Source organism: Dinoroseobacter sp. S375, assembly GCF_049800775.1.
Lineage (GTDB): Bacteria > Pseudomonadota > Alphaproteobacteria > Rhodobacterales > Rhodobacteraceae > Dinoroseobacter.
In genome coordinates, this window is sequence record NZ_JBNAFR010000003.1 from 281,204 (window position 1) to 392,949 (window position 111,746).

Consider the following 111,746-nt stretch of genomic DNA (forward strand, 5'->3'; position numbering starts at 1 on the left):
TTTGCTGTTCAACCCCGGAGAAGGTCGCGAGCTGAACCGCGAGGTCCTGGCTGTCCACCGGATCCAGGGGGTCCTGATTCTCGAGCTGTGTGGTCAGCATGGTCAGGAACGTCTCGAAATCCGAGGCGATGGCCGTGGCGGAGTTTGAGCTCGACGAAGTGCTGGTCTGTGCGGCGGTCGATGTGACCCCTGAAACAGCGTCCATGGTGTCTCCTATAGTCTCAGGTCCAGGCCGGACGCGGAAGCATTGGCGCGTGAAGCCGGAAGTGGTGTTTCTTGGGCGGTCTCAGCAGGCACGGCAGACCCTGGGGTGTGCCCGGATTGGCCGCGATCAGACGAGCCCTCGGAAGAGTCCGACCCGCCTTGCGCGAAGTTGAAGGTAACGGAGTCCCAGCCAGCCTCGGCGAGCTCAGCGCGCATCTGCTCGATATTGCGGCGTATCAGGTCGAGCGTTTCCGGGCGCTCCACCTGCAACAGAACCGAGCCTACGCCATCGCCCCCCGAAAGCGTCATGCGCACGCGCCCGAGTTCCTCCGGGTTCAGCAGAATCTCGGTCGCCTCGCCATTCGCCTTGGGGAGTGCGGCCTGCAGCTGGGCCAGGATGGCTTGCGCGGTCGGATTGCTCCGCTGGCCAGCTGTCGCTGCAATTTCGCTGCGCGTTGTGGAGGTATCGGTGGCGGATGAAGGTCCTCCAAGCGTGAGGTCCTCGAACGTGTCGAGCTTGTTCGACACGGTGGCAGGGGACGGAGCAGCGGTCGTCGTCAGGCCAGTCTGCCCTGCAACCGTCGCGGTTTGACCACTCTGTCCGAGCCCATACTGAGCCCGCGTTTGCGTGGTTTCAGTATTAACGCGGTTCGAAAGCTGCTGCGCCGTATCGGTCCCGCCCTGGTCATCGCTCGACGCAGGCGGGGCCTGTTTCACTGCGGTAATTTGTACCGGGCTTTGCGTTTGTACTGCCGTGAATGGAGGGGCTGAACCTGTGGATCCCGAAGGCGTGTTTTGATTGCTTGATGCAGGTGAGGCGTCACCTTTCAGCTCCGCGCGCGGGAATGATCCTTGCTCCGAGGTTTTCGTCGGAGGTTCCAGATCGCCTGTCGCGGCAACGGGCGCAGCGACAACCTGTCGGATCTCTGCGCGAAGTTGGGAACCGCCTGCTCCGGGGGCGTCAATGTCCCCCAGCGGCAGCTTGGCCGCCGTTGCAATTGCCGGCTCACGCGCGACGTCCGGGCCCTCGGCGGGTCCGGGCGCAGGGATCCCTGCGGCTGATGACGACATCGGGGGTATCTGTGCTTTCGTGGACAAGCCCTCAGCCTGGGCACTGGGCACAGCGTCGCCCGAGATGTTCGATCTGTTGGCCTCTGGCGTCCCGGGCGTCTCGCCGATGTCCGCAGTCGGGTTTGGCCCGCTCCCCGGAGCGGTATTCGGACCGCGGGCGGCCAGAGTGCTGAGGACTGTACCGGGCCCGGTTGGAGGGCGTGGTGGCCCCTGCATGTCGAAAGACGGATCTCGGGAAACTGTTTCTGCGGTCGAAGCCCCTGTCGCAGCTGTCCGCATGCCGAATGCGGTTTCGCTCAGGGTCATTGAAGAGAGTTGTCTTTGCTGCGGCGCGTTTGCGACAACCTTGGCTGTCTTGTCCGAAGGCGTTTGGTTGGAGATCTCAGCGGTCACATCCCCCGGACGTCTGGTGGGCACGACCCCGTCAGTTTTCTGTCCTGCGAGGTCGTTCGGTCCGGTCGACCGGGACGCTGGTATGACGCCTGCCAAGATGTTCGAGGCGCCGCGAGGGTCCGCCGAAGTCGAGACCGGGATGGGTGTCGGCATCGGACGGTCAGAAATAGCGGATGGCTCCGCCTTCGCGACCAAGGGTGCGCCAATGGCCTCCAAAGCGCCGGGAGCTGCCGATGTCATGAGCGGAGGTCTGACCGAGGTTTCCGGGCGGTCCATTTGACCTGCGAGCGGTTCGGCCTTTACCGCGCCCGTCTCGACCAGTTGCTTTGCGGCTCCGAGCACTGGGAATGCCTCAACGCTTTGCGACGGTCTTTGGGAAACAGCGCTGGCAGAGACCGAAGAGCTTGTATTCTGTAGCCCTTTCTCCGCATCGCTCTCGCCAGTCGTAATCGTGTTTTCCGCGTCGGTACGCATGTCCGGAGCCGCCGCCGCGGTCTTGCCAGCGTCGGTTTCCATTGGACGGGCTGGGTCGGATTGGGCGTCAACCGTGTCCCCATCATCAGCTGGTTTCGTCGCGGCCCCCTCTGATTTCGGGCCGTCTTCGCCAGGAGCCGGTGTCCCCGCTGCGCTCTTGGCATTTGTGCGAGGGTCTTCCGCCTGAAAGGTTTCGAGAAAGCTTTTCCTGTCCGCCTCGGTCCCTGAGCGTGACGTGTCGCCACTGGTCCTTGCGAAAGACTTGGGCGCGCCATCGGTTGCGGGCGGGGCAGGAAGTATACGGGATATCTCTAGGTGCATGGTGACCTTCTGGGCACTGGTATTGCGTCATCCCTAGCGATCATTCCTTACTACTTCTTTACCCTGGCTACGCATGACTGGGGCATGGATAGAATCGCTCTCACCCCGACCAATGGCGCGGTTGGACAGACCCCACAGCCCTCTGCGGAGGACAAGGCTCTCCGGGATGCCGCGCAAAACCTCGAAGCTGTTTTCCTGTCGGAAATGCTCAAGGCCGCCAAGTTTGGCGAGACGCCGAGTACGATGGGCGGCGGAATTGGCGAGGACCAGTTTGCCTCATTTCTGCGAGACGCCCATGCAAAATCGGTGGCTGAGACCGGCTTGATCGGTCTGGCAGAGTCGCTCTTCAACGCCATGAAGGAAGTCAAAGATGTGGAATAAACCGAATCCGTCGAAGCAGATCGTTGAATGCCTCGAGCGCGAATACGAGATTCTCAAAACCGGGAAGTTCGACGATATCGCCGCGCTGTCGGCGAAGAAGGAAACTCTGCTCAGGGGGCTCGATCCGAAGACGTTGAAACCGTCTGCAGCCCAGACGATAGGGCAATTGGCCAATCGCAACCGCAGTCTGATGAGCGAGGTGATGCGCGCCTTGAAGGACGTGTCCGCTCGGATCCGGTCGGCCGAAAAGCCGGATCGCGCCTTTTCCAGTTATACGGCGGTTGGCAGTGCCGTGAACATCGGTGCGAATGCGCGCGCTCATTCTAAAAAGCTCTGAAAATTGTAGTGATATTACGCGGTCTTGGGGGAGCGCATTAAGCCTGTCTTATTGAGTCGCCGTCACAGTCATGGAGCACCCACAAGGTGACGCGGGTAACAGCCGCTACGTCAGAAAGACGTGTCCGTTGGCCAACAGGCCTTAGCAAAGACAAGGCGCAAAAGCGCCACCTAACCAAGGAACGCAGATGTCTAGTATTCTGACCAATAACAGTGCGATGGTTGCACTTCAGACCCTGAAGACAATCAACTCCAACCTGAGCAAGACACAGGACGAAATCTCGACGGGTAAATCCGTTGCAACTGCGAAAGACAATGCCGCGATCTGGGCAATTTCCAAGGTCATGGAAGCTGATGTGAAAGGCTTCAAGGCGATCTCCGAGAGCCTGTCTCTCGGTGAATCCACCGTGGCGGTGGCCCGGAACGCTGCTGAGACTGTCAGCGACCTGCTGACGGAGATCAAAGGCAAGATCGTTGCCTCGCAAGAAGACAGCGTCCCTGCCGACAAGATCCAAACTGATATCGACGCTCTGAAAGAGCAGATCAATTCGGTCATCAGCGCGGCTCAGTTCAACGGCAAGAACCTGGTCGATAACTTCGATGCCACGTCGATTCTGTCGTCTCTCGACCGCGATTCCTCCGGGAATGTCACCGCGAGCAGCATCGCTTTCAATGGTCAGAACCTGACCTCCGATAGCGGAACCTTGTCAACCACGGACGCTCTGAGCCGGATCGGATCCGTTGCCGATGATGGGACCTATTCGGTTGGCGCCGGTGCAACTCTGTCGAATGCCGCCAATGACGCGACGCTCACGCTCGCAACCGACCTCGCGAATGGTGACACCATCACCATCGACTTCGGTGACGAGCAGTTCACTTACACCAATAACAGCGGTTCCGCCCTCGCGGTTGGCGACCTTGACGATATCGTTGCGGCTGGCTTGGCCAATCTCGGTGTCGAGGGCGTGACCACGAGCGTGACTGGCGCGGGTGAGGTGACGGTTTCGTCGACCAATGCGTTCGAGTCGATCACGATCCAGGGCTCCTCGCCGAGCACCACGGTCAATGTCGACCCTGATGCAGGTGGCGCTCAGTCCGCTGCAGGTGCCGGCAATGCGGCAACCCTTGTGGCGCGCGCTGAAACCATCTCTCTCGGTGGCGCGGGCAATACTGGCGGTGTCGTGAATGAAGGCGATGGCTTCCAGATTGCTCTGGATGGCAAGACATTCAACTATGTCGCCAAGGACGGTGATACTCTGAATGACGTTGCAACCGGCCTGAAGCGGGTTGTGGATGCAGGTGGCGTTGCCGGGATCTCGGTGCAGGTCAATCTGTCGGATGACCCGACCACGTCTCCTCCCAGTATCCAGATTGATAACAGTGGCTCCACCAACGTGTCTCTGACTGTTGATGATGGGTCCGGTGGTACGGCGTCTGGTGGTCTGGTCGGTTTGGATGGCATTGATGTCACCACGAAGGAAGGCGCTGCAAATGCGCTCGACAACATCGAGAGCCTGATCAACACCGCTGTTGACGCTGCTTCGGCCTTCGGTTCCGTGCAAAGCCGGGTGGAAATCCAGTCCGACTTTATCGGCCGCCTGACCGACTCTCTCCAGTCCGGGATCGGGTCGCTGGTCGATGCGGATATGGAAGAGGCATCCGCGCGTCTGCAGGCGCTGCAGGTGCAGCAGCAGCTCGGTACGCAGTCGCTGTCGATTGCGAACCAGGCGCCGCAGAACATTCTGGCGCTCTTCAGATAAGTCCGATGGCCTCGCAGTAGAAATGCTGCGGGGCCATTACTGACCCAATTCCTGTCTCTAGCCGGAAGATCACGATGAACGCTTACGCCCGCAGCCAAATGGCTTACACACAAAGCAAGAGCGCCACTCGAACACCGCAAAGTATCGAGTATGAGCTGTTTGCCAATATCACCAGTGCGTTAGTGCGCTATCGCGAGACCGCCAAAGAGAATTACGCAGAATTTGTGACCGCCTTACATGATAACCGGCGTCTTTGGTTGACCCTTGCAAGTGATGTTCTCGAGGATGGCAACATGCTCCCTGTCATGCTCAGAGGGCAGATCGTGTACCTTGCGGAATTCACGCGATTGCACACCTCTCATGTCCTGAACGGCACGGAGTCCGTGGATCCGTTGATTGAAATTAACCGGAGCATAATGAAGGGTCTGTTTTCCCAGAGAGGTGTGAAATGACCGGTTTGGTACTAAAGCTTTCTCCCAAAGAACGTGTTCTGGTAAATGGTGCCGTTGTCGAGAATGGCGATCGTCGCAGCCGTCTGAGCATCATCACGCCAAACGCCAATATCCTGCGTTTGCGTGACGCCATTCACCCGGATGAGGTGACAACTCCTGTGCGCCGCGTCTGCTACATCGTGCAACTGGTTCTGTCCGGTGATGTGCCTCCGGAAGAGGGCGCGCCTCAACTTCTGCGCGGCATCGAACAGCTCAGCCAAGTGTTTCGCGACAGCGATAGTCGCGCGCGGCTCAATGAGGCCACGGAAAGTGTTCTGAGCCAGAACTTCTACCACGCTCTCAAGTCCCTGCGGTGCATTCTCCCCCGGGAAGAGCGTCTTCTTGCGACGAGTCACTGATGCCGTTTCAACCTGTCGTGCCCACGGGTGGTGTGGTGGGCTGGAATTTTTTGAACCGCACGATGGAGGCACAGCGCGCTGCCTTCACTCAAACCGAAAGCTATCAACGCGACGAAGACTATTTTCGCGCGAACATTGGCAATATCAGTTCGGCTGAAGAGCTGGTCGAGGATCGCAGGCTCTTATCCTTCGCATTGGACGCCTTTGGCCTTGGGGACGATATCGGCAACAAGTACTTCATCCAGAAAGTTCTGGAAGACGGCACCGAAGATGCCGCGGCGTTGTCAAACAGGCTTTCGGACAAGCGATACAAAGAGTTTTCCGACGCCTTTGGCTTTGGTGCAGGTCAATTTCCGAGAAACCAACTCAGCTTCTTCTCTGATGAGATCGTCGCCAAGAATGAAGATAGCCTGTTTGAGGAAGCGGTTGGGAATGTCGACGGTGATCTGCGCATTGCATTGAATCTCAGACGTGAGCTTTCGGAAATCGCGACAGACGACATGTCCGAGACGGCAAAATTCTATACTGTTCTTGGCAACCCTCCTCTCCGCACCGCATTCGAAACCGCGTTTCGCTTGCCGAGTGCTTTCGCGACGCTTGATATCGATAAGCAAGTCGAAACTCTGCAAGATCGCGTGGAAAGCAGTTTCGGCGCGGCAACGATTTCGCAGTTTTCGGACGACGACATGACGGAACGGCTGGTTCAGCAATTCCTGGTTCAATCCGACATTCAAAGCTTTGAGGCAACGTCATCCCCGGCAGCCATCGCGCTGGCTTTGCTCCAATAGGCGCTACGGGTGCTTTCTGCGATAAAGTCTGATGGCCCTACGGCGCCGGATCACTGAGCCTTAAAGTGATCTCCATCGTCGGAGACGCAGCTGCGGAGCAAAGGTCCCTCTTGGGCTCGACTACTCGTGAGCTGTCAAGAATGGCTCGACAATACCAAGATCACTCAAACGCGGTCCCGGATTGCACACAAGTGATGCGCCGAAGAGCGCCTTGAGTACAAAATACGGAGGCCGCCATTCCGTGATCTCGTTGAGTGCGTTTTCCCAAGTCACGAAATAGTCTGCGATCTCTGACAGGCTACATTCGTTGAGCAGTCCTGCAACGGGTAGCGGAACGCGCGCCAGAAGCTTGCCTGAGCTTGCGACAGCGAGGCCTCCTTGCTGGTCGATAACTGCATTTGCTGCGATCGACATGTCCTCCGGAGTTTGCCCGAAGATCGTTAGATTGTGACTGTCATGGGAGACGGATGTCGCTACTGCGCCGCGCAGAGGACCCCAGTCCTCCAGGAGCGCATTTTGAATTTCTGCGTCGGGACTGTGTCGCTGGATCACGGCCATACGCAAAATATCGGGAGGTATCTTCACGTTCCCCTCGGCAACGTCAAAGCGGCGTTGCCCCCATTCCGGAAACCGGGGTTTGCGGAGGGTTGGCAAATCAACTTGGGGGCCGCTCGCAAGTATCTCGAAATCACGCGGAACGGTTTTCCGCGCTCTGACCGTGTTGGTCAGAGCGACGGGGAGTACCACGTTTTTCTGCTCTCCTGAAAACGCACCCTTCCTTGCGACAGGTTTCCCGTCCATGAAAACGGACTCCAAAGCGACGGACTTCAGGTCGGAGAGAACAAGGACGTCTGCTCGGCGGCCGGGCGCGAGAAGGCCCAGATCAGGCCGCGAAATACTGATGGCAGCGTTCAGGCAGGCGGCGCGATAGGTCCAGGATGGTGGCAACCCGAGCGCGATCAGGTTGCGCAGAAGGTCATCGAGCCCTCCTCGTTCATAGAGATCGTTGGGAAACACATCGTCCGTACAGAGCGTGACCGTTTGCGGCATGTGTCCAAGGTTCAACAACGCATCCACAAACTCCGGCAAGAGATGTTTATGCGATCCGCGCAGCTCGATCGTCAGACCGGCACGCAGTTTTTCGATCAGATCCTCGCCCGAGATCAACTCATGATCTGTCGCCACCCCGGCCGCGACGAAGGCGTTCAGGTCTCGCCCCGACAGACCCCGTGCGTGCCCACAGACCCGTTTGCCGCTGGCCAGACCTGCGGCCACGATGTCCTGAGCGCGCTGGTTCCCGGTCAGCAGGGGATACATCGTCATCAGCTCTGCGGCGCCATGGGTGTCGGGCCGGGCCAGAAGCTCGGCAATGGTCTCGGCGTCGAAATCCGCTCCGCTGGTTTCAAAACCGGGGGCCGACGGGACGCAGGTCGGCACAAGCGGCAAGAACCGCAGCGCCGCCGCGCGCGCAGCGGCAAAGGCATAATCCATGCCCGCACGCCCGGCGACATTGGCCAGCTCATGCGGATCCCAGAGGGCCGTGGTCACACCGCGCGGCACCATATGCGCGGCGTATTCCATCGGCGTGATCATCGAGCTTTCCACATGCATGTGGGTGTCGATCAACCCGGGCAGCAGGACCTTACCCGTTGCATCCTCGTAGGTTTCTGCCTTCGGGGAAGAGCCTTGTGCATGAACCGATGCAATCAGGGCGCCGACGATCCCGATATCGGCCGCGCGCTCTTCACCCGTTACCAGATCAAGCACTGTGCCCCCGGTGATCAGCAGATCGAAGGGAACCTCCTGCCGCGCGGCCTGCACGGCGCGGCGGCGCAAGGCGGGGTCGTTCAGGTCTGCGTCAATGGGCATGGGCGGGGCCTCCTTCGAAGGCGGCGAGGCAGTCTCTGACGAGCGGGCCATGTCCCCCAGAGACTAGCCGCGTGCGCGACATGGGGGTCTCTGCGAAGGAGGTTTCGCCATAGCTTTCATCGCTGCAGAGGGACACATTCATGGCGCGGGGCGCGAAGCGAAAGCGCTCGGGCCAGATCAGGGCTGCGGCGGCAATCGGGTCGTAGATGGCCATCGCCTTGCGACCCCGTTCCAGGGCAATGTCCAGATATCCCAGCAACAAGTCGCGGCTCAGCGGGTCAGTGTCCGGCACATCCTCCGGGCCAAAGCAGTGCTGGCGGCATTGGGTCAGATCCACCACATCCAAGGGCAGCTGCGCGTTCAGAACGGTGTCGAGCGCCTCGGGGTCCGCCAAGGAATTGTATTCGGCGCGGGGCGAATGGTTGCCCGGCCCATTGCTGCCGCCCATCCAGACCAGTCGGGTGATCCGGGCGGCAGCCTTGGGGGAGGATTTCAACAGATGCGCGATATTGGTCAGCGGGCCGAGGGCCAGGATCACCCGCTCGGGCGTGCGGCGCGGGGTGCGCAGCCACTGCTCCAATGCCGGGCCCGCGGGCGGAAAGATCGGCGGGCGCGCGGGCTTGGGCAGGGTCTGTCCCCGACTGCGCATGCCCAGTGGGCCCAGGATGCGCGCGGCGGTTTCCGGTGTGCGCTTCAGGGGGCGGTCCGCGCCTGAGAAGACGGGCATTTCGAGACCGTAGGCCTCCTGCGCGCCACTGGCATTGGCCTCGACCTGGGGCAAAGGGGCGTTCCCGGCGACCAGCGAGACCCCGGCTACGGCGATCCGGTGGGTCCGCAGGAGCAAGAGCGCCCAAAGATCATCAAACCCCATATCCGTATCCACCCAGATCGCGCTCATTGGCTGAGCGCCCGGGCAGTGGCATGGGGCAGGTCGAAGGCGACCATGCCGCCGATGGGGATCTCGTCCTGTTCGATGGGCGCGTCCGCCGTGATGGTCCCGATCTCGCTGTCGAGGACGTATTCCCGGTGCCCTCCGGCGAAGCTGCTGGCGCGCACGCGCCCCCGATGCGGGCCGCTGCCCACCTGCACCCCGCTTGGGCGCCATGCCAGAAGCGGGGCAGGGGCCTCGAACCCGAGCGGCAGCGCGCCGGTCTCGGAGGTCAGCCGCCCGTCGCGGGCCGCGAAGATGTTCTCGAACCCCATGAAGTCGGCGGCAAAGGCCGTGGCCGGGGCGGCATAAAGCTCTGCCGGGGTGCCCAATTGTTCGATCTCGCCATCCTTCATCAGCACGATCCGGTCCGCCAGCGCGAGCGCTTCGGCCTGATCATGGGTGACGAAGACCATGGTCACGCCGGTCTCTTTTTGCACCCTCTGCAGTTCGTTGCGCATCTCGAGCCGGAGCCGCGCATCGAGGTTCGAAAGCGGCTCGTCCAGCAAGAGAACCTTGGGCTCCATCACCATCGACCGGGCGAGAGCCAGACGTTGCTGTTGCCCCCCGGACATCTCGGCGGGTTTGCGGGCCTCGAACCCGCTCAGTCCGACCGTGGCCATCCCGGCCTCGGTGCGGCTCCGGATCTCGGCCTCGGGCCGCTTTTGCAGGCGCAGTCCGAAGGCGACGTTCTCGAAGGCACTGAGATGGGGGAAGAGGGCGTAGGACTGAAAGACCAGCCCGATCCCGCGCTTGTTCGCGGCCACGCGGGTGACGTCGCGGCCATCAATCTCGATCCGGCCCCCGCTGGGGCTGAGCAGTCCGGCAATGGCGCGCATGGTCGTGGTTTTGCCGCAGCCCGAGGGGCCAAGCAGGGCGATCAGCTCTCCTTCGCGGATATCGAGGTTGAGGTCCGGAACGGCCACGGTGTCCCCATAGGACAGGGTCAGATCCTGAAGTGAAACGAAAGCGTCAGACATAGCGTGAGAACCCCAGCAGCCGTTCGGCGATAAAGACAATGGCAACGGACATGAAGGCCAGCAGCGCCGAGAGTGCTGCGACCGACGGATCGAAGGTGATTTCCATGTAGGAGAGCATGTCGATGGGCAGGGTGCGCACCCCCGGCCCCGACAGGAAGAGGGAGGCCGGGACCTCGTTGAAGCTCGCCACGAAGCCCAAGATGAACGCGGCCAGAATGCCGCCGCGGATATTGGGCAGCACGACCTTGGTGAAGGCCTGCAGCCGCGTGCAGCCGAGGATCACCGCGGCCTCTTCCATATCTGCGCGCAGGTTGTTCAGGCTCGACGAGACCACGCGCACGGCATAGGGCATGACCAGCGCCGTGTGCGTCACGAAAAGGGCCAGGGTGATCGAGACGTTCAGCGGCACGACGAAATACCTCAGCAAGGCAAGGCCCACGATGATCCCCGGCACGATGATCGGCGCAGCCACGATGGTCTTGATCGTCTCGGCGCCGGGCAGGTCATAGCGGTGCAACGCATAGGCGGCGGGGATCCCCAAGAGCAGCGCCGCGAGGGTGCCGAAGATCGCGAGAAACATGGACAGCGCGAAGCTGGCCCGGAAGCTTTCGACCGTGAAGACCTTGGCGTACCACTTCAGGGACAGACCCTGGGGCGGGAAGGCCAGCGCCTCGCCCGCCGAGGCCCCGGCGAGGATCACGATCAGGAAGGGGCCGATGAGAAAGGTCAGTGTGACCCCGAGGATCAGCCAGATGGCAAGGCGCGGCATGGGCTATTTCCCCGGCGAGGCAATCCGCTTGAGCAGCAGATTGGCTGAAAAGGACATGACGATCAGGATCATCGCGATGACGCTGGCCGAGACAAAATCGTTGGAAACATTCACCCGCTGATAGAGCAGCGTCTCAAGCATCAGGACCTTGGACCCCCCGAGGATGGCCGGGGTGATGTACGCCGTCAGGGCCCCGGTGAAGACCAGCGTGCCACCGATCACCAGCCCTTCGCGGGTCAGCGGCAGGATGACCCGAAAGAACACCTGAAACCAGCTCGCGCCGAGGACCCGTGCGGCTGGGATGACGTCCTTGGGGATGTTCTCCATCGCCGAGACCAGCGAGATGATCATCAGCGGCAGGAACAGCTGTAGCAGGCCGATGAACACCGCGGTCTCGGTAAAAAGCAGTCGGATCGGTGTGTCCGAGAGGCCAAGTCCGACAATCGTGTCGTTCACAATCCCGGTGCGGCCCAGGATGACGATCCATGCATAGGTCCGCGCCACCGGCGAGATCATCAGCGGCAGCACCACGAGGCCAAAGATGCGGCCCCGTGCGGTCTTGGGCAGGTTCACGATGCAGAAGGCGGCCGCGTATCCGATCACGGCGGCCGTCCCCGCCACCAGCACGCCAAGTTTCAACGTCCGCAGGAAGACTGTTCGGTTGAGCGGTTGCGCAAAGAAATCCACGTATCCCTGCAGGCTCCACGCCCCGCCCTCGGTCTGGAAAGCAATGGACAGCAGGATCCCCACCGGCACCAGAAACACCAGAAAGGTGAAGAGGGCCGCCGGCAGGGCGAGGGCCAGTCCTTCGCTGCGGTTGAGAAACATAGCGGAGCGTCCTGTCAGGGGTGGTCAGGGGACGCAGGCATGGCCCGGCCCCCTGCGGTGCTTAGCGGATGACTTCGCTGTTCCACTGGTCCACCCAGGCATCGCGGTTCGTGATGATCTCGGCGGGGGGCAGGATGTTCAGCGAGTTGATCAGATCCGCGCCATAGGTCAGGTTCGAGGCGACCTCCTCGCTGACCGTGACATCCATATTGGCCGGGCTGTCGATCAGGGCTTCGGCGATCCGGGTTTGCACCTCGGCCGAGAGCCAGTAATCCATCAGCTTATAGGCCAGCTCTTCGTTGCCATTATCCTTGGTCATGATCATCACGTTCATGCCGCCCGCCTGACCTTCGGCAGGCTCGGCCCAGGCAAAGGGCAGGGGCGAGCTTTTGAACCGGCTCCAGGCGAAGCGCCCGACCGGGGCGGCGATCACCTCCTCCTGGTTCATCAGCTGCGCGAGCTCCGACGAACGGGAGTAGAAGGTGACGATGTCATCCGCGCTCTCACCGATGGCCGAGATCGTCGCGGTGAAGTCGCTGGCATCCCCGCCCGCGGCCTTGTCGAGCATCATAAGGGTGAGCGGCCCCTGCGTCCCGGTGATGTTCGGCAGTGAGACGTTGCCGGCCAGCTCCTCGCCCAGCAGATCGCCCCAGCTGTTGATCTCGACCAGATCCGAACGATAGACGATCGAGCTTGCATAGAACGTATAGCCTACGGCCATGTTGTCACCGATCGGGTCCTGCGCCGCCGGGTAGAGCCGGTCGAAGCTGCTGATCCGTGTGGTGTCCAGCGGCGCCAGCAGACCCTTGCGCGCAAGGCTGAGCGCGTCATGGGACGAGATCACGGCCATGTCGATCACCGGGTCGGCGGCATTGGCCTCGATCTTGGCCATCCGCTCCACGCTGTTGCCGGTCTCGATCACCAGCTCGCAGCCGCAGATCTCTTCGAACGGGTCGTAGAGCGCTTCTTTGTAAGCGTCTTGGGCGAAGGAATAGACAGAGATCGTCAGGGTGTCCTGAGCCGATGCACTGCTCGCGGCGAGCGCTGCGGTCAGGGCCGCGAGGGTCAAGGTCTTGGTCATGGGAAGGGTCTCCTGTTGGACGGAAGGGCGGGAATGCCGGTCGAGGCGCGCAGGACGAGCCGCATGGGGACGGTCTCGCCATGCTCCGGGGCCGGTTGGCCGTCGATCTGCGCGGTGATGATGGCGATGGCGCGGCGGGCAATGTCCTCGACATCTTGGGCCACGGTGGTCAGGCTTGGATGCATGGCCGAGGAAAAGGCCATGTTGTCGAACCCGGTCAGGCTGATCTGTTCCGGCACGGACAGCTCGGCGCGCATCAGCTCGGACCGCACCCGCAGGGCGAGCAGATCCGACGTGGTCATGATCGCCGTCGCCCCGTCGCGGATCAGGGGCAGGATGCGCGCGATCCCGGCATCGCCCCAGACAGTGGTATGGTCCACATCGTCCAGGGCTCCGGTCATGCCTGCGATGCGGTCGCGCTGCACCTCCGAGACGGGATCGGCCCCGAGGATCACCACCTTGCGATGCCCGATCTCGCGGATATGCCGGGCGACCAGCGCGCCCCCGCCCATATGGTCAGCCGAGACGGCGTTCTGCGGGTCCGAGGCGGTGTTGATCACTGCCACCGGGACGGGCATCGGATCGGGCGAGGTGCCTTTCTGAGGTACGACAAGCATCCCGTCCACACCCAGATGCAGCAAGCGGCGAAGGGCCTCGCTCTGTTCAGCGGGGCTGCCGCGGCTATCGGCAATCAGGATCCCCATATCCTGCGCATCGGCCATCATCGACAGGGTCTGCGCGATCCGGGGAAAGAGCGGATTGGTCAGATCCGGCATGACAAGACCGAGGATCCCCGTGCGTCCGCTTTGCAACGCCCGGCCCGCGAGGCTCGGGCGATAACCCATCTCGCGCGCGCGGGTGCGGATGCGCTGGGCGAGGTCCTCGGACACGCGCCCCTTGCCGCCGAGCGCATTGGACACCGTGGTCGCGGTGACCCCGATCTCCGTTGCGATATCCTTGATACTGACCATACGCTGCCCCTTGCTTGAACGTTAAACTCGCGATCTGAGTCGGGTCAATGCTTTAGTTTAACGTTCAAGCGCGTGGGCAAAGAGAAACCCCGCAGCCGAAACTGCGGGGTCCGTTCGGTCGTGACGGGCCTGCGTCTAGAAGTCGAGATTCTCGACGCTCAGGGCGTTCTGCTGGATGAAGGCGCGGCGCGGTTCGACCACATCCCCCATCAGCTTGGTGAAGATGTCATCGGCATCGGCCACATCCTCGATCTGCACCTGCAGAAGCGTGCGCGCCTCGGGGTCCAGCGTCGTTTCCCAAAGTTGATCCGGGTTCATTTCGCCCAGACCCTTGTACCGCTGCAGGGATTGACCCTTCTCCCCCTCGTCGAGGATTGCCTTGAGCAGGGCGAGCGGGCCATGGATCATCTGATCCCGTTCCTTGCGGGTCAGGCGTGCGGGGTCGCGATAGACCTCGCGGCTTTCACGCGAGACCGAGGACAGCTTGCGCGCCTCGCCCGAGCGGAGCACCGCGCCATCCAGCGTGCGGATCTCTTCGACCCCGCGCAGCACGCGGCTCAGCCGGATGCCGTGATCCTGGGTGATGCGTCCCTGCCAGCCGCGTTCATACTCGACGGCCACAAGGTCGAGCCGCTTGGCCACGGAATCGGCCACCTGTTGCAGGTCGTCATCGGCGCGACCCGGGTCGAACGCCCCGGCAATCGCGGCCTGTTCGAGGATCGGGCGCGGGTAATGGGTCGGAAAGGCGTCGAGGATCCGCTTGAACTGCCGCGCGGCCTCGACCACCCGGGCAAGGTCCTGTCCGGCGATCTCTTCGCCCGCAGGCAGGCGCAGCACGGCGCCCTCGATCCCTTGGGCGATCAGGTGATCTTCCAGCGCCGCCTGGTCCTTGAGGTAGACCTCGGACTTGCCGCGCGCGACTTTGTAGAGCGGCGGCTGCGCGATGTAGAGATAGCCGCCCTCGATGATCTCGGGCATCTGCCGGAAGAAGAAGGTCAGCAGCAGCGTCCGGATATGCGCGCCGTCCACATCCGCGTCCGTCATGATGACGATCTTGTGGTAGCGCAGCTTCGAGATGTCGAACTCGTCCCGCCCGATCCCGGTGCCGAGCGCGGTGATCAGCGTGCCGATCTCCTGGCTCGACAGCATCCGGTCGAAGCGCGCACGTTCCACGTTCAGGATCTTGCCGCGTAGGGGCAGAACCGCCTGATTGTGGCGCGACCGACCCTGTTTGGCCGAGCCGCCGGCGCTGTCCCCCTCCACGAGGAAGATCTCGGAATTCGCCGGATCCTTCTCCTGGCAATCGGCGAGCTTGCCGGGCAGGGAGGCCACATCCATCGCCGTCTTGCGCCGGGTCAGTTCCCGCGCCTTGCGGGCGGCCTCGCGGGCGAGCGCGGCCTCGATGATCTTGCCGACGATCTGCTTGGCCTGTGCCGGGTTCTCTTCGAACCACTCGCCGAGCTTCTCGTTGACGAGACCCTCAACGGCGGGCCGAACCTCGGAGGAGACGAGCTTGTCTTTCGTCTGGCTCGAGAATTTCGGATCCGGAACCTTCACCGACAACACGCAGGTCAGCCCTTCGCGCGCGTCATCGCCGGTGAAGTTCACCTTCTCGCGCTTCGCGATGCCGCTGGATTGCGCGTAGGAGTTGATCGTCCGGGTCAACGCACCGCGAAAACCTGCGAGATGGGTGCCGCCATCGCGCTGCGGGATGTTATTGGTGAAGGGCAGAACCGTCTCGTGATAGCTGTCGTTCCACCACATGGCGACCTCGACCCCGATCCCGTCCTTCTCGCCATCCATGAAGATCGGCGCGTCCATCACGGCGGTTTTCGAGCGGTCGAGATATTTCACGAACTCGCGCACGCCGCCTTCGTAGAACAGGTCCGAACGGAGCGGTTCCGCCGGGCGCTCATCCTCGAGTATGATCCGCACCCCGGAATTCAGGAAAGCCAGCTCGCGCAGGCGGGTCTCCAGCGTCTTGAAGACATATTCGAGGTTCGAGAACGTGTCGGTCGAGGCGAGGAACCGCACCTCGGTGCCCTTTCGGCCCTCGGCATCACCAACCACGCGCAGATGCTCGGTGGTCACGCCGCCCTCGAAGCGGGCGTAATGCTCCTTGCCGTCGCGCCAGATCCGCAGTTCCAGCCAGTCCGACAGGGCGTTCACAACTGATACGCCCACCCCGTGCAGACCGCCCGAGACCTTGTAGGAGTTGCTGTCGAACTTCCCGCCCGCATGGAGCTGGGTCATGATGACTTCGGCGGCGCTGACGCCTTCCTCCTCATGCAGACCGACGGGAATTCCGCGTCCATTATCGCTCACGGAAACGCTCGAATCCGCGTGGATTTTGACCGTCACGGCGTCCGCGTGACCGGCCAGCGCTTCGTCGATGCCGTTATCCACGACCTCGTAAACCATATGGTGCAGGCCCGAGCCATCATCGGTGTCACCGATATACATGCCCGGACGCTTTCGCACAGCCTCCAAGCCCTTGAGAACCTTAATGGAATCGGCGCCATAATCCTCGGGCGCCTGCGCGGTCTCTGCCATGAGAGCCTTCCTGTTGTTTTCTTTAAGTTTATACAAGTCTTGGGGGGGGATGTCACGCGGTTGCAACAAGATATAGCGGTTTTGGCCCGGGCGGCCGGGCCTCTGGCCGGGGTGGGGCTTGCCGCCGTGGCGACAGGTCGCCATCACGGGGCCGTAGCGGCTCTGCGGGCGACAAGCGGTCACCGCGCCCTAGGTAGGCCGAGGAAGGAGAAACCCCCTATGGTTCTGCAACTGCGCGGTGTCACGAAATCCTATCAGACCACCGATGGCCCGCTGCCGGTTTTGCGCGGCGTCGATCTGGGCCTGAACGCAGGCGAGACCCTCGCCCTGACCGGCGAGAGCGGGTCGGGCAAGAGCACGCTTTTACATCTGGTGGGCGGTCTCGACACCCCGGATGCGGGGGTGATCGAGGTCGCGGGCGCGGATGTGGCGCGGATGGATGACACCGCCCGCGCGGCCCTGCGCCGCGAGACGGTTGGGGTCGTGTTTCAGCAGTTCAACCTGATCCCTGCGCTGGATGTGGCGGCCAACCTGTCCTTTCAGGCGCGGCTTGCCGAGCGGCACGATCCGGACTGGCAGGCGGAACTCGCCGAGCGTCTGGGTCTCGCATCCTATCTGCAGCGGTATCCGGAGCAGCTGTCCGGGGGGCAGCAGCAACGCGTCGCCATCGGGCGCGCGCTGGCCACGCGCCCGGCGATCCTGTTGGCGGATGAGCCGACCGGCAATCTTGACGAGGGCACGGCGGATGCGGTGCTGGCGCTGATGCTCGAGCTGGTCGAAGAGACCGAGGCGGCGCTGCTCATGGTCACCCATTCCGAGCGTCTAGCCGACCGGATGGCGCGGCGGGTTCATCTGCGTCGCGGGCAGACAAGCTGATGCGGCGGACCGCGCTTTCGGGGATGATGGCCCATTGGCGGCGTCATCCGGGGCAGTTCCTGACCCTGATCCTCGGGCTTGCGCTGGCCACGGCGCTCTGGTCCGGGGTGCAGGCGATCAATGCGGAGGCGCGGTCGAGCTATGCCACCGCGGCCGCCGCGCTTGGTCAGGACGAGTTGAACCAGCTGGTGGATCCATCGGGCCCGATCCCCGAGGCGACCTATATCGCCCTGCGCCGGGCTGGCTGGGGCGTGTCGCCGGTGCTGGAGGGACGGATCACCCGGGATCTTGGGGTGATCCGGGTGCTGGGGATCGACCCGATAACTGCGCCGCCCCAGGCCCAGATGGTGGATCTGAGCGCGCCGGGGGACTTGCTGGCCTTCATGGCCGGGCGCGCCTATGCGCCACCGGAACTCGCCGCCCAGCTCGGGCCGCAATTCGAGGGGCAGGAGGTGCGGGTGGCCGCCAGCCTGCCCGCCGGGACGTTGATGATGGATGTGGGGCAGGCGCAGCGCGTGCTCGACCGCCCGGATCAGGTCACGCGCCTTCTGGTCTGGGCCGAGCACCCCCTGACCCGCCGCCCGCTCGCCGAGATTGCCCCTGCCCTGCAGGAGGCCACCCCCGAGGATCGTGGCGATGTCGCCCGGCTCACGGACAGTTTCCACCTCAACCTCACGGCTTTCGGGTTTCTGTCCTTTGCTGTCGGGCTGTTCATCGTCCATGCCGCCATTGGCCTCGCCTTCGAGCAGCGGCGACCGACCTTTCGCACCCTGCGCGCGCTGGGCGTGCCCGCCCGCACGCTGGTGGGCCTGCTGGCGGCCGAGGTGCTGGTGCTGTCGCTGGTGGCCGGAGTGATCGGCGTCGCTTTGGGCTATGCGATTGCGGCGGCTCTCCTGCCGGATGTGGCGGCGACCCTGCAAGGGCTCTACGGGGCGAGCGTGGATGGCGCGCTCAGTCTGCGGACGAGCTGGTGGATTGCGGGGCTCGCCATCTCGGTGCTGGGCGCGATCGCGGCGGCGGCGCAGAGCCTCTGGCGGCTCTGGCACCTGCCGGTGCTGGCCCCGGCGCAACCCCGGGCCTGGGCGCGCGCCTCGGCCCGGTCCATGCGGGTGCAGGGTGGCGTGGCGGCGGGGATGATCCTGCTGGGGCTCACCCTGCTCTTTGCCGGGCAGGGGTTGGTGGCGGCCTTTGCGATGCTGGCGCTGCTGCTGCTGGGGGCGGCTTTGGCCCTGCCGGTTGTTCTCTCGGTCGCGCTGGGATTGGGCGCGCGTGGCGCGCGCTCCGTGCTGGGCCAGTGGTTCTGGGCCGATACGCGGCAGCAATTGCCGGGCTTGTCGCTGGCCCTGATGGCGCTGCTGCTGGCGTTGTCGGCCAATATCGGGGTGGGGACCATGGTGGGCAGTTTTCGCCTGACCTTCACCGGCTGGCTCGATCAACGTCTCGCCTCCGAGCTCTATGTGACCGCCCGCTCCGAGGCCGAGGCGGCAGAGTTGCGCGCCTTTCTCGCCCCGCGCAGCACCGCAATCCTGCCGATCTGGAGCGTCGAAGCCGCCCTGCCCGGAGGGCCCGGCGAGATCTTTGGCGTGGCGGATCACCCGACCTATCGGGACAACTGGCCCCTGCTGACGGCGGTCCCGGAGGTTTGGGACCGCGTGGCCGATGGATCGGGCATTCTGATCAACGAGCAATTGTCGCGCCGCGAAAGGCTCCGCCCCGGGGATCGGCTCCCACTGCCTGGCCCGTGGGAGGCCGAGATCGTCGGGGTCTATTCCGACTACGGCAACCCGCAGGGGCAGGTGATGGTCGGGCTCAGCCGCTTCGAAGCGCAATTCCCGCAGGCCGCGCAACTGCGCTACGCCGTGCGCCTGCCGCCGGACGAGACGGAGGCAGTGATGACCGCCCTGCAGCGCGAGTTCGGCCTGCCCTCCAGCACGATGATCGATCAGGCAACGGTCAAGGCGATCTCGCTCGCGGTGTTCGAACGGACCTTTACGGTAACCGCCGCGCTCAATGTGCTGACCCTTGGGGTGGCGGCGATTGCCATGCTCACCAGCCTGCTGACGCTTGCGCGGATGCGGGTGCCCCAGCTGGCCCCGGTCTGGGCGCTGGGCCTCACCCGGCGACGGCTCGCTGGGCTGGAACTGATGCGCGCGGCGCTCCTTGCGGCGCTGACGGCGGTGCTGGCCCTGCCCGTGGGCCTCGTGCTGGCCTGGGCCTTGCTCGCGGTCGTCAATGTCGAGGCCTTTGGCTGGCGGTTGCCCATGCATCTCTTCCCCGCCGACTGGCTACGCCTCGCGGTGCTGGCGCTGGCCGCGGCGCTGCTCGCCTCAGCCTGGCCGGTGCTGCGGCTGGCGCGCACGGCGCCCTCGGATCTGTTGAAGGTGTTTGCCAATGAACGTTAGCGCCCTCTGGATGGCCCTCGCCCTGCTCTTTGCGCCCGTTGCCGCGCTGGGACAGGGGTTCGCCGGGCTTGGGTCGACAACGGCGGATGGCTTTGCCCAGCCCGCGCCCGACCCGGTCTTTGATTTTCCGACAGATCACGGGCCGCATCCGGATTACAGGATCGAATGGTGGTACCTGACCGCGAATCTGCGCGGCGCGGATGGGCGCGACTACGGGTTGCAATGGACGCTCTTTCGTTCGGCGCTGGAGCCGCGCCGGACCGAGGGCTGGGACAGTCCGCAGATCTGGATGGGCCATGCGGGGCTTACGACACCCGAGCGTCATTTCGTGGCCGAACGCTTTGCCCGGGATGGCACCGGGCAGGCCGGGGTCACCGCCGAGCCCTTTGCCGCGTGGATCGATGACTGGCAGATGACCGGACTGGCGCCGGTGGGGGCCGATGCGATCTCGGCCCTGCGGCTGACGGCATCGGGGCGCGACTTCGCCTATGACATGACCCTGAACGCGGAGGGGCCCTTGGTGCCGCAAGGGGCGGGGGGCTACTCGGTGAAATCCGCAAGCGGGCAGGCCAGCTACTACTATTCGCAGCCCTTCTATCGGCTCACGGGCACGCTCACCCTTCCCGACGGTCCGGTGGAGGTCAGCGGGACCGCATGGCTCGACCGGGAATGGTCGAGCCAGCCCCTGGATGAGGGGCAGACCGGGTGGGACTGGTTCTCGCTCCACCTCGAGGGGGGTGACAAGGTCATGGGCTTTCGCCTGCGGGATCGGGCGGGGGCCGATTACACGGCGGCCACGTGGATCGCCCCGGATGGCACACCGGATCCCCTGCCCAATGGCGCGTTTCAGGTCACCGAACAGAGCGTCACCGAGGTCGCCGGGCGACAGGTGCCGACGGAATGGCGCGTGCAGATCCCGAGCCGTGGGCTCGACATCGTGACCCGGCCGCTGAATGCCCAAAGCTGGATGGACACGCTCTTTCCCTATTGGGAAGGCCCGATCCGGTTTGAGGGCAGCCATCGCGGTCAGGGCTATCTGGAGATGACAGGATATGAGTAATTGGTACACAGAATTGGACAGCACGCTTGACCAAGTCTGGCAGCTGCTCGGCCGTGCGGTCCGAGATCCGAAAAGCCCCCTGCGCACGCCTGTCATGGCCACGGTGGGGGCCGATGGTCACCCGGATGCGCGGGTTGTGGTGCTGCGTGATGCTGCACGTAGTGCGGGTGCTCTCGAGGTCCACACCGATCGGAGATCAAAGAAAGTCAAAGACTTAGAATCCTGCCCGCTGGTAACATTTTGCGCCTGGTTGCCAAAAGCTGATTTACAGGTGCGTATTAAAACGATAGCTACTGTAGCCAGCGGTCCTGACGTTTTGTCCTTGTGGCAATCGATGTCCGAGGCCGCCCGCCGGGTCTATGGCGGTGTGCCTGCTCCGGGAATGTTGCTTGCGCATCCCTCGGAGTTTGGTATCCGCCCGGACCCGGCGGATCTTGCGCGTCTGCGCTGTGACATCACCGAAATCGAGACCTTGCATCTGGGCCGTGAGCTGCATCGGCGTGCCCGGTTTCGGCGTGACGAGGACTGGGTCGGATCCTGGCGCGCGCCCTGAGGGCTGTCAGAGGGCGAACATCGGAAAGCTCACCCCGAGGGACCAGGCGAGGATCAGGCCGAGCGCGACGCCGACACTGCCGACGGCCCCGGTTCGGCGGCCCAGCCACGCCCCCATCGTGCCGAACACCACGAAATAGAGGACGATCACCGGCAGGATGATCAACAGGAAGAACAGCCCTTCCAGATCCAGCGCAACCGCGATGGCCAGGGAAACGAAGAAGCCCAGCTTCGCTACGATCCGACGCCAGAGCGCTGCGGTTCCGCCACCGCTCAGCCAGGTATCGGCGAGCATATAGGCCACGGCGCCCAGAGCGATGGCGAGGATGATCATCATCCGCCCGGCATGGGGCATGAAGGAGGCCACATAGCGGTCCAGCGCGCCCCCGAACACTGCAATTCCGTAGACCAGCAGTGCCAGCCCGACCCATGGATGCCATCCGCCGGGCCGATAGCCGCGCAACCACAGCACGCCGCCCGCCAACCCGCCAAAGACGAGCAGATGCAATGCGAGATAGTCTGCCACCAGAACCGGCAGGATCTTCAGGTCCACGGGCCACAGGACCAGCGGCGTCACGATGCTCGCCGCTCCCAGTGCCATCCAGTAGTCTCGCCGGGGCAGTGGGGCGGGCTGCGCGAGCCCCTTCGGTGCCAGCCGCGAGAGGGGCCAGGCCAACCCGACCAGTCCCGCCAACAAGAGCGCGATCCACCCGCCCGTGGTTGCCAAAGCCGCTGAGGACGTCCGGCCATAGCTCTCGTCGAGCCAATCCCGCGCGGCCTGAAGGCTGGTCGCGGCATAGAGCACGCCCACATGTTCCACATGCGGGGCGACCACGGCCCGCCGGGTGACATCGCCGGATGCCACGGTCTCGCCCTCCTCCGCGGACGGATCGACCAGACGCAGCACCCGGAGCGCCTCGGCCCGGAGCGCGGCCTCCCACGCGCCGGAAATGGCGATCAGCCGCCGCGGCTCGGTCGCCGAGACCGCCTGGCTGAACATCGAGATCGCAACGGTCGCCGAAACCCGCGGATCGGCGAGCGTCTGGCGGACGATCACATCCGAGGCCATGGAATGGCCCAGCAGAGCGACGCGCCCATCCACCCCTCGCAGGGACAGGGCGTAATCCGTCACCCGCCCGGTCTCGGCCATCAGAAGCTGTGTCGTCCCGTCGATCCGGGTCACGTCGCCGGACATGGGCACCGGATTGCGGCCATGCCCCTCGAAATCAAAGCTCACCGCCACATAGCCCGCCCGGGCGAGGGTCAGGGCGAAGGCCTCCATCAACTGGCGTGACCCGGCAAAGCCATGGGCGATCACCACGGCCGGGGCCGGATCCGCGCTGGCGGTGCGATAGACCGTCACCGGGGTCTCGCCCACCACATCGTGCCGGATCTCAAGCCCGGCGCGCGCCCCTTCGAGCCGCCAGACCGCGAGGCCCACCGCACAAACCGACAGGATCAGGACCAGCCAGCGCAACCAATTCATCGTGAGGATCCTCTCTTGCGGCACCTCGGCCCCTCGCACGGATGCGGTGGGGCTGCTACGCCTTGGCGCGACAATGTAGTGGAGCCCGCCCCGATGCAAAGCCCTCTTCCCCTGACGCGTGATCTGGTCCTGATCGGTGGGGGCCATACCCATGCGCTGGTGCTGCGCCAATGGGCGATGAACCCACTGCCGGGGGTGCGGCTGACGCTGATCGACCCGCATCCCAGCGCGCCCTATTCCGGGATGCTGCCGGGCCATATCGCGGGACATTACGCGCGCAAGGATCTCGAGATTGATCTGGTGAAACTCGCGCGGTTCGCCGGGGCGCGCCTGATCCTCGGACGGGCCGAGGGGCTGGATATGGCCGCGCGCGAAGTGCATGTGCCGGGCCGCCCGCCGGTGCGCTATGACATTGCGGCGCTGGATATCGGCGTGACCTCGCGCCTGCCGGAGCTGCCGGGCTTTGCCGAACATGCGCTGGCGGCCAAGCCGCTGGGGCGTTTCGCGGATCACTGGGAAAGCTTTGCCGCCAATCCGCCCGCCGAGCCCCATGTGGTCGTGCTGGGCGCGGGGGTGGCGGGGGTCGAACTGGCCATGGCCTGCGCCCACCGGCTGGGCGAAGAGGCGCGCGTCACGGTGGTGGAGGCCGGGGGCGAAATTCTTGCGGGCATGACCCCCCACACGCGGGCGGCGCTGGCCGACGAGCTGGCCGCGCAGGGCATCACCGTGGAGCTGAACGCCCGCGCGGCGCGTATCGCGGCGGATCATGTAGCGCTTGAGGATGGGCGGGTGTTGCGCTCGGATGTGGTGATCGGTGCGACCGGAGCGCGGCCCCAGGGCTGGCTGGCCGAGACCGGGCTGGCGCTGGTCGAAGGGTTCATTGCCGTGGACACCCAGCTCCGCTCCCTGTCCGACGACCGGATCTATGCCGCCGGCGATTGCGCGCATATGGGCTTTGCCCCGCGGCCTAAGGCAGGCGTGTACGCGGTACGCCAAGCCCCGATTCTGCTGGCCAATCTGCGCGCGGATCTGACTGGCAAGACCCGCAAACGCTACAGCCCGCAAAAGGACTACCTCAAGCTGATCTCGACCGGGCGCAAGGCGGCGATTGCCGACAAGGCCGGGATGCGCAGCTCGGGCGCGTGGCTCTGGCGGTTGAAGGATCGGATCGACCGCAAGTTCATGGACAAGTTCCATACCTTGCCCGCCATGTCCGCGCCCGACCTGCCCCGGGATGCGCCCCCCAGTCTGCGCGCAGCACTGGGTAATGCGCCGCTTTGTGGCGGTTGCGGGGCCAAGGTCGGGGCGTCGGCGCTGGACGGGGCCCTCGCGACACTGCCCGCCCCCCAGCATCCCGACACCCTGTCCGGCCCCGGGGATGATGCGGCGCTGCTGCGTCACGGTGCGGGCCAACAGGTGATCTCGACCGATCATCTGCGCGCCTTTGTCGAGGATCCCTACCTGATGACTCGGATCACCCTGCAACACGCGCTGGGCGATGTCTGGGCCATGGGGGCGGAGCCGCAGGCAGTGCTGTCGCAGATCATCCTGCCCCGCGCCACGCCCGATCTGCATGCGGGGATGCTGGCCGAGATCACCGCCGCCGCGCAGGACGGAATCCGGGCCGTGGGCGCGGATCTTGTCGGCGGGCATACGAGCATCGGCGCCGAGCTGACGCTGGGGTTCACCGTCACGGGGCTTGTCCCCGAAGGCCGGGCCGCGATCGGGCTCGCCGGGGCGCGGCCCGGGGATCGTCTGGTCCTGAGCCGCCCGATCGGGATCGGTGTTCTGTTGGCCGCCGAGATGCAAGGCGCGGCGGAAGGGGCGGATATCGCCGCCCTCTGGGCCACGCTCGCCGAGGATCAGGCCGGGATCGCCCGCGTCCTTGCCCGCCATGCCCATGCCATGACGGACGTGACAGGCTTCGGGCTGGCGGGGCATCTGGCGCGGCTTTGCGCGGCGTCGGGCGTGGGGGCCACCGTGTCGCTCGCGACGGTGCCGGTCTTTGCCGGGGCCGAGGCGCTGGCAGAGCAGGGCTATCGCTCAACCATCTATCCTGAGAATCGTGCGCTCTTGCCCGATCTGCCCGATCAGACGGCGCGGCAGAAGCTGCTCTTTGATCCGCAGACGGCGGGCGGGCTGCTGGCCGCGGTGTCCGCGGGGCTGGACCTGCCGGGTCTGGTCGAGATCGGCGAGATCACGGCGGAGACGGGTCTGCGCCTGTCCGACTAGCGGCTAAGCGACCGCAAGGCGTCCGCGACCTGACGCGCCGTGCGTGTGATCTCTGTGGGGTCCAGCGCCGTCTCCGAGAGCGCCAGATCCAGCGCGGCGCCGGGCTTGGCCTTGCGGTTCCGGCGGTAGAGCGGGTCGTAATGCACCGCCATCAGGCTGTCGGCGAGGGGCTCGAAAGCCTGCTCGGTGACCATCTGCTGCCAGTCATCCACTTGCGCATGGCCGTGCAGCTTGCGGAACGGTTCCAGCCGCGCCGCGAGATCCTCGGGCCGCGCCAGCAGGTCGTCATAGCTGCGCATCAGGTAGCGCGCCCGGGCCGCACGGGGCACGGAGAGAACCAGCCGGGGCGCAGATTTCATCGCCTGCCAGATCGTAGGGGGCAGGTTGATCCGCCCGACCTTGGAGCTTTCGGCCTCCACCACCACCGGGCGCGCCGGGTCGAGCGCGGTGATCGCGGCGGCAAGTTCGCTCTCGAACCCTTTCTGGGCCGGTTGCGCGTCGGCATAGGCCCCCAGAAGCGAGCCGCGATGATGGGCGAGCCCCTCGAGATCGATGACCTGAAACCCCTCCTGCGGCAGCAGGTTCAGAAGGTCCGTCTTGCCCGACCCCGTATCCCCGTCGAGCAACAGCACCGGGCAGGGAAAGACCGCCTCGTAAAGTGCGCTCTGCACCAGGCGGCGATAGCTCTGATACCCGCCCTTGAGGACATCCGCGCGCCAGCCGACCTGCTGCAGGATGCCGGTGAACGAGCCCGAGCGTTGCCCGCCACGCCAGCAATAGACCAGCGGGCGATAGCCGCCGCCCTTGCCGGCCAGATGGGTCTCCAGATGCCGGGCGGCGTTGCGCGCGACCATGGCGGCCCCCATCTTGCGGGCGCGAAACGGGCTGTCCTGCACATAGACGGTGCCCACCTCGGCACGTTCGGCATTGGACAGAACCGGCAGGCTCACGGCGCCGGGCACATGGTCTTCGGCGTATTCGGCGGGCGAGCGTACATCGATGATCTCGTCGAAATCCGCGCCTTGCAAGGTCGCCAGAGAGGTCAGGGTCAGGGCCATGCCGCCCTCCTAGCGCAGGGGGGCGGGCGCGAAAAGCCCTCAGGCCAGATGCTCTTCGCCCCGGGCGCGGGCCAGTCGGATCTGTTTCTGGCGCTCGCGGAACCGGGTGCGGTCGGCCTCGCTATACTCATCCACGCAGCGCGGGCAGGTCACGCCCTTTTCATAGGCGGGGTGAGATTTCGCCTCCGCGGCCAGCGGTCGGCGGCAGGCATAGCAGAGCCCATAGGGCCCAGGTTTCAGCCCGTGTCCCACGCTCACCCGCTTGTCGAAAACAAAGCACTCGCCATCCCAGAGGCTCTGATCTTCGGGCACCTCCTCGAGGTATTTCAGGATTCCGCCCTGCAGGTGGAAAACCTCGCGGACCCCCTCGCCCAGCAGGTAGTTCGTCGATTTCTCGCAGCGGATCCCCCCGGTGCAGAACATCGCGACGCGCTTGTTGTCAAAACGCGCCTTGTTCTCTTCCCACCACGCGGGAAAGTCGCGAAAGCTCTCGGTCTTGGGGTCGATGGCCCCGCGAAACGTGCCGATCTCGACCTCGTAATCGTTGCGCGTGTCGATCACGACCACATCCTCGGCGCTGATCAGCTCGTTCCAGTCCTCCGGGCGCACATAGCGGCCCACGGCAGCGGTCGGGTCGACCTGAGGCTGGCCCATGGTCACGATCTCGCGCTTGAGGCGGACTTTCAGCTTGCCAAAGGGCATCCCCGGGGCTTGGCTTTCCTTCCAGACCAGCCCCTCGCAGCCCGGCAGCGCACGGATTGCGGCAAGGGCCGCGTCGATCCCGGCGCGGGGCCCGGCGATGGTGCCGTTGATCCCCTCGGGCGCGAGCAGGAGCGAGCCCTTGACCCCGCCCGCCTCGCAAACCGCACGCAACCCCGGACGCAGGGCATCCGGCGTCTCGAAGCGGGTGAAATGATAGAGAGCGGCAACAACAAACATGGCGCGGGCTATACCGCCTTGTACGGCGGCTTGCCAAGCGCTGCGCCTTGACGGAGCCCAGCGGCTTTTCTACGCAGGATGTGGCTCAACCCGGAGAACCTCATGTCCCATGCGCTGATCGTGATCGATGTTCAGAACGATTTCTGTCCCGGGGGCGCACTGGCCGTGGCCGACGGGGATGCGATTGTGCCGGGGATCAACGGATTGATGGCAGACGCCGCGGCGGTCGTCCTCACACAGGATTGGCATCCGGCGGGGCACAGCTCTTTCGCGAGCAGTCATCCCGGGGCCGATCCGTTCTCCATGATCGAGATGCCCTATGGTCCGCAGGTCCTCTGGCCGGATCACTGCATTCAGGGCAGCCCGGGCGCGGCCTTTCATCCCGATCTGGCCGTAGAGGCCGGGCAGATGATTGTCCGCAAAGGGTTTCGCCCGGGCATCGACAGCTATTCGGCCTTCTTCGAGAATGACAAGACGACGCCCACCGGGCTGGACGGGTATCTGAAAACCCGCGGCATCGACGCGGTCACGCTGGTCGGGCTTGCAACCGATTTTTGCGTGCAATTCTCGGCCCTTGATGCCGCGCGGCTGGGCTTTGCGACAACGGTGCGGATGGATCTGTGCCGGGCGATCGATCTCGATGGATCCCTTGCGGCGGCGCGCAGCGCCATGGCGGCGGCAGGCGTTACTCTCAGTGAGGGCTGAGACGGGGGGACCCGTGCAGAAATTGTTAACTCTTCTCTGTGATGAAGAAGGCTCACGATCGCTCTGAACGGCGGAGCCCATGTTCTTACCAGCCCGCGAGACGCAGAACACGCGTCAGAAATTCGAGGACCGCATCAGCGCGGAAGGCCGTTTCGCGAGCTATGCGCGGGGGCGGTTAACCTATTTTCTCGGACGTCAGGTCCTCACGATCATCGGGGCCGCGATCCTCGGGGTGCTTGTCAGCCCGAAATTGGGTTTTGTCGCATTGCTCGTCGCCCTTGCGGGGGAGGCCGTGGATTGCCTGACCCTGCGGGCCTTTGTGCGGCGCGGAAACTACGGGCCGCGGGCCCGGGCCGCGTCGGTTGGAACGGCGGCGATCCAGGCGATCAGCATCTCCATCTGCGTTTGGCTGGGATGGGGCGCTACGGCGGGGCCCGAGGCGCGATTCTTCGCGGTCGTCTACATGTGCGGTGCGGTGATCAATGCAGGGCTGGTCTATCCATTTCACCGGCGCGCGACCGAGGCACGCCTTGTCATCTATATCATTGCGATTGCGTCTCTTTTCGCGCTGGACGGCTTTGCCGGACGGGGCAGCCATGGGCAGCTGGTCTTCGACTTTCTGGCGACGCTCATGCTGGGCTACATGGTCTACACCTTTATCCGCTTCGTGCTGCGCAGCCATACCAAGCGGATCGCCATGGAGCGGGATCTGATCCACCGCCAGGACATGCTGGACCAGTCCTTCCAAACCCTCGAAGCGCGCACGCGCGAGGCGCACCATCTGGCGATGGTCGCTGCCAATGCCAATGACAGCGTGATCGTGACAGACCGCGAGGGGCGGATCGAATACACCAATGCAAGCTTCACCCGGGTCTCCGGCTATACCGCGGAGGAGGCCTTGGGCAAGCTTCCGGCCGAGCTGCTGAATTCGCCGAACACCGATACCGAGGCGATCGCCGCGATCTTCAAGGCGCGGGATATCCATGAACCCGTCCGGATGGAGCTGATCAACCGGACCAAGGACGGCAACGATATCTGGGTCGAGACCAATATCACCCCCATGGTCGATGATGATGGCATCGTGCAGGGCGAGGTGGCGATCGAGCGGGACATCACCCAGGCCAAGCAGCGCGAGAAAGAGCTGGCCGATGCCAAGACTGCGGCCGAGGAAGGCGCTCGCGCCAAGGCGCAATTCCTCGCCATGGTCAGCCATGAGATCCGCACACCCTTGAACGGGATCATCGGCATGTCCGATGTTCTCCTGTCCGGGGCGCTCCAGCGGGATCAGCGAGAGACGGTTCAGACGATCCTGTCTTCGGGGGAGGCGTTGCTGACGATCATCAACGATATTCTTGATCTGTCGAAACTCGAGGCAGGCAAGATGGAGATCGAGACCATCCCCTTCGACCTGCGCGCCCAATTGCAGGGGGCCTTGGCGCTTATCCATCCGCTGGCCGAGGAAAAGGGGCTGTCTCTTTCTCTGACGTTCGAGGATCTGCCCGCAGACCAGTTCATGGGCGATCCCGGGCGGGTGCGGCAGGTGTTTCTCAACCTGGTGGGCAACGCCATCAAGTTCACTAAATCCGGAGGTGTGAGCGCCCGGGTGTCCGCCGTGCCCGGCCCTCAGGGTGACGAGATCCGGATCGCCGTGAAGGATACCGGCATCGGAATTCCCGAAGACAGGCTCGCCCATATTTTTGCCGCCTTTGCCCAGGCGGATGGGGCGACGACCCGCCATTTCGGGGGGACCGGGCTTGGTCTGGCCATTTCGCGACAGCTTGCCCGGCAAATGGGTGGCGATATCGATGTGGCCTCCATTCCGGGCGAAGGCTCCTGTTTTACTCTGCGCTTTCTGACCCGGGCCGTGGACGCCGCGCCCAAAACCAGTACCTGCAAGGCAACCGGTGGCATCGCCGAGATCCCGCCGGACATCCGCATCCTCGTCGCGGATGACAACCGCACCAACCGCCTGCTGCTGGGCAAGCTTCTGGACCGGGTCAAACCGGGGCTGATCTTTGCGGTGGATGGGATTGAGGCGGTCGATAAGTTCCGCACCGAGGCGCCCGATCTGATCCTGATGGACATGTCCATGCCGCGCTGCGACGGGATAGAGGCCACCCGGCTGATCCGCGAAATCGAGGCATTGGGCACGGCGCCCCCGGTTCCGATCCTGGCATTGACGGCGAATGCCTTCGCATCGGATCGAGACCGGTGCCTTGAGGCGGGCATGGACGGGTTCCTGACGAAACCGATCCGTCGGCGCGACCTCTTTGCCGCGATTGCGGATTTCGCACCGGCGCATCTGCAGGCGCCTGCGGCTTCTGATACGTTGAAAACGGTCGCGCTCTAGCAACTTTGCGTCCCGGGCGCAGATCGGCTATCACCGCACAAAACGCCGCTCGTCCTGACCTGGCGTGCTTGCGGAGGATGATGCGTGGTCGATATCGCGGAACGGGTCTACAACCATAATTGGAAGATCGACCCAATCATCCGATCCCTGATTGATACGGATTTCTACAAGCTGTTGATGTGCCAGTCGGTGTTCCGGAACCGGCCGGACACGCGGGTCACCTTCAGCCTCATCAACCGGTCCAAGGATGTCCGCTTGGCTGAGTTGATCGATGAGGGCGAATTGCGCGAGCAGCTCGACCATATCCGGTCCCTGTCGCTCAGCCGCGGGGAATCCACCTGGCTGCGCGGCAACATGTTCTACGGCAAACGTCAGATGTTCCGGTCGGATTTCATGGAGTGGTTCGAGGGTCTCAAGCTGCCGCCCTATAATCTCACCAAGCGTGACGGCCAGTATGAGTTGACCTTCGAGGGACAATGGCATGAGGTCATGCTCTGGGAAATCCCGGCCCTGTCGGTGCTGATGGAACTGCGCTCCCGGGCGGTGCTCCATGACATGGGCAAATTCGAGCTGCAGGTCCTCTATGCCCGCGCGATGACGCGGCTCTGGGAAAAGGTCGAGCGCCTGCGCGAGATCCCCGATCTGCGACTTGCCGATTTCGGGACCCGCAGGCGCCACTCCTTCATGTGGCAGGATCGGTGCGTGCAGGCCATGATCGAGGGGCTGGGCGAGAAGTTCGTCGGCACCTCGAACTGTCTGATCGCCATGCGGCGCGAGGTCGAAGCCATCGGCACCAACGCTCATGAACTGCCGATGGTCTATTCTGCCCTCGCGAAAAACGACGCGGAGCTGCGCACGGCGCCCTATCAGGTTCTCGCCGACTGGCACGAAGAGCATGACGGCAACCTGCGGATCATCCTGCCCGACACCTACGGCACCGAGAGCTTCCTGCGGGAGGCCCCGAACTGGCTGACCGGCTGGACCGGGATCCGCATCGACAGCGGGGATCCTGCGGCCGGGGCCGAGCGGGCCATTGCCTGGTGGACCGAGCGAGGCGAAGACCCCCGGGACAAGCTGATCATCTTCTCGGACGGGCTCGATGTGGACAAGATCGCGGAGCTGCAGGCGCAGTTCACGGGCCGGGTGCGTGTCTCGTTCGGCTGGGGCACCCTGCTGACCAATGACTTCCGCGGACTTGTGGAGGGGGACCGCCTCGCGCCGTTTTCGCTGGTGTGCAAGGCGGTGGCGGCGAATGGCCGTCCGACCGTAAAACTGAGCGACAATCCCAACAAGGCCATGGGCCCCCAGGACGAGATCGCGCGCTACAAGCGGGTGTTCGAGATGGGCGCGCAGGAGGCGATGGACGTCATCGTCTGACGCTCAGAAAATCCTCGCCCGCCAGAACGGCCTCCGCGGCGCGGAGCGCCCGCGCCTTGTAAAGCGGGCCCTTGGGATGGCCCGACGGATAGCGCGGCATGACCCATGCAAGGGCACAAAAGCTGCGCAGCGTCGACAGAAGCGGCAGGGCCGCGCGTTCCGCCGCCCCAAGGGGGCTCACGTCTTCATAGCCGCGCAAAACCGCGTCGCGCAGATCCGGCAGACAGGGCTCGTCAAGGCTCTGGGTCAGCGCCGTCGCCACATCATAGAGCCGGAAGCCCGGGCCGCAGTCGTCGAAATCAATGAGGGCCAGCCCCTGCTCGGTCACAAGCACATTCTCGCGCAGGGCGTCGCCGTGGATCAGCGGCACCTGTGCGGCCGGGGTAAGCTCTTGAAGCCGGTCGCGCGCAAAGTCCCGGGCGCGCACCATCATGGAGGCTTCGGCCTCCGACAGGATCGGGCTTTCCCAGTACCGTCCCCAGATCGGTTCGGGCCCGGTCAGACCGTCGAGATCCCAGCCTTGTCGCCCTGGCGATCGGTCCAACACCGGAGACGCGGTATGGAGCCGGGCCAGCAATGCGCCCAGGGCTTCGTAAAGCGCGGGTGCATTCGGGGGCAGAGGCGCGTCGCCTTGGCCCAGTGGCGCGCCCTCGACCCAGGTCACCACGCTGGCCACCGCCGCGCCCGGGCCTTGCCAGATCCAGTCGCCAGCCTCGGTGCGCTGACCCCGCGGGCAGGGAAACCCCGCTGCCGCGAGCGCATCGCAAAGCGCCAGCTCTGCGGCGATCTCGTCGATGGTCTTGTATCCGACCCGGTGCACCCGCAACGCCGCGCGCGCGCCATCAGGCAGGGTGACGGCGAAGACCGCATTTTCGCGATGGCTGAGCAATTCGGGCGTGCCGATACAGCCCCAGGCGGCCTGGGCCTCGGTTGCGATCAGCGCGGGCATGTGTCGAAGCTCGACTGCAGAACGTCCGCCAAGCGGTCCGCATGTTCGGGGGCAAAGGGCAGGGGCGGGCGGATCTTGAGGATGTGCATCTGTCGCCCGATCCGGTTGATCAGCACACAGCGGCGCTTCGCCTCTTCGGTGATCGCGTTGGCCAGCGCCGGGTCCGGGGCCCCTGTCTCACCGACCAGCTCGATGGCAAAGGCGAGCCCGCGTCCCCGAATGTCGGCAATCGCCGGATGTCGCAGTGCGTTCAGGCGCTGAAGGGTATAGGCCCCGACCCGGGCGGCGTTCTCCATCAGGCCTTCGGTCTCGATCACGTCCAGCACCGCATCCGCCGCGGCGACCGAGACGGGATTGCCGCCGAACGTGTTGAAATAGCCAAAAGCCTCGCGAAACGCGCCCATGATCTCGGGCCGGGTCACGGTGGCGGCCACAGGGTGGCCATTGCCCATGGACTTGCCGAGGGTGACGATATCCGGGGCAAACCCCAGTGCCTCATGCCCCCAGAAGACATCGCCCAGCCGCCCGAAACCGGGCTGGATCTCGTCGGAGATCACCAGCCCCCCTGCCGCGCGCAGGGCTGTCAGTGCGGGGTCGAGAAATCCGTGCGGAAGGCATGGCAACCCTTCATTGGCGAAGATCGGGCAGATGATCAGGGCCGCGACCCCGTGCCCGGCGGCTTCCAACTCGGCAGCGGCGCGCGCCACCTCCGCGCCAAAGGCAGCGGCTTGTCCGTCGGCCGTCCCGCCAACGGGCTGGCGCGCATCCGGGGCGGGGATGAGGCGGACGTGATCCGGGTAGCCGCCGACCGGGGGGCGCCGCGTGCTGAGCTGCGCGACCGCCGTGGTGTTGCCGTGATAGGTGTTGTCCGTCGCGATCAACCCGCGCGCACCGGTCGCCGCCTGGGCCATGCGCAGGGCGACATCGACCGCTTCGGAGCCGGTGCAGACCATGATCGCCTGGTCGAGACCGTGACCCATCCGCCCCGTCAGCCGCTCGATATAGTCCAGCACCCCGTCATGCATGTAGCGCGTGTGGGTGTTCAGAACGCCCGCCTGCCGCGCGATGGCTGCAACCACATGGGGGTGGCAATGGCCCACATGGGGCACGTTGTTGTAGCCGTCGAGATAGCGCCGGCCCCGCGCATCCCAGAGCCAGACCCCCTCGCCGCGCACGATATGCAGAGGCGGGTCGTAGAAGGTCGGGACATTCGGCCCCATCAGCCGTGCGCGGCGCTCCAGCGGGTCGGTCATTCGCGATCCTGCACCCGACCGCGCAGGGCCTTGACCTGCCCGCGCTGGGTCTTGGCGTCGAGCCGCCGACGTTTCGATCCGAGGGTCGGTTTGGTCGGGATGCGCCGGGTCGGGCGTTTCAGGGCATCGCGGATCAGGGTTGCGAGCCGCTCGCGCGCAATCTCGCGGTTGCGGGCCTGGCTGCGGGTTTCGTCCACCTGCAGGATCAGCGCGCCATCCTTTGTCCAGCGTCGTCCGGCCAACCGCTTGAGTCGGGCCTTGACCGGATCGGGGAGGTTCGGGCTCCGCGCGGCCTCGAACCGGAGCTCGACTGCCGTCGAGACCTTGTTCACATTCTGACCGCCCGGCCCGGAGGATCGGATGAAGGTTTCCGTCATCTCCCAGTCCTGCAAGGTGATGGTCTCGCTGATCTGCAACATGGGGTGCTGTCTCGGTCGCTGGTTCTACGGTGATACACAAGCGCGCCGGTCCAAGCGAGAGGTTTCCCGGCCTCTGGGCGGGCAGGCCGCAGGGTCCTCTGTCGGGGTGGCGGGATCTCGCCGCCAGAACAACGAAAGGGCCGCCCGGTTCGGGGCGGCCCAGCCGAAAGTTTCGGAGGTGGGGTCGGTTAGATGCGTTGCAATGCAACCGATCCGCTGGAGCGGTCATCACCGCCAAGGGCTGCCTCAGAAGCGCGCCACTCCAGTTGTCCCGACACCTCTCTCCAATACCTTTTTAGACACTGGATCACCTCCTTTCGATTGTTGAACCTAGGGAGATGCTGCCACAGATTTTGTGTTTGTCAAAACCTTTTATGCTAGGTTTGGGCGGACCTGCCGCAAAATCAGGCGGAAGGGGATGAGAGCGAGCAAAGCGAGGCTCAGCTTGACCATCCAGTCCGCCACGGCGAGCGAAACCCAGAGCGGCACGACCGGTCCGACACCCAGAAGGGGCAGCGCTTCGGCGGCCCAGGAAACATCGTTTCCAGGCTCGATCATGGTCAGGCTGGCCGAAAAGGCGATGGTGAAGAAGATCGCCGTGTCCAGCGATGACCCCACAAGTGTCGAGGCCAGCGGCGCGCGCCACCACGCACCCGAGCGCAGTTTGTCGAACACGGCGATATCCACCAGCTGAGCGGTCAGGAAGGCAAGGCCCGAACCGATCGCGATCCGCAGGGTGACGAGCGGGCCGAACTCCCCATGGATCTGGCTGCCGATGAGCGAGCAGAGAACGCCCACGGCGAACCCGATCACCACCACCCGGCGCGCGGCGGCGCTGCCATAGATGCGGTTCATCAGGTCGGTGACGAGAAAGGCGAGGGGATAGGTGAACGCGCCCCAGGTCAGCCATTGGCCGAACAGGAATTGCACGAGGATATTGGATGCGACGACAATGGCCGCCATGGCAAGGATGCCGGGCAGGTGGATGCGGGTCATGTATGTGGTCCGTTTTTACAAGGTCGCGGAGACTTGGCGCCGCTGGGGCGCAGAGGCGGCCCGCATAACGCCTTGGCGCGCCCATCGCAAGTCTAGTCCAGCCGGTATTCCACGATCTGGTTGCGCAGGAAGAGGTTGAAGTTGTCATCCGCCACCATGGTCAGGCGCAGTCGCCCCTCGGGGTCGCGCCAGACCGAGAGCCCTTCGAGGTTCTCATGGGTGCCGGTCGGGGTCTCCAGCAGGGTTTCTTCGCGGGTCACCCGCCCCTCGGGGGCGATCTCGAACCGCCGGACCCGGGTCGAGAAGAACACCCCGCGCAAGGCCCGTTCGAGCAGGTAGAGATGCCCGTCCGGGCCGAAATCCAGCCCGACGACGAGGTAATCCCCACGCCGGGGCAGGGCAAAGGGCGTGTCCCAGCGCTGTCCATCGAAACGGTAGACCGGGAACGGGCGGTCGAGCTGTCCGGAGCGTTCCGGCACGGTATAGACCCAGCCGCGCGCATCCGTGGCCAGCGCTTCGAGGCTGGAGTTGCGCTGCAACCGGTCGAAGATCGCCGGGCGCGGCAGGCGGGCGAGATGCCGGCCCTCGGCAGAGAACCGTTCGATCCGCGCGAAGCCTTCGTAGGATACGAGCAGATCGCCCTCCGGGGTCACCGCGCTGCCCTCGGCATCCTGCAACTCGGGGCGCACGGGGGCGTCATCCCCTGTGTCGAGCGGCATCACCGTGGTGAGGGTCACCTCGCGCAGATCGCCATTCGGTGCGCGCAGCATGTCTCCGCGGACGAAGAGCCCCCGATCGCCAATGGCGTGAAAGCTGCGCCCATCGGCGCTGAGCGAAAGGGCCGACAGCCCGCCGAAGTCCGGATCCACATGGGTCAGCGTGAGCGCACCCGTCAGCTCTGCCGCTCCGGCCTCCAGCGCGAGGCAGGTGGCGAGTGCATGCGCGATCAGCGCGAGACGAGCACTTGCTGACATTGCTGCGGCAGATCGGCCATGACGTAGTCCCGGGCGTTGCGCCTCTTGGGGGCGGGTTTGGCAGGCTTGGCCGGTTTCGCGGTCTTTTTCGGCGGGGCGAGCGCATCGGTCACCCACCAGTTCAGGCTCGCATCACAGCCGGTGCCCCCCTTGGATAGCTCACGCACGCTGGGCGTCTGGGTCTTGCAGCCCCGCGCGCCGGACGGGCATTTGAGCCGCACATGGAAGTGATAGTGATGCCCCCAGAGCGGGCGGATCTTCTGCAGCCATTTCTTGTTGCCCTTGGCGGCGTTGCACATGGCGATTTTCGCCGGGGCGGTGACAAAGATCCGGTCCACGGCGGGGTCCTTGGCCGCGGCCTTGAGGATGGCCATATGCTGCGCCGTCCAGTTGCCATTGACCGAGCGCTGATCCTTGGACCGCACCGAGATCGAGCTGATCTTCTCGCGCTCGGCCCGGCTCAGGTTCAGCCGCTTGGGCGGCAGCATCCAGATGTCGATATCGAGCCCCATCTGGTGGCTTTGATGCCCCGAGGTCATCGGCCCGCCGCGGGGCTGGCTGATATCGCCGATATAAAGCCCCTTCCAGCCGGGCTGCCGGGCGGCGAACTTGCTGAGCCGTTCGACGAAGTCGATGGCATCCGGGTGGCCCCAGTTGCGGTTTCGGCTCAGGCGCATGGCCTGCCATGTGGGGCCGGTCTCGCGCAGTTGCGTGCCGCCCGCGAGGCAGCCCTTGGCATAGGTCCCGAAGGCTGCCGGGGCCTGCCGCGACCCGCTGGGCTTGGCCCCGAAAAGGGCGTTGGCCTTTTGCTGGGCGAGGCTGGGGGTGCTCAGGCCGGGCAGGGCCAGTGCCGCACAGAGGAGAAGTCGGGATACTACACGGATCATGGTCTGCTCATCTCAGGGTCCGGATGCACGAACCTTAGCAGAAGCAGGCCACAGAGGAAGAGAAGGATGAGCGGAATGAGCCCCGCGCTCTGGGTGCCGCTGAGATCGGTGGCGATGGCGATGGTCAGGGGGGCGAGGAACGACGTCGCCTTGCCCGCCAGCGCATAGAGCCCGAAGGCTTCGGTCATCCGGTCGGGATTGGCCTGCCGGACCATCATGGTCCGGCTCGCCGCCTGTACGGTGCCCCCCGCCGCGCCGATCAGCGCGCCGCAGATGTAGAACAGGATATCCGGCAGGGCCGAGTCCGGGGCGACGGGCATGCCGAACACCGCCTCACGCGAGACCGACACGATGGTCAACCCCACCAGCGACAGGATGATAATCGACAGCACAATCACCGGTTTCGGGCCAAAGGCCTTGTCCGCGAACCCGCCCAGATAGGCAAAGACCGCCCCGGTGATCGCCGCCATGATCCCGAAGACGCCGATATCGATCACGCTCCAGCCCAGCACGCCGAGGGCGTAGATTCCCCCGAAGGTGTACATCCCGTTCAGCGCGTCGCGATAGAGCATCGAGGAGGCGAGATAGGCGCTCAGGCTCGGTTGCGACGGCAGGCTGCGCAGGGTCGTGCCAAGGTCGCGCAAGCCCTTGAGAAGACTGGTCCGGCCTCGTGTCTTTGCCGGGGTTTCCCGTACCCAGAGAAAGAAGGGGATCATGAAAACGACAAACCACAGCGCGGTGAAGGGGCCGACGCTGCGCGTGCCCTCGCGGGTGTCCGGGTCGAGACCGAGCGCCGGGGGCTGGCCCAGCAGGGTCACGCCCGCCTCGTTCTCTGCCAGAAAGAGCAACATGATCAGCAGCGCGACCACCCCGCCCGCATAGCCCACGGCCCAGCCCGTGCCCGAGATGCGGCCGATCTCGGCCGGCGGGCCCAGATCCGGCAGCATGGCATTGGTGAAAATCGTCGCGAACTCCATCCCGATCAGGCCGAGCCCGAAGGCGATCAGCACGACCCAGACAAGGTCCGTCCCCGGTGCCGCCAGCCAGAGCGTGCTCGCCCCGGCCACATAGAGCAGCGAAAACCCGATGATCCAAGGCATCCGCCGCCCAGCCTGATCCGCGAGGGATCCAAGGATCGGAGCCAGCACCGCGATGCTGAGCCCGGACAGGGTCAGCGCGTAACCCCAAAGCGCCTGTGCCTCGACCGGATCGCCTACCACGGTCGCGAAATACGGTCCGAACACAAATGTCAGGAGCAGCGTGTTATAGGGCTGGCTGGCCCAATCGAACATCATCCAACCGCGGATGCGTTTGCGTTCCGGTGTCATGGGGCCCTCCGACTTCGCGCCGATTAGGTCAGGGGGGCGGGCGAAGGGCAAGGCCCTTTGTCAGGCGCCAAGTTCCGGTGGCCAGGGACGCTCCGCCTCGGCGGTGATCCAGCTCTGGACCCAGTCGGGCAGGGTGATCGGCGGGTGGTCAGGCGCGAGCTCAGCGAGCAATCGATCGGGGGCGACGATCCCATCCGGGTCCGTGACGGCGGATCGGAACACGGCCTGACTGGTCACGGTGCCGCGCACCATCATGATCTGCTCGATATAGACGAAGCGATTGTCCCAGCCGATGGTCCGTGTCCGCATCTCGATCCGGTCAAACATCCGCACCCGGCGGCGATAGCGCACCACGGACCCGGCAATGGTCAGCCCCCAGCGTTTCCGCCTGAGCAGCGAGATCAGGCCCACCCGCTGGGCCATGGGGATCCGCCCCATATCGAACAGGGTGAGGGTGCGGCCATTGTTCAGCTCCATCCACAGGTCGATGTCCCAGGGCCAGCAGAGATGGTGACTGATATGGGTATCGGTCGGACGCAGCGGCGGCATCCGCCGGGCGAGAAAGAGCTGATAGAACAGGCGCAGGAAGGGATACATCGGAGGACTCCTTTGCGCCGGAGGATGGCCCTCTTGACGTGCGCGTCAACCATGACCCGACGTCCATGCCTTGCGTTGGCCGCGCCCGGCGCATAGGTCTTGGAAAACCAGCGCGGAGACCCCCATGCAGTCGCTCTTTCAGATCCTGATGCTGATCCTTGATATCGTATGGTTCATCATCATCGTCCACATCATCATGAGCTGGCTCATCAACTTCCAGGTGCTCAACTTGCGCCAGCAACTCGTGGCGCAGATCTGGTACGGGCTCGAGCGGTTGCTCGACCCGATCTACAGCCGGGTGCGGGCGGTTTTGCCGAATATGGGCGGGCTGGATCTGGCGCCGCTCGTGGTGCTGATCGGGGTCTATGCCCTTCGGATCATCCTGACCAACAACATCGCGGCGTTTTACTGAGATATAGCGGTCACGCCGCCTTGCCCCACGACAGGGAGTGTGGGATGCTCTGAAAAAAGAGCAGCCATCTCCGATCATGCCCGCAGCCGACGCCCTTCTGTCGTCCGTTTTTGGATTCTCCCAGTTCCGCCCGGGTCAGGCCGAGGTGGTCGGTGCCGTCTGTGCGGGCGAGGACGTGCTGGCCATCATGCCCACGGGCGGTGGCAAATCCCTGTGTTTCCAATTGCCCGCGCTGGCGCGGCCCGGCCTCACCGTGGTGATCTCGCCGCTGATCGCGCTGATGCGGGATCAGGTGCGGGGATTGCGCGAGGCCGGGGTCTCGGCCGGGGCGCTGACCTCCGGCAACACGCCCAAGGAAACGGACGCGGTCTTTGATGCGATCGAAGAGGGCGCGCTCAAGATCCTCTACATGGCTCCGGAACGGCTGGCGCATACGGGCACGCAACGGCTGTTGTCGCGGGCCGGGGTCGGATTGATCGCCGTGGACGAGGCCCATTGCGTCAGCCAATGGGGCCATGATTTTCGGCCCGATTACCTGCGGATTGGTGAGTTGCGCCGCGCGCTCGATGTGCCGGTCGCGGCCTTCACGGCGACGGCGGATGCGGAAACCCGTGACGAGATCATCACGCGGCTCTTTCCGGGCGCGCCGCCGCGTGTCTTCTTGCGCGGCTTCGACCGGCCCAACATCCATCTGGCCTTCGCCCCCAAGGACGGTCCGCGCCGCCAGATCCTGGATTTCGCCGCGGCGCGCAAAGGCCAGTCGGGCATCGTCTATTGCGGAACGCGCGCCAAGACCGAAGGTTTGGCGCAGGCGCTTCGCGAGGCCGGGCACGCGGCCTGCCACTACCATGGCGGGATGGAGGCCGAGGATCGCCGCCATGTGGAGACCCGGTTCCAACAGGAAGACAGCCTGATCGTCGTGGCGACGGTCGCCTTCGGCATGGGCATCGACAAGCCGGATATCCGCTGGGTCGCCCATGCGGATCTGCCCAAGAGCATCGAGGCCTATTATCAGGAGATCGGGCGCGCGGGCCGCGATGGCGCCCCGGCGGAGACGCTCACCCTGTTTGGTCCTGATGACATTCGTCTGCGGCGCAGCCAGATCGATGAGGGGCTCGCACCGCCCGAGCGCAAGAATGCCGATCATGGCCGGTTGAATTCCCTTCTGGGGCTGGCCGAGGCCCTGCGCTGTCGGCGGCAAAGCCTGCTGAGCTATTTCGGCGAAGAGAGTGGGCCCTGTGGCTCCTGCGATCTCTGCGACAGCCCGCCCGATGTGTTCGACGGCACCGAGGCGGTGCGCAAGGCGCTTTCGGCGGCTCTACGGACGGGCGAGAATTTCGGGGCCGGGCATCTGATCGACATTCTCGTGGGAAATGCCACGGACAAGGTGCGTCAGCGTGGGCACGAGGATCTGCCGACCTTCGGGGTCGGGCGTGATCTGGATAAACGGACCTGGCAGGGGGTGTTTCGGCAGATGATGGGGCATGATCTGGTGCGCCCCGATGTGGAACGACACGGCGCGCTCGTGATGACCCAGGCGGCCCGTCCGATCCTGCGCGGCGAGGCGGGGATCGAGTTGCGGCGCGACACGCTCCGCAAGGCCGCGCAGCGTCCGGCGGTCCGCGCACTTGTCTCGGAAGAGGACGCGCCGATGCTGTCGGCGCTCAAGGCCAAACGCCGTGCCTTGGCCGAGGCCGCCGGAGTGCCGGCCTATGTGATTTTCAATGACCGCAGCCTGATCGAGATGGCCGAGCGGCGGCCCGACAGCCTCGACGCCTTTGCCCGGATCAGCGGTGTCGGGGCGAAGAAGCTCGAGCGGTATGGCGCGGCCTTTCTCGAGGTGATTTCCGGTGAGGCCACCGCGCCTGTTTCGCCTGCCCGGCGCAAGTTGGCAGGGCGCTCGGCGGGCGAAACCTATGACAAACTGCTCGAAGCTCAGGCGGATCTGATCCGGGGGCCGATGGGCACCGAGAAGCCGTTGACCTGTTCCGCCGCAGTGCTCTCGCGGGTGGCGGAAACCCGGCCCTCGGATACGGACGGCCTGACCCAGCTGCTCGGTGATCGCCGGGCGGAGCGGTTCGGTGAGGCCTTCCTCGAAGTGCTGCGCGACACCTGATGCTGGACGGCGCGGCGGCGCTGCCTAGATGTCCCTAAACCCGAGACGGAGTGGATCCCATGCTGACTGTCATCTCCCCTGCGAAGCGTCTCGACTGGACCGTGCCGGTGCCAGCCGAGGCGACATTGCCTGACTTTCAAGACAGCGCTGTGGAGCTGGCGGCGGTCGCGCGCAAGCTCAAGCTGGGTGAGTTGCAGAAACTCATGGGGTTGTCCGAGGATCTGGCACGGCTGAACACCGAACGCTTTGCAGCTTTCGAGGCCGATGCGGACACGGACGCGGCCCGCCCGGCCGCCCTGGCCTTTGCCGGGGACACCTATGTCGGGCTCGAGGCGGGAACTCTGTCCGAGGATGAAATGCGCTATGCGCAGGATCATCTGCGCATCCTGTCGGGCCTGTACGGGATCCTGCGCCCGCTGGACCTGATCCAGGCTTACCGGCTCGAGATGGGAAGCCGGCTGAAAACCGAGCGGGGGAAGAACCTCTATGACTGGTGGGGGGATCGGATCGCGCGGGCCTTGAACGAGGCTGCCACCGCGACCGGAAGCCGGGCGATCGTCAACTGCGCCTCGCAGGAGTATTTCGGGGCAGTCGATCTCGAGGCGCTGACCGTGCCGGTTCTGACACCCGTCTTCCTTGAGGATCGGGATGGCGCGGCGAAAACTGTCAGTTTCTTTGCCAAGAAGGCGCGCGGCGCCATGGCACGTTACGTGGTTCAGAACCGGGTGACAGAGACGGCCGGGCTACAGGATTTCGAGATCGGGGGCTATGCGTTTGATCCCGACCGGAGCACGGCACAGAGCCCGGTTTTTGTGCGACCCTATCCGGAGCCCGCGAAAAAGCCCAAATCCCGGCAGGCGGCCTGAGCGCTACCCCTCCAAATGCAGGGGCTGACAGCCTTCGGGCACCAGCTCCTCGATCCGGCCCATGATCTCGGCCTTCTTCAGCGGCTTGGTCAGGTAGTGATCCAGGCCCGCGGCCAGAATGCGATCGGCATCGCCATCCATGGCATGGGCCGTCAGGGCCGTGATCGGAACGCGCGGTGCCCCGGTTTCCCGCTCCAGCGCGCGGATCGTGCGCGTGGCCTCCATGCCATCCATTTTTGGCATTGAGATATCCATGAAGATCATGTCCGGGCGCGCATCCTTGTAGGCCGCCACGGCCTCCTCGCCGTTATTCGCGAACCGCAGCTCGATGTTCAGGGTCTTCACCATTTTACGAAAGACCAGCTGGTTGGTCTTGTTGTCTTCCGCGGCAAGGATGCTGATCTTGCGGGTGGACGTGCTTTCGGCGGCCGGAGGTTCCGGCGCGACGGGTGCGGCGGGCGGAGCAGGTTCTGCGACCGGCTCGGCTGCGGGGGCAAGCGTGACGACATTGGATTTCGGCCCCGCGGGGTCCGGCGCGGCTTGCGGTGCTGGGGCGGCGGCCGCCGCGGGGGCCGGTGCAGGTTGCACAGGTGCGGGGGTCGCCGCCGCGTCGGCCTGTTGCGCGCGACGCCGGGCGGACATGAACGGCCCGGGTTCCACCACTTTCGCCGCAGGCTCTGGCTCGGGTTCCGGATCCGGCATACGCGCGGCGACTTCGGGAGGCGCGGTCTGCGCAGCAGGCTCCGGAGCCGCGACAGGGACCTCTGCAATTGCGGTGGGCGCGGCCTGTTCTGGGGCAGGGGGCGTTTCGACGGGCGGAAGCGCCTGCCCTGCGGCCTCGGAAGGCATCGCAGCGGGCGCGGCGACCGCGGGCTTGGTCAGGGCGTTCAACGCGGCATAGAGATCGGCGCGCATCACGGGTTTGCTCAGGGTGGCCTGGAACATGTCGCGATCATCGGAATTCAACTGGCCCATCATCGCCGAGCTCAGCAGGATCACCGGCGGGCCATCGGGTCGGTCGCGCAGCTTTCGGGCAAGATCGCTGCCGGAGAGCCCGGGCAAGACGAGATCGGTCAGCACCGCGTCGATGTCCTGGTGACCGTCGAGATACTCAAGCGCGTCTTCCACCGAGTTTGCAACGGAGACCGAAACGCCGAGCGGGGCGAGCTGCCGCTCGAGGATCGAGCGGTTGATCTCGGTTTCATCCACGATCAACACGCGCCGCAGATCGGAGGTAATCGCGAGAGGCGGTTCACCGTCCTCCTCATTCAAGGGCAGGGTGATCCGGAAGGAGAAACAGGAGCCTTCTCCCAGCACTGAATCGACCCAGATCTCGCCGCCCATCAGCTCGATCAGCTGCTTTGTAATGGCGAGACCGAGACCGGTGCCTTCGAAGGCGCGATTGCGTTCGTCCTCGGCTTGATTGAACTCACCGAAGATGTGATCGATCATCTCGGGGGCGATACCGATGCCGGTGTCTTCGATGCTGATGATGATCTCTTGCGCGCCATCCTCGGGCGGCATCCCGATCACCCGCAACAGCACATGGCCCTCAAGCGTGAACTTGACCGCATTGCCCAGCAGGTTCGTCATCACCTGCCGCATCCGGCCCTGATCGCCGATGAACTTGCTCGGCAAGAAGATGTCATAGTCGAGCATCAGGTCGACATTCTTCTCCTGCGCGGTGGGCTTGGCGAGCATGACCACGTCATGCATCAGATGCTCCAGATCGATCGGACCCGGATGCAGCTGCAGCTTCTCGGCTTCCATCTTGGAGTAGTCGAGCACGTCGTTGATGATCACCAGAAGGGCTTCGCCGGACTTCCGGATCGTCTCGACATAGAGCAGTTGCTCTTCATCAAGCGGGCTGTCGCAGAGAAGTTCGGCCATGCCGACCACGCCGTTCATCGGCGTGCGCAGCTCGTGGGTCATGTTCGCGAGAAACGCGGATTTCGCGCGGTTTGCGGCCTCGGCCCGGGTTCGGGCGATCGTAAGATCCTTCTCGCGGCGGATCGTGTCGGTGATGTTCAAACAGAGGCTGACGATATCGCCATCCTCGCCGCGCCGCTCAACCAGCTTGATGGAGTACCCGTTCCAGAGCCGCACCACCGCAGGCTCGATCTGGGTGCCATTCCAACGCTCCTGCATCATCGCGCACCAGTCCGCCCGGCTTAGCCCCTCGGTGTCGATGATCCCCTCTTCGACGCAGAGTTTCAGCAGTTCGGTGTATTCCGCACCGGGTGCAACCGCCTCGATTCCGTCGAAGATCGACATGTAGGCGGGGTTCGCGAGCACCAGCCGGCGCGAAGAATCAAACACCGCGAAGCCGTCTTCGATGGTCTCGAAAGAGGTCCAGAGACGTTGTTCGGCGCGCCGCAGATCCGAGCGGACCTGGAAATTCTCGTCCTTCAGTTCCTCGGCATGGTGGCGTTGTTCAACGATCTTGTCGGAGAGTGTAAAGGCATGTTTTGAAAGCTTTTCATTGGCAGCGAAGAGCTCTTCCTGTTTCTGTGCGAGCAGCCGCTCCGCGGTCAAACGCGCGCGGCGTTCAGCAGCGAGTTTATGCTCGATCTCGGCGATTTGCATGCGCGGCGTCCTGCTTGGTCCCCTGGGCCGCGCAGCCTAATCTCCGCGCGGTCCCGGGTGACACTGGACGCAATTGGTGAATCTGAGCTTAAAGCGCCTCCAACGCCAGTGCGATACCTTGTCCGCCACCGATGCACATGGTGACCAGCGCGCGGGAGCCGCCGGTCCTTTCCAGCTCATAGAGCGCCTTGATCGCGAGGATCGCGCCGGTCGCCCCCACCGGATGGCCCAGGGCGATGGCCCCGCCATTGGGATTGACCTTGGCAGGATCGAGCCCGAGGCCCTTGTTCACTGCGAGCGCCTGGGCGGCGAAGGCTTCGTTGCTCTCGATCACATCAAAATCGCCGACCTCCAATCCGGTCCGCGCCAGCAGCGCCTCGACCGCCGGAACGGGGCCGATCCCCATCACTTCGGGGCGCACGCCGGCATGGGCGTAGCCGAGCACCCGGGCGCGGGGTTTCAGCCCGGCAGCCTCGGCCGCTGCGGCCCGCGCGAGAACCAGAGCCGCCGCGCCGTCATTGATCCCCGAGGCATTGCCCGCCGTCACAGTGCCATCCTTCTGGAACACCGTGCGCAGGCCTGCCAAAGCCTCGGCCGAGGTCGGCTTGGGGTGCTCGTCGCGGATGAAATCCACCATCTCGCGTTTGACCTTCACCGGAACCGGGGTGATCTGGCTGTCGAAATACCCGGCCTCCTGCGCGGCGGCGGCGCGGGTCTGGCTTTGCAGGGCGAAGGCGTCCTGATCGGCGCGGGAAATCCCGTGCTCGGCGGCGACATTCTCGGCGGTTACGCCCATATGGCCGGTGCCAAAGGGGCAGTTCAACGCACCCAGCATCATGTCTTGGGACCCGGTATCGCCCATCTTCTGGCCCCAACGGGTGGCCGGGAGGATATAGGGCGAGCGGCTCATGCTCTCGGCACCTCCGGCCAGTCCGAACTGGGCATCCCCCAGCATCAGCGCCTGGATCACCGAGACCAGCGCCTGAGCCCCCGAGCCGCAGAGGCGGTTCACATTCATCGCCGGGGTGGTTTCGGGCACGCCCGCCTCCATCGCCGCCACCCGCGAGAGGTACATGTCGCGCGGCTCGGTGTTGATCACATGACCATAGGCCACATGGCCGATCTGCGCGCCCTCGACACCAGAGCGCGCCAGTGCCGCCTTGGCCACGGTCGCCCCGAGCGTGATCGGTGGCACGGCAGCCAGGCTGCCTCCGAACGTACCGATGGCCGTGCGTGCGCCATCCAAAATGACGATATCCTGATCAGTGGACATGATGATCCTCCCCTCGCGCGAAACTGCGTTGCGTCATTGGTGACAAGTCCGGTCAGGCGGATCAAGCCACGCCCCTGCGTCACACGGCGGGGATCAGCCCTCGCCGGGTTTGGCGAGCCGGGTCAATTGGCGCTGCAATGGGGCGGCATCGCGCCCAAGCTGGGCCAAAACCTCGGCCTGATAGGCATTCGCCACCTCCGCCAGTTCGGTCATCATCGCGCGCCCCTTTTCGGTCAGGGTCAGATCCACGAGACGCTTGTCGGTCTCGGAGCGGAACTTCGTCAGATACCCCGCCGCCTCCAGCCGGGCCGCGGCGCGTGACACCTTGGACTTATCCATATCCACCCGTTCATGGATCTCGCGCACGCTTACGGTGCCGGATTGGCTGAGATGGGCGACCACGCGCCACTCGGCGACACTGATCCCGAAACGCTCGCGATACCGGCGAGCAAACTGGCGACTGAGCCGCCCGGCCACCACGTTGAACTGGTAGGGCAGAAAGCTGTCGAGGTTGAAATCGCTCTGTGTCAAAGGGCCTCCGTCACGGCGGCTGCGAATGGTGACCCCGGCAGGACTTGAACCTGCAACCTATCCCTTAGGAGGGGATTGCTCTATCCAGTTGAGCCACGGGGCCATACCCGTGTCATAGCGGTCAATCGGGCGAGGGGGCAAGAGCGCCGCGTGCCAGGGCCGCTAGCTTGCGCATCCGGCCATCCTCGTGCCGAGTTGCGGGTGCGCGAGGCATTGATCGTTACTGTTCCGCCGCCCTCCGGTTGGCGCGCCCATCGGGTAGGCCGGTCGCGGCCTTGCGGGAGAGTTTTGTCGTGGTCGCGCCGTTTTGCGTCCCGTCTCGCGTCGATCCCCCGGCCCGGTCGCCGTCACGCAAGCGATACATGCCGCTGCTAGATCGGGCCTCGTATATGGGGTCCGAGCCGTGAGATGACTCAGTTTCTTCCTCCGATCCGTCTGGTTGGCGCCGAAGTGCTGCGGGACGGAGACATGCAAGCGCGATCCGTGGCGATTGAGGATGGCGTGATCTCGAAAGGGCCGTTGCCCGAGGTCGATCTGCGGGGCTATCTCGTCTTGCCGGGGATCATCGATCTGGCGGCGGGACCGTTGGGCCCAGGCGTGTCGGGGCCCGTGGATTCGTTGCGCGGGCTCGACCGGGCAGCAGCACGCTGCGGTGTCACGACACTCTGGAGCGCTCGGGACTGGAGCTGGGCCGCTGGTTGTGCCGCGCCGCGCCTTGCGCAGGATGTTGCCAAGACCGTGGCCGTCCGGCGGGGGCAGACCGGCACCGATCTGCGCAGTCGTGTGATCTGCGAGGTGCATATGATGGATACGCGGGATCACCTCATCGAAACCCTGCGAGCAGCGGACGTGGATCAGGTGATCTTCACCGACCGGCTGACCCCGCTCCTGTCTCAGGCGGAGCTCTACCGGGCAGAGATCTGCCGCCAGGCGGCCCTGGCGGGTGTGACCCCCGATCAGCATCTGCAGGATCTGCGCATGCTTGCCAAAAGAGCGCGGGAGGTGCCGCGCTTCTTGTGCCAACTGGCCGAAGCGTTTGACCGGCGCGGGGTGATTTATGGCTCGGTGGGCGATCCTGATGGCGAGACGCGCGAGATGTATTCGATGATCGGGGCCAAGCTCTGCCTCAAGCCGCGGGTGCGCGCGGCAGCAGCTCTGGCGCGGGCGGTGGGGGATCCGGTCGTGCTCGCCGCACGGGATGTGACAGCCAAGCCTGCCGGGGCGAGCGGGCTCTGTGCCATGACGGCGATCCGGGACGGGCACTGCACCGCGCTGGCCTCGGATGGTGCCTTTGATGCGCTGGCGCAGGCGGCATTCCATCTGGCTGAGCGGGGCGGGCTGGGCTTGCCGGAGGCGTGGAACCTCGTTTCCCGCAACCCGGCCGAGATCATGCGCCTGCCCGATCGCGGGGTGATCGACTATGGCCGACGCGCGGATCTGGTGGTGGTGGATGCGGCAACCCGCCGGGTCGAGGCGACCATTGCAGCCGGCCGGTTGATCCATCTGACCGGAGAGGCGGCCAACCGGTTCCACGGCGCGCCCGCCGCGCTGGATCACGCGGCGGAATAGGGTTCAGGACGCGCGGGCGGTGGCGGATGGGGCGGCGGGTGTGATCACCGCGCCCGAGCGGATGAGCTGGTCGATCCGCTCGGCGGAGAAATCGAGGTCCTCGAGAACCGCGCGGCTGTGCTGCCCAAGGAGCGGCGCGGCCCCTTGCACCCCGCCGGGGGTCTCGGAAAACTTCACGGGCAGGCCGAGCGCTTGGACCGGACCGGCGACAGGATGATCCGTCTCGACGATCATCTCGCGCGCGCGTGCCTGCGGATCCGCATGCATCTCGGGAATGCTGAGCACAGGTCCTGCGGGCAGGCCCGCGGCCTCCATCCGTGTGAGCCAGTCCTCGGTGGTGCGCGTTTCGAAATGCGCCTCCAGCAGGGGTACGAGCTCGGCCAGGTTCACGCGGCGGTCGCGATTGGTGGCAAAGCGCGGGTCGTCGCGCAGCTCATCCGCCTCGATCACCTCGAGCAGCCGCAGCCAGTTCTTCTGGTTCGCCGCGCCGATATTGATCCAGCCATCGGCGGTGTGAAACGCCTGGTAGGGCGCGTTGATCGGATGGGCGGAGCCTTCGGGCTCGGGCGCATGGCCCGTGGCAAAGGCAATGGCGGATTGCCAATAGGTCTGGGTGATGGCGGCCTCGAACAGGCTGGTGTCGACCTTCTGGCCCTGCCCGGTCTGGAGCGCATGGGCATAGGCCGCGTTCACGCCCATGGCGGCCACGATCCCGCTGGTGATGTCCGAGATCGGCGCGCCGGGCTTGACCGGGGGCCGCCCCGGCCCCTCGCCGGTGATCGACATGAGGCCCGACATCCCCTGCGCGATCAGGTCGAACCCGCCGCGATGGGCATAGGGCCCGGTGCGGCCAAAGCCCGAGATCTCGCAATAGATCAGCCTTGGGTTCTCGGCGCGCAGTTTCTCGTATCCGAGCCCCAGCTTTTCCATCGTGCCCATGCGGTAGTTTTCGATCACCACATCCGCGTCGCGCAGCAGGGTGTGCAGGATCTCGACCGCCTCCGGATCCTTGAGGTTCAGGGATATCCCGCGCTTGCCCCGGTTCATCATCATATAGGCGGCGCTTTCGCCGTTGATATCCGGGGGCAGGAAGCGGCGGCTGTCATCGCCATCGGGCTTTTCGACCTTGATCACATCCGCGCCCATATCCGCCAGCATCATGCCGCAGACAGGGCCCGCCATGATATGGGCGAGCTCGATGACCTTCATGCCGACGAGGGGACCTTGGGCTGTCATGTGCCGCTCCAGTTCGGTTTGCGCTTGCCGAGGAAGGCCTCCATCCCCTCGCGGAAATCGGCGCTCATGTAGCAGAGCTCGATCAGGTCATGATCGTCGATCTGTGTTGCCGCGCGGGTCCGGCGCATGGCTTCCTTGGTGGCGCGCAGGGTCAGCGGGGCCATGGCACCGATCTGGGCTGCAAGCTCTTCGGCGCGGTCGAGCAGGGCGGCCTCATCCGCCAGCACCTCGGACACAAGGCCCACGCATAAGGCGTCATCCGCCTCTATGAGGCGGGCGGTAAAGATCAACTCGCGGACACGGCCAGCGCCCATCAGCGACGACAAGCGCGCGAGGTTTCCGGCGGCGAGGCAGTTGCCAAGGGTCCGCGCGATGGGAAAGCCGAATTTCAGCCTTTCACTGGCGATCCGCAGGTCACAGACCGCTGCGATGGAGGCTCCTCCGCCGGTGCAGGCGCCGTGAATGGCCGCAATGGTCGGCAAGGGGCAGGTCTCAATCGCGGTCAGAACGGCCTCGATCCGCGCCTCGTAGTCGAGCGCATCCTGTGCGGTCTCGAAGGCGCGGAACTGGGTCATGTCGGTGCCTGCGGCAAAGGCCTTGCCGCCATTGCCCTTGATGACAATCGCCCGCACCGACCCATCGGTCGGCACGGACTGGCAGAGCTCGGCGAGCCCCTCATACATCCCGAAGGTCAGCGCGTTGCGGGCCTCGGGACGGTTGAACGACACCCAGAGGGTGCCGTCCTTCGTTTCGGTCAGAAGTTCGCTCATCCGTAGAAATACTCCACCAGGAACAGTGGGATGGACGGGATGTAGGTACACATCAGCAGCACGGTCAGCAGCACCATGATGAACCAGATATTGACCTTGGACACTTCCCAGATATTGGCCCGCGCCACCGCGCAGGCGGTGATCAGGACCGAAGCGACCGGGGGCGTCTGCTGCCCGATGGCGAGGTTCAGGGTCACGACCAGTCCGAAGTGGATCGGGTTGATATCCGCCGCCACGATCAGCGGGATGACGATCGGCACCACGAGGATGATGGCCGCCGCCGAGTGCAGGAAGAAGCCGATGATCAGGAAGAAGAAGTTCAGGATCAGGAGGATCAGCCACTTGTTGTCGGTGACGTTCAGGATGCCCTGGGCAATGTCCTGCGGGACTTGTGCCCGGGTCAGGAACCCGCCCATCACGACCGAGGCCGCCACCAGCACCATGACCACGGCGGTCTGCATGCCCCCGTCGAGCATCGCGCTCTTGAGACGGCGCAGATCCACCTGACGGTAGTAGAGGCTGACGATGATGGCCGCGAGAACGGCGAGACCGGCGGCCTCGGTTGCGGTCACGAAGCCGCCAAAGATACCGCCGAGAATGATGATCGGCAGGGCGAAGGTCGGCAGCGCGTCGACAAATGTCTCCCACAGTCTGCGACCCGAGAACGCCTCTTCGCGGGGCAGGTCGTAGCGGCGGGCGAAGACATAGGCCACGCCCATCAGCCCCGCAGCGCCCAGAAGACCGGGCACGATGCCAGCCACAAAGAGTTGCTCCACCGAGACATTGGCCGAGGTGGCATAGAGGATCATCGGAATCGAGGGCGGAATGATGATCGCCAGCGAGGCGGAGGAGGATGTGACCGCCGCCGAAAGCGCCCCGGAATAGCCGCGCTTTTTCATCTGCGGGATCATGACAGAGCCCATCGCGGCCACATCGGCCACCGCCGAGCCGGAGATCTCGGCAAAGAAGAGCGACACGCCGATATTCACATGGGCGAGACCGCCCCGCACGAAGCCGATGATGGCCGCCACGAAGTTGATCAGCCGGTCCGTGATGCCGCCTGCATTCATGATCGCACCGGCCAGCACGAACATCGGAATGGCGATCAGCGAGAATTTGGTGGACCCGTTATACATGTCCAGCGCCACGGTCACGAGCGCGCCCGTGCCTTCGGTCACCAGAAGGCCGAGAATGGCGGACACGGCGAGCGCCACGGCGATGGGGATGTTCAGACAGATCATCGCCACCATCGCTACGAAAATACCAAGCATCAGCATCAGGCGTTCCCCGCTTTCTTCATCTCGGTTTCCACCTCTTCCTCGATCTCGGCATGCTCCAGCGAGATCCCGGCGGCGGTCTTGGCCCAGTATTCCGGCAGGCTCAGCGCCTGACAGATCAGGAAGAGAACCGCGCCGATGGGAATGACGGATTGGGTAAAGGTGATCGGCACCCAGGTGAGCGAGATCAGGTTCATGCCGGTCATCACCGTCAGAACCGTGAACCCGGCCCAGGCCAGCAGGAGGAAGAAGCCCGCGGTCACCGCCTCGGCAAAGGCCACGCCGCACATGCGCGCAGGCATCGGTATGGCGAGAAGCACACTGTCAAACCCGATATGGCGACGGCGCAGCGCGGCCAGTGCGGCCCCATAATAGGTGATCCATGCGAGCAGGATCGCAGCCACCTCGTCGTACCAGCTGAAGCTCGATCCGGCGAGCCTCCAGAGGACGGCGACGATGACGATGACGGTCAGGAACACCATCAGGAAGATGACGAACCATTCCAGAGCGGTCTCGAGGACCTTTCGGAACGTGGCGAGCATGGGCTATCCGTATCGTAGGGCAAAGCGCGCCCGGGGCACCAAAGATGGTGCCGGGCAAGCGGTTGATTTGTAAGAGAAACCGAAAGGGCGGGCCGCGCGAGGACGCGCCGCCCGCCTAAGTTCGGATCAGGAGCCGTCGGCCAGGGACTGCACCGTGTCGATCATGGCGGACGCGCCCTCGACCTCAGCCGCGAAAGCGTCGTAGATCGGGGAGGACGCGGTCACGAAGGCCACCTTGTCCGCCTCGTTCACAGCGACACCGGCGTCCTTGATCACGCCCAGCAGCTCGGTCTCGAGATTGGCTGCGATCTCATAGACCGTGTCCTGGGTCTCGGTGCCGCAGGCCTCAAGCGCCGCGCGGACGTCCTCGGGCCATTTCTTCCACTGGTTCTCGGCAACGGTCACATAGGCCGGCGTGTAGACATGGCCGGTGATGGACAGATAGCTTTGAACTTCTTGGAACTTGGCCGAGGCGATCTGGGCGTAGGGGTTCTCCTGCCCGTCGATGACCTTAGTCTGCAGGGCCGTGAACACCTCCGAGAAGGACATGGGCGTCGGGTTCGCGCCATACTCCTGGAACATCTTCACGCGCCACGCGCCATTAGGGGTGCGCAGTTTCACACCGGCCAGATCCTCGGGCGTGTTGATCGGGCGCACATTGTTGGTGATGTGACGGAAGCCATTCTCGAAATAACCGATGATCCGGTAGCCCTGGCTCAGCGCCGCCTCCTGGAAGGTGTCGCCCAGCTCGGCCTGCACACGCTTCATGTGGTCGCGGTCACGGATGATATAGGGCATCTCGAAGATGCCGAACTCCGGCGCGATCGAGGACATCACGGACGAGGGCAGGGACAGGTGCACCTGGCCGAGCTTCAGCTTCTGCAGCATTTCCCGGTCATTGCCGAGCTGGCTCGCGCCAAAGGTCTGGACCTCTGCCGCATCGCCCAGCTTGTCGTTGGCGCATTGGGCAAAAGCGTTCACGGATGCCTCGAACAGGGACCCGGGCGCGCCCACATGGCCGAAGCGCAGGGTCAGGTCCGCAGCGGATGCTGACACCGGCAGCGAGACCGCGGCCACTGCACCCAGAAGAGCTGTCTTAAGTTTCATCAGATTTTCCTCCCTAAATTGTCTGATTGTCAGTTTGTCTTATTCTGCGGCGAGCGGCACCGCGTCATGGGTCTTGAGATGTTCCATGGCCGCCTGCACCCCTCCGGTGCTGTGCGGCACACCCGCCTTGGCGAGGCCCATCTCCACGCCCGAAAGGGTCGCAACGAGCATCAGATCGTTGAAATCGCCCAAATGCCCGATGCGGAACACTTTGTCGGCGACCTTGCTCAGGCCGTTGCCGAGCGAGATATCGTAATGGGCCAAAGTCGTTGCGCGGAACGCATCTGCGGAATGCCCCTCGGGCATCAGAACCGCCGTGAGCACGCCACTCTCCTGCCCCTGCCGGGCGCAGAGAACCTCCAGCCCCCATGTCCGCACAGCCGCGCGGGTGGCCGCGCCGTGACGGCGATGACGCTCAAAGACATTCTCCAGCCCCTCCTCATGAAGCATGTCGATTGCTTCATTTAGGCCATAGAGCAGGTTTGTCCCGGGCGTGTAGGGGAAATAGCCGGTCTTGTTGGGGCCCAGCATGTCCTGCCAATCCCAATAAGATCTTGTCATCGTGGCGCTTTTCGAGACTTCAAGGGCGCGGTCCGAGGCGGCGTTGAAGCTCAGCCCCGGCGGCAGCATCAGACCCTTCTGCGATCCGGAAACGCAGACATCCACGCCCCACGCATCGAACTCGAAGGGCACAGACGCGAGACCCGAGATCGAATCGACCATCAGCAGCGCGGGGTGACCGGCCGCATCGATGGCGGCGCGCACCTCGGCAATCGGCGAGACCGACCCGGTCGAGGTTTCATTATGGACCACGCAAACCGCCTTGATCTCGTGGGCGGTGTCGGCGCGCAGCCGATCCTCGATGGCTTGCGGGTCCGCGCCACCGCGCCAATCCCCCTCGATAAACTGCGGGTTCAGCCCGATCTTCTTGGCCATCTTCTGCCACAGCGTTGCGAAATGACCCGTTTCGTACATCAGCACGGTGTCGCCCGGCGACATGGTGTTCACCAGCGCGGCTTCCCAGGCGCCGGTCCCCGAGGACGGGAAGATGAAGACGTTCTGCTGGGTCTGGAAGATGGATTTCATCCCCTCCAGCGCCTTTTGCCCAACCGCGGCGAAATCCGGGCCGCGATGGTCGATGGTCTGCATCGAAATCGCCCGCAAGATGCGGTCTGGTACCGCGCTCGGGCCTGGGATCTGCAGAAAATGGCGTCCGGCTTTACGCATTGGGTGGGTCCCCTCCACTGCTTGTTCTGGGCTGATGGCACGGACCCGGACGTCGGTCGGGTTTTTGTCGGGCGCACAGCCGGTTTTGTGTTGTGCATACACAATTATGAATTCATAATTCAGTCAACCCGGTTTTTTCCGGGATCGAAAAACAGGGAGAAGCAGATGGGGATGATGGAGAAGTCGCCCTTGGCGGCGCGTCTGCAAGGGCAGATCGAGGGAGACCTTCTGTTCGATGCCTTCTCGCGCGGACGCTACGCGACGGATGCCTCGATCTATCAGATGACCCCGCTGGGCGCGGTGGTGCCGCGTGGCCTGCAGGATATCGAAACGGCCCTCGGTGCGGCGCGCGAGCTGGGCGCCAGCGTTCTGCCGCGCGGCGGCGGGACCTCGCAATGCGGGCAGACGGTGAACACCGCGCTCGTGCTCGACAACACCAAATACTTCAACAAGATCATCGAACTGGACGTCGAGAACCGGCGCTGTGTGGTTCAGCCGGGCATCGTGCTGGACGAGTTGAACCGGGCGCTGAAGCCACATGGTCTTTGGTATCCGGTGGACGTCTCCACAGCATCACGGGCCACGATCGGCGGGATGGCGGCGAACAATTCCTGCGGTGGGCGCTCCCTGCGCTATGGCACGATGCGCGACAACGTCCTGTCGATCGAGGCGATTCTCGCAGATGGAACCCGGGCGCGGTTCGGGCCCGTGTCGCGCGGGGCTCCGCTCGGGAATGATGCGCTGTCCGCGTTGACCTCGGACATGCTCGCCCTCGGTGAGCGGGAACAGGCCGAGATCGCGGCGCGTTTCCCGAACATCATCCGGCGAGTCGGTGGCTATAACATCGATGCCCTGACCCCGGATCGCGCGCAGAACAACATGGCGCATTTGCTGGTCGGGTCCGAAGGCACGCTGGGCTACTTCACCGAAATCGAGCTCAAGCTGTCCCCCTTGCAGACGACCAAGGTCACTGGCGCGTGCCATTTCCCGAGCTTTCACGCCGCGATGGATGCTGCGCAGCATTTGGTGCCCCTGAAACCGGCCGCCGTGGAGCTTGTGGATGACACCATGATCGCTCTGGCGCGGGACATTCCAATGTTTCGTCAGACAATCAGTCAATTTGTCGAGGGCGAGCCGGCGGCATTGCTGCTGGTCGAGTTTGCCGAGGGGTCGGACGCGGCGAATGCCGCCAAGCTCGAAGAATTGTCAGACAAAATGTCGGAGCTCGGCTTCGCCTTTGATCGCAGCGGCAAGAATTGGGGCGGCTCGGTCGCCGTCACGGACGCGAAACTGCAAAACGAGATCGGCGAGGTCCGCAAATCCGGCCTGAACATCATGATGTCCATGAAATCCGAAGGCAAGCCGGTCTCCTTCGTTGAGGATTGCGCAGTCGAGTTGCCGGATCTGGCCAAATACACCGCGGGCCTGACCGAGATCTTTGAAAAGAACGGCACCAAGGGCACGTGGTACGCCCACGCCTCGGTCGGCTGCCTGCATGTGCGGCCCGTTCTGAACATGAAGCTCGATCAGGACGTCAAAACCATGCGCGCGATTGCCGAGGAATGCTTTGACCTCGTCGCCAAATACAAGGGCTCCCATTCGGGGGAGCATGGCGACGGTATCGTGCGGAGCGAATTCCATGAAAAGATGTTCGGCCCGCGCATGGTCGAAAGCTTTGGCGAGGTGAAGGACCGCTTCGATCCGACCGGATTCTTCAACCCGGGCAAGATCGTCCGCCCGCCCAAGATGGATGACCGGAGCCTCTTTCGCTATGGGCCCGATTACACGGTGAAACCCATGAAGACCGCGCTCGACTGGTCCGCATGGCCCGGCGCGGGCGGCGGATTTCAGGGCGCGGTCGAGATGTGCAACAACAACGGCGCGTGCCGCAAGCTCAAGGGCGGGGTGATGTGCCCCTCCTACCGGGTGACGCGCAACGAGCGGGACGTGGTGCGCGGACGGGCGAACTCCCTGCGACTGGCCATTTCCGGTCAGCTCGGCCCGGATGCCTTCGCGTCGGATGCCATGGCCGAGACCATGAAGCTCTGCGTCTCCTGCAAGGGGTGCAAACGGGAATGTCCCACGGGCGTGGACATGGCCAAGATGAAGATCGAGGTGCTGGCGGCCCGGGCGCAGAAACACGGGCTGAGCCTGCATGACAAGCTGGTGGGCTATATGCCCAAATACGCGCCCTTCGCGTCGAAACTTCCGTGGCTTGCCAATGCGCGCAACTGGTTGCCGGGGGTGGCGAAGCTGACCGAAGGGCTGACCGGGTTTGCCGCCGGGCGCGATCTGCCGCGCTGGTCATCGCGGCCGTTCCGCGACGATGAGTTTCAGGATGCGAACCCGGATGTCGTGCTCTGGGCGGATATCTTCAACCGCTACTTCGAGCCGGAGAACCTGCGCGCGGCAGGCCGCGTGTTGCAGGCCGCAGGGCTCAAGGTTGCCGTGGCGCGTCCGGTTGATGGCAAAGGCGTGCTCGACTGTGGGCGAACCTATCTGGCCGTCGGCCTGGTGGAGGAGGCGCGCGCGTCGGCGCATCGCACCCTCGACGCCCTGCGCCCCCATGCCGAGGCGGGCGTGCCCATCGTCGGGCTGGAGCCGTCGTCGCTTCTGACCTTGCGGGACGAGATCCCGGTGCTTGTTCCGGGCGACGCAGCAGAGGCCGTGGCGGCCAAGGCGCTAATGCTGGAAGAATACCTCGCGCAGTCCGGGATTGCCCTGCCGCTCAAGCCCTTGGGGCGTCCGATCCTGCTCCACGGGCATTGCCACCAGAAGGCCCATAACGTCATGGGGTCGGTGCAAAAGGTGCTGGCGCAGATCCCCGGGACGGAGATCGAGATGGTCGAGACCAGTTGCTGCGGCATGGCCGGGGCTTTTGGATATGGCAAAGATACGGTAGAAACCTCGCTTAAAATGGCCGAGCTGGACCTGCTCCCCGCGGTGCGGGCGGCCCCGGCAGAAGCGATTGTCGTGGCGGATGGCACCTCCTGCCGCCACCAGATCAAAGACGGAGCCGCGCGCGAGGCGATCCACGTGGCGCGGGTGTTGGAAATGGCGCTGGATGGCGCCGGGACAGGAGCCTGAGATGAACCTTGCCAAGCCGATCTCCCGCCCGTCTCTGCATGCGGAACTCGTGGACCGGGTGCGCGAACTGATCATCGAGGGCACGCTCGAGCCGGGGACAAAGATCCCGGAAAAGGACCTCTGCGAAAGCTTTGGGGTGTCCCGGACGCCGATGCGCGAGGCGCTCAAGGTGCTGGCCAATGAGGGGCTCGCGGTGCTCGAGCCGAACCGGGGCGCCTGGGTGTCGACCGTGACGATGGAAGAGCTGGAGGCGACCTTTCCAGTGATTGCCTCGTTGGAGCGACTGGCGGGCGAGCTGGCCTGTGCAGCGGCCACCGATGCCCAGATCGCCGAGATCCGCAGCCACCATGAAGACATGGTGGCCTGTTTCTCGACGCGGAACCGGCAGGAGTATTTCCGGGCCAATCAGGACATCCACGAGGGGATCCTCGCCGCTGCCGGAAACGAGGTGCTGAGCCAGCATCACAAGGTGTTGGCCAGCCGGGTCAAGCGCGCGCGGTTTCTGGCCAATATCTCGGACGAGCGCTGGCAGCAGGCGGTCGAGGAACACGAAGGCATCATCGCCGCACTCGAGGCGCGCGACGGCGCGGAGCTGGGCCAACGGCTCGCCGCCCATCTGGCCAACAAGTTCACGGCGTTGAAGGCACGGATGGCCTGATCCGGCCTGCTGCGGCGACGGATCGCGCGAAAACGGGCAAACCCCGCGGATTAAAGTCGAAATCTCTTGTTCCATGTCAAGCGACCGCACGTGCCAGCCCTTGCCACCCTTGGGAGCGCTAACGTAGCATTGGGTCAGGATCCGGTCTGACGCGGCAGTGGATCCGACCTCCACTCACCCGCGCGCGAGGAACCTGCATGACCGAGACGACCGACAGTGGCACGCGACGCCCTCTGACCCTTCGGGATGTATCCGAGGCGTCCGGCGTGAGCGAAATGACCGTCAGTCGCGTGTTGCGGAATCGGGGCGATGTGTCAGACGCCACCCGCGCCAAGGTGCAGGAGGCGGCGCGGACACTGGGCTATGTGCCCAACAAGATTGCCGGCGCGCTCGCATCGAACCGGGTGAACCTGGTTGCGGTGATCATCCCGTCCATGTCGAACATGGTCTTTCCCGAGGTGATGGGCGGCATCTCCAGCGTGCTGGAAGAGACCGACCTGCAGCCCGTGGTCGGGATCACGGATTACCTGCCGGAAAAGGAGGAGAAGGTCCTCTACGAGATGCTGAGCTGGCGTCCCTCGGGCATCATCATCGCCGGGCTGGAACATACCGAGGCCGCGCGCGCCATGCTGCGCAATGCCGACATTCCGGTTGTCGAGATCATGGATACGGATGGCAACCCGACCGATTGCGCCGTGGGGATCTCGCACCGGCGCGCGGGCCGCGAGATGGGCGAGGCGATCCTCGAAGCGGGGTATCGCCGGATCGGGTTCATGGGCACCAAGATGGCGCTCGATCACCGGGCGCGCAAACGCTACGAGGGCTTTGTCGAAGCGCTGGCCAAGGGCGGTGTCGAGCTTGCGGAATGGGAATTCTACGAGGGCGGATCGGCATTGGCCAAGGGACGCGAGCTGACGGCGTCGATGCTGGAGAAGGCTCCGGATCTCGACTTCATGTATTATTCCAACGACCTGATCGGCGCGGGCGGATTGCTCTATTGCAAGGAACAGGGGCTGGATATCCCCAACGGGTTCGGCATGGCCGGGTTCAACGGTGTGGAGCTCCTGCGCGGGTTGCCGATCAAGCTGGCCACCATCGATTCCTGTCGCCGCGAGATCGGGCGGGCGGCGGCTGAGATGATCGTGGCGCGGATGGATGCGGATCTGCCGGGGGAGACGATCACCCTCGCGCCGGTGCTCGAGCCCGGCGATACGATGCGGACCGGGTGAGCGCCCCTGCCGGGGCGGGCCTTCGGCGAGGATTTTTTCGGACTTAAGGTTTCCTGTCGCGCCCCATGGTGCAGCGGATGGGATATGCGTCGATAGCCGGGCTACGTCTGCGCCGGTGTTCTTGATCCATGCAGAGCCGAGTTGTCGTGCGGCGGAGCGGGCCATAGGGGCCTTGTCGTTTGAGGCATGGCGGTCCTGTGATGTCACTCACACCCTGGCCCTTTGGCAGAGCTTTGTCCGGATGCGCTTGTCTCAGCCGCCTGGTGCGTACCACGGCGGTTCGCATTTTTGACCAGATCGCTGCGTGCCCAACCCATGGCGATGCCGGGGAGCGCCGGCCCAGTCGTAGCGTGGCGCCGCAGGCCTTGTCGAGTAAAGCCGGAGTTACGGCTGATAGAGCGGCACGGTGGAGATCGCCATCTTCGCGGATCCATCGGTCAGTTCGCGGGCATGGGCCACATAAATCAGCGTCTGGTTTGCTTCGTCGAAGATCCGCTTGATCCGCAGGGATTTCAGCACGATGGAGCGGCGCTCGTTGAACACGTCTTCGCCTTCGTCATCGCGGTCGATATCCCCGATGGTGATCGGCCCGGTCTGGCGGCAGGCGATGGAGGCGTTGGACGGATCTTCGAACCAGTTCCCCTTGGACAGCCGGTCGAGCAGGCCGCGCTCGAAATAGGCGATATGGCAGGTCACTCCGGTGACGTCGGGATCCTGGATCGCCTCGATGATGATGTCATTGCCCACCCAGTCCACATCCACATTGCCGACCTGTTCGGCATAGGAGGGAAGGGCGAGGCACAGGGCGGCGGCGCAAAGAAGGCGGTTCATGGAGGTCTCCGGTTTGGCAGGTCAACGCGTGGTCCGGGCGCAGGGTTCCGTGCCCGGCGCGGATTGGCAAGAGACGTTGCCTCAACTCGTTGCATGTGCAACAGTATTGCGTCCGGGGATGGGGGAGCCCATGAACAAACAAGAGCGACAGGTTCGGATGCAGCAGGCCGTGAGCGCCACGGGTGCGGTCTACATGCCCGGTTTCGGCAATGATTTCGAGACCGAAGCCTTGCCCGGCGCGCTGCCGCAGGGGCAGAACAGCCCCCAGCGCTGCGCCTATGGGCTTTATGGTGAACAGCTCTCGGGGACGGCGTTCACCGCGCCTAGTCATCAGAACGAGCGCACTTGGTGTTACCGTATCCGGCCCTCGGTGAAGCATTCCGGGCGCTATCGAAAGATCGACCTGCCCTATTGGAAAACCGCGCCCCATGTGGATCCGGATGTGATCAGTCTCGGGCAGTATCGCTGGGACCCGGTGCCCCATTCCGACGCGCCGCTGACCTGGCTGACGGGCATGCGGACCATGACCACGGCGGGGGATGTGAATACGCAAGTGGGGATGGCGGCACATATCTATCTGGTCACGGCCTCCATGGAGGAGGCGTATTTCTACTCCGCCGATAGCGAGCTTCTCGTCGTTCCACAGGAGGGGCGGCTGCGGTTCTGTACCGAGCTGGGGGTCATTGATCTGGCGCCAAAGGAAATCGCCATCCTGCCACGCGGTCTGCTCTACCGGGTCGAGGTGCTCGAAGGGCCGGCACGGGGCTTTGTCTGCGAGAATTACGGCCAGAAGTTCGATCTGCCGGGGCGTGGTCCGATCGGGGCGAATTGCATGGCGAACCGGCGGGACTTCAAGACACCTTTGGCGGCCTATGAGGATCGGGAGGTGCCCTCGACGGTGACGGTGAAATGGTGCGGCCAGTTCCATGAGACCGAGATCGGGCATAGCCCGCTCGACGTGGTGGCTTGGCACGGCAATTACGCGCCCTGCAAATACGACCTGCGGACCTATTGTCCGGTGGGGGCGGTTTTGTTCGATCACCCGGATCCGTCGATCTTCACGGTGCTGACCGCGCCTTCGGGGGTGGAAGGGACGGCGAATATCGACTTCGTGCTGTTTCGCGAACGCTGGATGGTGGCGGAGAACACCTTCCGCCCGCCGTGGTACCACAAGAATGTCATGTCTGAGTTGATGGGCAACATTTACGGCCAGTATGACGCCAAGCCTCAGGGGTTCGTCCCGGGCGGGATGAGCCTGCACAACATGATGCTGCCCCATGGCCCGGATCGCGGGGCGTTTGAAGGGGCGTCAACTGCGGAGTTGGCACCAGAAAAGCTCGACAATACTATGAGCTTCATGTTCGAGACGCGGTTTCCCCAGCACCTGACCCGGTTTGCAGCCCAAGAGGCGCCTCTGCAGGACGACTACATCGACTGCTGGGCCGATCTGGAGAAGAAGTTCAACAGCACGCCGGAGGGGACCTGATGGATCCGGGCTACGTCGTTATTGGGGTGTTCGTCGCGATTGTGGCGCTGGTCATCTGGTCCGGCCGGGGCAAGCGATCGCGGAAATATCCCGGGGAAGTTAGAGACATGCCGGGGCGGCGGCAGGAAGGTGCCGATTTTTCAGGTGGCGAAGACCCCTAGCGGGGCGTTGCGCACAGTCGCGCACAGATACGGGCCTATGCCCGAAGGGAGGAGAGGGCATGAGCAAGGCGTTCGCGTCGGCAGGGGATCTGAGCGAGAAGCAGACCAGCTTTGTCGAGGTCGGTGCGGGGCTTTGGGCCTTCACCGCCGAGGGCGATCCAAACTCCGGTGTGATCATCGGGGACGACAGCGTCATGGTGATCGAGGCCCAGGCGACGCCGCGTCTGGCCGAGACGGTAATTGCCGAGATCCGCAAGGTGACGGACAAGCCGATCTCGCATCTGGTGCTGACCCATTACCACGCGGTGCGGGTGCTTGGGGCCTCTGCCTATGGGGCGGATCAGATCATCATGTCCGACACCGCGCGCGCCATGGTGGCCGAGCGCGGGCAGGAGGATTGGGATAGTGAGTTCGACCGCTTTCCGCGCCTGTTTGAGGGCCATGAGAGCATTCCGGGCCTGACCTGGCCCACCACGACTTTCTCGGACCGGATGACCGTCTATCTCGGCCAGCGGCGGGTGGACATCATGCATCTGGGCCGCGCCCATACGGCGGGGGACGCGGTGATCTGGGTGCCGGATGAGGAGGTGATGTTCACCGGCGACATCGTCGAGTTTCACTCCGCCTGCTATTGCGGGGACGGGCATCTGACCGAATGGGGCGAAACGCTGGATCAGATCGCCGCCTATGAGCCGCGCGCCATCGCGCCGGGGCGGGGCGATGCGCTGATTGGCGAAGAGATGGTCTCAGCCGCCATCGAGAGCACCCGCGATTTTGTCGAAAGCACCTATCGCCCGGCTGCGCGGGTGGCCGCCCGGGGCGGCAGCCTCAAGGACGCCTGGGAGGCGGTGCGCGCCGAATGTGATCCCAAATTCGCCGATTACGCGATCTATGAACACTGCCTGCCCTTCAACGTCGCGCGGGCCTATGACGAGGCGCGCGGCATCGAGACGCCCCGCATCTGGACCGCCGCGCGGGACAAGGAGATGTGGGCCGCCCTGCAGGGCTGAGGAGGGTCGCCATGCCACGCCATTTCGCAATCGTCTCCGCCGCTTCGGCGGCCCGGGACCCGCGCGGATGAGCAAATTCGGCCCGACCCGTGGCGAGCTGTGGTTCCGGCTCGGCTTCAGCCTGGTGGGGCTGGCTTTGATGGGAGTCGCATTGGCCACGCGGGGATTTGGCGGAATCGCCTGGGTTGAGGTCGTCCTGATCGCCAGCGCGTTCTTTGGCGGCACCGCGATCTGGGCGGCGCGACGGCTTTGGGCAACGCGGGAGGAGACGTGATGGCCTATGACTACCAACCGTTCGACTATGTGCCGCCGCCGGGGCTGACGGCGCCGGAGGCGAAGAAGCCCGTGGTGATCGTTGGCGCAGGTCCAATCGGGCTTGCCATGGCAATCGAGCTGGCGGAGCACGGGGTCGCCTCGGTCGTGCTCGACGACAACAACGTGGTGTCGGTGGGCAGTCGGGCGATCTGCTGGTCCAAGCGCTCGCTTGAGATTTTCGACCGGCTCGGCATTGCTGAGAAGGCGCTCGACAAGGGGGTCACGTGGCAGGTCGGGCGCACCTTTCACCGCGATCAGGAGGTGTTCAATTTCGACCTCTTGCCCGAGGCGGGCCACAAGATGCCGGCCTTCATCAACCTGCAGCAATACTATGTGGAACAGTTCCTCGTGGAGCGCGCGCAAGAGATCCCGTTGATCGATCTGCGCTTCAAGAACAGGGTCGTGGGCGTTGATCCCGGGGCTGTGGGGGCGATCCTGGATATCGAGACGCCGGACGGCCCCTATGCGCTCGAAGCGTCCTATGTGCTGGCCTGCGATGGCGCACGCTCCCCGATCCGCGGCATGCTCGGGCTGGAGTTCGAAGGCGAGGTCTTCGAGGAACGCTTCCTGATTGCCGATATCGAGATGGATGCGGATTTCCCGCCCGAGCGGCATTTCTGGTTCGAACCCGAGTTTCACACCGGCCAGTCGGCGCTGCTGCACAAGCAGCCGGACAACATATACCGGATCGACCTGCAACTGGGTTGGGACGCCAATCCCGAGCATGAGATGCAGCCCGAGATCGTCATTCCGCGCATCGTCAAGGTGGTTGGCCATGACGATTTCCGCCTCGACTGGGTCAGTGTCTACACCTTCCAATGTCGGCGGCTGGCTGAGTTCGTCCATGGGCCGGTGATCTTTGTCGGGGACAGCGCCCATGTGGTCAGCCCGTTCGGCGCGCGCGGCGGCAATGGCGGGCTGCAGGATGTGGACAATCTCGGCTGGAAACTGGCTGCGGTGCTGGAAGGGCGGGCCGGGGACAGCCTGCTTGCGAGCTATGATCGGGAGCGTGGCTTCGGCGCGGATGAGAACATCGCCAATTCCGCCCGTGCCACGAAGTTCATGACCCCCGGGGACGGGGTCGAACGGATGTTCCGCGATCAAGTGCTGCATCTTGCCGGGCAGACCGCCTTCGCGCGGGGCTGGGTAAACTCCGGGCGGCTGTCGCGGCCTTGCACCTATCCGTCCAAGGGCCCCGATGCGCCATCCATGCCCGAGGGCACGTGCCCCGGCGCGGTGGCCCCGGATGCGCCGATCGCCGAAGGGTGGCTGTTGTCCGAGCTCGGGCGCGATCTTGTTCTGCTCGCCATCGGTGCGGCGCCGCCGGACGGCCTCGATTGCCGGTTGCTGAACCTGCCGGTCACGCCGGAGCTTCAGGCGCGCTATCTCGGCGAAGCCAAGGCTGGCTTTTATCTCATCCGTCCCGATCAGGTCATCGCCGCACGCTGGACAGAGGGGGACGCGACGCAGATCGCTGATGCCATCCGAGCCGTCTGGGAGGGGGGCTGATGCCGCTGACAACAACCCCGAACCTGCCGGAGCATGACACGTTCTACGCGGAGCTTCTCGACGCCCATCGCGGGTTGTCGGAGGCCGAAAGCCATGCCCTGAACGCGCGGCTCGTTCTGATCCTCGCCAACCATGTGGGGGATCTGGAGGCATTACGCGCGGCGCTGGCCCTCGCAAAGACCTGATCTAGGGCGCCGGCAACAGAAACCGGCCCGTTTCCGTCAGCATCCAGGCTTTGCGCCCCTCGACCACGACCGGGGACAGGGGGCGTCCATAGCCCGCGCCGGCATCGATGTTCAGGCGGTTTCCATAGAAGGTCGGCATCTTCAGGGCCGTATGACCATGGACCACGAGCTTGCCGTGATCCGCGGTCTCGCGCAGGAAGTCGTCCCGGATCCAGAGGAGATCCTCCTCGGTTTGCTGCTGCAGGGCGATGCCGGGCCGGATCCCCGCATGGACGCAGATATGCATCTCGGTTTCGATCCAGAGCGGCAGGCTCGCAACGAAATCGAGATGCGCGGCGGGCACGGCCCGTGCGGCGGCCTCCCGCGCGGGGGCGAAGTCTCCATCCTCGGCCGCGACACCGTAAGAGGCGAGTGTGGTCGCCCCTCCCAGTGCCGGGTGGAGCCAGCTCTTGCCGGATTTGATCGCCGGATCATGGCTCGCCCCGTCCCGCACGAAGCGCAGGAACATGCGGTCATGATTGCCCAGAAGCACAGCCCAGGGCGCGCCGCGGGCGCGCCCGGCGATCAGATGATCGATAACACCCTTGCTGTCGGGGCCACGATCCACGAGGTCGCCCGTATGCACGACCGCCGCGTCCGGATCCCGGACGCGGCCCCGGTCCTCATCGATCAACCGATGGGCCTCGATGAGCTGGTCCAGATGGCCGTGAATATCGCCAATCGCATAAAATCGCATGATCTATCCAAAAAAGAAGGCCCCGCCGAAATCAGCGGGGCCGTGTCACTGTTTCAGATCGTTTCGACCTCAGGCAACGTTGAATTGCAAGGGCCGGACCTGCTGGAAGAGGCCGGTCTCGGTGAGCTTGTCCAGCACATTGGCCGGGCAGGGCGCATCGAGATAGAGCATCGCAATCGCGTCGCCATTGGTCTCGTCGCGACCAAGGGTAAAGTTCGCGATGTTCACGCTGTTCTGGCCCATGGTCATGCCCAGCGTCCCGATGATGCCGGGGACGTCCTTGTTGGTCGTATAGAGCATGTGCTCGCCGATCTCGGCATCGATATTGATGCCCTTGATCTGGATGAAACGCGGCTTGCCATCCGAGAAGACCGTGCCTGCGATGGACCGTTCGCGATCCGCCGTCTTCACCGTCAGCTTGATGTAACCGTCAAACACACCGGATTTGTCCTGCGTGGTGGTCGAGATGCCAATGCCGCGCTCCTTGGCGATCACGGGGGCAGAGACCATGTTCACGTCCGGGTTCGTGGCCTGCATGATCCCTGCCACGGCGGCGCAGTTCAGCGCCTCGAGGTTCATCTTGGATACGGTGCCGTTATAGGTGATCTCGATGCTGTGGATGGCCTCTTCGGTGAGTTGCCCCACGAAGGTGCCAAGATGACCAGCGAGCTTGACCCAGGGTCCCATGACCTTGGCTTCCTCGGCTGTCACCGACGGCATGTTCAGCGCGTTTTCCACAGCCCCGCTCAGCAGGTAGTTCGACATCTGCTCGGCCACCTGCAGGGCGACGTTCTCCTGCGCTTCGGTGGTCGATGCGCCCAGATGCGGCGTGCAGACCACGTTGGGCAGATTGAAAAGCGGGTTCTCGGTCGCAGGCTCCTGGGCGAAGACGTCGAAGGCCGCTCCGGCCACATGGCCGGATTTCAGCAGCTCCGCGAGCGCCTCTTCGTCGACCAGACCGCCACGCGCGCAGTTGATGATCCGCACGCCTTTCTTGGTTTTCTCCAGTGCCTCGCGGCTCAGGATGTTCTTGGTCTGCTCGGTGAAGGGCACGTGGAGCGTGATGAAATCCGCGCGGGTCAACAGCTCGTCCAGCTCGACCTTCTCGACGCCGAGCTTGGCGGCGCGCTCTTCGCTCAGGAAGGGGTCATAGGCCACGACCTTCATTTTCAGGCCCACGGCCCGCTCGCACACGATGCCGCCGATATTGCCCGCGCCGATCACGCCCAGGGTCTTGGCGGTCAGCTCGACCCCCATGAATTTCGACTTCTCCCATTTGCCCGCATGGGTCGAGGCCGAGGCCTCGGGGATCTGGCGGGCCACGGCGAACATCATCGCAATCGCGTGTTCGGCAGTGGTGATCATGTTCCCGAAGGGCGTGTTCATGACGATCACACCTTTCTTGGAGGCCGCGACCTTGTCTACATTGTCGGTGCCGATCCCGGCGCGGCCAACAACTTTGAGGTTATCGGCGTTCTCCAGCAGTTTTTCCGTGACCTTGGTGGCCGAGCGGATGGCGAGGCCGTCATACTGGCCAATCACTTCGGCGAGCTTGTCCTTGTCCTTGCCGAGGGCGGGTTCGAAGTCGACCTCGATTCCACGGTCGCGGAAGATCTGGACGGCGGTTTCCGAGAGCTTGTCGGAGACGAGTACTTTGGGGGCCATGATGGGCTCCTTTATGCGGTGCTGGCCACGCGCCCTGTCTGTTGGGGCGGGCCGGAATTCAGGGATGGGTGGCCCGGTCGCTGTCACGACCGGGCGGACGCGCGTCGCTCAGGCGGCGGCTTTCTGGGCGGCAATCTCAGCTTCGAAGGCCCATGCGAGCCAAGGCAGCATGGCCTCGACATCCGAGGTTTCCACCGTGCCGCCGCACCAGATGCGCAGGCCCGCCGGGGCGTCGCGATAGGCGCCGATATCGAGTGCGATGCCTTCGGCCTCGAGCCGCTTGGCAACGGCCTTGGCGAAGCTCGCGCCGTCGAGGATCCGCTCGTCGGTGAACTTCAGGCAGACAGAGGTGTTCGACCGTGTCGCCGGGTCCACGGCGAGGAAATCGATCCAGTCATTGGCCTCGACAAACCCGGTCACGGCGGCGGTATTCGCATCCGCCCGCGCGATCAGGCCCTTGAGCCCGCCGACGGATTTCGCCCAGTCCAGAGCGAAGAGGTAGTCCTCGACGCAGAGCATCGACGGCGTGTTGATCGTCGCCCCGGTGAAGATCCCGTCGATCAGCTTGCCGCCCTTCGTCAGGCGGAAGATTTTCGGCAGGGGCCACGCGGGCGTGTAGCTCTCGAGCCGGGCGACGGCGCGGGGGCTCAGGATCAGGATGCCATGGGCCGCCTCACCGCCCAGCACCTTCTGCCAGGAGAAGGTCGTCACATCCAGCTTGTCCCAGGGCAGGTCCATGGCAAAAGCCGCGGAGGTCGCGTCGCACAGGGTCAGCCCCGCGCGGTCCGCGGGGATCGCGTCACCATTCGGCACGCGCACCCCGGAGGTCGTGCCGTTCCAGGTGAAGCAGACATCCTTGTCGAAATCGACCTGCGCGAAATCCACGATCTCGCCATATTCGGCGGTCTTGGTCACTGCGTGGAGCTTGAGCTGTTTCACCGCATCGGTGACCCAGCCGGAGCCGAAGCTTTCCCATGCGAGCATCTCGACCGGGCGTTCACCCAGGAGGCTCCACATGGCCATTTCATAGGCCCCGGTGTCGGAGGCGGGCACGATGCCGATCTTGTAGTCGGCGGGGACCCCCAGAACCTCACGGGTGGTCTCGATCGCGGCCTTCAGCTTGTCCTTGCCGATGGCGGCACGGTGCGAGCGGCCCAAGGCGGCGTCGGCAAGTGCATCCAGTGTCCAGGTGGGGGGTTTGGCACAGGGGCCAGAGGAAAAACGCGGGTTGGCCGGCCGCGTGGCCGGAGCTTCGATAGCCATTGCTGGTATCCTTCCAGATATCTGCCCTTCGTTGGGGAAGGGTGTCCCGCCGCCGCGTATAAGCGGCAGGACGGATATCCGGCAAGTCGTAAAATGCGGCTTTTCTGTCGCATTCGCCGCAAGCCGTCGGGGACGGGTTTCCGATCCGAAACCCGCCCCCGGTCAGATAGCCTGCTATGCGGGCTCTTTGGCGCGGGTCTCGGCTTTGAGCGGAACACAAACCTTGGTCAACAGGTTATCGGGCGCGGTGTCCTGCGGTGCGTTGAGATAGATCTCCAAAGCCGGTTGATGCGCAGGTTCGCGCCCCGAGCTCGGCAGCCACGTCCCATAGAGGTGGTCATAGGCCGCCCGCAATCCTGCATAGGGCCCCTTGAAGGTCAGCACGCCGTAGCTCCGGCTGGGCAGGGAGATCTCTTCGAGCGGGGATGCAATCTCGGCATCCGGCCCGAGGGACAGACCCGCATGGCTGCGCAACTCGGCGGCGGGCACCGCGTTGGGGTCGTCATAATAGAGGCCCAGCATCCCTGTGGCATGGGGCCAAAGGTTGCGGGAGGTGGCGAGGGTCGACACCTGCTCGAAGACCCGGCCGACCTCCATATAGGCGCCGGTATGGGGCAGCACTGCAAGGCGCATGGCAGGCAGGGTTTCGATCTGTACGGGAAACATGGGTCTGGATCCTTTGTCCGGTTTCAGTAGAGGCGCGGTGAGATCACCGCGAGACCTGAACCGGGTCGGGGTCATGCCAAAGCCGTCCCGGAATGCGCGCGAGAAGCTCTGCGGGGTGTCATACCCCGCCTGAGCCGCGATCTCGGCGACGCTCTGCTCGGTCTGCACCAGCCAACACGCGGCACGATGGAGCCGGATGCGACGCACGGCCTGCGCGGCGGTCTCGCCGGTCATGCCGTGAAACACCCGGTGCCAATGAAACCGCGACATGGCGGCCACATCTGCAAGCGCGTCGAGGGACAGATCCCCCCGCGGGTTGTCGTGGATATAGTCGAGCACGCGGAGCATGCGGTCTTCGTAGCTGGCAGTCATGGAGCCCCTCTTGGTCAGGTCCGATCTCTGCATGACATGGGTCGACTGCACAAATCTTGCTGACTTGCCCCGGGCGGAAACGCGCAGGTGACAGCGGCGCTGCGCAAGTCCTAGGCTGACCCATCGGTTTTGAGTTGGGAGGCGCCCATGCGCAGGGTTCTTATGGTTTTGGTATTGCTCTGCCTGCCGGGTCTGGCTCAGGCCTTTTGCGGATTCTACGTCGCGCGCAGCGACGGTCGGCTCCTGAACGAAACCTCCAAGGTGGTCTACACGCGCAACGGTGTCTTTTCGACGATCACCATGTCCTCGGATTACCAGGGGCCGGCTTCCGAGTTCGCGCTGGTGGTTCCAACGCCGTCGGTGCTGGAACGGGACGATATCCGCACCGTGGACCCAGAGATCATCGCCCATCTCGACCGCTACACCGCGCCGCGGCTGGTGGAGTATTTTGATGATGACCCGTGCTTATTCGATGTGGTGGAGCCTGTGATGGCAATGCCGGTCATCACCAGCGACGGCGGTCAAACGCCCGCTGTGCAGCCAAAGAGCGGGCCGCGCGCGCTGGGCGTGACGGTCGAGGCCTCCTATGCGGTGGGCAGCTACGATATCGAGATCCTGTCGGCCAAGCGCTCGGATGGGCTGGTCACCTATCTCACGCAGGAGGGCTACAAACTGCCGGATGGCGCGACCCCTGTTCTGGGTGATTACATCGGTGCGGGGATGAAGTTTTTCGTCGCGAAGGTGAACCTGGCGCGCCATGACGCGGGGGCCGCGCAGGAGCTTCAGCCGCTGCAAATCCGGTTCCGCTCGCGGGATTTCATGCTTCCGATCCAGCTTGGCAAGCTCAATGCCGAGGCGCCGCAAACGGCGGTGTTCTACATGCTCACAAGCTCGGGCCGGGTGGAGGTGGCGAATTACACGGCCACCGAGTTGCCAACCAATGTCGACGTCCCGGCCTTCATCGAGCAGATGTTTCCACTTTTCTACACGAGTGTGTTCCAGAAAGCCGTAGGCGACCGTGGCGGGCTTGTTCTGGAATATGGTTGGGACATGGGGTGGTGTGACCCTTGCGCGGATGATCCGGTACCCAATGAGGATCTGCGGATCCTCGGGGCGCGCTGGCTTGAGCCTTCCGACGCTCCGGGGGAGGGGGTCTATGTCACCCGCTACCGGGCGCGCTACACCAAGGAGCAGATGCCCCGGGACATCATGTTCAAAACCACGAAGAATCGCGACAATTTCCAGGGACGCTATGTGATCCGTCACCCGTTTGACGGGCCGATGCAATGTGAGGCTGCCGAGACGTATATCGCCGCAACCAGGGAGCGGTTGGCAGAGGAAGCCAAGACAACCGTCGAGATGACCGGCTGGGACCCCGGACTTGTCAGTCGCAATATCGGGCGGTCCGTGCCTGCGGCCTATCGCTAGGGCGCTGGTCTCGGGCGGGCGGCTGGGGTAAAGCGCGGCGAGCTGCCAAAGGACCCGCGCCCATGTATATCACCACGCTTCTGACCAATCCCGCTGCGCCCTGCCTCGACGAGGCCATGGTCACCTCGCTGCGCAACGCCTGGGGCGGAGGCGATGCGCGCTGGCTGTCCGAGGGCGAGGCGGCGGAGTTCCCGTTGGAGGCACAGCCGGAGAACCTGTGGGAGGTTTGGGCCGATCTGCAGACGCAGAAGGTCGATCTCGTGGTTCAGCCAGAGGCGGGGCGGCGAAAGAAAATGCTGCTGGCCGACATGGACAGCACCATGATCCAGCAGGAATGCATCGACGAGCTGGCCGCCGAAGCCGGGGTTGGCCCCCGCGTGGCCGAGATCACCGCGCGCGCGATGAATGGCGAGTTGGATTTCGAGGGGGCGCTGCGCGAGCGGGTCGGCTTGCTCGAGGGGCTGGATGCGGGGGTGATCGATCAGGTCATTGCCAACCGGATCACCCTGATGCCCGGTGGGCCGGAACTCCTCGCGACGATGAAGGCGGCCGGGGCCTATGCGGCGCTGGTGTCGGGGGGCTTCACGGCCTTTACCGCGCGGATTGCCGGGCGGCTGGGCTTTGACGAGAACCGCGCGAACAGCCTTGAGATCGCCGAGGGCGCGCTGACCGGCAAGGTCATCGATCCGATCCTCGGGCGGGCGGCCAAGGTCACCGCGCTCGAAGAGATCACCGCCAAGCTCGGGATTTCCGAGGCGGAGGTGATGGCCGTGGGCGATGGGGCCAATGATCTGGGCATGCTGGGGCGGGCCGGGGCGGGCGTTGCGCTGCATGCCAAGCCGGTCGTGGCCGCGGAATGCGATCGACGCATCAATCACGGAGACCTCTCCGCGCTGCTCTACCTGCAGGGATATGCCAAGTCCGAGTTCGTCACCCCGCCGCAGGGCTGAGCCGGCGCGCGCCGCGACACGCTCCCGATCAGAATTCCAGCGCCGTGCGGACCTCCGGGCCCGATTCGTCGGGGATGCGCAGGTTGGATTGCGCAATCTGGGCCCGCACCACAGCCCCGTCTTTGGTCACCGCAAAGGGCACCGTGGGGGTTTGCATCCGCCGGTCCACCCGTTCGGGGGCCTCGTCAAGAGAGCGCAGCCGTTCCCAGGCCTCCTCGGTCCAGCTGAGGATCTGCAAAAGCGGCCCGTCCCCGGCAGAGGCGGGGCCCGCATGGCCAAGCAGGGTCAGGCAGATCAGGGCAGCAAAAATCCGAGGCATGGGTGCGCCTTCCAACACGATTGGGTGATGATCCGAGCAGATAGACCGGGGGCAGATCCCGTCACCCCTGATCCTGCCGCAGTTTTCCTAAATCTTGGTAAAATTCGCGGCACCGATCAGGTCGCGCACGGGGGCGAGGCGCGCAACCGCATCGCCGCGCCGGTTCCGGATCGGTCCCGTAAGGAACCGTTGCGCCGAAGGATGGGCCGGATCCAGCACGCCGAGCCGCACTAGCACCGCCGCAATCACGCAATCCACGCCTCGCGTGGCACCATCGCTGATCTTGATCGCGACGCCCCGGCCCTGCGCGGGCAGAATTGCGATGAAGACACCATCCGCGCCGAACTTGATCGCTACAGGCTCGGTAGTTGCGCGCATCAGCTCGGTACAAGGGCGCCCTTCGCCGGCGACCAGATCCGAATGCGCCATCATGGCCTCGGTCAGGGCCGCTTGCGCGCGGGACCGGGCATCGGCGCGACCGCCAGCCGTCGCGTAGCGCGACATGGCGCGTGCCAGACCGTGGAGCGTGGTGGCATGGTTCGGCGCGGCACAGCCATCGATGCCATAGCCCGGGCTGGTCTCGCCCGTGACCTCCTCATGGGCAGCCAGCGCCGCCGCCTGCACTGGGTGGGCCATGTCGATGTAATCCGCCCCGGCCCCGAGATCCCGTGACAGGGTGAGAAAGCCCGCATGCTTGCCCGAACAATTGTTGTGCAACGGGCTCAGAGCGGCCTCTGCGCAGATCATCCTGTTCCGCTCCGCCCGGTCCCACGGTGATTGCGCGCCGCAGAGCAGGTCCCCCGGGCCCATGCCCTGATCCGCGAGCCAGTCAGAAACCAGCCCCGCATGGCGCGCAGTCCCTTCATGGGAGGCGCAGGCCAGTGCCAGATGCTGCGGGCCCAGCCCTGCCCGGGCCGCAGCGCCACTTTCAACCAATGGCAGGGCCTGCAGCATCTTGGCCGACGACCGCGGAAGAATCACCTGATCGGGATTGCCCCAGGACTCTTCGATCTCTCCATCGGGTCCACAGATCACCACATGCCCGCAATGAAGCGACTCCAGGATTTCGCCGCGCCACAGCTCTACAAGGCGGACCCCTTCCATCCCTGATGCAGTCATGGCATATCCTCCGGCAAAGTTTTGCTCAAACCAATGACGCAGGGTCTTTGATTGCCCTTGGGGTCTGGTTAGATAACGTTACGTATAAGATGTGTCAGACGCTCCGCGAAGGGGCCAGCGAATTTGCCATGTCAGGACAGGGGTCGTGAAGTTGGGTATGCGGGTAGAGGCTACAGGTATGAGACGGGCGATTGCGGGCGGCGCATTGGCGGCGCTTTTGAGCGTGGTGATGACACCGGCGCTGGCGCAGGAGGTGTCCGACAACCGGGTGGCCGTGAAAACCGACTGGAATGTCTTTGTTGAAGACAATCCAACGGAATGCTGGAGCGTCTCGATCCCGAAAGAGACCGTGAACACCCGCGACGGGCGCCCCGTGGCGGTCAATCGCGGCGACATCCTGATGTTCGTGGCCTATCGCCCCTCAGAGAGCGTGACGGGCGAAGTGTCCTTCAAAGGCGGCTATGATTTCCGCGAGGGCTCGACCGTGACGGTGGAGATCGGCGAGTCGACCTTCGAGTTTTTCACCGAGGGTGGCAATGCATGGCCTGCCTCGGCCGAGGATGACGCGAAAGTGATCACGGCCATGAAGCGCGGCGCACAGGCTGTTGTCACAGGGGTGTCCCAGCGGTCCGGCACGACCACGAAAGACACGTTCAGTCTGCTGGGCTTTACCGCCGCTCTGGAAGAGGCCGAGCGCCGCTGCGCCAGCTAGGCGTCAGACGGATCTGGCTCTGCGGGCGCAGGGCCTTCGCGACCGGCACCATGTCCTCGTCGAACAGACTTGCGGTCTGGCTCGTGAGATAGGCGTCACCGCCAGCGTCAATTGCAAGGTCTTGGGGGCGCACCGCAGGAGTGCCGCCATCGAGACATCGGATCCACCAGTGGGGTGATGTCCTCGGGCTCTCGGGTGGACATGCCACCTCTTTACCTGTTTCCCCGGAAGCCCTCGGCGCAGTAAGGGCAAAACGCAAAAAAGGGCCGCGGGGCGGCCCTTTCTCGAACTGTGTAGGATCCGGTCTGGATCAGGCCTTGCGGCGTGCGCGCAGCGCGCCCAGAGCGCCGAGACCCAGCAGGGCCAGCGGTGCGCCAGCGGGCAGCGGGATCGGCGACGTGGTGTCGGCCATGGTGTCGAAGTTGTCGAACGCGATGCCGATGAAGCGAGTGCCACCAGCTGTCGTGCCGCTGATTTCGATCTCGGAGATCAGGCCTGCGAGGCCGCTGAACCCGATGCGGGTCACGGCTGCGTCGCCCGCGAGGGGGTCGTTGCCATCCACAACCTGCGTGTCGAGGACGTTGCCACCCATATCGCGCGCGATGAAGGTGAAGACCTCGAGGTCATTGCCGCTGCCGTCAATGTCAGCCACGTCGAAGGACGCTGCGGCCACTGCGGTTCCGTAGTTGATGGTCAGCGAGGTGACCGTGCCGAAATCGGACGTCAGGAAGTAGTCACCAAACGCGTCGGGCGGGTTCGGCGTGTCGTTCGGGACGAAACCGTCGGTGTTGCCACCAACTTCGACGATGTTCAGGCCGTTGGGGCTGGAGAAGGTCACGTCGAAACCGCCGACAAACTCGTTGCCGACAATAGGGGTTTCGTCGCCAGAAAAGCCGGTCTCGAAGTCCAGAATTGCTGCATTTGCAGCAACAGCAGAGAAGGTGAGAGCGGCAGCGATCGTTAATGTCTTGTACATGTACTCAGGCTCCTAGTGCGGGTTACAGGCCCGCGTTCCGTGCCTCCGATTAACGAAAAAATCGTCTAAAACTCTATGAACAAGTTCACAGATGGTTAACGCGACAGGAATTGATGGAGCATAATCAGCGCCGTTCTCATTGAATTGGGTGTGTGACGTCACGGCAGATCGGTTTTGTTTCCACAATACCGCGTTGCAGCGTGTTCTGTTGCGGTGCCGAAGGACACAGCCTCTTCCGCCCCCGCGAATCGCGCTATATATGGCTCTATCCCACACCGGAGCACGCCCATGACCGCCAGCGACCCCAGCCCGCAGGCCCCGATCACGCAAGACGTCCTGACCCTGCCGCGCAAGCTGGCCGAGGGCGGGCCGCGCAATCTGGTCGGCCTGACCCGCCCCGAGCTGGCCGAGGCCCTGCGCTCCGCCGGTACGCCTGAGAAACAGGTTAAGATGCGGGTCAACCAGGTCTGGGCCTGGATCTATGAACGGGGCGTGCGCGATTTCGCGGATATGACCAACCTCTCCAAGCCCTATCGTGCGTTGCTGGCCGAGCACTTTACCGTTGCCGTCCCCGAGGTGGTGTCGCGCCACGTCTCGAGCGACGGGACCCGGAAATACCTCGTGCGGATCGCCGGGGGCCATGAGGTCGAGGTCGTCTACATCCCCGAAGAAGATCGCGGCACGCTCTGCGTTTCGTCGCAGGTGGGGTGCACGCTGACCTGCTCCTTCTGCCATACGGGGACGCAAAAGCTGGTGCGCAACCTGACGGCGGGAGAGATCGTCGGCCAGATCATGGTGGCGCGGGATGACCTGGGTGAATGGCCGGAGCCCGGACGCAACCCCAAGAACGAGACCCGGCTACTGTCCAACATCGTGCTGATGGGCATGGGCGAGCCGCTCTATAACTTCGAGGCCGTGCGCGACGCGATGAAGATCGCGATGGACCCCGAAGGCATCAGCCTCAGCCGCCGCCGGATCACGCTGAGCACCTCCGGCGTGGTGCCCGAGATCGCCCGCACCGCCGATGAGATCGGCTGCATGCTGGCCGTGTCCTTCCACGCCACCACCGACGACGTGCGCGACAAGCTGGTGCCGATCAACAAGCGTTGGAACATCGCAGAACTGCTCGAGGCGCTGAAGGCCTATCCCAAGGCCAGCAATTCCGAGCGGATCACCTTTGAATACGTGATGCTCAAAGGGGTGAATGACAGCGACGAGGATGCGCGGCGACTGGTCGAGCTGATCAAGGGGATCCCGGCCAAGATCAACTTGATCCCCTTTAACGAATGGCCCGGCGCGCCCTATGAGCGGTCCTCGAACAACCGCATCCGGGCCTTTGCGGACATCATCTACAAAGCGGGCTATGCGAGCCCGATCCGCACCCCCCGTGGCGAGGACATCATGGCCGCCTGCGGGCAGCTCAAATCCGCGACCGAGCGCGCGCGCAAGTCCCGCGCCCAGATTGCGGCCGAAACCGGGCTGGGCTGACACAGGATGGCGGAGCTGTCTCTTGCGTTGAGCGGTGGCGGGGCCGCCGGGATCGGGCATGTGATCGTACTCGAGACTTTGGACGAGCTGGGCGTTATGCCCTGCGCGATTGCCGGGACCTCCATGGGGGCGCTGATGGGGGCGGCCTATGCCTCCGGCATGGCGGGGGTCGAGATCCGGCATCATATCCTGGACCTGATCGATAGCCCTTTCGAGGCGGCGGTGACCTATTGGCGGACCCATCTCTCCAAAGGCCTGAAGCTCTTGCAGCCCGTGGCGGCGCAGGCGGCGGTGTCCACCATGCTGCCCGATGATTTCCCCGAACAGTTCGAGGAGATGATCTGCCCTCTGCATATCGTGGCCACCGACTACCGGGCGCGCGAACCCGTGGTGTTTAAAACCGGACCTGTCCGGGAGGCCCTGGCCGCCTCCATTGCGATCCCGGGCGCCTTTGCGCCGGTCAAGATCGGCGAGCGGACCTTTGTGGATGGCGGTTTCACCAATAACCTGCCCTATGATCTCTTGCCTCCGGACAGTTTCAAGCTGGCCGTGGATGTCGCCACCGAGCCCGACAGCATGGAACGCGATCCGCCCGGACCGCTGGAGGCGGTGGCAGGCTCCATGCGGATCATGATCCAGGCCATGCTGGAAACCCGGCTCGAGTCCTCGCCACCGGATGCGCTGATCCGCCCGGATTCCCGTGCTTATGGCGTCTTTGACATCTGGCAGGCCGAAGAGATCCTCGAAGCCGCAGCCCCCGCCGCCGAGGCCACAAAACGGGCGCTGGACGCCTATTTCGCCCGCGTGTGACGCGCCAGAGCCGCCCCGCGGGTTGACAGGGCAGGGTGCGCCCGGTTTCACCAGAGACGAGCAGGTTTAAGAGCAGAGCATGGCGGCGAAAAAGACCCCGGCCAAGACATCGCGCAAATCCTCCACCTTCGGGGAGGGGGGGGCCCGTCTGTCCCTTGGCGGGACACTCCGGCGTGCGTTGCGCTGGTTCGGGTGGGCTGTGCTGGGGGTTTCGCTGCTTCTTGTGATCTGGATCGCGGCCTATCGCTGGATTGATCCGCCGACCACGCCCTATATGCGCGCCGAGGCGGCCCGGCTGGGCGAGGTTCGCCAAACCTGGGTTCCGCTGGACCAGATCGCGCCTGAGCTTGCCCGCTCTGTCGTGGCGGCGGAGGATGCGAATTTCTGTGCCCATTGGGGGTTCGACATGGCGGCGATCCGGGCCGCGATCGAGGCCGGCGGGACCCGCGGGGCCTCGACCCTGTCGCAGCAGGTGGTCAAGAACGCTTTCCTCTGGCATGGCCGCTCCTGGCCGCGCAAGGCGCTCGAGGCGCTGATGACCCCGGTGATGGAGGCGCTCTGGTCCAAGGAGCGGATCCTCGAGGTGTATCTCAACATTGCCGAGTTCGATGAGGGTGTTTTCGGGGCAGGCGCGGCAGCGCCCTGGTATTTCGGGGTGCCCGCCTCGGATCTCAGCCGCGCGCAGTCCGCCGCACTCGCCGTCGTGCTGCCCAACCCCAAGGCCCGCTCGGCGGTGCGCCCGACGGCGACGCTCCAACGGCGGGCCGCACGGGTGGCCGACGGGGCAGAGACAATCCGCCGGGACGGGCGTGCGGCCTGTTTCGAGGATTGAAGCCATCCGCGCCCCAAGGCACAAAGGACCAAACAGGATCGAGCTGCGCCCATGAATCGTCTCTACCACGTTCCGCTATCCCCCTTCTGCCGCAAGGTCCGCCTCGTGCTGGCCGAGAAGAAGGTCGAGGTCGAGCTGGTGGACGAGAAATACTGGGAGCCTTCTGCGGATTTCCTGCGCCGCAATCCGGCGGGCAAGGTGCCGGTGCTCAAGATGGGCGGGACCTTCCTGACCGAGAGCCACGCGATCGTCGAGTTTCTCGAAGAAATGCATCCGACCCCGTCGCTTTTGCCCGGAACACCCCAGGAGCGCTACGAGGCACGGCGGCTCTCCATGTGGTTCGACGACAAGTTCCACAACGAGGTGACGCGCAACCTGCTCTATGAGCGGGTGAACAAGAAGATCACCGGGGCCGGCTATCCCGACAGCAAGAACGTCAAGATGGGCGCCCAGAAGATCAAGTACCATATCGACTATATGGGCTGGCTGCTGGAGCAGCGCCGCTGGCTCGCGGGCGACGTGATGACCATCGCCGATTTCACTGCCGCTGCGCAGCTGTCCTGCCTCGATTATATCCGCGATGTGGATTGGAACCGGAACGCCGCCGTGAAGGACTGGTACGCCAAGATCAAGTCGCGCCCGGCCTTCCGCTCGATCCTCGCGGACCAGATCCCCGGGTTCATCCAGCCGCCCCATTACGCGGATCTCGATTTTTGAACGAGACGCTTGCGGCCGCGCTCAAGGCCGAGGCGGCCCGGCTCGGCTTTGCGGCCAGCGGGATCTGCGCGCCGGATGCGATCCCCGAGGCTGCCGGTCGGCTGACCGCCTTTGTCGAGGCAGGACGGCAGGGCCAGATGGGCTGGATGGCCGAACGGATGCATTGGCGGGGCAACCCCGCCGCGCTATGGCCCGAGGCCCGCTCGGTGGTGATGCTGGCCGAGAGCTATACGCCCGAGGACAATCCGCTCGACGCGTTGGATCATCGCGATCGGGGGGCGATCAGCGTGTATGCGCGCCACCGCGACTATCACGATGTGCTCAAGAAAAAGCTCAAGGCCCTCGGGCGCTGGCTGCTGGCCGAGGCCGGGGGCGAGATCAAGGTCTTTGTCGACACCGCGCCGGTGATGGAGAAACCGCTGGCACAGGCGGCGGGGCTCGGCTGGCAGGGCAAGCATACGAACCTGCTGAGCCGCGACTTCGGCAATTGGGTGTTTCTCGGGGCGCTCTTCACCACGCTCGATTTGCCCCGGGACGCGGCCGAGCGGGATCATTGCGGGTCCTGCACCGCCTGTCTCGACATCTGTCCGACGCAGGCCTTCCCGGCCCCGTTTCAGCTCGATGCGCGGCGCTGCATCTCCTACCTGACCATCGAGCATAAGGGACCCGTGGACGTCGGGTTGCGCGAGGGGCTCGGCAATCGGATCTATGGCTGCGACGATTGTCTTGCGGTGTGCCCGTGGAACAAGTTCGCGGTCGAGGCGCGCGAGGCGAAGTACCACGCGCGTCCGGACCTGACCGGTCCGGCGCTGGCCGAGCTCGCCGTTCTGGCCGACGCCGCGTTCCGGGCGCGATTCTCCGGCTCGCCCATCAAGCGGATCGGGCGAGGCCGCTTTGTCCGGAATGTGTGCTATGCGCTGGGCAATTCGGGCGATCCGCGCCTGCGCGGCGTGGCCCAGGGCCTGTGCGAAGACGCGGATCCGACCGTGGCCGATGCGGCGCGCTGGGCGGTGGCGCGACTGACCTGAGGCGCGTTGGCTGCGCCTGGGCTGAGGGCAGTTTTGCAAGACTGGCCGGGACAGTCATGCTTGGCGGCACTCGCCACGCAGCCGGACTTCATGATCAGCAGCATTTTGGCGGATGGCATGTCTTCTAACAGGAGGCTGCCGGCCGACAGGCCCCTCGCCGTGCGCAATCCTTGTCTTGAGTGATAGAGGCGTGCCGGGATCTCCAAGTCAGTTTGCTGTGGCGCGCCGCTCTTGCTCGACCGAACCGTCAATGCGCCAAGGGCTTCGGAGATCGTCTTGCGCGTCGATGCCAGAGGTATCCGGAGACGAGCGGTCAACGGCGCTCAGTCCGCGGGATCGGTTACTCAGGGTGTCCGGGCGCAAGCGCGTGGCGCAGCACCAGTGCCACCCGATCACTGCAGGGCAGGTGGCCCGCAAGAATGTCGGATACGGGCCACCAGGCCGCATCGCGGGCATCATCATCGGCCTGGGGCGTTCCGCTGACATAGGTGCAAAGCACCGCCGCCAGAAGGAAATGAAACGCCACCGTCCCCTCCGGACACCGGGTGATCACATCGACATTGGTCAGGTACCGATCCGCGGTTGCCGTGACCCGGGTTTCCTCGGCCAGTTCCCGGACTGCAGCCTCAAGCGCGGTTTCCCCAAGCTCCACATGGCCGCCGGGAAAGCCCCAGAGCCCGGCATCCGGTGGATTGCGCCGCTGAACCAGCAGGACCTCGTCGCCGCGCAGCACCACGGCGAGGGCGGCCAGTGTCGGATTGGGTGTCATGACGCCTGTTTGGCAAACCGGGCGGCGGAGGGAAAGGGCATCGCACAGCCCAGAGCCTTGCGGGGCTACTGTCGGGCTTTCTGCGTCACTTCCAATGCAATCAGCGAAAGCATGATGCCGCGCACCATCTCCTCGGGGGCAAAGGGTCCGTAGCGGTTGGCCCCGACCCGGAAGCGTATATCGACCTCATCCCCGGGAACGGAGTTGAACCGGAAGACGTAGTCATCGGTCTGGCTGGACAGGGCACCCGAGATCAGGGCGCGCATTTCGTCCTGGCTGGCCTGTTCCGGCAGGTCCTCCCCCCAATCCACGTCAACGAGGATCGAGACGGAATTCGTCTGCTCCTTGGCGAGGGCCAGTTTCTCCTTGGTGATCCCCAGGGGGCGCAGGGCCGGGTTCTGCGTAAACTCATAGGCCAGATAGGCGCTGGTTGCTGGCAAGGCAGCAAACAGGATGATCGCGGTCAAAAGGGTATAGCGACGAGTTGTATCCACGCGCGGTTCTCCGGGTGCTTGTGATGCCAGAGTCGTTGATCGTGTTTGAGGAAGGCTTAAGTTTTCGCAGCCGGATCGAGTCAATTTTTCCCAAAATTCGAGCGAGGGCTCGCCCACTTGAGAAAACCGGGCGTTTTTAAGCCCTTGCTGCGGTTCGTGTCGGGCGGATTAGGTTGCATTCTAAACAGATTGCCGCCTCGGGTCCCCGGGCGCGATAGGTGATCGGGGGAGTTTGTGCTAGTGTCGGAGCCCCATGAAGCTTTTGGAGGAGGATTTCATGACCAAACCACCCGCCAACCGGCTGCGCCGTTTTCTGGCTCTCGAACGTCAGTCCCGGCCCAATCGCAACACCAAGGCGGTGTATCGGCGCGCCAAGCGCGTGCCCACCGCCATGCGGGCCTATCTTCGGATCGAACGGGGCATCGAGGCCTAAAGCCCTGCCCACCCCCGCGCGCGGAGCGGCGCTGCGGGGGTGCGCGGCAAGGATTGGGCCCTGAACTGGCCAAGCCCCTGAAAATCGGATACCGCACTGGGAATGTCCCCGATCCGCGGAATTCTGTTCAAACTGGGCGCTGTGACCGCCTTCATGGTCATGGCCTCTCTGGTCAAAGCCACGGCTGAGGCCGTGCCACCGGGGCAGGCCGTGTTCTTCCGCTCTTTCTTCGCCTTTCCGGTCCTGTTTGGCTGGCTGGCCCTGCGCGGGGAGCTGCGCACGGGGCTGAAGGCGAAGCATCCGATCTCCCATGTCTGGCGTGGGCTCGTGGGCACGAGCGCCATGGCTTTCGGGTTTGCGGGGCTGGGGCTCCTGCCCCTGCCTGAGGTCACGGCCTTGCGCTTTGCCTCGCCGATTTTCGTGGTAGTGCTGGCCGCGCTGATGCTGGGCGAGCGGATCCGGCTCTTTCGGACCACGGCCGTGCTGGTCGGGCTTCTGGGGGTGGTGGTCGTGCTCTGGCCGCGTCTGGGCGGGGTGGCTGACCTGCGGGCTGATACGGCGGCGCTGGGCGCGATCTTCTGCCTGCTCTCGGCGGGGCTTGCCGCCTTGGCCCATGTCTTTATCCGCAAGATGGTGGCGACCGAAACCACCAGCGCCATCGTGTTCTACTTCACCATCACCTCGACGAGCCTGTCCCTGCTGACCGTGCCGTTCGGGTGGGTCTGGCCGAGCCCGACTGTCGCAGCGCTGCTGATTGCGGCGGGGCTGTGTGGCGGGGCGGGGCAGATCATGCTGACATCCGCCTATCGCTATGCGCCGGCCTCGGTGGTCGCGCCGTTCGATTACGCGTCGATGTTGCTGGCCTTGGTCGTCGGGTATTTCATCTTTGCCGAGGTGCCGACCGTGCCGATGCTGGCGGGGGCGCTGCTGGTCATGGCATCGGGCGTGGCGATCATCTGGCGCGAGCGGCAGCTGGCTCTGGCGCGGGGCAAGGCCCGCCCCATGCGCCCCGACTGATCCGGGCTAGCGCGCGGGCGTCTGAAAAGTCAGCGAGGCCCAGAGCGTGTGCCACACCGGGTCCCCCTCTTCGGCGGGTTCGAGCGGCTCGATGATCACCGAATCCACCAGGTATTCCGTCTCTGGCGCCATTGGCAGAACGACCTGTCCCGCATCATCCGTGCGGTGGAGGCTGACGGCGACTTTGCCATCGGGCCCGCGGCCGAAAAGCTCCACCTGAACGTCGCGGCGAGGTGCGCCGCGATAGAGCACCTGCACCGGCAGGCCCGCCTCCAGATCGTCGGTGTAGGGGTTCGCCAGTGCCACGATCTCGGTCTCGAGCCCGACAGGGCGATCCGCCCCGCTCCCGTCACCCACGGCGACCAGCGCCTTGCCATAGCGGCGATAGGTTTCGCGGAACCCGGTCTCGGGCAAGCCGCGGGTCCGGTGGTCTGCCTGCGCCCAGGCGAAATCCTTGTGATCGGTGAAGGCGACGAACTTCTTCCAATCGGTGTATTTCAGCACATTGTCCGCCGTTTCATGGACCACGATGGCCAGCCCCGGCGCGGGCATCTCGCGGGTCAGGGCGGGCCGATCCCCCATCCGCGCCTCCGGGTCGATCCGCTGGTCCCCCTGCAGGATGTCGAACCGTGCGGTCCGCGCGGGAATATAGGGGTAGCCTGCGCCTTTGAGCTTTTCTCCTACCCGCAACTCGGCAATGATCTGACCTCCGGGCGGCACTTGGTAGGCGTCGGGAGAGATCCAGAATTCATGGGACCGCGCAGGCAGCGCAAGGGTAAGAGCGAGGAGCAAGGGGGCATAAATGCGCATGGACCAGAACCTTCAGGGCAGAGTGCAACATAGGGCGCGCAGTTGGCCCGGCCTGTCAATGGGGGCGCTTTGGGCGATCACGGCCCTGTGCGCGCTGCTATGGACCGCCGCGGGGCAGACCCATGAGATCCGCCCTGCCGTCGCGGATGTGGAGGTTGGCCTGGACCGGGCCCAGGTCTCGATCCAGCTCACTGCCGAGACACTTGTTGCGGGGATTGATGTCAGCGCGCTTGAGAATACCGATGACGCGCCGGAGGCCGCCGCCTATGACGCCCTGCGCGCGCTATCGCCCGAAGAGATGGCCGAGACGTTTCGCGCCGCCTGGCCCGAGGTCTCGCAGGGGCTGATCGCCGAGGTCGATGGCACGCGGCTCGATTGGGAGCTGGGGACTGTCAGGGTCTCTGGCGAGGCCGCGATCGAGTTGCCACGCGATACACTGGTCACCGCCGAGATCGTCCTGCCCGAGGGGGCTGCACCGCTGACCCTGGGCTGGGACGCGGCGAACGGCCCGCTGGTTGTGCGGCAGGCAGCCGAGGCCGGGGGCGACGGCTATTCCGCCTATCTCACCGGTGGCGCGCTCAGCGATCCGCTGCCACGGGACGGCGTAGCGTCCCAGTCCATCGGGGCGGCTTTCGCCAATTACGTGGTCATCGGGTTCGAGCACATCATTCCCAAGGGGCTCGACCATATCCTCTTTGTCTTGGGGTTGTTCTTCTTCAGCCTGGCGCTGAAGCCGCTGCTGATTCAGGTCACCGCCTTCACGCTGGCCCATACGGTCACGCTCGCCATGGCAACGCTCGGGATCGTGAGCCTGCCCGGTTCGATCGTGGAGCCGCTGATCGCGGCATCCATCGTCTATGTGGCGGTCGAGAACATCATCGGTGGCACCATCGGGTGGCGCAGGACGGCGGTGGTCTTTGCCTTTGGCCTGCTGCACGGGCTCGGCTTTGCCAGCGTGTTGGGCGATGTCGGGCTCAATCCGGGGCAATTCGTGACCAGCTTGATCGGGTTTAATGTCGGGGTCGAACTGGGCCAGCTGGCGGTGATCGCGCTCGCCTTCGTGCTGATCGGGCTGCCCTTCGGCAAGAAGGAGTGGTACCGCCGCGTGATCGCCATCCCGGTCTCGGCGGCCATCGCCTTTGTCGGGGCTTATTGGGCAGTGGAGCGGGTGTTCTTCTGACGCGCGCTCAGCCGCCGAGCAGCGTGGTCCGCAAGATCGGCAGCAGCGCGGCGGCCACCACGCCCACGCCCGCCCCGACAGCGAGGCGGGTCATGCGCCCCCCGAGTTGCGGGGCAAAGAGGCTCAACAGGGCGCAAATGGCGGCGTAAAAGGCAAGGGCAACGGGATCCATGCCCCGAGCCTAGCACAGAGATCCGCAAGGACGAGAGCGTTTCCACGCAAAAGGGCCGCCCCGATGGACGGCCCTTTCTGTCTTGCCGGCGCTGGCGATCAGCTGCGCACGAGGGTTTCGTAGCTTTCGGCGATCTCGCGGGTGATGCCGCCGACCTCGAAATTATAGGTGCCGATCTGACCCACGGGTGTGACCTCGGCGGCGGTGCCGGTCAGCCAGCACTGCTCGAAGCTCTCGAGCTCTTCGGGCATGATATGGCGCTCATGCACCTTGATCTGGCGATCCTTCAGCATCCCGATCACGGTCTGCCGCGTGATCCCGTTGAGGAAGCAGTCGGGGTCCGGCGTATGCACCTCGCCATCCTTCACGAAGAAGATATTCGCGCCGGTCGCCTCGGCCACGTAGCCCCGGTAATCCATGAAGAGCGCATCCGAGCAGCCCTTGGCCTCGGCCGCGTGCTTGGAGGTGGTGCAGATCATGTAGAGACCGGCCGCCTTGGCATGGACCGGAATGGTCTCCGGCGAGGGGCGCTTCCACTTGGCGATGTCGAGCTTGGCGCCCTTGAACTTGGCGTCGCCGTAATAGCTGCCCCATTCCCAGCAGGCGATGGCGAGCTGGACCGGGTTGCGCGCCGACGCGACCCCCATGTCTTCGCCCGCACCACGCCAAGCCACAGCGCGCACATATGCGTCGCTGAGGTTGTTGGCCTTCATCACCTCGTATTTCGCCGCTTCGATCTCATCCACGGTATAAGGGATCTCTATATCCAGTTCCCCGGCGGAAAAGTGCAGCCGTTCGGAATGCTTGCGGCTTTCGAAGATCTTGCCGTTATAGGCGCGCTCGCCCTCGAAGACGCTCGAGGCGTAGTGCATCGCATGGCTCAGGATGTGGACATTGGCGTCCCGCCACGGCACCAGTTTGCCGTTCATCCAGATCGTTCCGTCCCGGTCGTTATAGGCTCCAGCCATGGTCGTCCCCTCCATCTCCCAGTGGGATTTTCAAAAGTTGCGCAAGATAGGGCCGAACCGGTCACAATATTGCGTCAAAGCTGCGATTCGATACCAATCGGCTCTTGGAAAGTCAACAAGGCTGACATAAAATACCCCGAAGAAATGAGGAGACGCCAAGATGGCCGAGACCGGCAGTCGTGCCGTGCAGGGCGAAAACCTGCTGTTTCTAACGGATGAGCAGCTTCGCAAGGGGATCGAGGCGATGTTCTTCGCCTATCGCGGGTTCACGGCGGACCCGGACCGAATCTTGCTGGAGCATGGCTATGGGCGTGCCCATCACCGGGCGGTCCATTTCATCAATCGCGCACCTGGGACCACGGTGAACAACCTGCTGGATATCCTTGGGGTCACTAAGCAGAGCCTGAACCGGGTGCTGCGCAGCCTGATCGAGGATGGGCTGGTCGAAAGCCGTGTGGGTACGCGGGACAAGCGCGAGCGACATCTGCATCTGACCGCGGCGGGGGCGGCGTTGGAGCGAGAGCTGTCAGAGGCGCAGCGGGCGCGTATGCGGGCCGCCTTCCGCGAGGCCGGGCCCGAGGCCGTTGCCGGGTTCCGCCGCGTGCTCGAACAAATGATGGACGCGGACAGCCGGGCGTTGTTCAATGCGCTCAAGGAGGGTCCTTGATGCAGGATGAAGATGCCCATCTGCTGATCGTGGATGACGATGAGCGTATTCGCACGCTGTTGCAGAAGTTTTTGATGCGCAATGGATTCTGGGTCTCGGCGGCCAAGGATGCGGCCCAGGCGCGGCGCTTGCTGGGCGGGCTCGATTTCGATCTGATCGTGCTCGACGTGATGATGCCCGGCGAGGATGGGATCGCCCTGACCAAGTCCCTGCGCGAGACGAACGAGACGCCGATCCTGCTTCTGACCGCAAAGGGCGAGGCATCGGATCGGATCGAGGGGCTCGAGGCCGGGGCCGATGACTATATCGCCAAGCCGTTTGAGCCCAAGGAGCTGTTGCTGCGCATCAACGCGGTGCTGCGGCGGGTGCCCAAGGCGGATGAGCCTGCCTCCCGTCCCAAGGTGCTGAATCTCGGACCCGTGCGCTACGATGTGGAGCGGGGCGAGATGTGGCGCGGCGATGAGCCTGTGCGGCTGACCGCCACCGAGAGCGCGCTAATGCGGATCTTTGCCACCTGTCCGGGCGAGGCCTTGAGCCGGTCGAAGCTGGTCGATGATCTGGGGCGCGGCAGCGGACGCGACGGAGGACAGGCGCAAGAGCGCGCGGTGGATGTGCAGATCACCCGTCTGCGCCGCAAGATCGAGACCGATCCCAAGCAGCCGCGCTTCCTGCAAACCGTGCGCGGGGCAGGCTATATGCTATCGGTGGACTGAGCCGCCCTGTCGCAGGGTGCTATGTCATAGTTAAATGCGCCGCTGGTCGCGCTGTGCTTTACCCGAGCTGTGTGAGGTACAGAGTGGGTGCGGTTGTTCACCGCCATGCGGATAAAGGGGTCGCACGTGTGTTTCGAGGCCGGGGGGTCATCGGCGCGCGTGTCCAGTAACGCATGGAGCTGTCGAGTGGTGTTCCGCGCTCGGCAGTTTCACCTCGTGCATCCTCAGAACGTGCGCGGTCCTCATGAGGACCGCGCGGTCGCACCTCTGTGCAACGTCCTGCCAAATCCGACCGCCGATGGGATCATGGCGCGTCCTCCGGGGTCGACATGTCGACCCCGCCACCCGCCCCTGCGCCTTGTCTCCGAGAAGCTGTTCCTCTAGCCCTGTGGCATGCCGACCCGTGTCTATACCCATTCCGATTGCCTCTCTCACGTGACCCCGCCGGGTCACCCGGAGCAGGTCGCCCGCCTCGTTGCCATTGCCGAAGCCCTGGATACACCCGCGTTCGACGCGCTGGAGCGTCATGCCGCGCCGCTCGGCGATCTCTCAGAGGTTCTGCGCTGTCACCCACAATCCTATATCGACTGGGTACGGGCGGCGATTCCGGAGGACGGCTACGTCTCGCTGGATGGCGACACCCATGTGGTCTCGGGCTCCTGGAATGCGGCCCTGCGCGGGGTGGGTGGGATCTGTGCCGCGCTGGACGCGGTCATGGCAGGCGCGGCACGCAACGCCTTTGTGGCCTGTCGCCCGCCGGGTCACCACGCAGAGACCGACACCGCCATGGGATTCTGCCTCTTTGGCAATATCGCCATCGCGGCGAAACGGGCGCTGGACCATCATGGTCTGTCCCGGGTGGCGCTGGTGGATTTCGATGTCCATCATGGCAACGGCACTCAGGATCTGCTCTGGGATGAGGCGCGCGCGCTCTTCATCTCATCCCACCAGATGCCGCTCTATCCCGGCTCTGGCGCGCGCCATGAGACCGGCGCCCACGGCAATATCTTCAACCTGCCCTTTCCGCCTGACACGGCCGGGCCCTCCTTCCGGCGGCATTACGAGGCCGAGGTGTTCCCCGCGCTCGAGAACTTCCGCCCTGAGCTCATCTTGATCTCGGCGGGCTTTGACGCGCACCGTGCGGATCCGCTCGCCCAGATGGCCCTCGTCGAAGAGGATTTCGCCTGGGTCACCGCGCGTCTCTGCGAGATTGCCGATGAATTCTGCGATGGGCGCGTGGTGTCCACGCTCGAAGGCGGCTATGATCTGCCCGCCTTGGGGGCCAGCGTCGCCGCCCATGTCACGACCCTGATGGAGCATGCCCGATGACCGACACCCCCGTAGCCGAGATGAGTTTCGAGGCCGCCATGGCCGAGCTGGAGAAGGTCGTGGGCGATCTGGAACGGGGCAATGTCCCGCTCGAGGAATCGATCAAGCTCTATGAACGCGGCGCGGCTCTGAAGGCGCGCTGCGAGGCCAAGCTGAAGGAAGCCGAGGAGAAGGTCGCCCAGATCACCCTCGATGCCGAAGGCCAGCCCAAAGGGCTGAAGGCCGCCGAAGGACTCTGACCCTTGCTGACGACGAAGACGGGATTCGCCGCGGCGCAATCGGCGGGGCTGCCGCAGATTGCCGCCTGTCTTGACGAGCTGATCGGCGCGCAGCCCGACAGCGCGATCCGCGATGGCATGGCCTATGCCACGAGGGGCGGGAAGCGCCTGCGCGGTGTGCTCGTGCTTGAGACCGCGCGGCTCCATGGGGTCGGGCCCGAGCGGGCGGTCTATGCGGCAGCGGCCATCGAGTGCCTGCACGCCTACTCGCTGGTGCATGATGATCTGCCCGCGATGGATGACGACGACCTGCGTCGCGGTCAGCCCACGGTGCACATCAAATGGGACGAGGCCTCGGCGATCTTGGTGGGTGACGCGCTGCAAACCCTGGCCTTCGAGGCGCTCAGCGATCCGCGCCTGACGGATGATCCGGCCATCGCGCTGACCCTGACACGCAGTCTGGCACAAGCCTCGGGCGCGGCGGGCATGGTGCTGGGGCAGGCGCTCGACATTGCCGCGGAAACTGCCGCCACGCCGCTGACGCTGGACCAGATCACAGCCCTGCAAGCGGGCAAGACCGGCGCGCTGATCCGCTGGTCCGCCGAGGCCGGTGCGGTTCTGGGGGGCGGCGATCCCGCCCCGCTGCGCCATTATGCCGAGCGGATCGGCCTTGCCTTCCAGATCGCGGACGACATCTTGGACGTCACGGGCGATGCGGAAAAGGCCGGCAAACGGCTGCAGAAGGATGCGGAGGCCGGCAAGGCCACCTTTGTCTCGCTGCTGGGGCTGGAGGGCGCGCGCGCCCGGGCTCGGGACCTCGTCGCTGAGGCCGAAGCGGCGCTGGAGCCTTACGGCGAGCAGGCCGAGACCTTGTGCGATCTGGCCCGCTTCGTTATCGCACGGGACACCTGAGACCCGAGGAGGGACCGCCCATGAGCGCCCCAACCCAAGACCGCCCCGTAACCCCGGTACTCGACCGGGTCGATACACCCGCCGACATGAAGCAGCTCAGCGATGCCGAGCTGGTGGCGCTGGCCCGCGACCTGCGCGCCGAGACGATCAGCGCGGTCTCGGTCACCGGCGGGCATCTGGGCGCGGGGCTTGGGGTGGTCGAGCTGACCGTGGCGCTCCATGCGGTGTTCGATGCGCCCAAGGACCGGATCATCTGGGACGTCTCGCACCAGTGTTACCCGCACAAGATTCTGACCGGGCGGCGTGACCGTATCCGCACCCTGCGGATGAAGGACGGGCTGTCGGGCTTCACCAAGCGCTCGGAAAGCCCCTATGACCCGTTCGGGGCGGCGCATTCCTCGACCTCGATCTCTGCGGCGCTGGGGTTTGCCGTGGCCCGCGATCTGGGCGGCGCGCCCGAGCACGGGATCGGCGACGCGATTGCCGTCATCGGCGATGGCGCGATCAGCGCGGGCATGGCCTTCGAGGCGCTGAACAATGCAGGTCATCTGAAAAAGCGCCTGATCGTCATTCTGAACGACAACGAGATGTCCATTGCGCCGCCCACAGGGGCCATGTCGAGCTATCTCAGCCGCCTCTATGCGGGTGCGCCGTTTCAGGAATTCAAGGCCGCCGCCAAGGGCGCGGTCAGCCTGCTGCCGTCGCCCTTTCAGGAAGGGGCCAAGCGCGCCAAGGATATGCTCAAGCATATGACCGTGGGCGGGACGCTGTTCGAAGAGCTGGGGTTCTCGTATCTCGGGCCCATCGACGGCCATGACATGGAACAGCTTCTGAGCGTGCTCCGCACGGTCAAGGCCCGCGCCACGGGGCCGATCCTGATCCATGCGATCACCAAGAAGGGCAAGGGCTACGCGCCTGCCGAAGGGGCGGCCGACAAGGGCCATGCCACGGCCAAGTTCGACGTGGTGTCCGGCGCACAGAAGAAAGCGCCCTCCAATGCGCCCAGCTATACCAATATCTTTGCCGAGAGCCTGATTGACGAGGCCGCCCGGGATCCCAGGATCGTGGCGATCACGGCGGCCATGCCCTCGGGGACCGGGCTCGACAAGTTTGCGCAGCGCTATGCCAGTCGCACCTTCGACGTGGCCATTGCCGAGCAGCACGGGGTCACCTTCTGCGCCGGCCTCGCGGCGGGTGGGATGAAGCCCTTCTGCACCATGTATTCGACCTTCTTGCAGCGCGGCTATGATCAGGTGGTTCATGACGTGGCGCTGCAGAACCTGCCTGTGCGCTTCGCGATCGACCGGGCAGGGCTGGTCGGGGCGGATGGTGCTACCCATGCGGGGGCCTATGATACGGCCTATCTCGCGAACCTTCCGAACATGGTGGTCATGGCGGCCGCCGATGAGGCCGAACTCAAGCATATGGTGGCGACCGCCGTGGCCTATGACGACGGACCGATCTCTTTCCGGTTCCCCCGGGGCGAAGGGGTGGGCGTGGATTTGCCCGAGCGCGGCGAGGTGCTCGAGATCGGCAAGGGTCGGATCATTGCCGAGGGCGCGCGGGTCGCGATCCTGTCCTTTGGCACACGGCTGGCTGAAGTGCGCGAGGCCTGCGAACGGCTCAGCGCGAAGGGGATCACCCCGACCATTGCCGACGCCCGCTTCGCCAAACCGCTCGACCGCGACATGATCCTGCGGCTGGCGGCGGACCATGAAGCGCTCATCACCATCGAGGAAGGCTCGGTCGGCGGCTTCGGCTCCCATGTGGCGCAGCTTCTGAGCGATGAGGGTGTGTTCGACACGGGCCTCAAGTTCCGCTCCATGGTGCTGCCGGATCAGTTCATCGATCAGGCGAGCCCCCGGGACATGTACGATATTGCCGGTCTGAACGCCGAGGATATCGAGGCTAAGGTTTTGGCAACCCTTGGTGTTGCACAACTGGAGGTACGCGCGAAATCCTAACCGGAGCCTGACCATGACCGACCAGACCCCTTTGACCAAGGCGGTCACCGACCCCGAACATGGCGCCATTGCCGCCGGGGATCTCAATGCGGTTCTGGCAGAGATGCGCGCCACCCTGCGCGAGGTCGCGGTCAGCGCGCGTCTTTCGGCCATGGGGCCGGAGCGTGTAGGCTCGGTGTTTTTTCGCGATCGGGTGATCAAGGCCCATCTACCCCATGCAGATTTTGACGAGGGGCAGAAACGCCTCGCCATGACCGCGCGCCACGAGGATGAGCTGTCGTTTTTCCAACTGGCCGAGCATGACATTGTCCCGCCCGGGCGCAGTCTGGTGGTGGTCGGCGGCTATGTCGGGGTCTCGACCGTGGCGCTAGCCCAGATCGTCTCCCCCGGAGCGGTCCATGTGTTCGAGCCGCAGACCTGCTTGCAGGAGCCGCTGGAAAGAACGCTCGCGCTCAACGGGCTCAGCGCGCAGATCCACAGCTCCGTCGTGACCGAGGATGGCGCACGCATGGCGCTGGGCACCCAGAAATCCGCGCGATTGGGCGAGACGATCTTCGTGGCCCGCGCCAAGGGGGATTATTCGGCCACCGCACTGGATGCCGAGGATCTGGGCGCGGTCGGGCTGCTGCATCTGTGCTTCAACGGCTCCAAGATCCCGGCCCTGCGCGGCGCGCTCGAGACGATCCGACGCGACAGCCCGGTGATCCTGTGTGACAAGACCGGTCGGGATCTGAAAGAGATTGCCGAACTGCTCGGTGGCCTCGGATATGAGCATCAGGCGGTGGGTCCCAAGCTCTATCTCTACGTACGCGCGGCAGGCTAGGCCCATGTCCGTTGCCTTCGTCACCATGGTCTATGACGATGCGTTCTTTCTGGATCTCTGGGTGCGGTATTACAGCCGCTTCACGGACCGTCGGAACCTCTATGTCATCACCCATGGGCCGCAGGACTACGCCCATGAGATCGCGGCAGGTTGCAACATCATCGAGGTGAACCGCCGCGCGCCCTATCGTTCCATGGATCAGGACCGGTTCCAGCTAGTGAATCACCTCTGTTCGGGCCTGAACTACATGTTCGACTGGGTGGTCTACAATGATGTGGACGAGTTGCTGGTGCTTGATCCGGCCTTGGGCGAGGACCTGATCGGCTATATCGATGGGATCGACCGCCGGACCCGGGTCGTCTCGCCGCTGGGCGTCGAGGTGCTGCACCGCGTCGACCTTGAGAGCGACTATGACCCGAGCCGTGCCATGCTCGCGCAGCGCAAATACATGCGGGTCAATGCCTGGTACTGCAAACCCTGTCTCACGCAGATCCCCCTGCAATGGGGCCCGGACGGGCATGGATCCGAGCATGAGGTCTACACGCTGAGTGAGGACCTCTACCTGTTTCACCTCAAATGGTTTGACCAGCAGTTCCATATCGACCGCCATCAGGACCGGTTGAACATGCGCGGCACCAACGAGGATGGCAGCGCGCTGGTCTTCGGAGCGGGCTCTTGGGGCTGGTCGAAATTCGAATATCAGCGCATCAGCAATGACTACCTGCGCTTCACGATCGAGAAAAAAGGCACGGGGTTCGATTTCACGCAGGAACGGGAACGTCTGAAACGCTCCTATGTGAAGGGCAAGACCGGGTTCTATTCCACCGATTGGTTCGTGGACGGCGATCTGCGGATCCTGCCAGACCGGTTCGTTGGTCTGTTCTAAGGAGACAGACATCGCCTCGCGCGGTCCACCGCTTGCCGACATGCGCGGCAATTGCCCCGTGCGGGGCCCTGGTCCCAGACCCTGATCCGCGCGGAGCGACATCTCTCAAGAACGCAAAGCTCAGCCGCGTGCGGTCTCCTCGGCCAGCAACGCGGCCAACCCGTCCCGGTAGCTCGGATAGCGCAGCGTCACCCCCAACTCGTCCTTGATCCGGTCATTCCGCACCTTCTTGGACTCCGCATAAAAGCTCCGCGCCATGGGCGTCATCTCGGCCGTCTCGAAGGCCACTGCGGGCGGGATCGGCAATCCCAGCAACTCGGCGGCATGGGCGATCACATCCTCGGGCGGCGCAGGATCATCGTCGCACACGTTATAGGCCGCGCCCGGATTGGGCCGCGCGATCGAGGCTGCGAGGATTTGCGCGATATCCTCCACATGGGTCCGACTGAACACCTGCCCCTGCTTGATGATCCGTCGCGCCGTGCCGTTGCGCACCTTGGAAAACGGCCCGCGACCCGGGCCATAGATCCCGGCGAGCCGAAAGATATGCAGAGGCAGTCCCGTCTCGGCGGCCAAGGCCCGCCACGCGGTTTCCGCCGCCACCCGGGCCTGGCCGCGACGGGTCGCCGGGGTGAGAGGGGTGTTCTCATCCACCCAGGCCCCCTGATGATCGCCATAGACACCGGTTGTCGACAGATACCCGACCCAGGCCAGTCCCGGCGCTGCAGAGGCGAGCGCGTCTCGATAGGTTTCCAATACCGGGTCGCCATGGGCCCCCGGTGCGGCAGAGATCAGGATGTGGCTCGCCGCCGCGATCTCTTCGGCGAGGTCCGACCCCGGCCAGATCCGGGGCTCGACACCCTCGGCGCGCAGGGCCTCCGCCTTTTCCGCGCTGCGGGTGGTGCCGATCACGCGCCAGTCCCGGGGCAAGAGCCGCCGGGCCAGTGCGCGGGCCGAATATCCATGGCCAAAGGAAAGAAGTGTCTGTGTCATGCCCGCAAGGTGCCGATGGGATCCAGCGGATGCAAGGCCGTGGGCGCGCTCTCAGGCGAGCGCGTTGCTCGGCACCCAGGCATAGCCATCCGCGTCCAGAATAAACGCCTCGCGCAGCCCATGGGGCTTGTCCACGGGCGCTTGCAGGATCACCGCCCCTCGGGCGCTCGCGCGGGCCACGGCCTCATCCGGATCGCAGCCATAAAGCCGCAGCTCAATTCCGCCGCCGCGCGCTCCGGCCTCGGGCAGGAGGCTGGGCAGGGGGTGGGCATGATAGGTTCCGTCCGAATGCAGCTGAAACACGCTGTCCCTGTAGGTCAGGATCGCGAAATCCTCGGTCGGCTGGAACACCTTCATGTCAAAGACCTCGGACAGAAAGGTCGCCCGCGCAGGCAGGTCGCGCACCAGCAGGTTCACCCCCAAGCCGGTCAGGTGTTTGCCAAAGGAATCGGCGTCGGTGGTCTCGTAATCCATGTGAGTCTCCTCCATTTATGTCAGTATTACTGACATAAAATCCGCGCGGAGGCAACTTCGGTCTTGCGGCGCGGACAGGTCGCGCCCATGGTCGCTGCACCTTTGAGATCTATCGGAGCTCCCTGACGCCGTGACCCACCCGCTCAAAACACCGCCATTGACGGAAAGCCGCTCCTTCAAGGATGCCACAGCGGCGGTGGCCGAGTTGCGCCGGATCTATGACGAGGCCATCGCCTTTCTGCAGTTGAGCTTTGCCGAGGCGGTGCAGGGGCCCATGCCCATGACGCGGTTCCGGGCCTATTACCCCGAGATCCGCGTGCGGGTGACGTCCTTCGGGCAGGTGGACAGTCGTCTGTCTTTTGGCCATGTGGCCGAACCCGGGACCTATGCCACGACCGTGACCCGCCCGGACCTGTTCGAGAATTACCTGACCCAGCAGATCGGCCTGCTGATCAAGAACCACGGGGTGCCGGTCGAGATTGGCCCGTCCGAGACACCCATCCCGCTGCATTTCGCCATGACCAACGGGCCCGCCGCCGCCGTCCCGCAAGAGGGCGTGCTGGCCTTCACCCTGCGCGATGTCTTCGATGTGCCGGATCTGTCCACGACCCATGACGAGATCGTCAACGGTTTCGGCTTCACACATGAGGATGGCGCTGCCCCGCTCGCCCCCTTCACGGCCCAGCGGATCGACTACTCGCTGGCCCGTCTGCAACATTACACCGCCACCGCCGCCGAGCATTTCCAGAACCACGTCCTGTTCACGAACTACCAGTTCTACGTGGACGAGTTCATCCAGTTCGCCCGCGAGGCGCTGGCCGATCCCGAGAGCGGCTATACGAGCTTCGTCGCGCCCGGCAATCTCGAGATCACGGATCCCGAGGCCGAACTGCCGCCCCCCGCCAAGGCGCCGCAAATGCCCACCTATCACCTGACCCGCGAAGGGCAGGGGGGTATCACGCTGGTCAATATCGGGGTGGGGCCGTCAAATGCGAAGACCGCCACGGACCATATCGCCGTGCTCCGGCCCCATGCCTGGCTGATGCTGGGGCATTGCGCGGGTCTGCGGAACACCCAGAGTCTCGGGGATTACGTGCTGGCCCATGCCTATCTGCGCGAGGACCACGTGCTGGACGATGATCTGCCGATCTGGGTGCCGATCCCGGCCCTCGCGGAGATCCAGATCGCCCTCGAACAAGCCGTTGGCGAGGTCGCGCAGCTTTCGGGCTATGACCTCAAGCGGGTGATGCGGACAGGCACGGTGGCGACCATCGACAATCGCAACTGGGAGCTTCGCGACCAGTCCGGCCCGGTGCAGCGGCTGAGCCAGTCGCGGGCTGTCGCGCTCGACATGGAAAGCGCCACCATCGCGGCGAACGGCTTCCGCTTTCGGGTGCCCTATGGCACGCTTTTATGCGTGTCCGACAAGCCGCTCCATGGGGAGCTGAAGCTCCCCGGCATGGCCACGGAGTTCTACACGACGCAAGTGGCGCGCCACCTGCTGATCGGGATCCGGGCGATGGAGACGCTCCGCGATATGCCGCTGGAACGAATCCATTCCCGAAAACTGCGCAGTTTCGAGGAAACCGCGTTCCTCTAGGCGCGGTGGCGCTTTCTGAGCAGTCCGAGAGCCCCGAAACCGACCAGCGCGAGTGGCAGGGTCGCCGGCAGCGGGATTACCGCCATGGGCGGCGCCACACCCACATAGAAGGTCACCGTGTCTCCGGTGCCGACCTTGCTTTCGAAGGTTCCGGTGGTCAGCCCGAGCGTCGCGAAGCTCTCGTTCACGAAGGTCGCACGCGACGACAGCGCCTCGCCCGACGCATACGCCTGCGGCAGGAACAACAAATCCCGTCCATCTGTGCTTCTCACCTGAGCGAAGAGATCGCCCGTGCCCGTCCCGAATACGATGGTGCTCGTCACGCTGGGTGTCACCGGGTAGTTTGCTTCGGTTAATGTGAAGAGGCGGGCGGGTCCGCCATTCGCAATGATCTCGAAACTGTCCGGGCTCCGCGACATGACGGCTGTGCCGTCACTCGAGGCACCCCCGGTGGAAAAAGGCAGCCCGTCAACGTCCAGACTGCCCGATACCGTGAGGGTGACATCTGAACCGGTTTCTTCGAACGCGGCTACGATCGCGGAGTGCGCCGAGGTCGCGCAAATGGTGAAGAGTAGAAAAAACGTAAATTTCTTAAGCACTTGAAAAGTCCTTCCTGGGTGCGGACTGCACTCGTCCAGTGTCTAGGACGCTCCGGGTTGTGTCAAAGGAAAGCGGTGTCTGTCTCGCGACCACCGGCATGGGGGCGCGAAATCGACAGGGCGAAAAAGGGCCGGTCCCAGTCCCGTGACGTTCCCCGTCGGACGGGCCTGCCCAAGCGAGGGGCACTCGCCCCGGCCAAACCCTTTTTTTTATGGGGATTTTGCGCGCAGACTCTTGTCCATCTGGTCAATCCGCTGTTTACCTTGCCGGTGAGCCCCTGAAAAAGGGGCGTACAGGAACAGGGAGATACCTATGGCCCAAAAGCCGCTCACCAAGACCCAACTCGTGGCAGCCCTCGCAGAAGGCGCAGAGCTCGACAAGAAGACGGCCTCCGCGGCGCTGGACACGCTGACCAACATCGTCACGCGCGAAGTGACCGGTGGTGGCGCTGTGACCCTGCCCGGCATTGGCAAAGTCTATTGCCGCGAACGCCCGGAGCGGATGGTGCGGAACCCGGCAACGGGCGAGCAGATCAAGAAAGACGCCGACAAGGTGGTGAAAGTGACCATCGCCAAGGCGCTCAAGGACAGCGTGAACGGCTGATCGCCGGACCGCTTTCGCAAGGTCATGAGGGTCGCCGCTGGCGACCCTTTTTCGTCGGCGGTCAGAACGCCGGGAAGGAAGCAGGATGCAGATGGATTGGCGCGCCTTGGGCATGGGGATGGCCTTTGCCCTCATGTGGTCGAGCGCCTTCACCTCGGCCCGGATCATCGTCTCGGCGGCGCCGCCCCTGACGACCCTGTCCCTGCGGTTTCTCATCTCGGGGCTGCTCGCCGTCGGGATCGCCTTGGCGCTGGGCCAGACCTGGAAGCTGACCCGCGCGCAATGGCGGGCAACGATGTTGTTCGGGATCTGCCAGAACGCGCTCTATCTCGGGCTGAATTTCGTGGCGATGCAGACGGTGCAGGCCTCACTGGCGGCGATCATCGCTTCGACCATGCCGCTCGTGGTGGCACTGGGCGGGTGGATCGTGCTGCGAGAGAAATTGCGACCGCTTGCCATTCTCGGCCTGTTTGCCGGGATCGCCGGGGTTGCGATCATCATGGGCGCGCGGCTGCAGGCGGGGGTCGACCTGCTCGGGGTGCTCTACTGCGGGATTGGCGTGCTGGCGCTGGCCTTTGCGACCATGGCCCTGCGCACGGCCTCGTCGGGGGGCAACCTGCTGATGGTGATCGGGCTGCAGATGCTGGTGGGGGCGGCGGCCCTCGCGGTGATCGGCTTGCCGACCGAGACCCTCAGCGTGACCTGGAGTTGGCAGCTCATCGCCGCCTTTGCCTATACCACGCTCGTGCCCGGGCTCGCGGCGACCTGGGTCTGGTTCCTGCTGGTGGAGCGGATCGGGGCCGTGCGCGCGGCCACCTTTCACTTCCTCAACCCGGTGTTCGGGGTCGCGATTGCGGCGCTCCTGCTGGGGGAGGCGCTGGGCGGGCGCGATGTGCTCGGGGTGGCGATCGTCACCGCCGGGATCCTCGCGGTGCAGCTCGCCCGGGTTCGTTAACTCGGGCTGAGCAGACCGGCATAGGGCAGGAAGCGCACCGGCGTGCCGGGCACGATCTCCTGTGCCTCGGGGCCGAGCGCCACGAGCCCTTCGGCCCAGGAAAGCCCCGAGACGCGCCCGGACCCCTCGGAGCCAAAGGTTTCAACCCGCCCCTGATCGTCGAGCCTTGCCCGCAGATACTCGTTCCGCCCGGGTTTCTTGCGCTTGGAAAAGGCCGCGGGGACCTCAAAGCTCAGCGGCGCGCACCAATTGCCCCCGGCCAGCCGCGACAGGGCGGGCCGGGCAAAGATCAGCGCACAGACCAGCGCGGCGACCGGATTGCCCGGCAGGCCGAAGACCGGCACGCCCTGCCACAGGCCAAGCGCCAGCGGGCGGCCCGGTTTCAGCGCGATCCGCCAGGATGTCATGGTCCCTTCCCCTCGCAGGATGGCGGACATGTGGTCCTCATCCCCCGCCGAGGCCCCGCCCGAGGTCAGGATCACATCGCAACGCCCGGCAGCTGCGTTCAGGATCTCGCGCAGGGCGTCGCGATCATCGGGCGCCCGGCCCAGATCCACGGCGTCATAGGCCCAGCCCTCGGCCAGCCCCAGCAGCATGGGGCGGTTCGCGTCGTAAATCCGGTTCGCGTCCTCGGTCTCACCCGGATGGGCCAGCTCATCCCCGGTCGACAGCACGCCGACCCGCAACGGTCGGTGCACTGCGACCTCGGAAATCCCGACCGAGGCCAGCAGCGCCAGATCCGGTGCGCGCAGCCTATGTCCCGCAGGCAGAACCGGGTGGCCGCGTCGCATATCCTCGCCGGCCTTGCGGGTGTTCGCGCCTGGTTTGAGCCCGGCTGCAAAGCGGATCTCGCCCTCTGCCAGGGTCACATCTTCTTCGAGAACGACCGTATCCACGCCCGCCGGCAGGGTGGCACCGGTCAGGATCCGCAGGGCCGCGCCATGGGGGACGGCCCCCTCAAAGGGCACGCCCGCTGCGGCACGGCCCTCTGCCAGGGGCAGGGTCACATCGCCGGGACCGAGCGCGCCATGGGCAAAGCCATAGCCATCTACCGCCGCGTTGGGGGCGGGTGGATTGTCGCGCGCGGCAAGGGCCGGGGCCGCGAGGATCCGTCCAAGGGCCGCCTCGCTCGCGCAGGTCTCGATCCCTGTCACGGGGTCGAGCCCGTCGCGCAGCAGATCCAGCGCCGTATCGACCGGGGTCCAGTCGACACCGGGCGGCAGGGCAAAGCAATCATTGCGCAGTTGCGAGGGGGGCTGGTCCGGCGCGCTGGTAGCAGTCAGCCCACTCTCGGAGAGGATGAAATCGGCAATCCTGGCGGTGTCATCGAGATCGAGCACCGGCACCTGCAGACCCTCGGGCGCACCGTTGGAGGCCACGGCCCGCACCGTATCATCCCCGCGTGCGATCAGGTCCTTGCCGGTCTCGACCCGGTGCGCCTCCACCTTGGGATGGCGGGAGCGCTTGTACCCTTCCACCAGCACCAGATCGACGGGTTCCAGCTTGGGCAGCAGGGCTTCGAGCTCTGGCTCGGCCGTATCGCGCAGCTCATGCATCATCGCCCAGCGTTTGCGCGAGGCCAGCACGACCTCGACCGCGCCAGCCAACCGGTGGCGGTGACTGTCCTTGCCCGGCTGGTCCACATCCACCGCATGATGGGCGTGTTTCAGGGTCGAGACGCGAAACCCGCGCCCGGTGATCTCGGCGACCAGACGCTCCATCAGCCCGGTCTTGCCGGAATTCTTCCAGCCGACGACGCCAAAGAGCTTCATGTCGTGGTCTCGCGCAGGCGGGCCCGGGCGGTCTCAAGATCGTCGGGCGTGTTCACATTGAAAAACGGATCCGGTCCAGGCCCGTCGAACAGGGCCATGGCAGTGCCATGCCGGTCGGTCCAGAGCACGACCTTGCGCAACCCGTCCGTCAGGGCCGCGCGCAGATCACCGCGCAGGGCCACGGGCCAGAGGCCAAAGGTCGGGTGACGGCCCAGTCCGCTCTTGCGGCCGCCATCGGGGGAGGCGGCCATGGCAATCGGATGCCCGGTTTCGGCCCGCGCGGCATCCAGCCGGGCCACCAGATCGGTCGGAAAGAAGGGCGTGTCGGCGGCGACGCTCACCAGTGTCTCGGCGCCCTTCTCGGCCGCCCAGTCGAGCCCGGCCAGCACGCCTGCCAGCGGTCCGGCAAAGTCCGCGATGCTGTCGGGGATTACGGGCAAGCCGAAATCGGCAAACCGTGCCGCGTCGCCATTGGCGTTGAGCGCGATCGGCCCGACCTGCGGGGTCAGGCGCTGGATCACATGCGCCAGGATCGGTTGCCCGCCCAGATCGTGCAGGCTCTTGTCGCCGCCGCCCATGCGCGTGGCCTGACCGCCCGCGAGGATCACCGCCGGATAGCGCGCCCCGCTCATGCGCGGGCGCTCTTGCGGCGGGTCTTGGGGTCCTCCTCGGCGATGCTGGCCAGATCCGCGTCCCAGATCAGCCGGTCCGCGCCCGCAAGGCACATAAAGCGCTTGCCCCGCATGCGTCCGATCACGGTCAGCCCGACCTCCTGCGCGATCTCGACGCCCCATGCGGTGAAGCCCGAGCGCGAGGCCAGCACCGGGATTCCCATCAGCGCAGTCTTGATCACCATCTCGGAGGTCAGTCGCCCGGTCGTGTAGAGGATCTTGTCGGCCCCCGAGACGCCCTCGGCCCGCATCCAGCCCGCAACCTTGTCCACGGCGTTGTGGCGGCCCACATCCTCCATATAGACCAGCGGGCGATTGCCTTGGCAGAGCACGGTCCCGTGGATCGCGCCCGCACTGAGATAGAGGCTCGGCGTCGTGTTGATCCGCGCCGCCAGATCATAGAGCCAGGAGGTCCGGACCTGCGTCGCGGGCAGGGTCAGCCCCTCAAGCCCTTCCATGATGTCGCCAAAGACCGTGCCCACAGCGCAGCCCGAGGTGCGGGTCTTCTTGGAGAGCTTGTCCTCGTAATCGGTCTCGGTTTCCGTGCGGACCACCACCACGTCGAGATCCTCGTCATATTCGACCCCGGTGATCACATCCGCGTCCGACAGCATCCCCTGATTGCTGAGAAATCCCATGGCCAGGTATTCCGGGTAATCCCCGATGGTCATGGCCGTGACGATCTCGCGACTGTTGAGGAAGATCGTCAGGGGACGCTCCTCGACCACCGAGATCTCGGCGGCGGCCCCGGTCTGGTCGACCCCGGTGACCGCCCGGGTCAGGCGTGCGCGCCCGGGATCCGGCGCGATCAGATAGTCGTCGGTGCTGTTTTCCGCCGCCATGGTCCGTTGATCCTCCGCTGATCCCGCAACCTGCCGTATTCCCGCCCGGATTTTGTCCGACGGGCCTGCAAAACAGGCGAGGATATCCACCGATCAGTTGCGCCAGCCCGGCGCCAAGTGTCAAGGCGGCGGCCGTGCCGTAGGGTCAGTTAAAAAATGGTTAACAAACCCCTATGCGTTTGTGTCGTGTCATGCTGTTGTTAGTCCCACGCGTCAGGACTGTTTCGTGATCGGGCAAGCTCTCGCAGCTTGTCTCGCGGCAGTCATGCTTTGGCTGGGCGCGGCAATAACGGACAACAGGGATATTGAGACCATGGCACGCGATTTCACCCAGGACGACACGCTGCAGGCTGCGCTGGCGGGGAGCATTCTGATCAACGAGGTGGTGGGCAACACCACCGGCCCCGATGCGGAGTATATCGAGCTGATCGGGACACCCGGCGCGTCCCTCGATGGTTTGTCCCTGATCGTGGTAGAAGGGGACGCTGGCTCGTCCACCGGCACTATCGACAAGCGGCTCGATTTCGGTCCCGGTGATGCGATCCTCGGTAACGGGTTTTTCCTTGCGGCCAGCGTGCAGGCCCAGCTCGTGTACGAGGTCGGCACGAATCTCGAACTGCCCGAGAATTTCCTCGAGAACTCCTCCTACACTCTGGCACTGGTCGAGACGGCCTCGATCACCGACAGCGCGGTCACCGGGGCCGAGGTCGTGATTGATGCGGTCGGCGTGACGGATGGTGACGATGGCGACACCTTCTTCTTCGATGCGCCGGTCGTCGGCCCGTCGGGTGACTTTCTGCCTGCGGGCGTGGGCCTTGTGCAGGATGGTGTGAACACCGGCGATCCGGCGGATTGGCAGATCCTCGATTTCAACAATGGCGCGCCCAACGACCCGACCCTCGGGGAATCCATCCTGCTCAACGAGGTGCTGGGCTCCACCACCGGCGCCGACAGCGAATATGTCGAGCTTGTCGGGACGCCCGGCGCATCGCTGGACGGGCTGTCGATCATCGTGGTCGAAGGGGATGCGGGTTCGCCCCAAGGCACCATTGACGCACAATTCGATTTCGGCCCAGGCGATACGATTGGCGATAACGGCTTCTTCCTCGTGGCGAACGCGACGGCCGCAGGCACCTATGCCGTGACCCCCGATCTCGAACTGCCGGAGGATTTCCTCGAGAATTCCACCTACACGATTGCGCTTGTCGAGACCGCCTCGATCGAGGGGAGTGCGGTCACCGGCAACGAGATGGTCGTGGATGCGGTCGGGGTCTCCGATGGTGACGATGGCGATGTGACCTTCTTCGACGCGCCGACCGTTGGCCCTGACGGAACCTTCCTGCCCGCCGGTGTCGGCCGGGTCGAGGACGGTGTCGATACGGATACGGTCGAGGATTGGGACCTCCTCAACTTCTTCAACGACTCACCGCCCAACACCCCCACCGCAGGCGGCGGTGGGTCCACCGGAGGGGGCGATGTCTCTCTCGACGACGACCCGACCCTGCTCTCGACAATTCAGGGCAGCGGCGATGCCAGCCCCATCGCAGGCACCGAAGTGGTGATCGAGGTCGTGGTCACCGGCGACTACCAGAATGGCGATGACGACACGTTCCGCGATCTCGGCGGGTTCTTCGCCATGGAAGAGCCGGAGGATTTCGACGCCGACACCTCCACCTCCGAGGGCATCTTCGTGGATGACAGCGGGGTCGCAAGCGGGCTCGACGTGGCCGAGGGCGATATCATCCGCGTGGTCGGTATCGTGCGCGAGGAGTTCGGTCGCACGGTTCTGGAGGCCAGCCAGATCCGCATCGAAGAGGCCGGAGCCTATCCGGATGTCGCCGATCTTGCGGTGGCAACCGAACTGCCCGGGCTGGATGAGCGCGAAGCGTTCGAATCCATGCTGATCGAGATTACGGACACCCTGACGATCACCGAGAGCTTCGATTACGAGCAGTTCGGCGAGATCACGGTGTCTTCCGAGGGCATCATCTATCAATACAGCCAGCTCAACGCACCGGATGTGGAGGGCAACGAGGCCTATCAGGCGTTCATCGCGGATAACACGATCCAGATCGATGACGGCACTGACGGGGCGCGCAGTGATTTCGATCCGCTCTTTGAGCCCGATGGCGATCTGCTGGGCGGGGTCGCGGACGGTCCGCGCCACGGGCAGGAGATCGAACCCCTCGTTGGCGTCATGGATTTCGGCTTTGGTGAGTACAAGCTGCGCGTGCCGCAATCGGGCGAATTCGAGGCCATCGAGGACAGCAACCCGCGCCCCGAAGGTCCCGAGGATGTGGGTGGCAGCCTCAAGGTCGTCAGCTTCAACGTGCTGAACTACTTCACCACGCTGGACGGTCAGACCGACAATGGCAGCAACCCGCGCGGCGCTGACAACCCCGAAGAGCTGGAGCGGCAGGCCGAGAAGCTGGTCACCGCCTTCCTCGAGATGGACGCGGATGTTTACGGCCTGATCGAGCTGGAGAACGACTTCGCCGGCAACCCGACGGACCCCACCGATGTCACCGCGATCCAGGATCTGGTGAACCGGATCAATGCGGAGCTTGGCTCCGAGGTCTATGCCGTGGTGGATCCGGGGCAGGAGTTTGTGGGCACGGACGCGATCGCCGTGGGCTTCATCTACAACACCAATACGGTGGAGCTGGTGGGCGATGCCGCCATTCTCGACACCCAGGCCTTCCTCGACCCGCTGGACGATGGCGATGACAGCAATGGTGACGAGACCCCGGGCGGCGACAGCTTCAACCGGGCTGCCGTGGCCCAGACCTTTGTCGAGATCGAAAGCGGTGGCGAGTTCACCGCCGTGGTCAATCACTTCAAGTCCAAGGGCTCGCTGACCGGCGCGGCCGAGGATGCGGATCAGGGGGATGGTGCGGGCAACAACAACGCCACGCGGGCCGCGGCGGCGGCGGAGTTGGCGGCCTGGCTCGAGACCAACCCGACCGGATCGGATGATCCGGATGTGGTGATCCTCGGGGATCTCAACTCTTATGCCAAGGAAGAGCCGATCCAGATCCTCGAAGAGGCCGGTTATACCAATCTCGTGGCGGATAAGGCAGGCGAGGACACCTATGGCTACCGCTTCAGCGGTGCAGTGGGCACCCTTGACTACGCCATGGGCTCCGAGAGCCTTACAGAGCAGGTCACCGGCGCGACCGAGTGGAACATCAATTCCGACGAGTTCGTGGTCTATGACTACAACGAGGAATCGACCTTCGGCTCGCCAACCCTGCGCCCCGAGGATCAGGCGCTGTTTGACGGGTCCAACCCGGCGCGCAACTCGGACCATGACCCGGTGATCATCGGGCTCGATCTGGACAGTGACCGGATCAACGAGATCGTCGGCAATGTGCGGATCAACGTCCTGCGCGGCACCGACGAGGATGACCGGATCGACGGCAAGGGCGGCATCATCGACATCGTGACCGGCAATGGCGGCGATGACGTCTTCGTCTTCACCGATGAAGAGGGTCTGAACAACCGCCTGCGCATCACCGACTACACCGCCGGTGAGGATGTGATCGATCTCGGCGGGCTCGAGATTCGCGAGATCACCGAGGGCGCGCGGGGCACCACGATTCGCCTCGAGACCGACACGGTGGACCTGATCCGGGTGGTCGGCATCACCGATGCGGATGATATTGCCTTCATCTGAGGGCACATCTGTCCGGGAAAGGGGCCGCATCCGTGGCCCCTTTTCGATGTCTGATGCCGAGGAGGGCACCGCATGAAGCTGCATGACGTTACGGAAACACTCGATGCCGAAAACGCCAACCTGTCCGGATCGCGGTTCAACAACGCCAACATGTCGGGGTGCAGCTTCAACCAGATCGAATTCTCCGGCGCGCGGTTCAATGACAGCAACATGACCGGCTGGGTCATCAATGACGTGAACCTGTCCGGGTCGCAGATCGAAAATGCGAACCTGTCGGGGCTGGCGATCTCTGAGTGTCGGCTGACCGGCGCGACCATCGACGGGATCCCGGTGGAGGATCTTCTGGCGGCCTACCGCGCCCGTGAGGGCGGCGCGACCTGAGAGCGGCCGAGACCGCACCGTCTCGGGATTTGCGGTTTTAAGCTTTGCAGGACCGGGGGGAGCCCCTACCTTTAAGCCATCAAGGAGGACGCCATGCCCATTCCCGTTGTTCCGATTGCCAGCGCGGTCCTGAAATACGGACCGCTTGCGGCGGCCGCTCTGGCCACCGTCGCCTATGCTCGTGCCAAGCCACGGGCGGTTAACCAGACCGCCGATGACCTGATGGATGATGTCTCGGACGGGATGGAATTCACCCGCGCCCCGGACGGGCACCAGGTCAATGGCACGGGCCGCTATCGCCGCGCCGTGCGGATGCCGAACGGCACGGGGGTCGAGCTGGACATGAGCCTGCTGGGCCGCGTCCGCTTGCGGCGGATCTGAGGATGGAGCTGCTCGGCGCGACCGCTTCGCCCTTTGTCCGCAAGGTCCGCACATTGCTTGAGGTGACAGGCTACGCAGATGAAGTGACCTTCACCCCGGTCACGGCAGCCGCGGTGGGACAGGCCGACACGACCCTCACGGCGGCGAACCCGCTGGGCAAGATCCCGGTGCTGTTGCGGGCGGATGGGCCTGCGATTTACGACAGCCGGGTGATTTGCCGCTATCTGGACGCGCGGTTGCAGCTCGACGCCTATCCGGAGGCCCGTCTGTGGGAGGTTCTGACCCTTGAGGCGACGGCGGATGCGCTCATGGAGGCCGGGGTGCTGATGGTCTACGAAGCGCGCTTTCGCCCCGAGGACAAGCAGTTCGACGGCTGGGTTGAAGGGCAGTGGACCAAGATCGACCGGGCGCTGGACGTGCTCGAGGCGCGCTGGATGAGCCATTTGAGCGGGCCGATGGATATGAGCCAGATCGCGATTGGCTGTGCGCTGGGCTATCTCGATTTCCGCCACGACGCACGGAACTGGCGCGGGACGCGGCCCGCGCTTGCGGACTGGGCGGACAAGATCCTGGCAACCGAGGCGATGCGCGCCACCATGCCCACGGACTGAGTCGCACGAGACCGGGGGCGCGGGGCGCAAAAACGCGGAGTTTTCCGCAGGGATAGGTCGTGCTGCGCTGCGGCATCTCGCCCGTTAGCGCCCCCATTTCCCCGTCTGCGTTAAGAAGTTTGCAGACTGCGACAAAACTGCGCTCCTATGTCCCCTCGACGGTCCGGGCAACCCCCCTATAACCCCAATGGAGTTGGGCCTGCCTTGCAGGTTCCGCGTCATCGCTGGCGCCTATTTGCGCCCGGAGTAAGGAGAACCCACGTGTCCCACGCAGAGGATCAGACCGGCACACGCCGCGACTTTCTGTACTATGCCACGGCCGGCGCAGGTGTCGTCACCACGGGTGCCGCTGTTTGGCCGCTTGTGAACCAAATGAACCCGTCTGCCGACGTGCAGGCCCTCAGCTCCATCCGTGTGGATGTGGGCGATGTGCAGCCTGGTACGCAAATCACGGTGAAATGGCTCGGCAAGCCCGTTTTCATTCGTCGCCGGACGGAAGAAGAGATCGCCGCGGCGCGGGATGTGGATCTGAACGATCTGCCCGATCCGATTGCACGGAACAACAACCTCGGCGATGTCGAGGCGACCGATGAAAACCGCTCGATGACCACATTTGGCGGTGAGAATACCGGCGAGTGGCTGGTTCAGATGGGCGTTTGCACCCATCTGGGTTGCGTTCCGCTGGGCGATGCAGGCGATTTTGGCGGCTGGTTCTGCCCCTGCCACGGCTCGCACTATGACACATCCGGCCGGATCCGCCGGGGCCCCGCGCCCGAGAACCTGCCGGTTCCGGTGTCGGAATTCGTCGACGAAACAACCATTAAACTGGGTTAAGGGAGAAGAACGACATGTCTGGCATCCCGCACGACCATTACGAGCCGAAGACCGGCGGTGAGAAGTGGGTTCATTCCCGTCTCCCGGTGATCGGTCTCATCTACGACACCATCATGATCCCCACACCCAAGAACCTGAACTGGATGTGGATCTGGGGCATCGTCCTGACCTTCTGCCTCGCCTTGCAGATCGTCACCGGCATCATCCTTGCGATGCACTACACCCCCCACGTGGATCTGGCCTTCGCCTCTGTTGAGCACATCATGCGCAACGTGAATGGCGGCTACATGCTGCGGTATCTGCACGCGAACGGCGCTTCGCTGTTCTTTGTGGCGGTCTATTTGCACATTTTCCGCGGTCTCTACTACGGCTCCTACAAGGCGCCGCGCGAGATCACCTGGATCATCGGGATGCTGATTTACCTGATGATGATGGGCACGGCCTTCATGGGTTACGTTCTGCCCTGGGGTCAGATGTCCTTCTGGGGCGCGACCGTGATCACCGGCCTCTTCGGCGCCATCCCCTTCGTGGGCGACGCGCTGCAGACCTGGCTGCTGGGCGGGCCTGCCGTGGACAACGCCACGCTGAACCGCTTCTTCTCGCTGCACTACCTGCTGCCCTTCGTGATTGCCGGTCTGGTGATCGTGCATATCTGGGCCTTCCACACCACCGGGAACAACAACCCGACCGGGGTCGAAGTGCGCCGCACCTCGAAGGAAGAAGCCGAGCGGGACACCCTGCCGTTCTGGCCCTATTTCGTGATGAAGGACCTGTTCGCGCTGGCGCTGATCATGGTCGTCTTCTTCGCGATCGTGGGCTTCATGCCGAACTATCTGGGCCACCCGGACAACTATATCGAGGCGAACCCGCTGGCGACGCCTGCGCATATCGTTCCGGAATGGTACTTCCTGCCCTTCTACGCCATCCTGCGCGCCTTCGACACCGAAGTGTGGCTCGTGATTGCGGTGGACTGGATCACCGGTGGTATCGTTGACGCCAAGTTCTTCGGGGTTCTGGCGATGTTCGGGGCGATTGCCGTGATGGCGCTGGCCCCGTGGCTCGACACCTCGTCGGTCCGTTCCGGCAAGTATCGCCCGATGTTCAAGTGGTGGTTCGCGCTGCTGATTGTCGACTTCTTCGTGCTGATGTGGGTGGGCGCAATGCCGGCCGAAGGGATCTATCCCTACATCGCTCTGATCGCGTCGGTCTATTGGTTCGCCTACTTCCTCGTGCTGCTGCCGCTGCTCGGTGTGATCGAGAAACCGACGGCACAGCCCGCCACCATCGAAGACGACTTCAACGCCCATTACGGCAAAGCCGACGACGCCGCAGGTTCCGCACCCGCAGCTTCGCCTGCCGAATAACGGGCGAGAGAAAGGATCACATCATGATCAGGAAACTCGCACTCACCGTTGCGGCGGCGCTCTCCCTCACCGGGGGCGCGGCGCTGGCGGCAGGCGGCGCTGGACATGTGGACGACTACGACTTCTCCTTTGAAGGTCCGTTTGGCACCTATGACCAGATGCAACTGCAACGCGGTCTGCAGGTCTACACCGAGGTCTGCGCGGCCTGTCACGGCCTGAAGTTCGTGCCCTTGCGGATGCTCGGCGATCAGGGCGGTCCTGCTCTGCCCGAGGATCAGGTGCGCGCCTATGCGGAGTTCTACGAGGTCTTCGACCCGGAGATCGACGATTTCCGCGCAGCGCGTCCCACCGACCACTTCCCGGAGAGCTCTCTGGAAAACGCCCCTGACCTGAGCCTCATGGCAAAGGCCCGGGCCGGCTTCCACGGGCCCTACGGCACCGGTCTGGCACAGCTCTTCAACGGCATGGGCGGCGCGGAATACATCGCCTCCCTGCTGGCGGGATACACCGGCGAAGAGAAAGAGGAAGCGGGCACCGTTCTTTATGAGAACGTGACCTTCCCGGGTGGCTGGATCTCCATGGCACCGCCGCTCTATGGCGATGACGTGGAATTTGCCGACGGTTCCTCCACCGAGCTCGAAGCGATCTCGCAGGACGTGGCGGCCTTCCTCATGTGGACGGCCGAGCCCAAGCAGAACGCACGCAAGCAAACCGGCTTCATCGCGGTCACGTTCCTGATCGTGCTGTCCGTGCTGCTCTACCTGACGAACAAGCGGATCTGGGCGCCGGTCAAGGCCCGCGCCAAGGCATCCCCCGCCGAGTAAGTCAGATCAAAACCGATATAGGCGCGTCCCGTTCGGGGCGCGCTTTTCTGTTGTAGACCCCCATCCCCCAATGACCGCTTGAGCGGATCCCGACAGGCCGGTACATGAGGCGGGCCAAGGCTCAGGAGCATACCCCATGTCCATGAACACATTCGGTCACCTCTTCCGCGTCACGACCTGGGGAGAGAGCCACGGACCCGCCCTGGGGGCGACCGTGGATGGCTGCCCGCCGGGCGTGCCGGTCACGCCAGAGACGCTGCAGGTCTGGCTCGACAAGCGCAAGCCGGGGCAGAACAAATATACCACCCAGCGGCGCGAGCCGGATGCGGTCGAGATCCTCTCGGGTGTCTTCGAGGGGCAGAGCACGGGCACGCCGATCCAGTTGATGATCCGGAACGCGGATCAACGCTCCAAGGATTACGGCGATATCGCCGAGAAGTTCCGCCCGGGCCATGCGGACATCACCTATTGGCAGAAATACGGCATCCGGGATTACCGGGGCGGTGGACGCTCCAGCGCGCGTGAGACCGCCGCGCGGGTCGCTGCGGGCGGCGTGGCCCGTGCGGCGCTTGAGGCGCTGGTCCCGGGGTTGCAGATCACCGGATACATGACCCAGATGGGCCCGCACGGGATCGACCGGGCGCGCTTTGACTGGGACCAGATCGAGCAGAACCCGTTCTGGACCCCGGACCCGCAGGCGGCGGAGGATTGGGCAGGCTATCTCGACGGGCTGCGGAAATCCGGAAGCTCTGTCGGCGCGGTGATCGAAGTGACGGCGCGCGGCGTACCCGCGGGCCTCGGCGCGCCGATCTATGGCAAGCTCGACACGGATCTGGCCGCCGCGATGATGAGCATCAATGCGGTCAAGGGCGTCGAGATCGGTGAGGGGATGGCCGCTGCCGCCCTGACGGGCGAGGCCAACGCGGATGAGATTTCCATGGGGCCGGACGGCCCGGTCTACAGCTCGAACCATGCGGGCGGGATCCTTGGCGGGATCTCTACCGGGCAGGACGTGGTCGTGCGCTTTGCGGTCAAGCCGACCTCATCGATCCTGACCCCGCGCGGCACGATCACCAAGTCCGGTGCGCCGGCCGAGATCATCACCAAGGGTCGGCATGACCCTTGTGTCGGCATCCGCGCCGTGCCCGTGGGCGAGGCCATGATGGCCTGCGTCCTGCTCGATCACCTGCTGCTCCACCGGGGCCAGGTGGGCGAGGGTCTGCGCGGTCAGATCGGCTGAGCGCGCGCTCAGCCGCCCCGGACCCAGGGGCTGGTGGTCTGGCTCTCGGTGGAGAAGCCGAAATTGTCGAGCACATAGGGCGCGGCGAAGGTGATCACGGCGGTCGCCACGAAGGCCAGCAGCATGGGTTTCATTCTGTCTCTCCCTTGGGTGTTGTATTGGCCTGCAGGAAGGCGATCAGATCATCGCGATCCTGCGGTTTGGTGATGCGTTGCATGGGCATCTTGGTGCCCGGTGTGTAGTTGTCCGGCCCGAGATCGAAGAGCTTGTCGACCGTTTCGGCGGACCAGACGATGTCCGAGTTCTTCAGGCTCTCGGAATAGCTGTAATCGGGCAGCGCCCCGGCCTCGCGCCCGAACAGACCATAGAGCGACGGCCCCGCCCGGCGTTGCCCGTCCGGGCCCAGCGTATGGCAGATCGCGCATTTCCGGTTGAACTGGCGTTCGCCATTCGAGGCGGTCTCAGTGCCATTCAGGAATTTCTTGCCGCTGACATCCATCTGCGGCGCG

Annotated in this window: 109 protein-coding genes and 1 tRNA gene (2 of these 110 running past the window's edge); 58 read left to right on the plus strand and 52 right to left on the minus strand. The window is 64.6% G+C overall.

From position 1 onward, the window contains the following. Positions 1-205 carry the 5' portion of a flagellar hook capping FlgD N-terminal domain-containing protein gene (locus ACP150_RS09170; RefSeq protein ID WP_424966297.1) on the minus strand. Its footprint begins 461 nt before the window's first position, so the window shows 205 of its 666 coding nt (coding positions 1-205); its start codon is at positions 203-205; its stop codon lies beyond the left edge, outside the window. A gap of 8 nt (positions 206-213) precedes the next feature. Beyond that, entirely contained in the window at positions 214-732 is a 519-nt protein-coding gene (locus ACP150_RS09175; protein ID WP_424966298.1) for a flagellar hook-length control protein FliK, read from the minus strand. A gap of 1,018 nt (positions 733-1,750) precedes the next feature. Here ACP150_RS09175 and ACP150_RS09180 point away from each other — a divergent pair. The 7 genes from ACP150_RS09180 to ACP150_RS09210 all read left to right on the plus strand — a co-directional run bounded on the left by ACP150_RS09180 (position 1,751) and on the right by ACP150_RS09210 (position 6,578). Then, complete coding sequence (locus ACP150_RS09180; RefSeq protein WP_424966299.1) at positions 1,751-1,948, plus strand: hypothetical protein; 198 nt, start codon at positions 1,751-1,753, stop codon at positions 1,946-1,948. Positions 1,949-2,457: 509 nt separating this feature from the next. Next, on the plus strand, positions 2,458-2,844 hold the full coding sequence (locus ACP150_RS09185; protein WP_424966300.1) for a rod-binding protein: 387 nt from the start codon (positions 2,458-2,460) through the stop codon (positions 2,842-2,844). Further along, positions 2,834-3,181 carry a hypothetical protein gene (locus ACP150_RS09190; RefSeq protein WP_424966301.1) on the plus strand — a complete coding sequence of 116 codons (348 nt, stop codon included), beginning with the start codon at positions 2,834-2,836 and terminating at the stop codon, positions 3,179-3,181. The genes ACP150_RS09185 and ACP150_RS09190 overlap by 11 nt, the downstream gene beginning before the upstream one ends. 187 nt (positions 3,182-3,368) lie before the next feature. After that, complete coding sequence (locus ACP150_RS09195; RefSeq protein WP_424966302.1) at positions 3,369-4,940, plus strand: flagellin; 1,572 nt, start codon at positions 3,369-3,371, stop codon at positions 4,938-4,940. 74 nt (positions 4,941-5,014) lie between these two features. Continuing rightward, positions 5,015-5,392 carry a flagellar biosynthesis regulator FlaF gene (gene flaF, locus ACP150_RS09200; RefSeq protein WP_424966303.1) on the plus strand — a complete coding sequence of 126 codons (378 nt, stop codon included), beginning with the start codon at positions 5,015-5,017 and terminating at the stop codon, positions 5,390-5,392. After that, complete coding sequence (gene flbT, locus ACP150_RS09205; RefSeq protein WP_424966304.1) at positions 5,389-5,790, plus strand: flagellar biosynthesis repressor FlbT; 402 nt, start codon at positions 5,389-5,391, stop codon at positions 5,788-5,790. Before flaF ends, flbT begins: the two co-directional genes overlap by 4 nt. Next, the gene (locus ACP150_RS09210; protein ID WP_424966305.1) at positions 5,790-6,578 is read left to right on the plus strand and encodes a DUF1217 domain-containing protein; all 789 of its coding nucleotides are present in this window, start codon (positions 5,790-5,792) and stop codon (positions 6,576-6,578) included. The genes flbT and ACP150_RS09210 overlap by 1 nt, the downstream gene beginning before the upstream one ends. 120 nt (positions 6,579-6,698) lie before the next feature. Here the strand turns inward: ACP150_RS09210 and ACP150_RS09215 are convergent, their stop codons facing one another. The 8 genes from ACP150_RS09215 to gyrB form a co-directional block, all read right to left on the minus strand. Continuing rightward, complete coding sequence (locus ACP150_RS09215; protein ID WP_424966306.1) at positions 6,699-8,447, minus strand: adenine deaminase; 1,749 nt, start codon at positions 8,445-8,447, stop codon at positions 6,699-6,701. Further along, positions 8,437-9,345, minus strand: coding sequence for a nucleoside hydrolase (locus ACP150_RS09220; protein ID WP_424966307.1), 909 nt, complete (start codon positions 9,343-9,345; stop codon positions 8,437-8,439). Before ACP150_RS09220 ends, ACP150_RS09215 begins: the two co-directional genes overlap by 11 nt. After that, positions 9,342-10,355: an ABC transporter ATP-binding protein gene (locus ACP150_RS09225; RefSeq protein WP_424966308.1), complete on the minus strand. Its 1,014-nt coding sequence runs from the start codon at positions 10,353-10,355 to the stop codon at positions 9,342-9,344. The genes ACP150_RS09220 and ACP150_RS09225 overlap by 4 nt, the downstream gene beginning before the upstream one ends. Continuing rightward, positions 10,348-11,124 carry an ABC transporter permease gene (locus ACP150_RS09230; RefSeq protein ID WP_424966309.1) on the minus strand — a complete coding sequence of 259 codons (777 nt, stop codon included), beginning with the start codon at positions 11,122-11,124 and terminating at the stop codon, positions 10,348-10,350. Before ACP150_RS09230 ends, ACP150_RS09225 begins: the two co-directional genes overlap by 8 nt. A gap of 3 nt (positions 11,125-11,127) precedes the next feature. Next, positions 11,128-11,952: an ABC transporter permease gene (locus ACP150_RS09235; protein ID WP_424966310.1), complete on the minus strand. Its 825-nt coding sequence runs from the start codon at positions 11,950-11,952 to the stop codon at positions 11,128-11,130. A gap of 61 nt (positions 11,953-12,013) precedes the next feature. Continuing rightward, a complete protein-coding gene (locus ACP150_RS09240; RefSeq protein WP_424966311.1) occupies positions 12,014-13,033 on the minus strand; it encodes an extracellular solute-binding protein in 1,020 nt (339 codons plus the stop codon). Beyond that, positions 13,030-14,004 (minus strand): LacI family DNA-binding transcriptional regulator, encoded by a 975-nt coding sequence (locus tag ACP150_RS09245; RefSeq protein ID WP_424966312.1) that lies wholly within the window; start codon positions 14,002-14,004, stop codon positions 13,030-13,032. Before ACP150_RS09245 ends, ACP150_RS09240 begins: the two co-directional genes overlap by 4 nt. A gap of 135 nt (positions 14,005-14,139) precedes the next feature. Beyond that, positions 14,140-16,557 (minus strand): DNA topoisomerase (ATP-hydrolyzing) subunit B, encoded by a 2,418-nt coding sequence (gene gyrB / locus ACP150_RS09250; RefSeq protein ID WP_424966313.1) that lies wholly within the window; start codon positions 16,555-16,557, stop codon positions 14,140-14,142. Positions 16,558-16,776: 219 nt separating this feature from the next. Here gyrB and ACP150_RS09255 point away from each other — a divergent pair, with 219 nt between their 5' ends. From ACP150_RS09255 to ACP150_RS09270, 4 genes are read left to right on the plus strand one after another with little or no spacing between them, the layout of a single operon-like run. Next, positions 16,777-17,433 carry an ABC transporter ATP-binding protein gene (locus ACP150_RS09255; protein WP_424966314.1) on the plus strand — a complete coding sequence of 219 codons (657 nt, stop codon included), beginning with the start codon at positions 16,777-16,779 and terminating at the stop codon, positions 17,431-17,433. Next, positions 17,433-19,835, plus strand: a complete 2,403-nt coding sequence (locus tag ACP150_RS09260) for an FtsX-like permease family protein (protein WP_424966315.1) — start codon at positions 17,433-17,435, stop codon at positions 19,833-19,835. Before ACP150_RS09255 ends, ACP150_RS09260 begins: the two co-directional genes overlap by 1 nt. Then, positions 19,825-20,895: a lipocalin-like domain-containing protein gene (locus ACP150_RS09265; RefSeq protein WP_424966316.1), complete on the plus strand. Its 1,071-nt coding sequence runs from the start codon at positions 19,825-19,827 to the stop codon at positions 20,893-20,895. Before ACP150_RS09260 ends, ACP150_RS09265 begins: the two co-directional genes overlap by 11 nt. Then, positions 20,888-21,448, plus strand: coding sequence for a pyridoxamine 5'-phosphate oxidase family protein (locus tag ACP150_RS09270; protein WP_424966317.1), 561 nt, complete (start codon positions 20,888-20,890; stop codon positions 21,446-21,448). Before ACP150_RS09265 ends, ACP150_RS09270 begins: the two co-directional genes overlap by 8 nt. 6 nt (positions 21,449-21,454) lie before the next feature. On the opposite strand, the gene ACP150_RS09275 is transcribed toward ACP150_RS09270, so the two are convergent. Continuing rightward, positions 21,455-22,933, minus strand: a complete 1,479-nt coding sequence (locus tag ACP150_RS09275; protein ID WP_424966318.1) for an alpha/beta fold hydrolase — start codon at positions 22,931-22,933, stop codon at positions 21,455-21,457. Positions 22,934-23,026: 93 nt separating this feature from the next. On the opposite strand from ACP150_RS09275, the gene selD reads away from it, so the two are divergent. Further along, the gene (gene selD, locus ACP150_RS09280) at positions 23,027-25,165 is read left to right on the plus strand and encodes a selenide, water dikinase SelD (RefSeq protein WP_424966319.1); all 2,139 of its coding nucleotides are present in this window, start codon (positions 23,027-23,029) and stop codon (positions 25,163-25,165) included. Here selD and mnmH read toward each other — a convergent pair. After that, positions 25,162-26,223: a tRNA 2-selenouridine(34) synthase MnmH gene (mnmH, locus tag ACP150_RS09285; protein WP_424966320.1), complete on the minus strand. Its 1,062-nt coding sequence runs from the start codon at positions 26,221-26,223 to the stop codon at positions 25,162-25,164. The genes selD and mnmH overlap by 4 nt on opposite strands. Positions 26,224-26,262: 39 nt before the next feature. After that, entirely contained in the window at positions 26,263-27,162 is a 900-nt protein-coding gene (locus tag ACP150_RS09290) for a rhodanese-related sulfurtransferase (RefSeq protein ID WP_424966322.1), read from the minus strand. A gap of 102 nt (positions 27,163-27,264) precedes the next feature. Here ACP150_RS09290 and pncA point away from each other — a divergent pair, with 102 nt between their 5' ends. From pncA to pncB, 3 genes are all read left to right on the plus strand, one after another. Then, positions 27,265-27,867 (plus strand): bifunctional nicotinamidase/pyrazinamidase, encoded by a 603-nt coding sequence (gene pncA / locus ACP150_RS09295; RefSeq protein WP_424966323.1) that lies wholly within the window; start codon positions 27,265-27,267, stop codon positions 27,865-27,867. A gap of 79 nt (positions 27,868-27,946) precedes the next feature. Then, on the plus strand, positions 27,947-30,217 hold the full coding sequence (locus tag ACP150_RS09300) for an ATP-binding protein (protein WP_424966324.1): 2,271 nt from the start codon (positions 27,947-27,949) through the stop codon (positions 30,215-30,217). An 84-nt stretch (positions 30,218-30,301) separates the two neighbouring features. Continuing rightward, the gene (pncB, locus tag ACP150_RS09305; protein ID WP_424966325.1) at positions 30,302-31,594 is read left to right on the plus strand and encodes a nicotinate phosphoribosyltransferase; all 1,293 of its coding nucleotides are present in this window, start codon (positions 30,302-30,304) and stop codon (positions 31,592-31,594) included. Here pncB and ACP150_RS09310 read toward each other — a convergent pair. The 8 genes from ACP150_RS09310 to ACP150_RS09345 all read right to left on the minus strand — a co-directional run bounded on the left by ACP150_RS09310 (position 31,584) and on the right by ACP150_RS09345 (position 38,997). Continuing rightward, complete coding sequence (locus tag ACP150_RS09310) at positions 31,584-32,543, minus strand: phosphotransferase enzyme family protein (RefSeq protein WP_424966326.1); 960 nt, start codon at positions 32,541-32,543, stop codon at positions 31,584-31,586. The genes pncB and ACP150_RS09310 overlap by 11 nt on opposite strands. After that, on the minus strand, positions 32,531-33,796 hold the full coding sequence (locus ACP150_RS09315) for an aspartate aminotransferase family protein (RefSeq protein ID WP_424966327.1): 1,266 nt from the start codon (positions 33,794-33,796) through the stop codon (positions 32,531-32,533). The genes ACP150_RS09310 and ACP150_RS09315 overlap by 13 nt, the downstream gene beginning before the upstream one ends. Beyond that, positions 33,793-34,215 (minus strand): alternative ribosome rescue aminoacyl-tRNA hydrolase ArfB, encoded by a 423-nt coding sequence (gene arfB / locus ACP150_RS09320; protein ID WP_424966328.1) that lies wholly within the window; start codon positions 34,213-34,215, stop codon positions 33,793-33,795. The genes ACP150_RS09315 and arfB overlap by 4 nt, the downstream gene beginning before the upstream one ends. Before the next feature lie 372 nt (positions 34,216-34,587). Continuing rightward, a complete protein-coding gene (locus tag ACP150_RS09325) occupies positions 34,588-35,211 on the minus strand; it encodes a queuosine precursor transporter (protein ID WP_424966329.1) in 624 nt (207 codons plus the stop codon). 92 nt (positions 35,212-35,303) lie between these two features. After that, on the minus strand, positions 35,304-36,185 hold the full coding sequence (locus ACP150_RS09330; protein WP_424966331.1) for an esterase-like activity of phytase family protein: 882 nt from the start codon (positions 36,183-36,185) through the stop codon (positions 35,304-35,306). Beyond that, positions 36,158-37,072, minus strand: a complete 915-nt coding sequence (gene mepA / locus ACP150_RS09335; RefSeq protein ID WP_424966332.1) for a penicillin-insensitive murein endopeptidase — start codon at positions 37,070-37,072, stop codon at positions 36,158-36,160. The genes ACP150_RS09330 and mepA overlap by 28 nt, the downstream gene beginning before the upstream one ends. Further along, on the minus strand, positions 37,069-38,400 hold the full coding sequence (locus ACP150_RS09340; RefSeq protein WP_424966333.1) for an MFS transporter: 1,332 nt from the start codon (positions 38,398-38,400) through the stop codon (positions 37,069-37,071). The genes mepA and ACP150_RS09340 overlap by 4 nt, the downstream gene beginning before the upstream one ends. Positions 38,401-38,460: 60 nt before the next feature. Continuing rightward, positions 38,461-38,997 carry an acyl-CoA thioesterase gene (locus ACP150_RS09345; RefSeq protein WP_424966334.1) on the minus strand — a complete coding sequence of 179 codons (537 nt, stop codon included), beginning with the start codon at positions 38,995-38,997 and terminating at the stop codon, positions 38,461-38,463. 124 nt (positions 38,998-39,121) lie between these two features. Here ACP150_RS09345 and ACP150_RS09350 point away from each other — a divergent pair, with 124 nt between their 5' ends. From ACP150_RS09350 to yaaA, 3 genes are all read left to right on the plus strand, one after another. Continuing rightward, positions 39,122-39,409, plus strand: a complete 288-nt coding sequence (locus tag ACP150_RS09350) for a YggT family protein (protein ID WP_424966335.1) — start codon at positions 39,122-39,124, stop codon at positions 39,407-39,409. A 76-nt stretch (positions 39,410-39,485) separates the two neighbouring features. Beyond that, positions 39,486-41,525, plus strand: coding sequence for a DNA helicase RecQ (gene recQ, locus ACP150_RS09355; RefSeq protein ID WP_424966336.1), 2,040 nt, complete (start codon positions 39,486-39,488; stop codon positions 41,523-41,525). Between the two features lie 59 nt (positions 41,526-41,584). Beyond that, positions 41,585-42,391, plus strand: a complete 807-nt coding sequence (gene yaaA / locus ACP150_RS09360; RefSeq protein ID WP_424966337.1) for a peroxide stress protein YaaA — start codon at positions 41,585-41,587, stop codon at positions 42,389-42,391. A 3-nt stretch (positions 42,392-42,394) separates the two neighbouring features. Here the strand turns inward: yaaA and ACP150_RS09365 are convergent, their stop codons facing one another. The 4 genes from ACP150_RS09365 to ACP150_RS09380 form a co-directional block, all read right to left on the minus strand. After that, complete coding sequence (locus ACP150_RS09365; protein ID WP_424966338.1) at positions 42,395-44,977, minus strand: response regulator; 2,583 nt, start codon at positions 44,975-44,977, stop codon at positions 42,395-42,397. Positions 44,978-45,065: 88 nt separating this feature from the next. Next, positions 45,066-46,250, minus strand: a complete 1,185-nt coding sequence (locus ACP150_RS09370) for an acetyl-CoA C-acyltransferase family protein (RefSeq protein WP_424966339.1) — start codon at positions 46,248-46,250, stop codon at positions 45,066-45,068. Between the two features lie 93 nt (positions 46,251-46,343). Continuing rightward, positions 46,344-46,781 (minus strand): MarR family winged helix-turn-helix transcriptional regulator, encoded by a 438-nt coding sequence (locus tag ACP150_RS09375; RefSeq protein ID WP_424966340.1) that lies wholly within the window; start codon positions 46,779-46,781, stop codon positions 46,344-46,346. Between the two features lie 26 nt (positions 46,782-46,807). Beyond that, positions 46,808-46,884 (minus strand) — tRNA-Arg (locus ACP150_RS09380). A 305-nt stretch (positions 46,885-47,189) separates the two neighbouring features. On the opposite strand from ACP150_RS09380, the gene ACP150_RS09385 reads away from it, so the two are divergent. Beyond that, the gene (locus tag ACP150_RS09385) at positions 47,190-48,350 is read left to right on the plus strand and encodes an amidohydrolase family protein (RefSeq protein WP_424966341.1); all 1,161 of its coding nucleotides are present in this window, start codon (positions 47,190-47,192) and stop codon (positions 48,348-48,350) included. A 3-nt stretch (positions 48,351-48,353) separates the two neighbouring features. On the opposite strand, the gene ACP150_RS09390 is transcribed toward ACP150_RS09385, so the two are convergent. The 6 genes from ACP150_RS09390 to ACP150_RS09415 all read right to left on the minus strand — a co-directional run bounded on the left by ACP150_RS09390 (position 48,354) and on the right by ACP150_RS09415 (position 54,509). Beyond that, entirely contained in the window at positions 48,354-49,586 is a 1,233-nt protein-coding gene (locus ACP150_RS09390; RefSeq protein WP_424966342.1) for a CaiB/BaiF CoA transferase family protein, read from the minus strand. Next, entirely contained in the window at positions 49,583-50,356 is a 774-nt protein-coding gene (locus ACP150_RS09395; protein WP_424966343.1) for an enoyl-CoA hydratase/isomerase family protein, read from the minus strand. Before ACP150_RS09395 ends, ACP150_RS09390 begins: the two co-directional genes overlap by 4 nt. After that, positions 50,353-51,633 carry a TRAP transporter large permease gene (locus ACP150_RS09400; protein ID WP_424966344.1) on the minus strand — a complete coding sequence of 427 codons (1,281 nt, stop codon included), beginning with the start codon at positions 51,631-51,633 and terminating at the stop codon, positions 50,353-50,355. Before ACP150_RS09400 ends, ACP150_RS09395 begins: the two co-directional genes overlap by 4 nt. Continuing rightward, positions 51,633-52,175: a TRAP transporter small permease gene (locus ACP150_RS09405; RefSeq protein ID WP_424966345.1), complete on the minus strand. Its 543-nt coding sequence runs from the start codon at positions 52,173-52,175 to the stop codon at positions 51,633-51,635. Before ACP150_RS09405 ends, ACP150_RS09400 begins: the two co-directional genes overlap by 1 nt. A 126-nt stretch (positions 52,176-52,301) precedes the next feature. After that, the gene (locus ACP150_RS09410; RefSeq protein WP_424966346.1) at positions 52,302-53,282 is read right to left on the minus strand and encodes a TRAP transporter substrate-binding protein; all 981 of its coding nucleotides are present in this window, start codon (positions 53,280-53,282) and stop codon (positions 52,302-52,304) included. A gap of 39 nt (positions 53,283-53,321) precedes the next feature. After that, positions 53,322-54,509 carry a pyridoxal-phosphate-dependent aminotransferase family protein gene (locus ACP150_RS09415; RefSeq protein ID WP_424966347.1) on the minus strand — a complete coding sequence of 396 codons (1,188 nt, stop codon included), beginning with the start codon at positions 54,507-54,509 and terminating at the stop codon, positions 53,322-53,324. 165 nt (positions 54,510-54,674) lie between these two features. On the opposite strand from ACP150_RS09415, the gene ACP150_RS09420 reads away from it, so the two are divergent. The 3 genes from ACP150_RS09420 to ACP150_RS09430 all read left to right on the plus strand — a co-directional run bounded on the left by ACP150_RS09420 (position 54,675) and on the right by ACP150_RS09430 (position 59,483). Continuing rightward, positions 54,675-57,596: an FAD-binding and (Fe-S)-binding domain-containing protein gene (locus ACP150_RS09420; protein ID WP_424966348.1), complete on the plus strand. Its 2,922-nt coding sequence runs from the start codon at positions 54,675-54,677 to the stop codon at positions 57,594-57,596. A 1-nt stretch (position 57,597) separates the two neighbouring features. Next, a complete protein-coding gene (locus tag ACP150_RS09425) occupies positions 57,598-58,254 on the plus strand; it encodes a GntR family transcriptional regulator (protein ID WP_424966349.1) in 657 nt (218 codons plus the stop codon). Positions 58,255-58,451: 197 nt separating this feature from the next. Then, positions 58,452-59,483: a LacI family DNA-binding transcriptional regulator gene (locus ACP150_RS09430; protein ID WP_424966350.1), complete on the plus strand. Its 1,032-nt coding sequence runs from the start codon at positions 58,452-58,454 to the stop codon at positions 59,481-59,483. Between the two features lie 384 nt (positions 59,484-59,867). Here the strand turns inward: ACP150_RS09430 and ACP150_RS09435 are convergent, their stop codons facing one another. Then, entirely contained in the window at positions 59,868-60,314 is a 447-nt protein-coding gene (locus tag ACP150_RS09435; protein WP_424966351.1) for a CreA family protein, read from the minus strand. Positions 60,315-60,444: 130 nt separating this feature from the next. On the opposite strand from ACP150_RS09435, the gene hmgA reads away from it, so the two are divergent. The 6 genes from hmgA (at position 60,445) to ACP150_RS09465 (ending at position 64,980) form a co-directional block, all read left to right on the plus strand. Further along, complete coding sequence (hmgA, locus tag ACP150_RS09440) at positions 60,445-61,800, plus strand: homogentisate 1,2-dioxygenase (protein WP_424966352.1); 1,356 nt, start codon at positions 60,445-60,447, stop codon at positions 61,798-61,800. Beyond that, complete coding sequence (locus tag ACP150_RS09445; protein WP_424966353.1) at positions 61,800-61,961, plus strand: hypothetical protein; 162 nt, start codon at positions 61,800-61,802, stop codon at positions 61,959-61,961. The genes hmgA and ACP150_RS09445 overlap by 1 nt, the downstream gene beginning before the upstream one ends. Before the next feature lie 59 nt (positions 61,962-62,020). Beyond that, positions 62,021-62,971, plus strand: coding sequence for an MBL fold metallo-hydrolase (locus ACP150_RS09450; protein WP_424966354.1), 951 nt, complete (start codon positions 62,021-62,023; stop codon positions 62,969-62,971). Between the two features lie 67 nt (positions 62,972-63,038). Then, positions 63,039-63,245 carry a hypothetical protein gene (locus tag ACP150_RS09455; RefSeq protein WP_424966355.1) on the plus strand — a complete coding sequence of 69 codons (207 nt, stop codon included), beginning with the start codon at positions 63,039-63,041 and terminating at the stop codon, positions 63,243-63,245. Next, positions 63,245-64,795, plus strand: a complete 1,551-nt coding sequence (locus ACP150_RS09460) for an FAD-dependent oxidoreductase (protein ID WP_424966356.1) — start codon at positions 63,245-63,247, stop codon at positions 64,793-64,795. Before ACP150_RS09455 ends, ACP150_RS09460 begins: the two co-directional genes overlap by 1 nt. Continuing rightward, the gene (locus ACP150_RS09465; RefSeq protein ID WP_424966357.1) at positions 64,795-64,980 is read left to right on the plus strand and encodes a DUF2783 domain-containing protein; all 186 of its coding nucleotides are present in this window, start codon (positions 64,795-64,797) and stop codon (positions 64,978-64,980) included. Before ACP150_RS09460 ends, ACP150_RS09465 begins: the two co-directional genes overlap by 1 nt. A gap of 1 nt (position 64,981) precedes the next feature. Here ACP150_RS09465 and ACP150_RS09470 read toward each other — a convergent pair whose 3' ends face one another. The 4 genes from ACP150_RS09470 to ACP150_RS09485 all read right to left on the minus strand — a co-directional run bounded on the left by ACP150_RS09470 (position 64,982) and on the right by ACP150_RS09485 (position 69,682). Then, positions 64,982-65,716: a metallophosphoesterase family protein gene (locus tag ACP150_RS09470; RefSeq protein ID WP_424966358.1), complete on the minus strand. Its 735-nt coding sequence runs from the start codon at positions 65,714-65,716 to the stop codon at positions 64,982-64,984. 69 nt (positions 65,717-65,785) lie between these two features. Further along, complete coding sequence (serA, locus tag ACP150_RS09475) at positions 65,786-67,381, minus strand: phosphoglycerate dehydrogenase (protein ID WP_424966359.1); 1,596 nt, start codon at positions 67,379-67,381, stop codon at positions 65,786-65,788. A gap of 108 nt (positions 67,382-67,489) precedes the next feature. Continuing rightward, positions 67,490-68,644 carry a phosphoserine transaminase gene (locus ACP150_RS09480; protein ID WP_424966360.1) on the minus strand — a complete coding sequence of 385 codons (1,155 nt, stop codon included), beginning with the start codon at positions 68,642-68,644 and terminating at the stop codon, positions 67,490-67,492. A gap of 174 nt (positions 68,645-68,818) precedes the next feature. After that, entirely contained in the window at positions 68,819-69,682 is an 864-nt protein-coding gene (locus ACP150_RS09485) for an AraC family transcriptional regulator (RefSeq protein WP_424966361.1), read from the minus strand. A gap of 147 nt (positions 69,683-69,829) precedes the next feature. On the opposite strand from ACP150_RS09485, the gene ACP150_RS09490 reads away from it, so the two are divergent. Further along, entirely contained in the window at positions 69,830-71,110 is a 1,281-nt protein-coding gene (locus tag ACP150_RS09490; RefSeq protein WP_424966362.1) for a DUF2330 domain-containing protein, read from the plus strand. 62 nt (positions 71,111-71,172) lie between these two features. Further along, on the plus strand, positions 71,173-72,060 hold the full coding sequence (serB, locus tag ACP150_RS09495) for a phosphoserine phosphatase SerB (protein ID WP_424966363.1): 888 nt from the start codon (positions 71,173-71,175) through the stop codon (positions 72,058-72,060). A gap of 28 nt (positions 72,061-72,088) precedes the next feature. On the opposite strand, the gene ACP150_RS09500 is transcribed toward serB, so the two are convergent. Next, complete coding sequence (locus ACP150_RS09500; RefSeq protein ID WP_424966364.1) at positions 72,089-72,379, minus strand: hypothetical protein; 291 nt, start codon at positions 72,377-72,379, stop codon at positions 72,089-72,091. 87 nt (positions 72,380-72,466) lie between these two features. After that, the gene (locus ACP150_RS09505; protein ID WP_424966365.1) at positions 72,467-73,498 is read right to left on the minus strand and encodes an asparaginase; all 1,032 of its coding nucleotides are present in this window, start codon (positions 73,496-73,498) and stop codon (positions 72,467-72,469) included. A 178-nt stretch (positions 73,499-73,676) separates the two neighbouring features. Here ACP150_RS09505 and ACP150_RS09510 point away from each other — a divergent pair, with 178 nt between their 5' ends. Next, entirely contained in the window at positions 73,677-74,210 is a 534-nt protein-coding gene (locus ACP150_RS09510; protein WP_424966366.1) for an invasion associated locus B family protein, read from the plus strand. A gap of 310 nt (positions 74,211-74,520) precedes the next feature. On the opposite strand, the gene ACP150_RS09515 is transcribed toward ACP150_RS09510, so the two are convergent. Beyond that, entirely contained in the window at positions 74,521-75,186 is a 666-nt protein-coding gene (locus ACP150_RS09515) for a hypothetical protein (protein ID WP_424966367.1), read from the minus strand. Between the two features lie 288 nt (positions 75,187-75,474). Between ACP150_RS09515 and rlmN the strand changes: the two genes are divergently transcribed. From rlmN to queG, 5 genes are all read left to right on the plus strand, one after another. Continuing rightward, positions 75,475-76,674: a 23S rRNA (adenine(2503)-C(2))-methyltransferase RlmN gene (gene rlmN, locus ACP150_RS09520; RefSeq protein WP_424966368.1), complete on the plus strand. Its 1,200-nt coding sequence runs from the start codon at positions 75,475-75,477 to the stop codon at positions 76,672-76,674. Between the two features lie 6 nt (positions 76,675-76,680). Then, positions 76,681-77,484 carry a patatin-like phospholipase family protein gene (locus ACP150_RS09525; protein ID WP_424966369.1) on the plus strand — a complete coding sequence of 268 codons (804 nt, stop codon included), beginning with the start codon at positions 76,681-76,683 and terminating at the stop codon, positions 77,482-77,484. Between the two features lie 79 nt (positions 77,485-77,563). Further along, entirely contained in the window at positions 77,564-78,316 is a 753-nt protein-coding gene (gene mtgA, locus ACP150_RS09530; protein ID WP_424966370.1) for a monofunctional biosynthetic peptidoglycan transglycosylase, read from the plus strand. Between the two features lie 51 nt (positions 78,317-78,367). Continuing rightward, on the plus strand, positions 78,368-79,033 hold the full coding sequence (locus ACP150_RS09535; RefSeq protein WP_424966371.1) for a glutathione S-transferase family protein: 666 nt from the start codon (positions 78,368-78,370) through the stop codon (positions 79,031-79,033). After that, positions 79,030-80,061 carry a tRNA epoxyqueuosine(34) reductase QueG gene (gene queG / locus ACP150_RS09540; RefSeq protein WP_424966372.1) on the plus strand — a complete coding sequence of 344 codons (1,032 nt, stop codon included), beginning with the start codon at positions 79,030-79,032 and terminating at the stop codon, positions 80,059-80,061. Before ACP150_RS09535 ends, queG begins: the two co-directional genes overlap by 4 nt. A 340-nt stretch (positions 80,062-80,401) precedes the next feature. Here the strand turns inward: queG and ACP150_RS09545 are convergent, their stop codons facing one another. Together ACP150_RS09545 and ACP150_RS09550 are read right to left on the minus strand one after the other, a co-directional pair. After that, positions 80,402-80,830, minus strand: a complete 429-nt coding sequence (locus tag ACP150_RS09545; RefSeq protein WP_424966373.1) for an NUDIX hydrolase — start codon at positions 80,828-80,830, stop codon at positions 80,402-80,404. 65 nt (positions 80,831-80,895) lie between these two features. Further along, positions 80,896-81,324, minus strand: a complete 429-nt coding sequence (locus ACP150_RS09550; RefSeq protein WP_424966374.1) for a hypothetical protein — start codon at positions 81,322-81,324, stop codon at positions 80,896-80,898. 277 nt (positions 81,325-81,601) lie between these two features. Here ACP150_RS09550 and ACP150_RS09555 point away from each other — a divergent pair, with 277 nt between their 5' ends. Beyond that, positions 81,602-81,757 carry a hypothetical protein gene (locus tag ACP150_RS09555; protein WP_424966375.1) on the plus strand — a complete coding sequence of 52 codons (156 nt, stop codon included), beginning with the start codon at positions 81,602-81,604 and terminating at the stop codon, positions 81,755-81,757. A 102-nt stretch (positions 81,758-81,859) separates the two neighbouring features. Then, a complete protein-coding gene (locus ACP150_RS09560; RefSeq protein ID WP_424966376.1) occupies positions 81,860-82,774 on the plus strand; it encodes a DMT family transporter in 915 nt (304 codons plus the stop codon). A gap of 6 nt (positions 82,775-82,780) precedes the next feature. Here the strand turns inward: ACP150_RS09560 and ACP150_RS09565 are convergent, their stop codons facing one another. Continuing rightward, positions 82,781-83,566, minus strand: coding sequence for a DUF4198 domain-containing protein (locus ACP150_RS09565; protein WP_424966377.1), 786 nt, complete (start codon positions 83,564-83,566; stop codon positions 82,781-82,783). A gap of 76 nt (positions 83,567-83,642) precedes the next feature. Here ACP150_RS09565 and ACP150_RS09570 point away from each other — a divergent pair, with 76 nt between their 5' ends. Then, the gene (locus tag ACP150_RS09570; protein ID WP_424966379.1) at positions 83,643-84,764 is read left to right on the plus strand and encodes a HupE/UreJ family protein; all 1,122 of its coding nucleotides are present in this window, start codon (positions 83,643-83,645) and stop codon (positions 84,762-84,764) included. Positions 84,765-84,771: 7 nt separating this feature from the next. On the opposite strand, the gene ACP150_RS09575 is transcribed toward ACP150_RS09570, so the two are convergent. Together ACP150_RS09575 and ACP150_RS09580 are read right to left on the minus strand one after the other, a co-directional pair. After that, positions 84,772-84,936 carry a hypothetical protein gene (locus ACP150_RS09575; RefSeq protein WP_424966381.1) on the minus strand — a complete coding sequence of 55 codons (165 nt, stop codon included), beginning with the start codon at positions 84,934-84,936 and terminating at the stop codon, positions 84,772-84,774. A 98-nt stretch (positions 84,937-85,034) separates the two neighbouring features. After that, complete coding sequence (locus ACP150_RS09580; RefSeq protein ID WP_424966382.1) at positions 85,035-85,904, minus strand: branched-chain amino acid aminotransferase; 870 nt, start codon at positions 85,902-85,904, stop codon at positions 85,035-85,037. Positions 85,905-86,064: 160 nt separating this feature from the next. On the opposite strand from ACP150_RS09580, the gene ACP150_RS09585 reads away from it, so the two are divergent. The 8 genes from ACP150_RS09585 (at position 86,065) to ACP150_RS09620 (ending at position 93,416) form a co-directional block, all read left to right on the plus strand. Next, the gene (locus ACP150_RS09585) at positions 86,065-86,571 is read left to right on the plus strand and encodes a MarR family winged helix-turn-helix transcriptional regulator (protein ID WP_424966383.1); all 507 of its coding nucleotides are present in this window, start codon (positions 86,065-86,067) and stop codon (positions 86,569-86,571) included. Beyond that, a complete protein-coding gene (locus ACP150_RS09590; protein ID WP_424966384.1) occupies positions 86,571-87,284 on the plus strand; it encodes a response regulator in 714 nt (237 codons plus the stop codon). Before ACP150_RS09585 ends, ACP150_RS09590 begins: the two co-directional genes overlap by 1 nt. Positions 87,285-87,677: 393 nt before the next feature. Beyond that, a complete protein-coding gene (locus tag ACP150_RS09595; protein WP_424966385.1) occupies positions 87,678-88,613 on the plus strand; it encodes a histone deacetylase family protein in 936 nt (311 codons plus the stop codon). After that, a complete protein-coding gene (locus ACP150_RS09600) occupies positions 88,610-88,852 on the plus strand; it encodes an exodeoxyribonuclease VII small subunit (protein ID WP_424966386.1) in 243 nt (80 codons plus the stop codon). The genes ACP150_RS09595 and ACP150_RS09600 overlap by 4 nt, the downstream gene beginning before the upstream one ends. 57 nt (positions 88,853-88,909) lie before the next feature. Continuing rightward, entirely contained in the window at positions 88,910-89,743 is an 834-nt protein-coding gene (locus tag ACP150_RS09605) for a polyprenyl synthetase family protein (protein ID WP_424966571.1), read from the plus strand. 20 nt (positions 89,744-89,763) lie between these two features. Then, positions 89,764-91,707 (plus strand): 1-deoxy-D-xylulose-5-phosphate synthase, encoded by a 1,944-nt coding sequence (gene dxs, locus ACP150_RS09610; RefSeq protein ID WP_424966387.1) that lies wholly within the window; start codon positions 89,764-89,766, stop codon positions 91,705-91,707. 13 nt (positions 91,708-91,720) lie between these two features. Further along, the gene (locus tag ACP150_RS09615; protein ID WP_424966388.1) at positions 91,721-92,530 is read left to right on the plus strand and encodes a hypothetical protein; all 810 of its coding nucleotides are present in this window, start codon (positions 91,721-91,723) and stop codon (positions 92,528-92,530) included. 4 nt (positions 92,531-92,534) lie between these two features. After that, positions 92,535-93,416: a glycosyltransferase family 2 protein gene (locus ACP150_RS09620; protein ID WP_424966389.1), complete on the plus strand. Its 882-nt coding sequence runs from the start codon at positions 92,535-92,537 to the stop codon at positions 93,414-93,416. Positions 93,417-93,536: 120 nt separating this feature from the next. On the opposite strand, the gene ACP150_RS09625 is transcribed toward ACP150_RS09620, so the two are convergent. Beyond that, positions 93,537-94,409 carry an SDR family oxidoreductase gene (locus tag ACP150_RS09625; RefSeq protein ID WP_424966390.1) on the minus strand — a complete coding sequence of 291 codons (873 nt, stop codon included), beginning with the start codon at positions 94,407-94,409 and terminating at the stop codon, positions 93,537-93,539. A gap of 51 nt (positions 94,410-94,460) precedes the next feature. Further along, positions 94,461-94,883, minus strand: a complete 423-nt coding sequence (locus ACP150_RS09630) for a VOC family protein (RefSeq protein WP_424966391.1) — start codon at positions 94,881-94,883, stop codon at positions 94,461-94,463. Positions 94,884-95,013: 130 nt separating this feature from the next. Between ACP150_RS09630 and ACP150_RS09635 the strand changes: the two genes are divergently transcribed. Continuing rightward, complete coding sequence (locus ACP150_RS09635; protein WP_424966393.1) at positions 95,014-96,483, plus strand: AMP nucleosidase; 1,470 nt, start codon at positions 95,014-95,016, stop codon at positions 96,481-96,483. Here ACP150_RS09635 and ACP150_RS09640 read toward each other — a convergent pair. Further along, on the minus strand, positions 96,480-96,902 hold the full coding sequence (locus ACP150_RS09640) for a PEP-CTERM sorting domain-containing protein (protein WP_424966394.1): 423 nt from the start codon (positions 96,900-96,902) through the stop codon (positions 96,480-96,482). The two genes, ACP150_RS09635 and ACP150_RS09640, sit on opposite strands and share 4 nt — an antisense overlap. Positions 96,903-97,395: 493 nt before the next feature. Here ACP150_RS09640 and ACP150_RS09645 point away from each other — a divergent pair, with 493 nt between their 5' ends. Both ACP150_RS09645 and ACP150_RS09650 read left to right on the plus strand, forming a co-directional pair. Then, positions 97,396-97,686, plus strand: coding sequence for an HU family DNA-binding protein (locus tag ACP150_RS09645; RefSeq protein ID WP_424966395.1), 291 nt, complete (start codon positions 97,396-97,398; stop codon positions 97,684-97,686). A 91-nt stretch (positions 97,687-97,777) separates the two neighbouring features. Then, positions 97,778-98,641, plus strand: coding sequence for a DMT family transporter (locus ACP150_RS09650; RefSeq protein ID WP_424966572.1), 864 nt, complete (start codon positions 97,778-97,780; stop codon positions 98,639-98,641). Here ACP150_RS09650 and ACP150_RS09655 read toward each other — a convergent pair. Genes ACP150_RS09655 through ACP150_RS09665 form a run of 3 tightly spaced genes read right to left on the minus strand, consistent with a single transcriptional unit; the run spans position 98,638 to position 101,926 of the window. Continuing rightward, positions 98,638-100,413, minus strand: a complete 1,776-nt coding sequence (locus ACP150_RS09655) for a bifunctional molybdopterin-guanine dinucleotide biosynthesis adaptor protein MobB/molybdopterin molybdotransferase MoeA (RefSeq protein WP_424966396.1) — start codon at positions 100,411-100,413, stop codon at positions 98,638-98,640. The two genes, ACP150_RS09650 and ACP150_RS09655, sit on opposite strands and share 4 nt — an antisense overlap. Continuing rightward, entirely contained in the window at positions 100,410-101,045 is a 636-nt protein-coding gene (gene mobA, locus ACP150_RS09660) for a molybdenum cofactor guanylyltransferase MobA (RefSeq protein ID WP_424966397.1), read from the minus strand. The genes ACP150_RS09655 and mobA overlap by 4 nt, the downstream gene beginning before the upstream one ends. Further along, a complete protein-coding gene (locus tag ACP150_RS09665) occupies positions 101,042-101,926 on the minus strand; it encodes a formate dehydrogenase accessory sulfurtransferase FdhD (protein ID WP_424966398.1) in 885 nt (294 codons plus the stop codon). The genes mobA and ACP150_RS09665 overlap by 4 nt, the downstream gene beginning before the upstream one ends. A 313-nt stretch (positions 101,927-102,239) precedes the next feature. Between ACP150_RS09665 and ACP150_RS09670 the strand changes: the two genes are divergently transcribed. From ACP150_RS09670 to aroC, 8 genes are all read left to right on the plus strand, one after another. Beyond that, a complete protein-coding gene (locus ACP150_RS09670) occupies positions 102,240-105,602 on the plus strand; it encodes an ExeM/NucH family extracellular endonuclease (RefSeq protein ID WP_424966399.1) in 3,363 nt (1,120 codons plus the stop codon). 72 nt (positions 105,603-105,674) lie between these two features. Beyond that, positions 105,675-105,983, plus strand: a complete 309-nt coding sequence (locus ACP150_RS09675) for a pentapeptide repeat-containing protein (RefSeq protein WP_424966400.1) — start codon at positions 105,675-105,677, stop codon at positions 105,981-105,983. A 93-nt stretch (positions 105,984-106,076) separates the two neighbouring features. Further along, complete coding sequence (locus ACP150_RS09680) at positions 106,077-106,364, plus strand: hypothetical protein (protein ID WP_424966401.1); 288 nt, start codon at positions 106,077-106,079, stop codon at positions 106,362-106,364. 2 nt (positions 106,365-106,366) lie between these two features. Next, positions 106,367-106,975 (plus strand): glutathione S-transferase family protein, encoded by a 609-nt coding sequence (locus ACP150_RS09685; protein ID WP_424966402.1) that lies wholly within the window; start codon positions 106,367-106,369, stop codon positions 106,973-106,975. A gap of 261 nt (positions 106,976-107,236) precedes the next feature. Then, positions 107,237-107,809: a ubiquinol-cytochrome c reductase iron-sulfur subunit gene (gene petA, locus ACP150_RS09690; RefSeq protein ID WP_424966403.1), complete on the plus strand. Its 573-nt coding sequence runs from the start codon at positions 107,237-107,239 to the stop codon at positions 107,807-107,809. Between the two features lie 14 nt (positions 107,810-107,823). Continuing rightward, the gene (gene petB, locus ACP150_RS09695; protein WP_424966404.1) at positions 107,824-109,173 is read left to right on the plus strand and encodes a cytochrome b; all 1,350 of its coding nucleotides are present in this window, start codon (positions 107,824-107,826) and stop codon (positions 109,171-109,173) included. A 23-nt stretch (positions 109,174-109,196) separates the two neighbouring features. Then, the gene (locus ACP150_RS09700) at positions 109,197-109,997 is read left to right on the plus strand and encodes a cytochrome c1 (RefSeq protein WP_424966405.1); all 801 of its coding nucleotides are present in this window, start codon (positions 109,197-109,199) and stop codon (positions 109,995-109,997) included. A 136-nt stretch (positions 109,998-110,133) separates the two neighbouring features. Continuing rightward, a complete protein-coding gene (gene aroC / locus ACP150_RS09705; RefSeq protein ID WP_424966406.1) occupies positions 110,134-111,237 on the plus strand; it encodes a chorismate synthase in 1,104 nt (367 codons plus the stop codon). A gap of 8 nt (positions 111,238-111,245) precedes the next feature. On the opposite strand, the gene ACP150_RS09710 is transcribed toward aroC, so the two are convergent. Then, the gene (locus tag ACP150_RS09710; protein ID WP_424966407.1) at positions 111,246-111,371 is read right to left on the minus strand and encodes a hypothetical protein; all 126 of its coding nucleotides are present in this window, start codon (positions 111,369-111,371) and stop codon (positions 111,246-111,248) included. Further along, positions 111,368-111,746 carry the final stretch of a c-type cytochrome gene (locus ACP150_RS09715; protein ID WP_424966408.1) on the minus strand. 923 nt of this gene lie beyond the right edge of the window, so 379 of the gene's 1,302 nt are visible here — the last part of the coding sequence; the start codon falls outside the window, past its right edge; its stop codon occupies positions 111,368-111,370. Before ACP150_RS09715 ends, ACP150_RS09710 begins: the two co-directional genes overlap by 4 nt.

Bases quoted from the DNA above. Each gene is read 5' to 3' on its own strand.
- ACP150_RS09180 (WP_424966299.1), top strand. From the start codon at position 1,751: ATGACGCCTGCCAAGATGTTCGAGGCGCCGCGAGGGTCCGCCGAAGTC.
- ACP150_RS09190 (WP_424966301.1), top strand. From the start codon at position 2,834: ATGTGGAATAAACCGAATCCGTCGAAGCAGATCGTTGAATGCCTCGAG.
- ACP150_RS09195 (WP_424966302.1), top strand. From the start codon at position 3,369: ATGTCTAGTATTCTGACCAATAACAGTGCGATGGTTGCACTTCAGACC.
- flaF (WP_424966303.1), top strand. From the start codon at position 5,015: ATGAACGCTTACGCCCGCAGCCAAATGGCTTACACACAAAGCAAGAGC.
- flbT (WP_424966304.1), top strand. From the start codon at position 5,389: ATGACCGGTTTGGTACTAAAGCTTTCTCCCAAAGAACGTGTTCTGGTA.
- ACP150_RS09210 (WP_424966305.1), top strand. From the start codon at position 5,790: ATGCCGTTTCAACCTGTCGTGCCCACGGGTGGTGTGGTGGGCTGGAAT.
- ACP150_RS09215 (WP_424966306.1), bottom strand. From the start codon at position 8,447: ATGCCCATTGACGCAGACCTGAACGACCCCGCCTTGCGCCGCCGCGCC.
- ACP150_RS09220 (WP_424966307.1), bottom strand. From the start codon at position 9,345: ATGAGCGCGATCTGGGTGGATACGGATATGGGGTTTGATGATCTTTGG.
- ACP150_RS09225 (WP_424966308.1), bottom strand. From the start codon at position 10,355: ATGTCTGACGCTTTCGTTTCACTTCAGGATCTGACCCTGTCCTATGGG.
- ACP150_RS09230 (WP_424966309.1), bottom strand. From the start codon at position 11,124: ATGCCGCGCCTTGCCATCTGGCTGATCCTCGGGGTCACACTGACCTTT.
- ACP150_RS09235 (WP_424966310.1), bottom strand. From the start codon at position 11,952: ATGTTTCTCAACCGCAGCGAAGGACTGGCCCTCGCCCTGCCGGCGGCC.
- ACP150_RS09240 (WP_424966311.1), bottom strand. From the start codon at position 13,033: ATGACCAAGACCTTGACCCTCGCGGCCCTGACCGCAGCGCTCGCCGCG.
- ACP150_RS09245 (WP_424966312.1), bottom strand. From the start codon at position 14,004: ATGGTCAGTATCAAGGATATCGCAACGGAGATCGGGGTCACCGCGACC.
- gyrB (WP_424966313.1), bottom strand. From the start codon at position 16,557: ATGGCAGAGACCGCGCAGGCGCCCGAGGATTATGGCGCCGATTCCATT.
- ACP150_RS09255 (WP_424966314.1), top strand. From the start codon at position 16,777: ATGGTTCTGCAACTGCGCGGTGTCACGAAATCCTATCAGACCACCGAT.
- ACP150_RS09260 (WP_424966315.1), top strand. From the start codon at position 17,433: ATGCGGCGGACCGCGCTTTCGGGGATGATGGCCCATTGGCGGCGTCAT.
- ACP150_RS09265 (WP_424966316.1), top strand. From the start codon at position 19,825: ATGAACGTTAGCGCCCTCTGGATGGCCCTCGCCCTGCTCTTTGCGCCC.
- ACP150_RS09270 (WP_424966317.1), top strand. From the start codon at position 20,888: ATGAGTAATTGGTACACAGAATTGGACAGCACGCTTGACCAAGTCTGG.
- ACP150_RS09275 (WP_424966318.1), bottom strand. From the start codon at position 22,933: ATGAATTGGTTGCGCTGGCTGGTCCTGATCCTGTCGGTTTGTGCGGTG.
- selD (WP_424966319.1), top strand. From the start codon at position 23,027: ATGCAAAGCCCTCTTCCCCTGACGCGTGATCTGGTCCTGATCGGTGGG.
- mnmH (WP_424966320.1), bottom strand. From the start codon at position 26,223: ATGGCCCTGACCCTGACCTCTCTGGCGACCTTGCAAGGCGCGGATTTC.
- ACP150_RS09290 (WP_424966322.1), bottom strand. From the start codon at position 27,162: ATGTTTGTTGTTGCCGCTCTCTATCATTTCACCCGCTTCGAGACGCCG.
- pncA (WP_424966323.1), top strand. From the start codon at position 27,265: ATGTCCCATGCGCTGATCGTGATCGATGTTCAGAACGATTTCTGTCCC.
- ACP150_RS09300 (WP_424966324.1), top strand. From the start codon at position 27,947: ATGTTCTTACCAGCCCGCGAGACGCAGAACACGCGTCAGAAATTCGAG.
- ACP150_RS09310 (WP_424966326.1), bottom strand. From the start codon at position 32,543: ATGCCCGCGCTGATCGCAACCGAGGCCCAGGCCGCCTGGGGCTGTATC.
- ACP150_RS09315 (WP_424966327.1), bottom strand. From the start codon at position 33,796: ATGACCGACCCGCTGGAGCGCCGCGCACGGCTGATGGGGCCGAATGTC.
- arfB (WP_424966328.1), bottom strand. From the start codon at position 34,215: ATGTTGCAGATCAGCGAGACCATCACCTTGCAGGACTGGGAGATGACG.
- ACP150_RS09325 (WP_424966329.1), bottom strand. From the start codon at position 35,211: ATGACCCGCATCCACCTGCCCGGCATCCTTGCCATGGCGGCCATTGTC.
- ACP150_RS09330 (WP_424966331.1), bottom strand. From the start codon at position 36,185: ATGTCAGCAAGTGCTCGTCTCGCGCTGATCGCGCATGCACTCGCCACC.
- mepA (WP_424966332.1), bottom strand. From the start codon at position 37,072: ATGATCCGTGTAGTATCCCGACTTCTCCTCTGTGCGGCACTGGCCCTG.
- ACP150_RS09340 (WP_424966333.1), bottom strand. From the start codon at position 38,400: ATGACACCGGAACGCAAACGCATCCGCGGTTGGATGATGTTCGATTGG.
- ACP150_RS09345 (WP_424966334.1), bottom strand. From the start codon at position 38,997: ATGTATCCCTTCCTGCGCCTGTTCTATCAGCTCTTTCTCGCCCGGCGG.
- ACP150_RS09350 (WP_424966335.1), top strand. From the start codon at position 39,122: ATGCAGTCGCTCTTTCAGATCCTGATGCTGATCCTTGATATCGTATGG.
- recQ (WP_424966336.1), top strand. From the start codon at position 39,486: ATGCCCGCAGCCGACGCCCTTCTGTCGTCCGTTTTTGGATTCTCCCAG.
- yaaA (WP_424966337.1), top strand. From the start codon at position 41,585: ATGCTGACTGTCATCTCCCCTGCGAAGCGTCTCGACTGGACCGTGCCG.
- ACP150_RS09365 (WP_424966338.1), bottom strand. From the start codon at position 44,977: ATGCAAATCGCCGAGATCGAGCATAAACTCGCTGCTGAACGCCGCGCG.
- ACP150_RS09370 (WP_424966339.1), bottom strand. From the start codon at position 46,250: ATGTCCACTGATCAGGATATCGTCATTTTGGATGGCGCACGCACGGCC.
- ACP150_RS09385 (WP_424966341.1), top strand. From the start codon at position 47,190: ATGACTCAGTTTCTTCCTCCGATCCGTCTGGTTGGCGCCGAAGTGCTG.
- ACP150_RS09390 (WP_424966342.1), bottom strand. From the start codon at position 49,586: ATGACAGCCCAAGGTCCCCTCGTCGGCATGAAGGTCATCGAGCTCGCC.
- ACP150_RS09395 (WP_424966343.1), bottom strand. From the start codon at position 50,356: ATGAGCGAACTTCTGACCGAAACGAAGGACGGCACCCTCTGGGTGTCG.
- ACP150_RS09400 (WP_424966344.1), bottom strand. From the start codon at position 51,633: ATGCTGATGCTTGGTATTTTCGTAGCGATGGTGGCGATGATCTGTCTG.
- ACP150_RS09405 (WP_424966345.1), bottom strand. From the start codon at position 52,175: ATGCTCGCCACGTTCCGAAAGGTCCTCGAGACCGCTCTGGAATGGTTC.
- ACP150_RS09410 (WP_424966346.1), bottom strand. From the start codon at position 53,282: ATGAAACTTAAGACAGCTCTTCTGGGTGCAGTGGCCGCGGTCTCGCTG.
- ACP150_RS09415 (WP_424966347.1), bottom strand. From the start codon at position 54,509: ATGCGTAAAGCCGGACGCCATTTTCTGCAGATCCCAGGCCCGAGCGCG.
- ACP150_RS09420 (WP_424966348.1), top strand. From the start codon at position 54,675: ATGGGGATGATGGAGAAGTCGCCCTTGGCGGCGCGTCTGCAAGGGCAG.
- ACP150_RS09425 (WP_424966349.1), top strand. From the start codon at position 57,598: ATGAACCTTGCCAAGCCGATCTCCCGCCCGTCTCTGCATGCGGAACTC.
- ACP150_RS09430 (WP_424966350.1), top strand. From the start codon at position 58,452: ATGACCGAGACGACCGACAGTGGCACGCGACGCCCTCTGACCCTTCGG.
- ACP150_RS09435 (WP_424966351.1), bottom strand. From the start codon at position 60,314: ATGAACCGCCTTCTTTGCGCCGCCGCCCTGTGCCTCGCCCTTCCCTCC.
- hmgA (WP_424966352.1), top strand. From the start codon at position 60,445: ATGAACAAACAAGAGCGACAGGTTCGGATGCAGCAGGCCGTGAGCGCC.
- ACP150_RS09445 (WP_424966353.1), top strand. From the start codon at position 61,800: ATGGATCCGGGCTACGTCGTTATTGGGGTGTTCGTCGCGATTGTGGCG.
- ACP150_RS09450 (WP_424966354.1), top strand. From the start codon at position 62,021: ATGAGCAAGGCGTTCGCGTCGGCAGGGGATCTGAGCGAGAAGCAGACC.
- ACP150_RS09455 (WP_424966355.1), top strand. From the start codon at position 63,039: ATGAGCAAATTCGGCCCGACCCGTGGCGAGCTGTGGTTCCGGCTCGGC.
- ACP150_RS09460 (WP_424966356.1), top strand. From the start codon at position 63,245: ATGGCCTATGACTACCAACCGTTCGACTATGTGCCGCCGCCGGGGCTG.
- ACP150_RS09465 (WP_424966357.1), top strand. From the start codon at position 64,795: ATGCCGCTGACAACAACCCCGAACCTGCCGGAGCATGACACGTTCTAC.
- ACP150_RS09470 (WP_424966358.1), bottom strand. From the start codon at position 65,716: ATGCGATTTTATGCGATTGGCGATATTCACGGCCATCTGGACCAGCTC.
- serA (WP_424966359.1), bottom strand. From the start codon at position 67,381: ATGGCCCCCAAAGTACTCGTCTCCGACAAGCTCTCGGAAACCGCCGTC.
- ACP150_RS09480 (WP_424966360.1), bottom strand. From the start codon at position 68,644: ATGGCTATCGAAGCTCCGGCCACGCGGCCGGCCAACCCGCGTTTTTCC.
- ACP150_RS09485 (WP_424966361.1), bottom strand. From the start codon at position 69,682: ATGACTGCCAGCTACGAAGACCGCATGCTCCGCGTGCTCGACTATATC.
- ACP150_RS09490 (WP_424966362.1), top strand. From the start codon at position 69,830: ATGCGCAGGGTTCTTATGGTTTTGGTATTGCTCTGCCTGCCGGGTCTG.
- serB (WP_424966363.1), top strand. From the start codon at position 71,173: ATGTATATCACCACGCTTCTGACCAATCCCGCTGCGCCCTGCCTCGAC.
- ACP150_RS09500 (WP_424966364.1), bottom strand. From the start codon at position 72,379: ATGCCTCGGATTTTTGCTGCCCTGATCTGCCTGACCCTGCTTGGCCAT.
- ACP150_RS09505 (WP_424966365.1), bottom strand. From the start codon at position 73,498: ATGACTGCATCAGGGATGGAAGGGGTCCGCCTTGTAGAGCTGTGGCGC.
- ACP150_RS09510 (WP_424966366.1), top strand. From the start codon at position 73,677: ATGAGACGGGCGATTGCGGGCGGCGCATTGGCGGCGCTTTTGAGCGTG.
- ACP150_RS09515 (WP_424966367.1), bottom strand. From the start codon at position 75,186: ATGTACAAGACATTAACGATCGCTGCCGCTCTCACCTTCTCTGCTGTT.
- rlmN (WP_424966368.1), top strand. From the start codon at position 75,475: ATGACCGCCAGCGACCCCAGCCCGCAGGCCCCGATCACGCAAGACGTC.
- ACP150_RS09525 (WP_424966369.1), top strand. From the start codon at position 76,681: ATGGCGGAGCTGTCTCTTGCGTTGAGCGGTGGCGGGGCCGCCGGGATC.
- mtgA (WP_424966370.1), top strand. From the start codon at position 77,564: ATGGCGGCGAAAAAGACCCCGGCCAAGACATCGCGCAAATCCTCCACC.
- ACP150_RS09535 (WP_424966371.1), top strand. From the start codon at position 78,368: ATGAATCGTCTCTACCACGTTCCGCTATCCCCCTTCTGCCGCAAGGTC.
- ACP150_RS09545 (WP_424966373.1), bottom strand. From the start codon at position 80,830: ATGACACCCAATCCGACACTGGCCGCCCTCGCCGTGGTGCTGCGCGGC.
- ACP150_RS09555 (WP_424966375.1), top strand. From the start codon at position 81,602: ATGACCAAACCACCCGCCAACCGGCTGCGCCGTTTTCTGGCTCTCGAA.
- ACP150_RS09560 (WP_424966376.1), top strand. From the start codon at position 81,860: ATGTCCCCGATCCGCGGAATTCTGTTCAAACTGGGCGCTGTGACCGCC.
- ACP150_RS09570 (WP_424966379.1), top strand. From the start codon at position 83,643: ATGGGGGCGCTTTGGGCGATCACGGCCCTGTGCGCGCTGCTATGGACC.
- ACP150_RS09575 (WP_424966381.1), bottom strand. From the start codon at position 84,936: ATGGATCCCGTTGCCCTTGCCTTTTACGCCGCCATTTGCGCCCTGTTG.
- ACP150_RS09580 (WP_424966382.1), bottom strand. From the start codon at position 85,904: ATGGCTGGAGCCTATAACGACCGGGACGGAACGATCTGGATGAACGGC.
- ACP150_RS09585 (WP_424966383.1), top strand. From the start codon at position 86,065: ATGGCCGAGACCGGCAGTCGTGCCGTGCAGGGCGAAAACCTGCTGTTT.
- ACP150_RS09590 (WP_424966384.1), top strand. From the start codon at position 86,571: ATGCAGGATGAAGATGCCCATCTGCTGATCGTGGATGACGATGAGCGT.
- ACP150_RS09595 (WP_424966385.1), top strand. From the start codon at position 87,678: ATGCCGACCCGTGTCTATACCCATTCCGATTGCCTCTCTCACGTGACC.
- ACP150_RS09600 (WP_424966386.1), top strand. From the start codon at position 88,610: ATGACCGACACCCCCGTAGCCGAGATGAGTTTCGAGGCCGCCATGGCC.
- dxs (WP_424966387.1), top strand. From the start codon at position 89,764: ATGAGCGCCCCAACCCAAGACCGCCCCGTAACCCCGGTACTCGACCGG.
- ACP150_RS09615 (WP_424966388.1), top strand. From the start codon at position 91,721: ATGACCGACCAGACCCCTTTGACCAAGGCGGTCACCGACCCCGAACAT.
- ACP150_RS09620 (WP_424966389.1), top strand. From the start codon at position 92,535: ATGTCCGTTGCCTTCGTCACCATGGTCTATGACGATGCGTTCTTTCTG.
- ACP150_RS09625 (WP_424966390.1), bottom strand. From the start codon at position 94,409: ATGACACAGACACTTCTTTCCTTTGGCCATGGATATTCGGCCCGCGCA.
- ACP150_RS09630 (WP_424966391.1), bottom strand. From the start codon at position 94,883: ATGGATTACGAGACCACCGACGCCGATTCCTTTGGCAAACACCTGACC.
- ACP150_RS09640 (WP_424966394.1), bottom strand. From the start codon at position 96,902: ATGTCGCGGAGCCCGGACAGTTTCGAGATCATTGCGAATGGCGGACCC.
- ACP150_RS09645 (WP_424966395.1), top strand. From the start codon at position 97,396: ATGGCCCAAAAGCCGCTCACCAAGACCCAACTCGTGGCAGCCCTCGCA.
- ACP150_RS09650 (WP_424966572.1), top strand. From the start codon at position 97,778: ATGGATTGGCGCGCCTTGGGCATGGGGATGGCCTTTGCCCTCATGTGG.
- ACP150_RS09655 (WP_424966396.1), bottom strand. From the start codon at position 100,413: ATGAAGCTCTTTGGCGTCGTCGGCTGGAAGAATTCCGGCAAGACCGGG.
- mobA (WP_424966397.1), bottom strand. From the start codon at position 101,045: ATGAGCGGGGCGCGCTATCCGGCGGTGATCCTCGCGGGCGGTCAGGCC.
- ACP150_RS09665 (WP_424966398.1), bottom strand. From the start codon at position 101,926: ATGGCGGCGGAAAACAGCACCGACGACTATCTGATCGCGCCGGATCCC.
- ACP150_RS09670 (WP_424966399.1), top strand. From the start codon at position 102,240: ATGGCACGCGATTTCACCCAGGACGACACGCTGCAGGCTGCGCTGGCG.
- ACP150_RS09675 (WP_424966400.1), top strand. From the start codon at position 105,675: ATGAAGCTGCATGACGTTACGGAAACACTCGATGCCGAAAACGCCAAC.
- ACP150_RS09680 (WP_424966401.1), top strand. From the start codon at position 106,077: ATGCCCATTCCCGTTGTTCCGATTGCCAGCGCGGTCCTGAAATACGGA.
- ACP150_RS09685 (WP_424966402.1), top strand. From the start codon at position 106,367: ATGGAGCTGCTCGGCGCGACCGCTTCGCCCTTTGTCCGCAAGGTCCGC.
- petB (WP_424966404.1), top strand. From the start codon at position 107,824: ATGTCTGGCATCCCGCACGACCATTACGAGCCGAAGACCGGCGGTGAG.
- ACP150_RS09700 (WP_424966405.1), top strand. From the start codon at position 109,197: ATGATCAGGAAACTCGCACTCACCGTTGCGGCGGCGCTCTCCCTCACC.
- aroC (WP_424966406.1), top strand. From the start codon at position 110,134: ATGTCCATGAACACATTCGGTCACCTCTTCCGCGTCACGACCTGGGGA.
- ACP150_RS09710 (WP_424966407.1), bottom strand. From the start codon at position 111,371: ATGAAACCCATGCTGCTGGCCTTCGTGGCGACCGCCGTGATCACCTTC.